A 115,343-nucleotide genomic window follows, 5' to 3' on the forward strand; every position below is an offset into this window, starting at 1 on the left:
GGTCCTTCTGGAGCATCGCGCTGATCGTGGCGTCGGGCAGCGTGCCCCACGAACGCCTCTCGATCTCCGACTGCCGGGGCGAGCCCGCCCAGCCCTTCAGCTTGGCCAGCAGGCGGTAGAAGTCCCGGATATCGGCCGCCGCCGACGGGTCGGGGAGTTCGCGCTCGGCCGCGAACCCCGGCAGGGTCCATGGTTCGAACGTCACGGGATGGCGCGAGGTCAGCCGCCGCCACGGCACCTTCGCCTGGTAGGTCTCGACTATCTTCGTGGGCTTGCCGTTCCTGTTCCGCTCGAACGCCGCGCACAGGTCGCCGCCCCGCTCGTCCCACAGCGCCTGCTCGGCCGCCACCCACCGCTCGCGCACCGCCGCCGACTCGCCGCCGCCGACACCCGCCGCGGCCAGGCACGCGCTGACGACCTCCCAGGACAGCAGTTCCCCGTCCCCGGCCAGTAACGCCCGGACGGTCACCTCCCGCAAGCCCGTGCGCTTCGCCAGCACGGCCGGCTCGTCCCCGCCCAGATGAACGGCCAGCTCACGGGTGAATTCCGCCATCCGGCCGAGATAGGAGTTCAACGCCCGCTCCGTCCGTCTCCCGTATCCCCCCGTCCGGGCGCCTACCCTGGGGGGACGATCCAGCATGGGGGCGGAACCGGTGCGACCTCCGCGAGTTGGTCGAAAGTTCGTGTTCTAGTGCCCATCTGTACGATCGGCCGTCCCGTCCAGGACGCTTCCAGGAACGCCCCGAACCTTCCTGGAAGGCACCAGGAAGCGCCGGAGGCGACCAGGACACCCGCCGACCGATCACGCGAGCCGGGATTCCACCACGCTGGGGACCATGAGCCGAGGACGCAGCCGCCGCTCCGTTTCTTACGCTGACCTTGCGATCGACCGATTCCGAAATTGGCCGCTGAAGGCATGCCGGGCAGCCTGCCCGCCCGGCCGTGCCCTGGCCCTACCCGGCCTACAGATCGTCCACTTCCATCAGGGCGACGTGGCCGAAGTATTCCTCACGCAGGACGTCATCTGCCGTCTCACCGCGACCCTCAGCACGTCCGGCCGTATCGAATTCTTCCCCGACATCGGCTGGGTCCAGGTCTACCTGGACACCGATGGCGACCTCTTCCTGCTGCAATCCTTGGTCAGCCTGGCCATTCAGGCGAACGACCCCGTCAACTGGCCGTCCCGCCGTCCGACGGCGGACTGCCCGCACGCGACCCCGAATCCCGGACGGGCCTCGGGAGCGCCCGGCCCGGACCATCCCGCACGTCCGCTGATCGCCACCATCGCACAGCAGACCGCCGCCAGAGCCGCCTTCCTCCTCGGTCGCTGACCCGCTCGTCGCCGTTCTCACGTCGCGGCGACGAAACCGCCACGGGACTACTGATCGGCAGTGATCGCTGCTAGTTGTTGAAGGGCGTGGTTTCCTGGCGAGGACGAGGACGAAGCGATGGCGGCAGGCGGTTCGGCAGGGGAGCGGGGACGGCAGGCCCGCGAGAAGGCGCTCGAACTGGCACGCCGCTCACGCGAGGCGTACCGGCTGGCCGGACGGTTCGAAGCGGGCTCGGAGGCGGAACGACTGGTCGCGGCCACGCTCATCGGCCTGACTGCGGTCGGCTGGCACCTACTCGTGGATCGCCGGTGGCCCGGCACGCGTGCGAACATCGACATGATCCTCATCGGGCCCGGCGGCGTCTTCGTCATCGACGTCAAACGCTGGCGTGACCCGCCGCTCGTCGAGGACGGCCACCTGACGGCCGCGGGAGAACGCCGCGACGGGGAGGTCGACAAGCTGCTGGCGATGACACGGTCGGCGGACGAGAAGGCCGCCGCGCTGGGCATGTCGCCGGTCGCGCTGCGCCCGCTCATGGTGTTCGCCGGGCACCGTCTCGACACATGCCTCGGCAGGATCCGCCTGCTCGGCCACCCCGATCTCGTCCAAGCGCTGGTCGCCGAACCGAAGCGGCTGACCCCGGCCCTGGTGCGGGCCGTCACCACACATCTGGCCGACGCGTTCCCGGCCTACGAGTCCACCGCGCTCGACGGCCGCGACACCGGTGCCCCGAGACCGGAAGAGGAGCCGGTGGGGGGAGAGGAGGACGCACTCTTCCCCACCGAGGACGTCGAGAAAGCGGCTCTGGATTCACTGATGCACGCGCCCATCGAACGGTGGATGACGTTCCTGCATCCCGACCAGGTCTCCATCGCACGCCGTGACTGGAACGGGCCGGCGCGCATCAGCGGTCCCGCCGGAACCGGGAAGACCGTCGTCGGACTGCACCGCGCGGCGCACCTGGCCGCGCGGGCCTCCGGCCGGATCCTCTATGTCACCTTCGTCAACAACCTGCCGCGCGTGCAGAAGCAGCTCTTCGGCACGATGGCCGCCACCTTCGCCGACCGCGTGGAATTCTCCAGCCTGCACGGCTGGGCGACGGCGTTCCTGGCCGACCGCGGCGTCGACGTCCAGTTGAGCGCGACACGCGCCGACGACGCCTTCTCCCGTGCGTGGATGACCGCCGGCCGCGACAGCGCGCTCGTCGAGATCGATCCCCGACCGGGCTACTGGCGCGAAGAGATCGACCACGTCATCAAGGGCCGCGGCCTCACCTCACTGGAGGAATACCGCACCGTTCCCCGCCATGGCCGCCGGACGGCGCTTCAGGCGGCACACCGCGAGGCCGCCTGGCTGCTCTACGAGGAATACGAACTGCTCCGCACCGAACGCGGCGTCGGAGACTTCAATGACGTCCTCCTGGCGGCACTGAAGGAACTGGGTGAGCGACCCGCCGACCCGCCCTATGCGGCCGTGATCGTGGACGAGGTCCAGGACCTCACGCTCACCGGCGTCAAACTGCTGCACGCCCTGGCGGGGGACGGCCCGAACGGGCTCCTGCTCATCGGCGACGGACAGCAGGCGGTGTATCCCGGCGGTTTCCGGCTCGCCGACGCCGGAATCGCCGTCAAGGGCCGGGGAGCCGTGCTGCGCACCAATTACCGGAATGCCGCGCGGATTCTGGAGACGGCGATGGAGCTCGTTTCCGGCGACCCTTTCGAGGATCTGGACGGGCCCAGCCCGAACGGCCGCCGTACCATCGACCTCACCTATCACGAGGGACGGATCCTCCGGGTCGACGCCGCGAACGACGAGGAGCACGACCGCCGGCTCGTCGAGGCGCTCAGAACACTGCCGGAGAACGGTTCCACCGCGTGGGCCGACTCGGTGGTCCTGTGCCGCTCACGCCGGGAGACCGAGCAGTATCACCGGCTCCTCACCCGCGCCGGCATCCCCGTCCTCCGGTTGGAGAACTACGACGGCCGGCCGGTCGACGCGGTCAAGCTCGGAACCTATCGCCGCGCCAAGGGGCTGGAGTTCAAGCACGTCTTCCTGCCCCACCACGACCTCGACCTCTCCGACAGCGCACTGTCGGACGCCGCCGATCGCGAACGCAAAGAACTGGCGCGCCGGCAATTGTTCGTCGCCATGACCCGCGCCCGGGACCTGCTCTGGCTCGGCTCCGCTCCTTTACGGCGCGAAGCTATAGTGCTCCGCTGAGGGGACGCGAGCCGGGGGCAGCGGTTCACGGGACCCGTGAGCGAAAGGCAGGACCGCAGATGTCGGACGCCCCGCAGGGAACACGCCCCGATCCGCAGAACCCGCTCGACCAGATCGACCTGCAGACCGACCGGCCGCACTCGGCGCGGGTGTACGACTACATCATGGGCGGCAAGGACAACTATCTCGCCGACCGGGAAACGGCGGCGACGGTACTGGCGGACTGGCCGGGACTGCGCACCTCGATGCTCGCGAACCGGGCGTGCATGCACCGGATGGCCCGTTACCTCACGAGCCTCGGGATACGGCAGTTCATCGATGTCGGAACCGGTATTCCGTCCTCACCGAACCTGCATGAGGTCGTCCAGCGGACGGCGCCCGACGCCCGGGTGATCTATGTCGACAACGACCCGATCGTCCTCGCGCACGCGCGTGCGCTGCTGACCAGCACCCCCGAGGGACGCACCGCCTACATCCAGGCCGACATGCGCTCCCCGGAGTCGCTTCTCGGCGACCCCGTGCTCGACGACGTCCTCGACCTTTCCCGGCCGGTGGCGGTGACCCTGATCGCGGTGCTCCAGTTCGTCGAGGACGCCCAGAGTCTCATGGAAGCGATCGTCGAACCCCTCGCGTCCGGCAGCTACCTCGCCATCACGATTCCCACCGGTGACCTCGCCCCCGAGTCGCGTCGCCTGGCCAATGAGTACACCCGCCGCGGCATTCCCATGTATCTTCGCGATCGCGCCGAGGTCGAGCGACTCCTCACCGGGCTGGAAGTCCTCGACCCGGGCGTCGTGCCGATGCCGCGCTGGCACCCCGCACCGGGCGACGAGCCCCTCGCCGACACCGCTACGAACATGTATGCCGCCGCCGCCCGCAAGCCGTAGCGTCATTTATATATTCTGAGTCATGTGACTGAAGAACGCCCGGCAGATGATAAGGGTGAGGCGGGCCCACCGATCTCTGCGGTCCAATTCTCGGTGACCGGCCCGACGATTATCACGGACGCCACCGTGATCATGGACGGGCCCTATGATCTGGAAGTCCTGACGGCCGCGGCGCAGTTCGTGTGCCGCGCGCATGAGGCGACGCGCACCACGGTGGATCTCGATGTGGACCGGCAGTCGATCCGGCCGTACTGCCCGTCTTCCGGGTGTCGGCCGTGGTGGAGTCGCCGCAGCGGCTGGCCGTCCATGTGGCGCTGCCCCATGCGGTCGCGGACTTCGCGTCCATCGGGATCGTCACCAGAGATCTGCTCACCGCCTATGCGGCGCTGGTCAAGGGCGAGCGGCCGGTCCTGCCGGAGGCTCGCCAGTTCGCCGACCACCTCAGGCAGCGCCGGTCCGTCTGCGACGACGAGCGTACGTGGCGGGAGGGCGGGCCCGGCGCGCGTGCGGCGGCCTTCTGGGCGCGGAAGCTGCACGGCGTCGAACCGTCGCCGTTCGAACGGCCGCCACGGGGCGGCACGTCCGGCGAGCGGATGGTCTTCGTGCGCGGGCAGGTCGACGGTGAGACCCGCCGTCTGCTTGAGGAGATCTGCGCGCAGCAGCGCTGTTCCCTCTTCCACGCGACGCTCGCCGCGTTCGAGGAAACGGTCGCCGGCCTGACCGGAGAACCCGACGTGACCACGATGTGCATCGTGCACGGGCGGGGTGGCGGCGAATTTCAGGACACGGTGGGTCTGCTGATCTCCGACATCGTTTTCCGCCGGCACGTCGGTGCGCCGAGCCGGCGGGCGGCGCTGTCCGCGGTCGCGACCGACGCGTGGGTCACGCACATGCATCAGGACATCAGGGTCTCGGAATTGTCGGCGCGCGAAGACGAGGTGAAGCGCATTTACCGGGAACGGCATTTCCGGGCCATGTACTTGCAGTTTCGGCCGCAGCAGATCGGGGCCGGGATGGAGAACACCGTCGACGGGGTGCGGCTCTCGTTCCCGAGTGTGGGGGCGGACGTCATCCGGCTGCCGGGCAGGGCCGGCTTCGCCCCGCACACCCACCCGGGCCACCACGTCCTCGCGGTCCTCGCGGGCATCGGGACGATCACCTACGGGGGACAGGTTCACCGGACCGAAGCGGGCCAGATCTACCTCGTCGAGGGTGAGGTCCCGCACGCGGTCGGGGCCATCAGCGATCACCTCATCCTCGCCGTCGGTGCACCGCACAAGCCGGTCGACTCGGCCGAGCGCATGGACCTCGTCCCCTATACGGAGGTGCTCGTCCCGGACGGCGATCTGGATTGCCTGATCTGCGAGGTGTCGGCCAGGCTTCCGGGCCGGCTGCACTCACGATGATCGCCCGGAACTCCAGATAGGCGGCGAGTGAATCGGCCCCCCGCAGGGCAGCACGTCCTGGAGGGCCTCACCGCGCCACAGGGCGGTGGCTCGCTCCAGATGCTGGACGACCCGCGGATCGTCCCCCTCCTGTGCGGCCCGGGAGCCGGCCTGGACCAGCGCTTCGAAGAGCAGAACGTCCACGAGTTCGACCGGCACGATCAGCCGATAGCCGCGCGGAACGGTCTCGATCATGGCTCCGGCCTCGCAGACCAGCGGACGGAGCACGGAAATGTAGGTCTTGACGTTCCCCTTAGCGGAGGACGGGGGATCGCCCGGCCACATGCCGTCCACAAGCTGGTCCGTCGAGACCGCGTGGTTCGCCCGGAGCAGCAACAGGGCGAGGAGCTGCCGGTGTTTCACGCGGTTCACCCTGATGCGACGACCGTCGATGTCTTGGACTTCCAATCCCCCTAGAAGGAAGAACCTCATCGTGAGCCCGTCCTTGATCAACTTTTTTCGAGGCCGCTGCCGAGCTGGTCACTCCGCATATGGCTGCGTTTCTTGGGTCGGCGGGCGCCCGCTTCGACGCCGACCGGGAGCTTGCCGCCGGCCTGTGCGGTACTCGCGCGATGGTCCGCGCCGGCGACACAATCATTATGCAGGCATTCACCAGCCCCCCGAGCTGAGCGGACAGTCGCTTGCGTCCTTGCCTTTCCTTCTGCTTTCGCGCGACGTCGGAACGATCATTCACCCCGATATTCATCCCACTCGTCTACGCGGTTTGATGGCGGTCATGGGCCGAACCCACATAGCCAAGTATGGTCATTGGCCCATGCCGGATCGCAAGTCGTCCAACAGCGCGCTTACGGTAGCGGCGTCGGGCACGCCGAGCTCGGTGTAGGCGGTCAGGGCGCGCTGCCACTGCTCGATCGCCTGCCGCTGATGGCCGAGGTCGCGATGGGCCTGGGCGAGTCCGTCGAGGGCACGGGCCTGCTCATACCGGTTGCCGATCTCACCGGCGAGAACCCATGCCTCGTGATGGTGGGCGAGGGCGCGGCTTGCGTCGCCGGTGCGGCGAGCGGTCTCGCCCAACCGGTTCAGGACTTCGTCCTCCAGTGGACGGTCGGCGGTCCGGCGCGCCAGTTCGAGTGCCTGGTGGAGGTAGCCGGTCGCCTCGTCGTAGCGTCCGACCTGCCCGTAGACGCTGCCGAGCTCGCACAGCGCGGATCCTTCGAGCAGACCGTTGGCGGTCGTGCGCGCCAGTTCGAGCGCTCGGCGGAGGTGGGCGGCCGCCTCGTCGTAGCGTCCGAGCCGCGCGTAGACGCCGCCGAGCTCGTACAGCGCGGAAGCCTCCAGGAGACGGCTGGCGGCCGCGCGGGCCAGTTCGAGTGCCTGGTGGAGGTGACCGAACGCCTCCTCGTCGCGTCCGATCCGGCCGTAGACACCGCCGAGCTCACGTAGCACGAAAGGCTCGCGCCTGCGGTCACCGGTGTCGCGCGCCAGGGTAAGGGCCTGCTCGTAGTGGGCAACGGCCTGCTCGTAGCGTCCCTGCCGTCCGCAGATGGAACCGAGGCCCTCCAGGGCCCCGCACTCGAGTGCGAGGTCACCGGTGTCACGTGCCGCCGTCAGCGCCTGCCCGTAGTGCGCGAGCGCCTCGTCACCGCGCCCCAGATGCCACAACGTGGGACCCAGGTCGCCGAGGATGCGTCCGCGCAGAGTGTGGTTGCCGGTTTCGCATGTCAGCGTGAGGGCCTGCTCGTAGTGGACGAGAGCCTGGTCGTTGCGTCCCCGCTGCCGATGGAACAGCCCCAGGTAGTGCAGCGCCTGGCCTTCGAGGTCACGGTCGCCGGTGTTGCGGGCGGTGGTCAGCGCGTAGGTGTACAGGCGCAGGGCTTCGTCATGGCCGCCTCGGTGTTCGAAGTAGCACCGCAGCGTGCTGGACAGGTCGGCGACGTGCGCGGGCCAGCCGTGTTCGGCGGCATGGGTGGCGACGGCGACCAGATTGGGCCGTTCGGTCTCCAGCCAGGCCACCCCCTGATCGGAGTCGGCGAAGGTCGGTGCCGGGGTCGAGGAGGCGGGGATGTGGGGCGTCGGCGGCCGGTCGTAGCAGTCGACGGAGTTCGTGGCGAGGGCGGCGGTGTGCCGGTAGTGATCGAACACCCGGCTCAGGGCCGCGCGCCGCTCGGCCTCGCTGTCCTCGCTGTCGCAGAGGTGGACGGCGTGCAGCCGGAGAAGGTCGTGCAGGCGGTACCGGTCGGCGATGGTCTGCTCCAGCAGGTGGACGTCGACAAGCTGTTCCACCAGCCGGTCCGCCTCGTCCAGCGTGACGTTCGCCAGGGCGGCCGCCGTATGCGCGTCGAAGTCGCGCCCCGGGTGGAGGCCGAACAGCCGGAACAGGCGTTGCTGGTCGCCGGTGAGTTGCTGGTACGACAGGGCGAAGGCGGCGGCGATGTCGCGGTCGCCGACGGCGAGCTCGGTCAGCCGCCGCTTCTGCCCTAGCCGCTCGATCAGGTGGGCGAGGCTCCAGACGGGGCGGGTGCGCAGCCGCGCGGCGGCGATGCGGATCGCCAGGGGCAGGTACCCGCACAACCGCATCACCTCCTGGACGGCCAGCGGGTCGGCGAGGGGGTGGGTATCGCCCGCGATGCGGGTGAAGAGCGCGGCGGCGTCCTCCGGGGACAGGACGTCGAGGGACAGCGTGTGGGTGGCCTCCAGATCGGCGAGCCGGCGACGACTGGTGATCAGCACCAGACAGTCGGGCGTGCCGGGCAGTAGCGGCCGCACCTGAGCGGCACTGGCGGCGTTGTCGAGCACCAGCAGGGCCCGTCGCCCGGCGAGTTGGGCGCGCCACAGCGCGGCCCGTTCCTCGACCCCTTCCGGGATCTTTTCCTGGGGGACCTCCACCGCCCGCAGCAACGTGTCCAGCGCGGCGGCGGTGCTGAGCGGCTCGTGCTCGGCGGTGTGGGCGTAGAGGTCGATGAAGATCTGGGCGTCCGGGTACCGCTCGGTCAGGTGGTGGGCGGCGTGGACGGCCAGGGCGGTCTTGCCGATCCCGGCCATCCCGTCGATCGCGCTGATCAGTACGGCCCTCGTGGCGTCACCGTCCGCCGGCAGCAGCGAATAGAGACGATCGAGCTCGGTCGTGCGACCGGTGAAGTCGGGGATGTCGCGGGGCAGGAAATGGTGGGAGCCGCCGCGCGGGTTCTGCAGCGCGGCGAGATCGGCTTCACCGGTGAGGATCTGCTGGTGGAAGCGCTGGAGTTCCGCTCCCGGTTCGATCCCGAGGTGGTCGACCAGCACCCGTCGAGCCTCCTGGAACGCCAGGAGCGCGTCGGCCTGGCGGCCGGCCCGCGACAACGCCAGCATGTAGAGGCCGGTGAGCCGTTCCCGGAGCGGGTACTCCCGCACCCATTGGGCGAGCTCGGTGGAGAGCCGATGATGCCGGCCGAGGGTGAGTTCGAGGTCGGCGAACTCCTCCAGGACGGTGAGGCGCTTCTCCTCGAGCATGGCCCGTTGCGGCTCCAGAGCCGGGCTCTCCAACCCGGCGAGCGCCGAGCCGCGCCACAGCGCGAGCGCGGCGCGAAATCCGGTGACCGCGTCCTTGGTCTGATGGTCGGCCGCGTGCCGGCGGGCGCGCGTGACCTGGTCGTCGAAAATGATCGCGTCGAGGGCACCGGTGTCGACCCGGAGCCGGTAGCCGCTCTGCCCCGCCGACAGCAGCCCCGCCTCACCGGTGCCGTTCAGTATTCGCCGCAGATCGGAAACGATGTTGCGGACCTGTTTCTTGGCGGTCGCGGGCGGGTTCTCATCCCACGCCACATCGATCAGCCGAGACAGCGGTACCACTCGGTTCGCGGACAGCAAGAAGGCGGTCAGCACTTTTTGGTGGCGTGCCGGTCCGGGGTTCAGCAGTCGTCCGCCATCGCGAATCTCCAGCGGGCCCAAAATTCTGAACTCCATCGTTTCTCCCCCTCGGGCCATGATCTTGGATTGCGATGTCCACCACCTCACACTGCCCGCGATTGCGCCAGCAAGCGGTTCGATGCTTGCGGCCGTTTGCAGCCATCAGTGATCCAGCGACGTCTGGCCGGCGAATACAGATGAAGGGTGCCCGTCCGGCGACCACACAGCACTCCGAGTAGTCATGTGGGTGCGGAGGGCGGCCATCGGATCGTCCTGCTGCCGTCCTCTGCTGCTCAGGATCCGTCGAGGACCGAACAAGGACCGGACCAGGACCGCAGCCTGGACGCTGTCCAAATGACATTCCGGCATACATCGCTGAAACATGCCCCGGCACCGGTCGGTGGTTTCGGGCACGCAGACGGGAGGGGGCTGTCTTGCCAGAACAGGACGATGGCCTGAACAAGCAGCAGGTTCTTATCATCGGTGCGGGTAATGCAGGTCTTTGTGCCGGCATAGCGGCATTGCAGGCGGGGGCGATCTCCGTTGCGATCCTCGACTCCGCTCCGCGGGACCTTCGTGGCGGAAACAGCGCGCTGACGAAGAGCATGCGCTTTTCCTGGGACGACAGAGCCTTCATCGCCACGTTGCTCCGAGATCCGGGCCAGTACGGACTGGACACGATTCTGGCCGGACGGCCGGTGTACACCGACGCGCAGTATTTCGACGATTGGCTGGGAGTCTCCGGCGATCAGGTGGACACCGCGCTCATCAAGTCGATCACGCGCCGCTCCCATGGCACGACCGCCTGGATGCGGGCGTTCGGCCAGCGCTGGGTGCCGAGGCCGGACCCGCTGCCCGGTGACGTGCCCGTGGTCTTCGAGGGCGGCGGGCAGGGCCTGCAAGCCCGGAACTTCGCCGAGTTCGAGCGGCTCGGCGGGACCGTCCACTACGACAGCACCGTCACCGATATCGAGCGGCTTTCCGGTGACCGATTCCTCGTTCGAGGTACGGGCGGAACGTTTCCCGTCGTCTGTGACGCGCTGGTGCTGGCCTCCGGTGGTTTCGAGGGAGATCCACGGGCGCGCGAACGCCATCTGGGCGGCCAGTGGCGCGACGTGAAACTGCGGGGGGTGCCGTTCAACAACGGGGCGCCGCTGGAGGCCGCGGTCGCGCTCGGCGCCGACACCGCGGGCAACTGGAGAAAGTGCCACGCCACTCCGCAGGGGATCGGACTGCCCGACTACGTGCTTCCCAGACAGATGCACGAATCGCACTTGCTGACGCGCTACGCCTTTCCCCTCGGCATCGTCGTCAATCGGGAGGGGCGCCGGTTCTTCGACGAGTCGGCCGGCTACAGCAACCTCACCTACGTCTCGCTGGGCCAGAAGATCATGGAACAGCCGGGCAGGATCGCCTTTCAGATCTTCGACGGGAAGGTGCTCGAAGCCGGTGCGTTGCCGCTCGGCTATCTCGGTGACCCGGCTGCGCTGACCGTACGGTCGCTCGAAGAGGGCGCCGAACGGCTCGGCATCGACGCGGTGCGGCTGCGCGATGAGGTCGATCGGCTGAACAAGGCCGGCGGCGATCCGGTGAGCCCCGTCGCTGACGTTTCCGTGCGAACGCCCAAACGGCTGGAGTCGCCCCCGTTCCTGTTCGTCCCCGTGGTCAGCGGCCTGACGTTCACCTACGGAGGGCTGTCGGTGACCACGGACGCCCAGGTGCGCGGTGGTGGAAAGCCGATCGAGGGCCTCTACGCGGCCGGCGTGATCGTCGGAGGGCTGTACGACGAGGGATACCCGGCGGGCACGGGCCTGATGGCGGGCGCCGTCCTTGGACGGGCGGCAGGAACGGCGGCGGCCGGTCACGCGGCCCGAACCGGAGGGAACTGAGCGTGCCGACCGTCGCGTCAGGCGGCCTGGTCGCCGCCTTCGGGGGAGACCCCGCTGAGACTCGGGGCACCGGATACCGGTGCCGGCATGCCGAGGCGACCGGTGAGCCGACATGAAGATCGTGATCGTCGGGACCGGGAGGATCGGATCACGCCACGCGGTCTGCTTCCGGGAAGCGTGCCACGAGGTCGTCACGGTCGACCCCCGGGGTGGTGCGGACTTCGGCGACGTGGCGCGGGTGCCGGCCTCCTGGAGCGTCGACGCCTGGGTCATCGCCACGCCGACGGCCGCCCATCTTCGCGTCCTCGGCGAGATCCTGCGGCGTTGTCCGGATGCCCGCGTGCTGCTTGAGAAACCGGCCTGCTACCCGCTGGAGATCGCCGATCTCCAGCGAATGGTCCGGCGGTACCCGCGATCCCGGATCGTGGTCAACGACGTCTATGGCCGCAGCGAGGTCGTGCGGCTGTTCGCCGATTCCGTGCGCCGGCTCAACGGTACCGACCAGATGAAAAAGGTGACCATAGAGTTCACCAAGAACCGGGAGTTCGACGTCGCCAACGGCAGGTTCGTCGACACGCAGTACGGCGAGGCCGGGTACGAATACTTCCACATGTTGAGCATTCTCCGGGCGGTTCTGCCCACCGAGGTCTACCAGAGGTACCTGCGAACACTGCCGGACGTGGTCACTCCGGAGATGCGGGTCCGGACGGCCGCGGAAAACCTGCCCGACATTGAACTGTACGCATCCTCGGCCGGCGTCATCGGCCATGCCGACCTGGCCGGTTTCGCCTTCCCCGCGAGTGCGGCAAAGCAGCATATCGCGTGTTCGTCGATCCCCTACGGGATGGATCTGAGATACCGGTTCGCGGATGTGGAATTCGACTCTGGAAGGCATGTGACGCTCGTCTTCGAGAGCCAGTACGGTGCGGATCCCGACTACAAGAACAAGCACACCGTACATATTCGGGAAGCCGGTTCATCGCAGCACGTCATGGTCTCGGGGAACCATTTCAACGAAGCACTCTTGCTGCAACTGGAGCAGCTTCGGAAAGCGGCGGAGGGCGCGAGCGTGCTGCGGCTGCCCGAGCACCGGTTCCTGGCCGGTCTCAGCTGGGCCACCTCCACCGTTCTCTGCCACGCCATCTGAGGCCGGGCGGTAGGTCGACGCCCATGAGCAGACAGCAAGCTACCCACCCGATAAGGAGCACGGAATGACACAGGACACGCAGAACTGGTCAACACTGCTGCGGCTCGCCCCCGGCATGCTGACCGAGATCACGGACGAGGAGTCGGCCCGGACCCAGATCGCCGGCCAGATCGGTTCCGACGAGAACGCTTACGAGGTGTTCGGTCAGGCGTGCCGGTTCGAGGCCCCCTTCGCCGCGAGCTGGATTCACGGGCCCGGAGACAAGAGTCCGTACCTGTCGCTGGAACTGGCCGCGGCGGCGCTGGACGAAGAGCGTTACCGTGCCACGCTGGCCGACATCCTGCTGTCCACGTCGACGGCCATCCCCTACGACTACCGCGCCCTGGCCGCGGAGGAACTCCTCCTTGTCGGTCCCGGCGAGTTCACCGGCTCGCTTGAGGAGGCGGTGGACTCCTTCAAACCGCTGGGGTACCGCACGCTGGAGACGAAGGTCGGCGTTCCCACCGACGGAATCGACCATCTGTTCGATATTCCGGACAGTGTGGCGGGCAGAATCGACGTCCTGACAGCCGCGAGCAGGGCGAAGACGCTGGAGAGCCGGTACCTGCTCGCGCGGCGCGTGCTCGGGCGGGCACCTCGGGCCGAGGTGCCCACCTCGGACGCGGAACGCCTGATCAGCGAGGACGTCGGGACCAAGATGATCTCGCCTTCGGACTATCTGGTCCCCTGGGACCAGGAGTTTCCCGGTGAGAACGGCGTCGCGCTCACCCTCGCGGAGTTGATGCGCATCGTGCTGCTGTGCCCGGAGTTCAAGCTGCCGGACGCGAAGGTGCGGCCGATCCTCGTGGACTTCTACCGGTCGGTCCTGCGGACCGGCGGACGCTCGATCATCGGCCTGTCCGCCGGTGTGTTCCATGTGGAGCACGGCACCCTCACCACGCCGTCCTACTACTACCAGGGACGCGACGCCATCCTCGGCAAGGGGCTGGTGATCGACTGCGTCGGCGGCGCGATCCTGCAGAGCGGGTCGTTCCTCGGCGGCGGGTTCATGCCCATCCTCATCCATACGCACAAGCACCTGCGCAAGAGCGGCGAGGCCGGGGCGTCGGAGCGCAAGCGGATCCTCCCCTGCATCTTCGCCGCCGAGGCCGGCGCCCGGTTCCCGATGGACGCGATCGGCCTTTTCGAAACGGTGGACTACCTGGAGAAGGACACCCCCTACCAGGGAATCAGGGCCATTCCGATCCATGACTAGGTCGGTCCCGATCAACGACTAGGTCGGCTTCTCGCGGGCACGGCCAGGGCCCTTGCCCCTGGCCGTGCCCGCTTTGACGTCCGTCAGGGCGTGCGGTGAGTGGTCGTGTCGGCGGCGGGGCCTCGTCATCTTCATCGCCCGCCAGGACAACCCCCAAAGGACCAACTCGGTGGCCGGAGTATGCCACTTTTCATGAGCCTTTCTGACAACTCTGGACCGGCATTAGTGATCTAAGCGGTCAGAAGTAGATGATCACCACGTCCAGGGGGGCCGAGACGATCATGAGTAGGAGACTGTCTTCGGGGGCACGCGCGTGGCGCCGCCCCGGCGCGCGAATCGCGGCGGGGCTGGCCGGCGCCGGGATGGCGGCGCTCGTGTTCTACCAGTTGTCCGATCCGTCCACACCGGTGAAGGCCGATCGTGAGACGCACATCCGAGCCGCGCGGGGCACCGGGCTCGATCCGCTCTCAGACCAGGAGATCCAGAGGTCGCGGAGCGCGGCGCTGCCCGACCAGCCGCGGGACAAGGCCGTCACCGGACGTCCACAGGTCGCGTTCGTGAGCGCCAACCGGCTGGACGGGCCGGACGGCGCCCCGCGGGTCGCGGACGTACGGCTCTACGACTACCGCACCGATGAGATGGTCGTCCGGCACGTCGACCTGGCCTCCGGCCGGGTGATCCTGACGCAACGTGCCGCCGGTACCCAGCCGATCGCGACCGTCGACGAACTGCGGCGCGCGGTCGAGCTGATCCTGGCCGACCGCCGTCTCGGCCCGGCGCTGCGCGCCTCGTACAAGAACGCCGCCGGCCGCGAACCGGCCTCGGCCGCCGACATCCACACCCGGGGGCACATCTTCCGGGGCCCGCAGGCGGCCGGCGCGAGCAACGCCACCGCGGTCGCCAAGTGCGGTGCCCAGCGCTGCTTCACGGTGAACCTCAAGCTCCCGGACGGGACCTGGATGGACACCGGCCGCACCGTCATCAACATGTCCATCCAGCGCGTCGTCATTCTGGACCGGTAGGGCGGGAGTGCAAGCCATGAACACCTTTGAACGTGTACAGGGCCGCCTCCGGGCCGGGATCGCCGTCGGCGCGGCGGTGTCATGCGCCGCCGTGCTGTCCGCGGCCGCACTGGCACCGGGTGCGTCCGCGGCCGCCCGGACATCCGCCAGCGCGCCGGCAGCCGCGCCCGCCGACTGCAGCGGCCAATACAAGATCGACAAGAGGTTCCCGAACGGGGCCCGATGGCAGATCTGCTGGGAGGCCCGCGACGGCGAGGGCCTGCGCATGCTCAACGTGCGCTACACCCCCAAGGGGAGCGGTGAGGTCAAGGTGCTGCGCGACCTGGCGTTGACGCAGGTCCACGTGCCGTACGACGACGACTCCCAGCGCCACCTGGACATGCCGCTCGACCTGAACTACGCGGCCGCTCTCCTGCCGCGGGACTGTCCGGGAGGCGAGATCCGCAAGCACAACCGTCGTCCTCTCGTCTGCGTCAACACCAACGGACGCGGCTACGGGTACAAGAAGACCGACATCGACGCCGAGAAGGAGAAGCAGCGGCAGTCCAGCGAGCTGGTCCTGTTCAGCGTCTTCGAGGTCGGCTGGTACGACTACGTCCTCGAATACCGGTTCACCGACGACGGGCAGATCACCCCGCGGCTGGGCGCGACCGGCTCGCTGGCCTCCGACCGGACCTCCGCCAAGCACGGCTGGCCGATCGGACGCGGGAACACCCACTACTCCCCGAACCACTTCCACAACGCGTTCTGGCGCGCCGACTTCGATCTGCGGGGGCCGGCCGGCGACAAGGTCGAGCAGTTCGACTTCACCGGCCAGGGCGCTCTCAAGCGCACGATCGTGCGAAAGACGCTCACCCGGGAGGCGGCGGTCAAACTCGCCCCCGACCGCTTCTGGCGCGTGGTGGACCCCACCGTCAAGAACGCCGACGGCCATCCCATCTCATGGCAGATCAGCGACATCACCAGCAGCCAGTTCCGCGGCCCCGCGGCGGCCGGCGAGCAGTTCACCCTGTCCGACCTCTACGTCACCCAACGCAAAGCCTGCGAGAAACTGGCCGCTCAGAACGAGGAGCCGCGCTGCGCCAAGCAGGTGGACAAGTTCGTCAACGGGCAGACGCTGACCGACCCGATCGTCTGGGTGAGCGTCGACTTCCACCACATCCCGCGCGATGAGGATCACGATCCGCTTCCCGCGCACTGGCAGGGCTTCACGATCAGCCCGCGCGACGTGACCGCCAAGAACCCCTACTGAGCCGTCCACTCCCCACACCGCCCGGCCGGGCGATGCCGACGCATCGCCCGGCCGGGCCGTCTTTGAACGCCCGACCACCTCAGGACGGCTCCCGAACTGAACATCGCGTCACTACGTAGGGTGATGAATCTCGGAACGAATGGTCAAGCCGGCTGCGTCGTCTTTCTGAAAGCGATTGGGGGAGCGGTCCAGAAGCGATCGCCGCGGTGGGACATGCGGCCGAAGATCGATCAAATATGGCGCTGAGCAGGCACGATACTCAAAGGTATAGCAGGCTGTACCGACAAACGGATAGCGTGCGGCACTGCCACCGCCGGCAATTTCCGACAAGCTGGACGGTATGACGAGACGTGTGATCTCGGTGGCCTGCGCGCTTGTCACCCTGACTCTCCGCCACCATGACGTCCGGGTGGGCGCCTCGGCTCAGCCCAGCGGCTGCACGGGACGGGGCGGCGCATGACGTACTACTCCCCGCCGGTCTGGCTGCTGAGGGTCGGTGCGGCGTCCGGTGCGCTGCTCGTGGCCGCCGCGCTCGTGAGCGCGCCGGCCGGTGTGCGGGCCGACGTGGCGTGCCGCGACAACAAGGGCTGGTGGTGCCTGTACGGGAAGCCCGACCTTCAGGACGGCGGCGGGCTCATCGGCACCAACAACGGCGACACCGACCTCAAGATGGACGGGGACTGGTCGTTCTTCAACGACGGGACACGGTCGGCGACCAACCGGAGCGACAGCTTCGTGGGCCTGTACAACGACATCGACTTCAAGGGATTGATCTCGTGCCTGCCGCCCAACACGCGGCTGAGGCGGATCGACGATGGTGTCAGCTCCCTGCGCATCCATCCCAGCCGCGGTGCGGCGTGCCTCGGGTCGGGCGGCGCCGTGGAGCCGGAGCTGATCGACACCGGACCCGGGCCGACCGCACCGAGAAAGCGGCCCGGGACGGCGAAGCCGGCGAGCCCGGTGCAGAAGCCCAAGCCACAGGAGTCCCCCCGCGCTACCCCCGATCCCTCGCCCGAGGACGCCCTGCCGTCGCTGGACGACAAGGCGCCGCGGCTGCCCAGCGCGCCACCCGTCAGGATCGCCGCGCCCAGGGCCGCCGCGAAGGGGGACGGCCCGCCCTGGGGGCTCGTGGCGGCCGTGGCGGGGGCCGTGACGGTGCTCCTGCTGCTCGTCGGCCTGGGGGTCGTCGGCGGGGTGTTCGTCCGCAGGCGCCGCCCGGTATCGGTGCCTCGTACCGCTACCGACCCTGGGGCGGCCCCGCGGGTCCATCGTGCGCTGCTGCTCCTGGCGGTCGACTGCGAGCAGGAGAAGCGGGAGGTGCCGAAGGTCCGCGCGGTGACGATCGACGCCACCGAGGTGACCCTGCACCTGTCCGCCGCGGACCAGCGGGCTCCGCAGCCCTGGCGGGTCGCTCCCGGGGGAAGGAGCTGGCGCCTGCTCGTCACCGACATCGACGAGCTCACCGACGATGCCGATCCGGCCGCGCCCTACCCGCTGCTCGCCATGGTGCGCCCGGGCATGTGGGCGAACCTGGCGGCGCTGCCGGGGCCGATCGCGCTGGCGGGCAGCCGGAAGGCCGCGCGCAGAGCCGCGGTCGAGCTGGCGCGGGGGCTGCGGGAGAACCCGTGGCGCGAGGGCGTCCGGGTCCGGATGGTGGGCTTCCCACCCGAAGCATCGATCGAGCCGGACGAGGGGACCGAACGGGGGCGAGTCGTGTTCATCAACGACGGCATGGAGGTGCCCGCCAAGACACCGCCCGGATCGGCGGTCGTCGCGGTCGGGCGGCCGGACCGCGTTGGGACGACATGGCGGGTGCGGTCCGACGGATCGATCGTGCCGCCGTTCGATCTGCTGGTGAAGGACGCCGCCCCGGCCTCCACCGATCCCGCAGCGGCTGAGACGACGTGATGGAGACGATCGCCGTGGCGGTGCACGCGTCGGACCCCATCTCCTACGAGGGGGTGGTCGGCGGGCTGCGGCACCGTCCCGAGCTGAACCTGGTGGACGAGGCCGACGCCGTGGTCACCGTGGTCGTCGCCGAGGTCGTGGACGAGCAGGTCAAAGGGGTGCTGCGGCGGTTCTCGCGGTCGATCGGCGCCCGCTCGGTCCTGATCGTCAGCGACCTGAAGGAGGCGCACCTGCTGGAGGCCGTGGAGTGCGGCGTGGTGGCGATGCTCTGGCGGCGCGAGGCCGGGCCCGACGGCATCACCCGCGCCATCGTCGCCGCTGCCGGAGGCAACGGCAGCCTGCCTCCGGATTTGCAGGGGCGCTTGCTGAAACACATCGGCCGCATCCAGCGCGGCGCGGGTCCCCAGGGCCTCTCCGCCGCTGGGCTGGCCGAACGGGAACGCGAGGTGCTCCGTCTCATCTCGGACGGACTGGACACCTCCGAGATCGCCAGGAAGCTCGCCTACTCGGAGCGGACCGTCAAGAACGTCCTGCACGGCCTGATGACCCGCCTGCAACTGCGCAACCGGGCCCACGCGGTCGCCTACGCCATCCGAGAGGGCTACATCTGATGCTCCATGAAGTCGACGACGCGTTGCGTGCGCTGGTGAGCACCCACGCGCTGGCCGGCGGTGACGTGCGCCTGGTCTTCGACGCGCCCACCCGCGAGTGGGCGGCACAACGCAACACCCCCACCGTCAACGCCTACCTGTACGACGTCCGCGAGGACATGGCGCGGAGGGAACGCGGGCCGACCCGCATGCACGGAAAGGACGGCCAGGTCACCGCCTACCGGCAGCCGCCCCGCTTCTACCGCCTCTCCTACCTGGTCACCGCCTGGACCAAGCAGCCCGAGGACGAGCATCGGCTGCTGTCGGCGGTGCTGGGAAGCCTCGTGCGGTACGAGACGCTGCCCGAGGAGACGCTGCCCGCCGGGGGCATGCTGGCCGCGGCGGGGATCACGATCCCGATCACCGTGGCCGTCCCGCCACCGGAGCCGCGGTCGATCGCCGACATCTGGTCGGCGCTCGGCGGCGAGCTCAAGCCGTCGCTGGACGTCGTGGTCGTCGCTCCGTTGCCGGTGTCGCCGGAGTTCCCGGCAGGCCCGCAGGTCACCGAGCTGGAGGTGCGGGTGCGCGACAACGTGTACGCGGTCACGGAGGTCCGCAGGAAGCCGCTGGCATGACCGACTCGACCGGCTACCTGCTGGCCAGGATCGAACTGCTGCGCGCCCGGGTGGCGCTGCTGGTCGGGGAACGGTCGGGGGCCGACCCGTCTGCCGGCGACCAGTTCCGCGGACTGTACATCCCGCCCGTGGCAGCGCAGCGGCTGGCGGACGGGCCGGGTCCCGGCCCCGCCCGCGATCTCGGGTACGAGCGTGCCGTCGAGGAGTTGGCGGAGACCGTGGGCACCGCGACCCGCGTGCATCGGTTCGCGGAGGCGTTCGGTCTCACCGACTTCGACCTGGAGATCCTGCTCGTCGCGCTCGCGCCCGACCTGGACCGCTCGTTCGAGGCGCTGTACGGCTACCTCAACGACGACGTGAGCCGCCGCCGCGCTACGTCCGGCCTTGCCCTGGACTTGTGCGGCACCCCCGTGACCTCGGCGCAGGCGCGCGCGCGGTTCGCGGCGGGAGCCCCACTGATCGCCGGAAGGCTCCTCGTGATGGAGGACGCGGACCGTCCGTTCCTGAGCCGCGTGCTGCGGGTCCCTGACCGGGTCGCCGCGTTCCTGCTCGGTGACGACACGCTGGACGACGAACTGGCCGGCGTGGTGCGGCTGGAGGACGGCGGCGCGCCTTCGGACGCGGGCGGCCTGGCGGGTCGGCTGCGGGCGGACGATCCGCCATTGGTCTACCTGCACGAGGACCGTCCCGGCGCGGGCGCCGCGGCGGCCCGCACCGCCGCGATGTCCGCGGGTCTGCCCATGCTGGTGGCCGATCCGGCCCGGCTGGAGCCGACGCTGGTTCCGTCCCTTCTGCGTGAGGCGAGGCTGCGCGGCGCGGCCGTGCTGGTCGGCCCGCTACCGGACGGCGCTCTGGTGCGGGCGTTCGCGGCGGCGGCCGTCAAGGTTCCGGTACTCCTGACCGGGACGCTGCCGTTCGACCCGGTCTGGAGCGAGGAGCAACCGCTGGTCCTGGACGCCCCGGCACAGGCGCCCGCCGCCGGAGCCTGGCATACGGAGCTGCCGGGCGAACTCGGCTTCGACCTGGCGGAGGCCACCGCCACCTACCGGTTCACGCCCGGCCAGATCCGCCGTGCGGTACGGGCCGCACGCGACCACGCGGCTCTCGACGGCGTGCCCCTGACCGCCGCGCACCTGCATCGCGGTGCGCGGCTACAGAACGCCGGTGGACTGCACAAGCACGCCAGACGGATCGTGCCCGCGGTGGGGTGGGGCGACCTGGTCCTGCCCGATGAGCCGGCCGGGCGGCTGCGCGAGCTCGTCCAGCGGGCCCGCCACCGCGACCGGGTGCTCGGCGAGTGGCGGCTGCGCAGCGGCGGCGGCCGGGGCCGGGGCGTCGTGGCGCTGTTCGCCGGGGAGTCCGGCACCGGCAAGACCATGTCCGCCGAGGTGCTCGCCGCCGAACTCGGCCTGGATCTGTACATCGTCGAGCTGTCGGCCGTGGTCGACAAGTACGTCGGCGAGACCGAGAAGAACCTCGAACGGATCTTCACCGAGGCGGACCGGATGGACGCGGTGCTGCTCTTCGACGAGGCCGACGCGGTGTTCGGCAAACGCTCGGACGTCAAGGACGCCCACGACCGGTACGCCAACCTGGAGAGCGCCTACCTGCTCCAGCGGCTGGAATCGTTCGGCGGGATCGCGGTGCTCACCACCAACCTGCGCGCCAACATCGACGACGCCTTCACCCGGCGCCTGGATCTGGTCATCGACTTCCCCTTCCCCGACCAGGCGCAGCGCCGGGCCCTGTGGGAGCACTGCCTGGCCCCGCCGGTCCCGGTCGGCGGGGACGTCGACCTCGACCGGTGCGCGCGGGAGTACGAACTGGCGGGCGGCGCGATCCGGAGCGCGGTCGTCACGGCCGGCTACCTGGCGGCCGCGGCCGGGAACCCGGTCACCATGGACGACCTGCTGGCCGGTGCCCGCCGCGAGTACCGCAAGCTGGGCCGCCTGCTCCCGGGCGACATCCCTTCGGCCGGCGGTTGAGTCCGATTCGCGGCGGACCCGGGCTCTACTCCGGGGTCGGTTCGTAGGGGATGCGCAGGGCGGAGATGTTCTCCTGCTCGCGTGGCACGTTGGCCCGCACCTCGATCGGGGAATTGCCCGACCGGATCCAGAACCCGATGCTCAGCTTGCCGCCCGTGAGGTCGCGATAGTCGTCGCCCTCGACGAAATCCGAACCGACCAGCTCGGTGTAGCGCTGCCATTCCTGGTTCGGTTCGAGGCGGAACGTCTTGAAGACCTCGCGGCGCTGGAGCACCTCTTTGTCCCCGTCGAAGTTCCAGTCGAAGATCACGGAGATGCTCGCTTCGGGATCGCCGTTGGAGCGGACCCAGAAGTCGAAGGTCGGCTCGGTTCCCGCCTGGTAGATGTCGTGCAGGCCGCAGATGGTGAACCTCACGGGGCTGTAGGTGCACTTCCATTCGTGGCCCGTCTGCGCGAAGCCGGGGCTCTCGACGGGAATCGTCCGGCTGGTGGCCTGTTCCTCCGCCGGGGCGGGCTCGGGCCACGGCCCCGCCTTGTTCAGGTAGAGGAGGTGGTGCCCGGGGCCACCGAGCGGACGTCCTTGGCCGTCGCCCTGCCCCTCGCCCTCGCCCCCGCCCTCGTTCTCCCCGCCGTCACCGGCAGGCGGGGCGGCGGGGGCCTGCTTCGGCTCCTGGTCCGGCGCCGGAGCCTTGGCGGACGGCTGGTTGTCCGGGAGGCTGAGCGGGTTCCCCACCGGGACCATCCCGCCCTCGCGTGCCTTCGAGCCGAACTTGGGATCGAAGGTGAACCACGCGATGGTGAACGCCAGCGCGGACGTCAGCAGCAGCCCCATCAGGCCCAGCAGCCAGCGCGGCATGATCGCCTGCTGGAGGAAGACCCCCTCGACCTCGACCGGTTCCACGCCGGAGCGCAGGACGTTCACCTTGTAGGGATGCGACTCGCGGCTGCCGAACCAGGTGATGGCGCCCGGTTTGATCCGTCCCCGGACCCACGCCGCCCGGCCGGGCTCGACCTGCACGTTGGCCGGGGACAGCTCGAAACCGAGCTGCCCGCCGTTGTCCTTGCCGGTCAGCGACGCGGTCAGCCGGGTGTTGCCGAGATTGTCGACGGCGAACCTGGGCTTGCCGCGGAACCGGCCCCGCACGGTGTGCGGCAGCAACTCCGCCCGCACCTCGGTGAACGGCGTCACCGTCAGGTGCCCCTCCACGACGGTCTTGTCCCCCGGCTGCTCGGTCGGGATCACGTCCACCGCGAACGGATGCCCGCCGGCCGTCGCGTCCGGAGTGCGCGGCGGCCGAAAGGTGATCTCGGTCGAGCCGGTCGTCCCCGGGTAGAGCCGCAGCGTCCGCGGCTCCACCTCCGCCCACACCGCGGGCTCGCCGGCGACCGCGATCCGGTACTCCTCCACCAGGTCGGTCGTGTTGCGCAGCCGCAGGGTGACCGTCACGGCGCCGCCGGGATCCACGGTGGCCGACGCCGGATCGAGCGAACTCCAAATACTCACCGATCGGACTCTAGGCAGGCGCGGAAACCGCTGGAATGACCGCTCGTGCACCCTCGGGTGCACGCTCGCCTGCCCTCGCCTCGCCTGCCCGGAGCGCTCCCGGCCCGTCCGCACGACCGGTTCCTGCGATGACACCGCTCGCGGGCGCCGGACCGGTCAGTGCCCCGCCACCCGGTCGTGGCCGCACGGGCACCGCACGGTGCCCTTCGAATGGGACGAACGGACGTTTCGGAGCGGCACGGCGGAGCGGCATGGTTTTCGGAGAACTCAGACCACTCAACGGGGGAGTAGCTGCCCATGCCTACGTATCTGTCGCCCGGCGTCTACGTCGAGGAGGTGGCCAGCGGATCCCGCCCGATCGAAGGGGTGGGGACGTCCGTGGCGGCCTTCGTCGGCTTCGCGCCGACCGGCCCCCTGAACGACCCCGTGCTGATCACCAACTGGTCGCAGTACATCGCCTCGTTCGGGGACTTCACCGACGGCTACTACCTGGCCCAGGCCGTGTACGGGTTCTTCAACAACGGCGGCACGACCTGCTACGTGGTCCGCGTCGGCGGGGCGGCGGAGAACGGCGAGAGCGACGCGTCCAAGCAGCTGACCGCCCCCGCGCCCACCCGGCTCGGCGGGTTCCACGTCGCGGCCGTCCCCTCCGCGGCCACCGGGACCATCTCGGTGGAGGTCGCCGACATCGAGGGCGGCGACAAGACCGCGGAGAAGGCCGATGACCGCTTCAAGCTCGTGGTCAAGATCGACGACAGCGTGGTCGAGAGCTTCAACGTGTCGATCAGGAAGAACACCCGCACCTACATCGTCACCCAGGTGAAGGAGCGCTCGAAGCTCATCACCGTGACCGAGGCCGCGCCGGCCGGGCAACTGGTCCGGCCGGACAACCAGAGCGTGACCCTGGCCGCCCCCGCGGCACCCGCCGCGCCCACCGCCGACGGCCAGGCGATCGGCCCCGAGCACTACCTCGGCGACCCCGCCGACCGCACCGGCTTCGGCGGCCTGGAGGCCCTCGACGCGATCACCATGGTCGCGGCGCCGGACCTGATGAGCGCCTACCAGCGCGGTGCCATCGACCTGGAGGGCGTCAAGGCCGTCCAGCTCGGCATGATCGCGCACTGCGAGCTGATGGGCGACCGGGTGGCCATCATCGACCCGCCGCCCGGCCTGAACGCCCGCCAGGTCTACGAGTGGCGGCAGGAGACCGCCGGGTACGACTCGCGCTACGCCGCCCTCTACTACCCGTGGATCAAGGTCTTCGACCCGTCCTCCGGGCAGACCGGGATGATCCCCCCGAGCGGCCACCTCGCCGGCATCTGGGCCCGCAGCGACGCCGAGCGCGGCGTGCACAAGGCCCCCGCCAACGAGGTCGTCCGCGGCGCCGTGGACCTGCACCTCCAGGTCACCAAGGGAGAGCAGGACCTGCTCAACCCGATCGGGGTGAACTGCATCCGCTCGTTCCCCGGCCGCGGCGTGCGGGTGTGGGGCGCGCGCACGCTGTCCTCCGACCCGGCCTGGCGCTACCTGAACGTCCGCCGCTACTTCAACTACCTGGAGGAGTCGATCCTGATCGGCACCCAGTGGGTGGTGTTCGAGCCGAACGACCACGCGCTGTGGGCCCGGATCCGCCGCAACATCTCCGCCTTCCTGGTCACCGAGTGGCGGGACGGCGCGCTGTTCGGCGCCAGCGCGGAGGACGCCTTCTACGTCAAGTGCGACGAGGAGACCAACCCGCCCGAATCGGTCGATCTGGGCCGGGTGGTCTGCGAGATCGGCGTCGCGCCGGTCAAGCCCGCCGAGTTCGTCGTGTTCCGGCTGGCGCAGATCTCCGGCGGCGGCGAGCTCGAAGAGTAGAGCACCTTCCCCATCAGCCACCCTTAGTCACAAGGAGAGACCATGGCACGGTTCGACAAGGCCGACTCCGCGGCGGCGCACAACTTCGGACTGCAGATTGACGGCGTGATGGTCGAGTATCTGCACAAGGTGTCCGGGCTCGGCCAGAAGCAGGACGTGATCGAGTTCAAGCAGAACTCGGCGCAGGGGCACCCGACCACCGGGAAACTCCCCGGCGTCTCCCAGGCGGGCGAGTGCCAGGTCGTCCGCGCCACGACGGGCAGCAAGGTGTTCTCGGACTGGATCAAGCAGTCCTTCAAGGGCAACATGGCCCAGGCCCGCAAGAACGCCACCATCATCCAGATGGACTACGAGAGCAACCCCGTCAGGCGCTTCAACCTGCGCAATGCCTGGTGCTGCGACCAGCAGTTCGACGACCTGGAAGCGGGCAGCACCACCCCGGTCACCGAGACGGTGACCATCACCTATGAAGAGATGACGATCGAAGAAAGCTGATGCGTCGCTCTTCTGCCACCACTGGCTCGGCCCCGATGCGGACGGAGTTCGCCTTCGAGCTCCCGCGCGGGTACATGGACGAGACCGGGACGCTCCATCGTGACGGCGCGATGCGCCTCGCCACGGCCAAGGACGAACTGGTCCCCCTCCAGGACGTGCGCGTGCGGGAGAACCCGCCCTACCTCTCGGTGGTGCTGCTCGGCCGGGTGATCACCCGGCTGGGCACTCTCCCGCAGGTCCATGACGGCATCGTGGAGGGCATGTTCGCCTCCGACCTGGCGTTCCTTCAGGACTTCTACCGTCAGATCAACGCCGAGGGGCACACCCTGGCCACCGTGGCCTGCCCGTCCTGCGCGGAGTCCTTCGAGGTGGACTTCGCCGGGAGCCGCCTGGGGGAATCGTGACGTACCCGCCGGAACGCCTGCATCACGAGATCGCCTACCTCGCCTACCACTTCCACTGGTCGCGCGAGGAGATCATGGACTTGGAGCACCCGGACCGGCGCCGGTACGTCACCCAGATCGCCTCCTTTGTGAGCGGCTGACCCTTGGGCATCCGCGACTTGTTCTCCCGGCGTCCCCGCCCGGCGGCGACCCCGGACACTCCCGACGGCCCCGACGCCGGCTGGCGCACCCTGCCGGCGTCGAGCCGCCCATCCCCGATGGGCACGATCTCCAACGCCTCTTTCGGCACGACCCTGTCCACCTGGCAATCCCCCTCCTTCTCGGGAGTGATCACCCCCCGGATCCGCCTGGACGCGCCGAGCAGCGTTACGCAGGACCCACCCCGCCCGATTCAGGCCGGCTCGTCCCCGCCGATGCCGCTGGCCCCTCCGCCGTCCGATCCGGAGCCGCCACCGGCGACCGGCCTTGGCTCGCGTCCCGCGACACCCCTGACCACGGCCCGGGACGTGAGCCGGCCGACCCGCCAGGTCCGCGCGCTCAAGCCCCGGCCACCGGCACCGTCCGCTGACACGCCGGTCCAACGCAGCCAGGAAGGCCCGCCCGCGGACGACCAGGGCGGCAGTGCCGGGCCTGAACCGACCAACGAACCAGCACCGCCGTCCGGACCAGGCGCGGGCGCGTCCGCGCCTCCAACCGCCAGGCGTCCGGTGCAGCGCATGCCAGCCCGCGAAGGACGACCTGCTCGGCGCGCGGGCCGGCACACCCCTCCGCCGGCATCACCGGAAGCCCCCACGGGCCCGCCAGCCCAGCGCTCCACAGCAAAACCGCCTTCGCCGGGTCAGCCGGTAGAAACGCAGGGAGGCCCGACCGGGCAGCCCATCCCGCCCGATGGCTCGGTTGTGCCGGGGGAGCGTGGTGTCGGTCGGCCCCCGCGGCCGGTACAGCGGCCGCTGCAGACGTCCGGTGTGGAGGAGCACGCGGATGTGTCTTCTCCGCCTGTTCGGTCGGATGGGAGTGGACGTGGTGCCGAGGTCACGTCGTCCTCTCCACCGGGGGCGGGGCGTCCGGTTCAGCGTTCGGTTGAGGCTTCCGCTACAAGCAAGCCCGCAGGCGGGTCTAGCCCCGCTTCGCCGGGGAGGCCGGCGGTAGCGAGGGAGGGAGGAGAGCGTGGGGTTGGTCGGCGCGCGCCGCAGTCCGGGCGGCCGGTTCAGCTTCCGAAACAGGCTTTGACCGAAGGGAAGCCTGCGGACGGGGCCGCCCCTGGCGCGCCGGTTGAGATGTCGGGGCATGGTCGGGAGAGCGCCTCGTCTGTGCTTCCCGAGTCCGAGCTTCCGGTTCAGCGTTCGCGGTCGGGTTCGGGTGGGGCTGTTCCGACGGAGCAGCCCGTCCCGCCTGCTGGCTCGGTTGTGCCGGGGAAGCGTGCGGACGCGTCTTCTCTGCCTGTTCGGTCGGATGGGAGTGGACGCGGTAACGAGGGCACTTCGTCTTCTCTGCCGGGGGCGGGGCGTCCGGTTCCGCGTTCGGCAGTTGCTCCGAGCAGGGACAGGCCGGCGGACGAGTCCAGTCTCGTTTCGCCGGGGAGGCCGGTGGCGGCGAGGGAGGCAGCAGAGCGTGGGGTTGGTCCACGCGCGCCTCAGTCCGAACTGCCAGTTCAGCCTCCGCAGCAGGCTCTGGCCGAGGGCAAGCCCGCGGACGACACCCGACCCGCTTCGCCGGTTAGGACGGTTGTGCCGGGTGAGTTGCCAGGGCGTGGTGGGGAGAGCGTCCCGTCTGTACGTCCCGAGTCCGAGCTTCCGGTTCAGCGTGCGCGGTCGGCGTCGGGTGGGGCTGTTTCGACGGGGCAGCCTGCCACGCCCAGTGGTTCGGTTGTGCCGGGGGAGCCGCGGGAGCGTGGTGTCGGTCGGCCCCCGCAGCCTGTTCAGCGTTCGGTGCGGCCCCCAGGAGTGGAGGAGAGCGCGGACGCGTCATCTGCGCCTGTTCGGTCGGATGGGAATGGACACAGTGGTGAGGGCGCTTCGTCTCCTCTGCCTGGGGCGGGGCGTCCGGTTCAGCGTTCGGCAAGTACTCCGAGTAGGGACAAACCGGAGGACGGGTCCAGTCCGGGTCCGGCGGGGAGGCCGGCGGTAGCGGGGAAGCCGGAAAGGCGTGGTGGCGGTCGTCCGGGTGCGCCGAGCGAGGTGTCGGGGCGTGGTGTGGAGGGCGCCCCAGCCTCCCTTCCGACGTCCCGGCCCGAGCGTTCGGGCTCGAAGGTCCCGCCGCCGGCACGGCGTGCCGGGCTGGGTGCGCCGTTGCCTGCGGTCCCGACTGCCGGGCCTCCGGTTCAGCGCGGGGTCGGGCAGCGTGATGCGGCGGAGCGCGGCTCTGCCCCATCAGGCATGCGCCCACCCGCTGGAGCCTTGCCGCCGGAGACAGACGGCCCGGCCGGGACGGAGATTCAACGGGCGGCCGTACGGCCGGGGCCCGTCCAGCCGGTTCAGCGTCCGGGCGCGGAAATCCTCACGGGTGACGGGACGGCGGAACCGGGTGCACCAGTCGCGCCGCCCACCGTCGTCCGAACAGGGCGGCACGGGAGCCTGACCTCGACCGTCTCGGGGGGACCGGCGGAGCCGGTGAATACAGGGTCAGCCGAGACTCCGGGGGCCGGCCCTGCCTCGCGACCGGCGCGGCGAGCGGGGCTGGGCGCGCCGGTCCAGCGCTCGATGGCAGGGCCGGGGACGTCCGCGTCCTCCCTGCCGGCCCGAGACCTTGGGCCTGCCGCGCCCTCGCCCGTCGCGACGCCGACGGAGGAGTCTTCCGATTCGGGTGTTCCGTCACCCGAACCCCCGATCGCCGAGCAACCGGCTCGGCGTCCGGTGGGCAGGGCTCCCGTCCGGGCGGTGGCTTCACCTTCCCTGGTCCGGGCCGGGCACGGGTCCGGTGCACCGCGGCCGGGACGGGCGGAAGCCGTCCGTCCGGTCCAGCGATCGACGGCGGGCGGTGTCGCCGGTCGGCCTGTTCGCAGAGTCGTCCGACCTGACCTGGGCGGCGAGGCCCCGTCACAGAGCGCGCCCGTCGCCGAGTCCGTGCCTGAAGACGGGGCCGATGCGGCCCCGTGGACGGCTCGGCCCCTGACCAGAACCGCCGGTGCGGCCGCGCCGGCCGTACTCAGGCGGCGTGTCGAGATCGCCGGTGCGGTTCGGCCGACCGCTTCGGCGGCACCGCCGGTCCAGCGCGTCGCGGCATCCCCGAGCACGGCCGCGCCGCCCGGTCCGGTACGCCAGGCACCCGGAATCCGACCCGTTCCGGAGATGCCCGGCGCCGGTCCGGTGGCCTCCCCTCGCCACCCCGTCGAGAGGGGGGCCACCGGGTCCGTCGCCGTTCCCGCACCCGCGCCACCGGTGCAGCGCCGGGAGGCGGCACTGCCACCGCCTCCGCCTTCGCCTCCGCCGAAAGCGCCGTCTCCTTCACCCGCGCCTTCACCCGCGCAATCGACCTCGCAGCAGCAGGGCCGGGCAGGGGGACGGCCGGACGACGCCGAGCTGGACGAGCTCGCCCGGCGCCTGATCGGGCCGCTCTCGCGGTTGCTGCGGGCGGAGTTGCGGACGGACCGGGAGCGGGTCGGGCGATTGCGCGACCTGCGGACCTACTGAACGGAATGCGATGACGATGAAGAAGAAGGATCCCGGCTCGACGCTGTACTTCAAGCTGACGATCGACGGGGAGAGCCTGGGGAACTTCAACGGATGCGAGGGGCTCGCCGCCCAGGTGGACATCGAACAGCGGGAGGAGGGCGGCAACAACGGGTACGTGTGGCAGCTGCCGTCCCGTGTCAGGCACTCCAACGTCCGGTTGACCAGGCCGATCAACCAGGAGACGACCCGGGTGATGGCCTGGATCTCCTCGGTGACGACCGGGATCCGCCGGCCGACGGCGCAGATCGAGGCGCTGCGGGCGGACGGGTCGCTGGTCGCCCGGTGGGGGCTGCTGGACGTGGTGCCGGTGAGCTGGACGGGACCGACGCTCGATCCCGCGAGCCCCGCGGTGGCGACCGAGGTGCTGGAGATCGCGCACCACGGGTTCACGGGCTGATGGCGGGCAAGGCGAGTCATGTCCGGGCGTCGCTCAGCATCCACAACCCGCCGGCGGGGGACGGGACGCGGCCGGGCGGGCTGATGAAGAAGATCAGGTTTCAGTTCAATCCGGCGCAGCTGGAGCTGTCCAAGTCGGCCAACTGGCGCTACAGCCCCGCGGTCGCGACCCGGGCCGGGGCCCAGGTGGAGTTCCTGGGGAGCGAGCAGCAGGGCCTCAATCTGGAGATCTTCCTCGACGCCTCGGACCGTCCGGGGCACATCAGGGTCCGCGACGAGGTGGAGGCGCTGTTCTCGTGTCTGCGGCCGGCGCCGTCCAGCCTGCCGGACCGGGGGTCGCCACCCTGGGTGATCTTCGAGTGGGGCGAGTTCACCACCGTGCGGTTCGTCGCGTACGTGCGGCAGGTGAGCGCGTCCTACACGCTGTTCAGCTCCACCGGGGCTCCGGTGCGCGCGGTCTGCCAGGTGTCGCTGGAGGAGATCCCGCAGGACACGCCCGGACAGAACCCGACCTCGGGGGCGCTCACCGCGCGCAGCGTCCACCGGCTGGTGGCGGGTGACACGTTGCAGTCCCTGGCCTGGCTGGAGTACGGCGACGCGACGGAGTGGCGGGTGATCGCCGAGGCCAACGGGATCGACGACCCGATGCGGCTCGCGCCGGGGCGGGAGCTGCTGCTGCCGGCCGCCGAGGACGTTCGGGGATAAGGGGAGCACATGTCGAAGGGGACCTACACCAACCAGCTCAAGGTGACGATCGACGGTCGTCCGCTGGCGAACGAGCTGAAGAAGAAGCTGATCGAGGCGTGGGTGGACACTAGCGTGAACGTGCCCTCCTCCTTCCAGCTGACCTTCCGGGATCCGGGCCGGCGGGCACTGGCGGCGATGCGGGTGAAGATCGGCTCAAAGGTCGAGCTGCGCGCGCAGGCCAGTGGCAGGGACGGGGGCAAGCCGCTGCTCACCGGGGAGGTCACCGCGCTGGAGGCCGACTTCGACGGGACCGGGAAGTTCAGTGTCGTGCGGGGCCACGATCCGGGGCACCGGCTGCTGCGCACCCGCCGGGTCAAGGGCTACCAGCAGATGACCGCCTCCGACATCGCCAGGATTCTGGCGCGGCAGAACGGGCTGAAGATCGGCCGGATCGACAAGACCCGGACGGTGTACGAGATGATCACCCAGCCGAACGTCACCGACGGGGAGTTCCTGACCAGGCTGGCCAGGGAGAACGGCGTCGAGGTCTACTTCTCCGACGACGGGGCGTTCCAGTTCGTCGACCCGAAGCCGGCGTCGGGCGCCCCGGGCAAGGGCGCCACGGCCGCGTCCAGCCCGTACGTCCTGCAGTTCGGGGTCAACCTGCTGCGCTGCCGGATGGGGGTGACCGCCTCCGACCAGGTGCGCGAGGTACAGGTGCGGGGCTGGGACGTTCAGCGCAAGAAGGCGATGGTCGCGCGGAGTCCGGCCGTCTCCAATCCCGAACTGGAGATCGGGTTGGCCAGCGGGGCGGCGACCAAACCGTTCGGGACGGCCAAGCTGGTCGGGACCGACGTCCCGTACGACACCAACGCTCAGGTCGAGGAGGCCGCGGCATCGCTCGCCGCCGATGTGAGCGGCGCGTTCGCCGAGCTGGAGGCCGAGGTGCGCGGCGACCCGAAGCTGCGGCCCGGGCTACCGGTCGCGGTGAACAAGGTCGGCCAGCCCTTCGAGGGCAAGTACACCGTCACCACCGCCCGGCACGTGTTCATGGCCGGTGACCGGTACGAGACGTGGCTGACGGTGTCCGGTCGCCAGCACCGCTCGCTGTTCGGGCTGGCCTCCGGAGGCGGGGCGCCCGCCGCACCCAAGATGCACGGGGTGGTGACCGCGGTCGTCACCGACATCCAGGACCCGCAGCGGCAGGGACGCGTCAAGCTGACCTTCCCCTGGCTGGACCAGAACTACGTCAGTGACTGGGCACGGGTCGTGCAGTACGGCGGGGTCCGCGGCGGCGGGCTTTTCATGCCCGACGTGCGGGACGAGGTGCTGGTGGCGTTCGACCGCGGCGCCCTCGACCACCCCTATGTCATCGGTGGCCTGTACAACGGCCGCGACAAGCTTCCCAGGTACCAGCGGATGCCGCTGGTCGGGCCGAGCGGGCGGGTCAACTGGCGCAGCGTGGCCTCGCGTACCGGCAACAGGATCGAACTGGTGGACGCGCCCGGCCGGCGGGGCGTCACGGTCTCCAGCGGCGACGACCGGATGTCCATCGAGCTACAGCAGACCGGCACCCGGCTCACCATCGACAGCAACGGCTCCGTGGAGATCTCCGGTACCCGCGCGGTGACGCTCCGGGGCGCCGTGGTGACGGTCAACGCCGGTACGCGGCTCGCCGTCCAGGCGCCGAGTATCGGGCTCGCGGGGGCGAACATCGCGCTGACGGCGGCGAACGTCACGGTCACCGGGATGTTGGAGGTCCTCGGCAAGGCCAACGTCACCGGGGTGCTCACGCAGAACCACATGCCGGTCATGATCGTGCCGGCGTGAGCGAGGAGAGGTCATGGGGGAACAGTTCGTCGGCGCGGGCTGGGGGTTCCCGATGCGGGTCACCGCGTCGGGCGGGATCGTGCTGGTCACCGGGGAACGGGAGATCGAGGAGGCGATACGGCTGGTGCTGGTCACGGCGCCGGGCGAGCGCCCGACCCGGCCCGAGTTCGGCTGCGCGATCCACGACCTGGTGTTCGCGCCCGTCAACGAGGAGACCGCCGGCCGCATCGCCTACGAGGTGCGCGCGAGCCTGGACCGCTGGGAGCCGCGCATCGAGGTCTCCGACGTGCGGGTGAGCGTGTCCCCCGACGACGGCACGGTGCTGTTCATCGACGTCCGCTACGAGATCCGCGGTACCAACAACCCGCGCAACCTCGTCTTCCCGTTCTATGTGATCCCGTCGCACGACGACCCGTCCCCCGAGAGCGAAGCCTGATGCCCCTGCCCGCGCCCAACCTCGACGACCGGCGGTTCCAGCAGTTCGTGGACGACGCCAAGCGCTACATCCAGCAGCGCTGCCCGGAGTGGACCGACCACAACGTCTCCGACCCCGGCGTGACGCTGATCGAGGCCGTCGCGCACATGGTCGACCAGCTCGTCTACCGGCTGAACCGGGTGCCGGAGAAGAACTACGTGACGTTCCTGGAACTGCTCGGCATCACGCTGCTGCCGCCCGCCGCCGCCCGCACGGACGTGACGTTCTGGCTGTCGGCGCCGCAGGAGGAGGACGTGTGGCTGCCCACCGGTGTGGAGATCGCCACCCAGCGCACCGAGCAGGAAGAGGCCGTCGTCTTCACCACCGCGCGGGACCTGCGGATCGTGCCGTGCGAGCTGACCGGGATCGCCGTGCAGGCCGAGGGCGGGCCGCCGGTCGACCACACCGCCGACCTGGGGGCCGAGAAGGACTTCGCCTGCTTCTCCGCCGCGCCCCGGCCGGGGGACGTGCTGGCGATCGGGCTGTCGGCGGCGGTTCCGTCGTGCGCGGTGCTGATCCAGGTGGACAGCCGGGTCGACGGTGTCGGCGTCGACCCCCGCCAGCCGCCGCTGCTCTGGGAGGCGTGGACCAGCGAGGGCTGGGGGGAGTGCGAGGTCGCCTCCGACGGCACCGGCGGCCTGAACCGGCCCGGGGAGGTGGTCCTGCACGTCCCGGGCGGGCACGTGATGTCCCGTATCGGCCTCCAGGAGGCCGGATGGCTGCGCTGCCGCGTGACCGAGGCCAGGCCAGGCCAACCCTTCTACTCTGTGTCGCCGACCGTCCGAGCGGCCGAGGCCGCCACCATCGGCGGCACGACCGGCGCGGTTCACGCCGAGATGATCCAGGACGACGTCCTCGGTGAGGCCGCGGGCGTCCCGGGGGAGCGGTTCCGGACCGAGTACGCCCCCGTGGTGGCCGGGAACCCGCCGCTCATGCTGGAGTCCTCCGACGGTGAGGGCTGGCAGCGGTGGGAGGTGGTCGACCACTTCGCCGCGTCCGGGCCCGCCGACCCTCATTTCCGGCTCGACGCGGCGACCGGCGAGATCTCGTTCGGGCCCGCGGTCCGCACCCCGGACGGACTGCTTCGGCAGCACGGCGCCGTGCCGGGCAAGGGGGCGGTGGTGCGGGCGAGCCGCTACCGGACGGGCGGCGGCCGCATCGGCAACGTGGCGCGCGGGGCGCTGAGCGTCCTGCGCACCTCGATCCCCTTCGTCGCGCGGGTGGAGAACCGGGAGGCCGCCCGCGGCGGGGTCGACGCCGAGACCCTGGAGGAGGCCAAGCGGCGGGCCCCGGTCGCGCTGCGCGCCCAGGACCGGGCGGTGACGGCGCGCGACTACGAGGAACTGGCCCGCCGTGCCGCACCGGACACCGCCCGGATCCGCTGCCTGCCCGTCGACGAGGCGGGCGCGGGGGCGGTGCGGGTCCTGGTGGTGCCGCAGGCGGTGGCCGACCCGGGCGGGCGGCTGCGGTTCGAGCAGCTCGTGCCCGGCGACGACCTGCTCCGCCGCGTCACCCGCTATCTGGACGAGCGGCGCCCGATCGGTATCCGGCTGGCGGTGGGCCCGCCGTTCTACCAGGGCGTCACGGTCGTCTCCACCCTGCACGCGTTCGTCGGCGCCGAGGCCGAGCGGGTCCGCCTCGCCGCGCTGGACGCCCTGCACGCCCATCTCGATCCGCTGACCGGCGGCGCGGACGGCCGGGGCTGGCCGTTCGGGCGGCCCCTCCAGGCGGGCGAGGTCTTCGCCGTGCTCCAGCGGGTGCCGGGGGTGGAGCTCGTCGACGAGGTGCGGCTGCACGCCGCCGACCCGCTGACCGGCAAACGCGGCGACGCGGTGGAGCGGATCGACCTGGACGCCTCCGCGCTGGTGTTCTCCTACGACCACAAGGTCCGGGTGCTGGGAGGCGCGTCATGAGAGGCGCCGTCGACGGGCTGCTCTCACCGCACCCGCTCGGCCCGCAACTGCCCTCGGTGTTCGCGGAGGACGACCTCGCCCAGCGGTACGTGGCCGGTCTCGACGACCTGTTCGCCCCGCTGCTGTCGGCGCTGGACTGTCTGGAGGCGTACTTCTCGCCGTGGCTGGCCCCGGCCGACTTCGTCGGCTGGCTGGCCGACTGGGTCGGCGCGGAGCTGCACGGTGACGAGCCCGAGGCGCAGGCCCGCGGCGCGGTCGCGTCCGCGACGGCCCTGCACCGGCTGCGGGGCACCCCCCGCGGTCTGGCCACGGCCGTCCATCTGGCTTTCGGTGTGACGCCCGAGATCGCCGAGAGCGGCGGCGCGGCCTGGTCGGAGCGGCCGCTGGGCACGTTCCCGGGCGAGCCGGAGCCCCGCCTGGAGGTGACCCTCAGAGTCCCCGACCCGTCGGCGGTGGACGTGCGGCGGCTGGACGCCCTGGTCGCCGCCGCCCGTCCCGCCCACGTCCCCTACATCGTGCACGTCGTCGAGAAAGGAGCGGGGCAGTGACCTCCGCTGGAACCTGCGCGGACTGCGGGGCCACCGATCAGAGCGGGTCGTTCTGCGACCGCTGCGGCGCGGTGCTGAGCTGGGTACAGCCCGAAGCCCCGGCCCAGCCCGCACCGCCCGCGCACACCGAGCGGCCCCCCGCGCACGCCGAGCCACCTGCGCACACCGAGCCGCCAGAGCCGCCGCCCGCACACACCGAGCGGCCGCCCGCGGCCTCCCCCCGCCCCCGGACGGCCGCGCGGGACGTCCCGTCCGCTGCCGCGCGGCCGCAACAGCCGCCCGCGCGGGATGAGCGGGCCCGGCGGCTGCTGGTCCCGGTGGCGCCGGAGAGCGACACCCGCGTCGCGCCCCAGGGCCCCACGCCGGTGTTGCCCGGCCGTCCCGAGGCCGCCCGCCCCCGCATGCGTGCGATCGAGCGCCCGGACTGGTCCGGCGGCGTCCCCTGCCCCTGGTGCGACACCCCGAACCCGCCCGACCGGCATTTCTGCCGCCAATGCGCGATGCGCCTGGCGGCCGCGGACAAGAACGGCTCCCGTACCCGGACCTGGTGGCAGCGGATCTTCGAGGGCGGCCGGGACCGGGAGGCGCCCTGGGCGGGCGACCGGCCGAGGCTGCGCCGCGCCCCCGGCCGCATGCTGAGTCTCGTGGTGCTGTCCCTGCTGGGCGTGTCATTGCTCTGGACGGTCATCGTGAAGGCGGACGACGTGGGCAACGGCATCGTCGACCACTTCGTCAGGCGGGTGCCCGTGACGTCCAACACGGCGAAGGCGTCGCATTCCGACCCCAAGCACGGAGCCGGGCTCGCCTTCGACGGGCTGAGCGACACCTTCTGGGGCACCGGCTACGGCGGCGGTGGCCAGGGCGTCTTCCTGGAGGCGTCCTTCATCCAGCCCCGCCGCCTCCTCAACGTGATCATCACCCCGGGGATCTCGAAGCAACCGGACCGGTACGCCACCCAGGCCCGCCCCCAGATCCTGGACGCCACCGTCTTCTCCTCTGACGACACGACCAGGACCACCGAACTGCAACTCGACGACGCCCCGGGCCCGCAGAAACTCAAACTCCGCGGAAACAACGTCGTCCGGGTCCGCCTCACCATCCGCTCCGCCTACGGCGCCGCCCCCAACCGCCAGGTCTGCATAGCCGAAGTCGAGTTCTTCACCCGAGCCAAGATCAAAACCCTCTGAGCTCCAGCCCCGGGTGTCGCTGCACCGCCTGCCGCGCACAACCCCGATTGCTCGGAGATGGGCAAGATGGTCGACTCCACGTGCCTGATCACGGTGAATGCCCTTCGCCGGATTCATCGCACGAGGTGGTGAATTACCAAGCTGACGTGATAAGCAACTCTCAGTGGAGTTGGCCATTGCGCGCTCCGCCGGATCTCGGGGGGTGGTTCTGCTGGCCTGCGATGAGGGGAGCGGCCCGAAAGGTGAACCGGGTCAGCCCGTGGGTGGGGGCCAAGACGTTCGACGAGCAGGATCGGGGCCGCTTCTTCGGCCGTCAGCATGAGATCCGCGAGCTGGTGGATCGGTGGCGGCGGAACCGGCTGACCATCCTGGCCGGTGAAGCGGGGGTGGGGAAGACCTCCCTGCTGCGGGCCGGGGTCGTCCGGCGCCTGAACGACGACGGGGTCAGGGTCCTGCCGATCGGGGACGTCGGGGACGGCACCGTGCCGAGACCCCCGGCCCCCGCGGTGGCGGACTGCAATCCCTACGTCATGGGTCTGCTGTTGTCCTGGCAACGGAATGAACCGCCTCACAGCGGAAGCCTGGGAATGGTCGAGTTCCTGCGCTGCCAGGAGCAGTACGGTCCCGCCGGCGCGGCCGTACCGACGCTGGTGGCTGTCGACCAGTTCCATCACGTCCTGTCCGGACCAGAGCGCCGGGAGTTCCTGGAGGAACTCGCGAAGGCCGCGGCGGCTGCGCCGAACGTCCACCTGCTGGTCTCGGTGCGGATCGCGGAACTGGCCGACCTCGGCCCGGTCCGCGACGTCCTCGGGCACACAGATCCCTACGTGCTCGGACCCCTTGATCGGGACGGCGCGCTCGACGCCGTCGTGCTGCCGACCGTCGGCTCCGCGGTGGGCTTCGCCTCTGGAGTGGCCGGCCGGTTGGTGGACGCACTCGCCGAACCGGCGGTCGAGCCACTGCTGCTGCAGATCACCCTCCAGGCGCTCTGGGGGGAACTGTCCCCGGAGGACGCGACGATCTCCGCTGGGCAACTGCCCGAGCCGGAACTGGCCTTGGCGGCGTACTGCGTTCCGGTGCTGGACGGCATCACCGGCGAGCACGGCATGCAGACGTGCGAGGTCGGCACGTGGATGCGCCGGACCTTCGTCGACGCCGGTGACGGGGCCCGCACCGTGTCGCAGGCGGCCGCACGCGCCGAGATGCCGGATTCGGTGCTCCGGGCCCTGGAGAACCGCTACCTGATCAAGGTCGGCGAGACCGGCTTCGACCTGCGCTTTCCGCTCATGGCCAGGGCTCTGCGCCGGATCCTGGACGTCCGGGAACCGGTCGTTCCACCGGATCCGCAGGACAGCCTGATGGCCGCGCGGCTGGCGATGTCCGCGGACGACCTGCCGATGGCGACCCGCCATGCCCAGGCGGCGCTGCGGAGCGGCGGCCCGGAACGCCGGATCTCGGCCGAGGCGCGGTCGCTGCTGGGTGACATCGCCTTTCACCGGCGGCAGTTGGAGGACGCCGAGGAGCACTACCGGGTGGCCGCCGAGGAGTATGCCTATGTCGGTGACCTCCCCCAGACCGGACGCCTGCTCGCCGCCATCGGGCGCCTGCTGCTTGAGCAGGGCGACCACCAAGGGGCGATGGAGAAGCTGAGCACCGCCGCCTACCGGGCGCCCGCGGATCCGCTCGTGCAGATCGGGCTGGCCAGGGCATTCTGGGCCACCGGCTCGACGCAGTCCGCGCTCACCGCCCTGGACGACGTGCTCAGGCAGAGCGGTCCGGGCAATGTCGAAGCCCGCCGGCTGCGCGGCGAGTTACGGGCGGACCTCGGGCAGGCCCAGCCCGCCCTGGACGATCTGGCGCACGTCGACGGGCGGGCGCCGGCCGCCCAGCGGGCCGCGCGGATGCTCGCCCTGGCCATGCACGCCGGCGGCGGACCGGGCGACCTGCTGGAAGAGCTGGACGAGATCGTCGCGTCCGCGCCCCGGAGCGGTCCGGTCCTGCTCCGCGCCGCCCGGGCGTGGGTGCTCTTCGGTGACGCCGCCCAAGCCGCCGAACTGGCCGTCCGGGCCCGGGCAGCGGCGGATCCGCCGCTGCCCGGGCACCAGCAGGCGCTGGTCGAGACCCTGATCACCGGTCAGTGATCTCGTGGTTGTCACGGGCATTGCGGATGTCGCGGTAAGTGGTGAGCGCCGCGATGTAGAGGGTGGCGACCGCCCCCGCCGCCGCGGCCACCGCGGGCCGCTGGCTGAGCAGGAACACCCCGGCCGGGGCCGCCCCGGACGCCGCGACGGCACCGAGCGTCCAGAGCCGTTTGGACCGGCGCCTCGCCGGGGTCACCGTCGGCTCCGGGCCCTGTGGCTCCCGCGCCTTCGGAGAGGACTGCGACGCGGGCTCGGCGGACGCCGTCTCGACGGTCCGGCTCGGCCCGTCGACCTCCGGCTGAGCGGCGCGGCCGGCGGCCGGCTCGGCGCGCCGCGGCGGGGCGGCCCTCTCGGGGATGTCGATGCCGCAGGGGAACAGGTCCCGCTCCGGGCGTGTCACAGAGCTGGATGGGGCGGGCCGCCGTGATTCGGGTGAAGGTCGCGTGGCCATCTGTGTCTCCTGACGTGGTGATCGGGCTCGACTTCACCCTTGATCTGGAGAAGGGGTGTCCGGCGTCACGTAGAGCGCCGGGCACAGGTCAGCGCGCCTGTGCATCAGGACAAATGGCGGACGTCCGGTGTCCGGGCCTGGACGGAGGCGTGATGGCGAGATGGGCCGAACTCCGCGGCGAGTACGTGGAGCCTCGGGAGCTCGCGCAGTGCCTGCGGAACATCGTCGATCAGTATCAGCTGTCGGTGCGGCAGCTCGAACAGCGCATGCCGTACTCGAAGTCGGTCATCTCCGAACGGATGTCCGGGGAGAGGCGGCCGGCCTGGAAGTTCGTCGAGGCCCTGACCAAGGCATGCGCCGGGGGCGACGCCGAGGCCAGGGCTCGGCTGAACGCCAGGGCCCGGGAGAAGTGGGAGGCGGCCGACCCGACCCGGCTGACGCCTGTGGCCGAGGACGTCCCCGTCGCGGCGGACATCGATCAGCTGGTGAAGCGGATCGTGGAGGGGCTCCGGGAGCCGTCGCCAGACCAGGCGCAACCCGCCGGGGGGCGGCCCTTCCTAGGAGCCATCGGTCCTTTCGAGGGCCCCGTCCCGGAGCGCAACCCGTACTTCACCGGCCGGACCGGGCTGCTGGACCGGCTGTCCGCGGGGTTCTCCACTGGCCGGGTGCAGGTGGTGTATGGCCTGCTAGGCGTGGGCAAGACTCAGCTCGCGGTGGAGTACGCGCGTGGTCCGGGCTCCGGCTACGACCTGGTGGCGTGGATTCCGGCCGGTGAGCCGTCGCTGGCGGGCTCATCGCTGGCCGCACTCGCGTCCCGGCTCGGCCTGGAGTTCTCCGGCTCCATGCACATCATGAAAGCGGCACGGGCGGTACTGGCGGCGTTGCGGGACGGCGCGTTCGACGGGCGCTGGCTTTTGGTGTTCGACAACGCCGGCCACGTCACCGACGAACTCCTGAAGCTCATCCCCCGTGGCCGCGGCCACGTCCTCATCACCTCGCGAGACCCCGCCTGGTCCGTCGCCGACGGGGTCGGCGGGGCCGTCGAGGTCGAGGGCTTCAGCCGGGCCGAGAGCACCGAGTTCTTCGAGCGGCGGCTGCGCCAGGGACTGGACGAGCGGCGCTACGACGCCGCCGACGCGGACCGGCTGGCCGAGGCGTTGGGGGACCTGCCGCTCGGCCTGGAACAGGCGGCGACGCTCCTCGATCGGTTCCCGCGGCTGCGCATCGCCGACTACCTGGTCCGGTTGTCGCGCGAGCCCGGTCGAGCGCTGAACGTAGCCGCTCCGGCCGGCTACCCGGTGACCCTCAAGATCGCCTGGGGCCTGGCGGCCAACAAGCTCGGCACCCGCTCGCCGGAGGCGATCAACCTGCTACGGCACTGCGCGCGCAGCCCGGTCGACCCGGTCCCGATCCCGGGCGCGGATTCGGCCGAGTCCGCGACGGAATCCGGCGCGGAGCTGACCGCCCTGCTGGCCGACCGGTTCGGGGCCGTCGAGGAGCTGGGACGGTCCGGGCTGGCCTACGTCGACGACGACGCCATCCGGGTGCACCCGCTGGTCCGCGCGCTGGTCCTGGAAGAACTGTCCGGTCCGGCGGCCGGCGTCGAGGCGGTCCGTGAGACATGACGCCAGACTTGCTCCAAGCATGCCCAAATTGCAATTGCCGACCGGTGGCCCGAGGGGGCGTGTCATCATCAACCCTGACCGGACCATGGGGGGACTCCCACCGCCCAGCGCTGCGTGCGGAACCCATCGTGGAGGTTGGTTTGGCCTTGGACCCTGGAGCCGAGGCTGCGCCGGAGGGGCCTGGGTGGCCCGCGTGGCTGGACGTCCGGGCGCTCCTTGAGGACGGCTGGCGACCGACGCCGTTCCGCGAGTTCGTGATCAAAATTCATAGCAGATGCAACCTGGCCTGCACGTACTGCTACATGTACGAGATGGCCGACCAGAGCTGGCGCAACCAGCCGCGCCGGATGTCGGCCGCGACGATCGACACGGTCGCCGCGCGCATCGCCGAGCACGTCGAGTCGAACGGGCTCTCCCGGATCGAAGCGATCCTTCACGGTGGCGAGCCGCTGCTCGCCGGGCGGGAAAGCCTGCGGCACGCCGTGACCGCGCTGCGGTCGGCGGTCGGCCCCGGCGTGACCGTGGGCGCCAGCCTCCAGACGAACGGGATCTTGCTGAATCCGGAGTTCCTGGACCTGTTCGCCGAGCTGGAGATGCGCGTGAGCGTCAGCCTGGACGGTGACGAGGAGGGCCACGATCGCCACCGGCTGACGGCGAACGGGACCGGCAGCTACCGCCGGGTGGTGGCCGGGCTGGAACAGCTGATGAAGCCGCGGTACCGGCATCTGTTCTCGGGACTCCTGAGCACCGTCGACTTACGCAATGATCCGGTTGCTACCTATGAGTCGATGCTGAAGTTCGGGCCACCGGCGGTGGACTTCCTGCTTCCACACGGCACGTGGGACAGCCCGCCCCCGGGGGCCGACGAAGCGGCCGCACCGTATGGCGACTGGCTCATCCAGATCTTCGACCGGTGGTACCGGGCGCCGTTCCGCGAGACGCGGATCCGGCTGTTCAACGAGATCATCCGGATGGCGTTCGGCCGTCCGTCACGGACGGAGGCGGTCGGCCTGTCGCCCGCCGCCACCGCGGTCGTCGAGACCAATGGCGCCATCGAGCAGGTGGATACACTCAAGGCCGCCTATGAGGGCGCGACCCGCACACCGCTGCACGTCTCGCGCGACAGCTTCGACGAGGCGCTGATGCTGCCGTCGTTCGCCGCCCGTCAGATCGGCCTGCGCGCCCTCTCCGAGCAATGCAAGAGTTGCGACCTGGTGCGGATCTGCGGCGGCGGGCTGTATCCGCACCGCTACCGTGCGAGCAGCGGCTTCGCCAACCCGAGCGTCTACTGCCGTGACCTGTTCCGGCTCATCTCGCACATCGTCACGACCGTGCGCCGGGACGTGGCCGCGCTGGGGAAGGAAGGGCGGCGTCGCACCGAGGACGATGGGCGGAAGGAAGGAACCGCGTGAGGGATCTGGCCCGGCACACCGTGCCCGATGAGGTTTTCCGTGAGATGGCGGCAGGCGGTGGCGGCGCTGAGGCCGTCGCGGTCCTCCAGGCGGCCCAGCAGAGCAAACGGCTCCTGCTCCTGCGCGGCGTGCGGGACCTCGCGATGCGGATCGACCCGGACACCGCCCGGCCGGTGAGGGAGTCGTACGATCTGCTCGCCTCGGTGCAGCGCGCCGACCCGGCGGCGGCGCGGGCGGTCCTCGGATACCCGACGATCGCCTCCTCGATGCTGCGGGCCGGGATGAACCTGTCCGGCGAGTCACCCGACCTGGATGACTGCGCCGATCGGCTGGGCGCGATCGCAGCCGCAGCCGCGGTCCGGGCCGGGTTTCCGGCCTCCGTCGAGCTTCCGGTGAACGAGGGCCGGATCGTCCTGCCGTCGCTGGGTGTGGCCACCGGTGCGGGGAGCGGTCGGGCCGTCGTCCGCTCGGGGCCGGCGGGCGCCTCGGTGGGCACAGTCCGCCTCCCGGCGACCCCGTACCAGGACGGGCCGGGCTGGACCGCCCTACCCTGCCTGGCCGCTGAACACGGGGGGGCGCGGGTCGCCTTCACGCTGGACGAGTGGGACCCCGATCGGATGCCCGGTGCCAACCTCGCCCATCGGCCGCTGACCAAGCAAGAGCTCGCGCACTGGCGGGCCACCTTGGTCTCGGCGTGGAAGCTGCTGGTCGACAGGCACCGCGCGGTGGCCGACGAGGTCCGGTCTCTGATCACCGCGCTGACCCCGCTCACCGCGCCGGTCGCGGGCGATGCCAGCGCGACGTCGAAGGAGGCCGTCGGGAACGTCGGGCTGTCCACTCCACGCGATGCCTCCGGGCTGGCCGTGACCCTGGCGCATGAGGTGCAGCACGTCAAGCTCACCGCGCTGATCGACATCGTCCCGCTCACGCTGCCGGACGATGGCCGCCGGTACTACGCCCCTTGGCGGGAAGATCCTCGTCCGCTCGCCGGGCTGATGCAGGGCGTCTACGCGCATCTGGGCATCGCTGGCTTCTGGAGAAGGGAGCGGTCCGCACAGGACGGCGATGCGGCCGGACGCGCGCAGGTCGAGTTCGCCCGCTGGCGGGCGGCCACCGCCCGTGCGATCACGACGCTGCGGGAAAGCGGGCGGCTCACCGAAGCCGGCGAGACGTTCGTCGCTGGGATGAACCGGACTCTCCAGGAATGGTGCGCCGAGCCCATCCCGGCAGAGGCCGAGGCGAAGGCCGCGGTCGCGGCTGACCGACACCTTGCGCGGTGGCGGGAGCGGACGCGCGGCGAGGCCGTCGCCGCGCCGTGATCAAGCGAATGCCCGCCTGCTCGAACCCGAACAGGCGGGCATCAGATCGGCGGCGGGTCGAAGTCGAGGTCGAGGTGGCGGCGCTCCTTGAAGGTGCGAAAATCGGCGTGGTCGTGCGGGAGGATGCGGGCGTACCGGCTCTCGATGTCGGCGGCCAGCCCCTCCGCCTCCTCGGTCCGGCCGAGGGCACGCAGGTCCGCTGAGAGGTTGCCGGCGCAGGCCAGCGTCATGGGGTGGTCCTCACGGACCAGATCACGCAGCCGCGGCAGCGTGTCCTCGCCGATCTCGACGGCTCGCCGGAAGTCGCGGAGTTCGGCGAGGTCACTCGCGAAATTCGTTGCGACGGTCAGGTAGTAGTGATGATCCTTGCCCACTGCTGTCTCGAGCGCCGCCAGTGTTCGCTCGTTGAGATCACGTGCCTCGAGCGGAGAGGCGATCAGCCGCAGTAGCAGCGCGTGGTTGCCGGTGCAGGCCAGTGTGTAGGGGTGGTCGGGACCGTAGACCCTGCGGTAGCGCTGCACAGTGTCGGCGGCGAGTTCCAGGCTCTCCTGCACCCTGTCGGCGTTGCGCCGGACATTCGCCAGGGACATCGCCGCCGCCAGCGTGTCCGGCTGGTCGAGGCCGAACAGGCGAAGGCATCGGCCGTGAACGTCGCCCGCCAAATCCTCGGCGCGGCTCACCTCGCCGAACCGACGCAGCGCGATGGACAGGTCCTTGGCGGTCCGAAGCGTCCAAGGGTGGTCCCGGCCCAGGTGCTCCAAGCCGTAGGCGTACGCCTCCTCGCCGACGTCGCATGCTTTGCTGTACTCGCCGTTGAGCCGGGTGGCCCGGGCAAGCCCGTTCCAGATGGCCAGGACGAAGGCGGCGCCGATGGTACGGCCGGCTTGGTCTGCCAGGGTGTACGCCTCCTCGTGGAGGAGGATCGACTCGGGGAACCGGCTGCTGAGGCTGTAGTCGACGGCCAGGTTGTTCGTCGCGCGCAGGGCCCGCGGATCGTCGCTGCCGAATGCCTCGACGTGCGCGCTCCTCGACTCCTCGTCGTGCGTGAGGGCTTCGCGGAACCGCCCGCGGGCCCGCAGATCGGCGCCGATGCTATTGATCAGCGGGAAGATGTCGTCCTCGGGGAGACCGGCGGCGCGCATCTTCTGCAAGGTGCTCTGGTTGAGCGCGTAGGCCTCCTCGTACCTGCCCAGATCGCGGAGGATGTTGCCCTTCTCGCGCAGGCACCGTAGCGCGTCGGCTCCGGGTGCCTCAGAGCTTTCCGACCAGTTCTCGATGAAGCGGTCGACGTATCGCTGGGCTGATGAGAAGTTTCCGGAGAGATACAGATAGCGAGTCATGTCCAGCGCCATGGACCGAACTTTGTCGTTGACGCTGGTCTCCACCTTGGTCGGCTCGAGGTGCGCGACAAGGTTGCGGAACTCCTCCCAATAGCGGGCCTCATCGGGATTCTTGGGCAACGCCCCGACGAGCAGTTGATGCACGTCGGCCCGGATCTCTTCCTGCTCGGGTTCGGGGAGCGACTCGCGGACGAGCGCCTGGATCAGCCGGTGGACCTGCACGGTCCGGCTGTCCAGGTCGATCCTCAGCAGGGCGTACCGGCCGAGCTCTCCGATCGCCTGGCTGAGGTGGATCGGCCTGGACAGCAGTTCGGCGAGTTGCGGCCGCTGGACACCGCGTGATCGGAAAACGTCGCGGGGGATCGGTTCCGGACCGAACAGCGCGCAGCAGCGCAGTAGCTCGACCGCTTCGGGCATCCGCTGGCCGAGGTTGGTGACCGATATGCGCCACGCGGCCGTCATCGACATCGGGTACTCGTTCGGCTTGCCGACCGAGAGTAACTGTCCCGTTTCCCGATGCAGGGCGTCCAGATAGTCGGCCGCTGTCATGCCGGTCTGGGCCAGCAGCGCCCCCGCCTGGTCCAGGGCGAGCGGGAGGTCGCCCAGTTCCTCGGCGAGCTTGTCAGCGTGCTCCGGTTTCATCGACGTGGAGACCCGCTTGCGCAGGAACTCGACGCTTTCCTCCCGGGTGAAGACATCGATGGAGATCGTCTCGACGACGCCTTCCCAGCGGTTGTTCCGCGACGTGATCAGCACATGCCCCGGCCCGCGGGGCATCATCTGGTTGATGTCCTCGGGCTGGTCGGCGTTGTCGAAGATCAGCAGCCAGTGCCCGTACGGCTCGCCGCGCCGCAGCGCCTCCAGAACGGCGGTAGCGGCGTCGTCCACGCCGGCCGCGGCCGCCTGGGGTAGATCGAGGTACGGGGCGAGCTGGGCGAGAGACGAGCGGACCAGCATGGGCTGGTCGGCCGGTATCCACCAGACCAGGTCGTACTGGTCCAGATAGCGCCAAGCGTATTCGATCGCCATCTGGGTCTTGCCCACGCCGCCCATACCATGAAGAGCATGCAGCGCGACCGTGGTCGAAGCTCCCGAGACATTCGAGCGTAACGCGTCCAGCTGTTCCTCGCGGCCCGTGAAATTCTTGTTGCGCAGCGGCAGCTTGCCCAACACCGCCGGGCTCCGTCGCTGGCCTTCCTCGGCCGTCTGCAAACGGTCCACGAGTCGCCTCCGCGTGGTCGGCTTGTTGCCTACAGGGTAGGGGAGAAACGACGGTCTCGATAGCAACCCTTTGCGACATTCAGTGTGAATCGGTTAAGTGTGGAGCATATAGAGTGGAGAAAATCTTTTCCGGGTGCCCCTAGGCCCACGTATGGGTCCGTATGTAAGCTCGTCACGTTGGTACCAGAGACTCCGGCCTGAGGAGAGGCTCATGCAGCCGCGACGGCTCGATGATGTGCAAGACGGCCTGATCGACGTGTCGAAGCTGTCGCTCGACGATCTTGATGAGCTTGATCAATCCGTGTTCGGGCTGGTCGTCCAGGAGCTCCTCGACCCCGACCGGCGCGACAGCACGCCCGTCGCAGGGTTCACGTCGTACACCGACAGTATCGACTGAGACACGCATTCGTACAGGTTCCGGATAGCTTCAGTGCACTCTGACGTTCAATTGTGCCCTCACACCGATCGCTTTGGCCGGCACTAATCTGACGTTCACTTTCCGGGAGCCCAAAGCGTGCGGGATTCGCACCACGGTCGGCCCTTCTTCATATTCATTCGAAGAAGGGCCGTATGGCTTGCGCAGCGACGCATCATGAACGATGGCGTTCCGCGCAAGGCTGCCGTAGTGCGGTCACCGCTTGTGAGCCGGCGGAGCTGGGCAGGTCAACTGGCGTACCAATGGCAGCGGTACCACCACCACGGGCAGCACCGGTAGTACGGATAACGGTAGTGCCACCACCAGCACCACAGAGGCCGGAACGGGAACCAGTCATGCCAGGGAAGTATCTGATTGACCGGAACGATCTCCGGCAACTGCAGATCCGTGAGGTGCCGCTCGTCCAGTTCAAGGCCGGACTCTCTCGCGGCCTCAAGGACGTGGATCTGCTGTTGACCTCTCTGAACTCTCGCCTCGACCACCTCCCGCAATCGCTCGAAGGTGTCGTTGGCTTCCGCGTTCGCCCGAACCAGCGTTTCATCTAAGGGTGACATTTCGATCTCCCCTTTCACCGCGACGCAGCAGCAGCCTCCTCGCCCGACGCGAGTGATCTCGACTGCAAGCCCAATTTCACATTCGCTCGCAGAACCGCGTTCGGCCACCCCTGATCAGGAGATGGCCGGTGACGGTCACGAAGTAATTGATCAAATGTGGATGACGCCTGGATGACAGCACCGCGGGCCTCTTTCGACAAGTCCCACTCTCCAGCAGCATGGCTGCCTAGGAGCATTTCAGGCATCAGAGCCAGATTGACTGCCGCAATTTGAAGGCGTTTCTGTCGACAGTTGCTGCCCGGCTGGGATCAGGTAAAATAGCCGAACCCATAGTGCGACGCCAGAAGCAGGATCCCGGTCGCGAGACGCGGAAGATTTCTGCTCAGCTACTCAGGTTCTCTCCGCATACGTTGACCGAGACCTCATTAGCTAGTACGGCATCGACAACCGGAGAGTGCTATTGCTGGTTTTGCTCGTTTGAGCACCCTCACGACGCCGTTGCATTGCGTTTTTGTGGCCTGCCCAACCTGTATCGTCTGGTGATCGCCGACCAGGTCGCCTTCGTCACGTTCTACTGGGCGGTCCGAGCTCGGGCGCGACTGTCCCGCCTCTGGCGCGCCGCCCTGGCCTGATGTACGACTACGCCCTGCTGCTCCTCCAGACGGCCCGACCCAGAGCCAGTCGGAGAACACCTGACGCGGGCAGAAGTCTGAGATCAGGTGAGGTGGCCCTCAAGGGGCGTGGGGAGGAAGGGGGTCGGTGCACGGCAGGCGGGCGGCCAGGACGTCGAAGTGGCGCTGGCGAGACCATTCCCGGTGGTTCCCGATGACGTAGAGGCGGCGCCTCGCGCGGCTGACGGCGACGTTGACGAGGTTGGGCTTCTGCGCGGCCCAGCTCTTGGCGCCGGGCCTGGCCGGATCGCCGCCGAGGACGAAGATGACAACGTCGGCCTCTTTGCCTTGGGCAGTGTGAATCGTGCCGCCGCGTAGCCCGCGAAAGGCCGGGTTCTGGCAGAGCCGGTCGATCTGGACGGCCACGTCGCGGAAGGGGGAGATCACGAAGATCTGGTCGAGAGCGATGCCACAGGCGTCCCGCAGGCCGGTCAGGACGCGGCGGAGTTCGACGCCCTCGGCGGGAATCCAGTGGCCCTGGGATTCGGTGGAGACAACGTTGATCCACTTGCTGTCCGGTGTGGACGTCCGCGGGGGCGGGGTGATGTCGGGGAACGGGCCCTCGCGGCCGGTGACGCTGTAGACCATGAGACCGTCGTAGGCGACCTGATTGGAGATGGTGAACATGGGTTCGTCGCAGCGGCGATGGGCGCGCAAGGGGGACCCGACCCAGACGAGATCGTCCTCTCCGGGCAGGTACGTGCCGTAGCGGCTGGTCTGATCGGCGAGCTGTTGTGCCGAGGTGCGTTGTGGCAGCCATGTCTCCTGGACGCGAAAGTGGCGGCGCAGGGCCTGCTGTGCGGTGAAAGGCAGGGTGACGACGGGTTCGAGCTGCCGGGGGTCGCCGACGACGACCGCTCGCCGCGCCCGCCACAGCGCTCCGACCGCCATTTGCGGAGCGGCCTGGCCGGCCTCGTCGATGAGCAGCCAGCCCAGGCTTTCCCGGCCGAGGTGGGAGAAGACCCGGTCGAAGGAGGCGAAGGTCGTTGACACCAGCGGTACGACGAAGAACAGGCTCTGCCAGGCCGCCTCGACCGCGGCGACTGGCGCGTCGCCGGGGACGGCCCCTTGCAGGACGTCCATGGCCGCGCGCAGGTTGTCGGTCATGGTGCCGGCCTGGTCGGCCAGGAACGCCTGATGCAGGCGCAGCGCCTCCAGGAAGAGGGCGCTGCGGGCCTCATTCCATGGTGCGTCGGTCCAGGGGGTCTGTTTCTCCCGAGATTCTTCGTTCGCCCAGAGTTCGCTGTCCGGGAACGAGTCGCCCCATATGGCGCGCGCCCGATCCATTCGTCCGCGCAAGGTCGTAATCTGGTCTTCGAGGGAACGGCAGCGTCGCCTCAGGTGGGCGACTCTCTCACTGGCGGAACGCACGGCCTCCTGCTGGACGGCCAGGGCGTGCTGAGCGGTGGCCAGTTGTTGGCCCGCGGTCATGAGCGCAGCGGTCAGCCGCTCGTTCTCGGCGTACCAGGTGCGGGTGGCCCGGCCCCAGGTGAAAAGCGCGTCAAGAATGCTGGGCTTGGCCGCGGAGTGCGCCGCCCGTTCCTCCTGGCGGTGCCGGTGCAGTTGCGTAGCCTGGTGGACGACCGCCTGGGCGTCCGCTAAGTGGCGTTGGAGCGCGGTGATCCGTTGTTGTTCTCCGTTCAATGCCCCGAGCGACGAGTCGAGTTCGCGTTCGGCGTCGGGGAGCGAGCGGGTCAGCTCGTGGGCATCGGCGCGTTCGGTGCGCAGACGCTCCACCTCATGCAGGGCTTGACGGAACGCTGCTACGGCCTCCCGCCAGCTGGGTGCCTTCCCGCCGCCCTGTTTGTATTGCTTGAGGATGTCCATAAGACCCGGTTCATCGGTATCCCGGTCGCTGAACCAGAACGAGCCGACGAACTCCTGCCGATTCCTCTTGTTGCCGAGCCGGGCGGCGACCGTTCCCCATGCCTCGATCGGCGTGCCTCCCTTGTGGAGCACCCGTGCGGCCAAGCCGGAGAAATAGTCGGCGGGCATGTGCACCGCGCCGCGCTGCGGCAACTCCAAGGAGACGTTCTCTACCGCGCCGTTGTTGGCCGAGGCGACCACCACCTCGAAGCCCGTCAGTCGCGGCTGCCAGAGGCGAACTCGCCGCGGGTAAGGCTGGTTCGCGGTCTTCCACATCCCACTGCCTGTGAACGCCGCCATAGGCGAGGTCAGGTCCGCCAGGCGGGTCGCGCGTTCGACCACGATGGCCGCCAGGAGATCACGCAACATCGTGGTCTTGCCCGTGCCCGGCGGCCCGTTGACCGCGATCAGCCCGGCGCCGTCCATCAGGTCGCCGATCGCCGTGTCGACGGCGAATTGCTGGCTGAGCGCCAGCGGCCACTCCGGCCTGGTCGGCCATCGGCCGGCCGGGACGTTGGCGGGGGCGACCCGGTCGTACACCACGCCAGGCCGCTCCCGGACGTCGATGCGCGTTGCCCGGTCGGGGGACTCGCCACCGCGCAGATAGGTGTCCAGTGCGCGCCCGTGGTCGCCGACCGCGACCCGGTCCCGTACCCGTTCCAGGTCCCGGACGAAGAAGCTGTTGAGGAAATCCGAAGAGTCCCCGGTGAACTCGGACTTCACCGATACCGGCACGCTGGCGATGCGGAGTTCGGACGCGTTGAGCACCTCGGTGACACCGAACGCCTCCTTCACCACCGCCGTGAACTTCGCCAGTTCGTCAAAGCCGATCCCCAGGCCCAGCCGGAACCCGCGTTCCAATACCGCACGCGGAGTGTCATCCTCGTCTTGGACTCCCACCAGCCGAGTAAGCTCGTTGGCGCAGCCGTCGCAATCTTCTTCGAATCCGTCCAACCAACCCGGGTCGTCCGGACCAGGGGACAGGGTTCGCCCCGTGGCCCACGCGCACCCCGACAGTTCCTGGGAACCCAGCAGCGGCTGGCCAAACCCGGTGATCGTTAATGCCAGCAGCGCGCTTTCCCCGAGCTTGCGCGCCTCAAGGTCCTCGGGGTCCTTGCCGAAGACGCCCGTGAGCACGTTGCGCACGTTCTCCAGCGAGAAGATCCCGCCGTAGAGGGTGTGCCGCCAGGTCATGCCCTTGCGCAGCCGGACCGACTGGAGTTCATGTCCGTTCTCCCAGGGAAGAGGCTCGCCGGCCCTTACCTCGAACACCCGGGCATGGCGGCTCACTCTAGGTACGGCCTGCGGACTAAAGAGCTCCACCGCACGCCAGAACTCCAGCACCCTGGCATGCTCCCGGCCCGTCTGTCGCACAGCCATCCCCATCAGCCGCTTATGGAGCATCGATGCCAGTCCGAGCCGGTACATACCGGATCGTCAGCTTGGACAATACTAACCACGTCACCGCCTCGCGCGGTCACTTTCTGCCCCACGGCAAGGGCAGGGCAGACCGGTTGCCGAGTAGACCGGCTACCGATCTGGAAGAGGGCTGGCGGGGTGTTTCAGTGGTGCTGCTCTGCACCCATGGCCGGGCGACCGTATGGGCCTCGCTACCGAGGTCTTGTTGCGACAACCAGTCGAAGACGCCGCCGATGTTCGTGTGCGATAGTTTCGTCCTGAATGAGGCTGAGGGGGTCGCTCTCGCTCTGTACAACGGCGGGGGAGGCGTCTTCGAACGAAGGTGCGAATTCCAGAAGCGTGAAGGAAGGAATCGCGGCGCTGTGGTCGGCGTCGAGCGACAGTATCCGTAGTTTCACGTGGAGCGCGCGAGCATCGCCAACCTGGCGCGAGAGCAGGACCCGTCGATTATCACTGCAAACGCAGCGATCGCGGCCTCAGTTCCTGCCGCCACATGCGTACCTGTATAGGTCACGCTCGATGGGTTTTTGTCCAAGTGAAAGCGGGTGCGCCGTCAGGGACTTGAACCCCGAACCCGCGGATTAAGAGTCCGCTGCTCTGCCAATTGAGCTAACGACGCCTGTCAGTAGGGGCTCCGGCCGTGGCCGGTGTCCCTGGCGACAGGAAGAACAGTAGCAGCAGCTGTGGACCTGCGCGAATCGGTTACTCCTTGGCCGGGAGGACGCTCATCATGCCACGCCAGAGGGCGATGGCGGTGGCGCGGGAGCCGACCCCGAGCTTGGCGTAGATGCGGTTGACGTGGTTCTTGACGGTCTTCTCGCTGAGGAAGAGCTGGCGCGCGATCTCCCCGTTGGAGCGGCCGGTGGCGATGAGGTCCATGACCTCGGACTCGCGGGCGGACAGGCCGAGGGAGAGCCGGGAGGCGTCGCGGATACCGCGAATCAGGTCGCAGACCGTGAAGGAGCCGGGGACGAGGTGGCCGGAGGCGCCACCGCGCAGAGCGGCCTCGACCCCGGCGTCGTCGGGGGAGGCGAGGACGAAGACGCGGGAGGCGCGGCTGAGGGGGGTGGCGTGGCCGGTGCGCGCGGCATCGGCGTCCAGCAGGACGATGTCGGGGCGCAGGCGCTCGGCCAGGTCAACGGCATCGCCGGCCTTGGCGGTCTCGGCGATCACCTGGAGTTCGTCGCTGGCCTGGAGTAGAGAGACCACGTCCGCTCGGACATGCGGGTCGCGGTCCACTACCAGTACGCGCAGTGGCGCCGTTGCATCGACACTCATCCGTTGCCCTTGGGTGTCGTTGGGGGGGTTATATGAACGGAGCATAACCGTCCGATCATTCTGAGTCGATGAACCACGCCGGGTGTGAGGAAGGCTCCGGCGGGTGATCGGGGCCTGGTGCTCGGGGTCGGGGAGGGGCGGCGGTCTCGATTTCGGGACTGAGGGGCCCGCGTGACCTGCGGGGAAGACTGTGTGCACCTGCTGCCACCCTGGGTGCCCGTCCGCAGCCGATCAGGTCACCGGCCAGACCGGCTTGACCAGTATCGGCTATCCGGGGCACGACCTTGCCTGGCTTCAGGGAGCGGCCGTTCGCCGAAGGTGTCTTCCCGGGGATCAGACGTATCAGCCGCGCGTGAATGGTCGACGATCGCGAACTGGACGAGCGCAGGGTCGCACTCTCGATGCGAGATCGCTCTTGAAAAGGGAGTCAGGGTGCGGCGCATGACACAGGAAAGCCCTGGGCATCTTGGTGATGGCCAGGGCTTTTCGCTGGGGTGAGTGAGGGGACTTGAACCCCCGACATCTTGGACCACAACCAAGTGCTCTGCCAGCTGAGCTACACCCACCGTGGCCGGGCGCGTAGCCCGGCTCCAAGTAGTGTAGCGGGTTCCGCGGGGTGGGTCAGCCGGTGACGCCTGCGGCCAGGGTGCGGGCGGTCTCGGAGTCGGGGCCGGGTTGGGGGACGAAGACAGCGGCGCGGTAGTAGCGGAGTTCCTGGATGCTCTCGGTGATGTCGGCGAGGGCGCGGTGGCCGCCCTTTTTCTCGGGGCTGGCGAAGTAGACGCGGGGGTACCAGCGGCGGGCCAGTTCCTTGATGGACGAGACGTCCACCATGCGGTAGTGGAGGTGGCTGTCCAGGGCGGGCATGTCCCGGGCGAGGAACGAGCGGTCGGTGGCGATGGAGTTGCCGCACAGGGGCGCTTTCTTGGCGTCTTTGACGTGGGTGCGGATGTAGCTGAGGACGATGTCCTCGGCCTCGGTGAGGGTGACACCGCCGGGGAGGGCTTCGAGCAGGCCGGACGTGGTGTGCATGTCCCGGACGACCTTGGTCATCTGGGTGACCGACTCGGGCGGAGGTTTGATGACAACGTCGACGCCCTCGTCGAGGATGTTGAGCTCACTGTCGGTCACCAGCGCGGCTATCTCGATGAGCGCGTCGTGACGCAAGTCGAGTCCGGTCATTTCGCAGTCGATCCAGCACAGCCGCTCGTTCATGGGTTTCACCCTACGACCATGAACGACTGCGCGGGGCATCGAGTTGGATCGATTTACGAGGTCGGAGCCGTTTCGGTACCGCGCAGGGCGATGTGCTCCGGGACGGGAATGCCGGGGCGGAGCAAAGGGTCGGGAGAAGGCGTGCCGAACGTCTGGTGGACGGGCAGTACCCCGGCCCAGATGTTGAGGGCGTAGTCCTCTTCCTCGTCGCCGGGCGGACCCTGGCGGATCTTGACGGACGCCTCGTCCAGGGGGAGGGCGAGGACGGTGACGGCGGCCAGTTCCTTGCGTGAGGGGGCGCGGGCGATGTCCCACTGGCCGGGGGCGAGTTGCTCGGTGACGATGCGGAGCCCGGTGAGCTTCTCGGCGGGCTCGGTGACGGTGCGGGGAGTTCCGTAGATCATGGCGCTGCGGTAGTTGATCGAGTGGTGGAAGAGCGAGCGGGCGAGGACGACGCCGTCCACGAGGGTGACGGTGACGCAGATCTCCTGGGACGGGCCCGCCATCATGCTGCTCGCGCCCGTGGAGCCGTGGAGGTAGAGAGTGTCGCCTGAACGGCCGTAACAGGTGGGGATTACACGCGGGGTGCCGTCTATGAGGACGCCGAGGTGGCAGATCATGCCGTCGTCGAGGATCTCGTGGAGGGCGGCGCGGTCGGTGGCGGCACGGTCGGGGAGGCGGCCGAGCCGGGTGCGGGCGGTGGCGGACAGTGAGGTCATGTTCATTTACGCTAGGACGGAAGTGGCCTGGTCGGTAGGGCCACTTGAGCCTGAATGCCGGAGACCTCTGTGTCGATCGACCTTCCGCTCGCCGTTGACCGGGAGGCCGGCGAGCCGATGAACGCCCAGCTTGTGGCGCAGTTGCGCGCCGCGATGCGGGAAGGGCGGCTGGCCTCGGGTGAGCGGCTGCCCGGCAGCCGGGTGCTGGCCGGGGTGCTCGGGGTGAGCCGGACGGTGGTGACGGAGGCGTACGAGCAGCTGTACGCGGAGGGTTGGCTGGAGGGGCGGCATGGTTCCGGGACTTATGTGACCGATGTCGTGGCCGATCCGGCGCCCCTTCCGCGGCCGGTGCCCGGGGCGGTGGACCGGGTGGACGCGTCGGGGATGCTGGACCTGCGTCCGGGTATCGCGTGGATCGGGGCCCTGGACACGCCGGGATGGCGGCGGGCCTGGCGGCTGGCGTCGGGGATGCCGCCGCAGCAGCGGCAGGATTCGCACGGGGTGCCCGAGTTGCGGGCGGCGCTGGCCGACTACATCCGGCGCAGCCGGGGTGTGACGTGCCCGGTGGAAGGGCTGCTGGTCACGCGGGGCGCGACGAACGGGCTGGATCTGCTGGCCGCGGCCGTCCTGCGGCCGGGCGATCTGGTCGGGGTGGAGGAGCCGGGGTACCCGCGGGCGCGGGCGGTGCTGGCGGGGCGGGGGGCCGTGCCGGTGCCGTGTCCGGTGGACGAGCACGGGCTGATCGTCGACGGGCTTCCGGACGGGCTGCGGCTGATCTATACGACGCCGTCGCACCAGTTTCCGCTGGGCGGGGTGCTGCCCGTCCCGCGCAGGCAGGCCCTGCTGGCGTGGGCGCGGCGGACCGGCGCGCTGGTGGCGGAGGACGATTATGACGGGGAGTTCCGCTTCGACGTGGGGCCGCTGCCGGCGCTGTACGGCCTGGACCCGGACGTGGTGGTCTACCTCGGCACCACCGCGAAGATCCTCACCGCGGACATGGGGGTCGGCTGGCTGGTGGGCCGGCCGGACCTGGTGGGGGCGGTCGCGTCTCGGCGGGAGGAGCTGAACGACCGGACGGCGGTGGTGCCGCAGCATGCGCTCAGGCTGCTGCTCGAACGCGGTGACCTGGACCGTTACGTCCGGCGGATGCGGGGAGAGTACGCGCGGCGGCGGGAGGTGGTCGCCCGGGCGCTGGGCGGGCTGCGCCTGCGGGGCGGGACCGCGGGCCTGCACCTGGTGGTGGAGGTGCCCGGGCCGGTCGCCGCCCGTGTCGTGCGGGGGGCGGCGGAGCGCGGTGTTCTGGTGGAGACGCTCGAACGCAACTACAGCGATCTTCGCCGGTCGGGTCTGGTGACGGGTCTGGTGATCGGGTACGGCTCGGCTCCGACCCTCGCGGATCTCGGGCGTGGCTGCGAGATCGTCCGCGACCTCATCGGTCAGCTGGACATGACCGACGGCCGGGACGTGATCGGTGCGGACGACGGGGGCGGGTGATCCGGAGTGGCCTTCGAGGGGGGCAGGGCGGACGGACGGCCCGTGGCCGGCTGGGGCGGGTGGGCGGCGTCGCCGCCGCGGGTTCCACGGGAGACCAGCCGGGTGCCGGCGGCGGGCTCCGGGACGGGGAGGCGCGGCTTGGGGATGGGCGCGACGGGGGTGTCGGGGCCGGTGATGCGCCGGATGTCGATGCCGCCCGGGTCGGGGCGGTCGACGATCGGGACCTGGGAGGCGCCGAAGTGGCCGCCGCGGGCCCAGTCCTTGCGCGTGCGCTGCGAGTGGTAGGACTGCGGGGAGGGCAGCGGTGGCCCGGCGGGCCAGCGGCGGTCGATGCCCCACGCGTCCAGCCAGCGGACGATGGTCTCCAGGCCGTTCAGGAGCGTCGCGGTGAAGGGGGAGCGGGCCTGGCCGACGACGACGATCTGCAGGCAGGTGCGCCCCTCGCGGCCGACGTGGTCGCCGAGCAGCCGGGCCGCGCGGGTGGCGGGCAGGAGTTGGACGATCTCGCCGGTGCCGGGGTGCCACACGAGGTGGGCCGGCCGTTCCTCTTTGATCAGGTCGGCGGCGACCGAGCGCGCGGACACGGTACGGGGGTCGGACTCGCTGGCCAACCAGACGACTCGGGGCGCGCCTCCTTGCAGTGCCCCTCCGTCCTGTCGTGCCGGCATGCGACCGGCTCCCGGCAGCCATGCGTCTGCCACGGTGCGTCCCCCCAATCGGGCGGCCTAGTCCCGAATGGTCTAGTCCTCTGTTGTCGCCCAGCGGGACGGGCACGTCCTGCTCGCCGTCATGGGCCGGATATGACGGCTATCGACCTCCGTGGCCGTGGGTGTCCACTCTGCCCGGCTGTCGTCGCTGAGGCGTACCCCGGCCGTCCTCCGAATCCACCTGGCGGCGGACGATTCCTGTGGATTCCTCTTCTCCTTCGTCCTGTGTTGAGTATGTTTGTGCAGGTCAGAGCCTAAACCGTGAACCGGGTGAATGCCCGCCGGGCGGCGGCCGGAAGTGGCCGGGCGATCACGACCGCGCCCGGCTTCTTCACCCGCCGCGAGTTCACCGACCGGTATGCGGAGCTGACCGGGTTCGACCTCGGCGACCTTGACTTCTACGTGGCGTTCGCGTGCTTCAGGCTCGCCGTGATCCTGGAGGGAATCCACGCCCGCTTCCTGCAGGACGTCGCGCGCATCGCGTCCTGGACGCCGGTTCTCGCTGGTAGAGGTGCACCCCTCAGCAGTAGTAGGACACTGACGCCGAGCCGCCGGGGGAGAACGACACCGACCCGCTTCTGCGGCCAAGGCAGAGGGTGACCGTGCGCTCCACACGCACGAAGGCCGTGCCGCCCGCGGACAGATGCCCGCCGCCGCTCGCGCTCACGTCGCCGCGCGTCCCGGTGACGCGCCAGTCCACCGGCCCGCCGATGGCGGTGACCTTGATGGAGCACGCCTCGTCGCCGCCCATGCCGCACCCCTGAACGGAGAGCTGGCCGGGTGCGGGGGGTGTGGGCGGCTTGCTGTCCGGGGACTGCGGTGTTCTGGAAGGCGTCTTGGACGGGGTCTTGGACGGTGAGGGAGACTTCGACGGTGACGGGGACGTCGAGGGCGACGCGGACGATTCGGTGGGGAACGGGTCGCTCGGCGCCGGCTCCGGGCCGGTCCCGGGCGGCTCCCCCCTTCCGCTGCCGCCCGGCGCGGGACGCTTCCCGGCGCTGCTGGTCCCCGACTCGCCGCCGAACGCCGACATCGCACCGATCAGGAGCACCACGGCGGCGACGGCCGCCGCCGCGGCGCCGATCAGCGGTCCGCGGCGGCGGGGGGAGCGCTCGCGGGCGCGCGAGGGGGCGGGCTCGTAGGGGAGCGGCCAGCCGTACTCGTCGAACGGCTCGGTCCAGGCGGCGATGGCGCGGCGGTTGTCGGCGCGGTCGGCGGCGGTGGCGGCGGTCAGCACGTCCAGCCGCAGGTCGGCGGGGATCGCGGCGATCGGCAGCACCGACAGCAGCCGGTCGGCCGGCAGTGGCGGGGTGTCGCGCGCACCGCACGTCGGGCAGCTCGCGACATGCCGGACGAGGGAGGACGACGTCTGCGGCGACAGCGGCCAGGACTCGGTCAGCGCGGAGACGCTGGGGCAGTCCTTCCAGTGGTTCTGCGCGATGAGGGACGCGTGCAGCGCGGCGGCGAGGTCCTCGCGGGCCTTCTCCACCAGCCGCAGGGTGTCCTCCAGCGGGATGCCGAAGATGCCCGACAGGTCGACCTCGTCCAGCTCGTGGCGGACCGACAGGTCGATCGCCTCGCGCTGCCGGCCGTTCAGCGCGGCGAGCGCGCTGTGCGCGAGCAGCCGGCGCTCCTCGCGGCGGGCGAGCTGCTCGGTGCTCAGCTCGTCCTCGGCCTCCGGTGCCTCCTGGCCGGTGTGCCGGTTGGGGCTGTCGCGCCGCCGCATGCACTCCTTGCGGGCGATGGAGTACAGCCAGCCGCGCAGGCGATCCGGCTCGCCGAGCCGTCCGACGTGCTCACGGGCCGCGATGACGCAGTTCCGCAGCGCCCCGGCCGCCTCCACGCGATCGCGCAGCAGGCCGTGACAGTAGTCGTAGAGGAACGGCGCGTAGGTGTCGTAGACCTCGGTCAGCGCGATGACGTCCCCGGCCCGCAGTGCCTCTGCCAGCCGCTGGTCGTCGAACCGCCCGGGCCCTGGCTCACCGGCCACGGGATCCCTCCAGGTGAAATCGGTGTCGTTGAACAAGCCCCCGGTGAGCCGCCGACGCCTCTCGGCCCGCTCTGGTTGCCTGATCTTGCCACCAAGTTCCTGGAATTTCTCCCCTATGTGCGGACTTAAGTGACCGATGCGGTACGCCCCGTGGCCGTCTCGCCTAGTAGAGCGTTGATTACACCACTGAATGTGATGTGGATCACTCTTGACTTACTGGTGCGTCAGGGCTTGGCCGCGTCGCACTCCAATGTGATCGACGCGACACCGTTGGGGGAGAAGCGCACCGCGCCCGCTCCGCCGCCCTCGGGGCACTGGCCGTCCCTGAGCGTGACGGTGACGGTCGACGAACCGCGCTCGCCGAGCCGTCCGCCGCCCCCGCCGACGATGAGATTGGGGGAGGAATCGATCACCGACCAGCGCACCGGGCCGCCGACGGCCGTCACGGTGACCGAGCAGCTGCCGGAGTTGCGGATCGTGCAGCCGCTGACCGACAGCGTCCCGGCCCTGGTACGGGTCGGGGTCGGGCTCGGTGGACGACTGGACGGCGGCCGGGTCCGCGTCCGCGTCGGGGTCGGCGTGGTGGGGGTCGGCGTGGGCGTCGGCGTGGTGCTGCTCTTGGTCGGGGTCGGCGACTCGGACGGAGAGGAGGAGTCCGCTGGCTCCGACGGGTCGGGCGTGGACGCCGCGATGCCCGCGGGTCCCTTCGCCCCGGCCTGCTCCTTGGATGAGCCGGGCATCAGGAAGAAGGCGCCCGTGACGATGAACATGACGGCGGCCGCGGCGGCGACGGCCGGCAGGAGCGCGCGTGGGGTGCGCCGTCGCGGGGCCTCCTGCGGTGCCGAGTGGTCGGCGTTGATCGGCCAGCCCCAGGAGTCGAACGGTTCCGCGCGGTGCGCGATGGAGGCGAGGTCGGGGGCCAGCGCCGGGTCGGTGGCGGTGGCCATGACGAGCCCCCGCAGGTCGGTCGGCATCATCGCGACGGGCAGCACCTGGAGCAGCCGCGCCGCGGAGAGGCGTTCGCGCCGCGCGTGGCAGACCGCGCAGCCGCCGATGTGCTGGACGACCCGCTGGGTGACCGGCGCCGGGAGCGGCAGCTCGCCGTCGCCGACGAGCGGGGCCAGCTCGGCGCACTCGCCCTGACCGGTGCTGACGAGGTACGCGGCGGCCAGCGCGTCGTCGAGCCGGGCGCCGGCCTCGTCGGCCAGGACGGTGGCCTCCTGCACGTCCATGCCGAGCACGCCCGCGATCTCCGCCGCGTCCAGGCCGTGCCGCAGCATCAGGTCGAGCGTCTCGCGCTCGCGGCCGCGCATGCCCGACAGTGCGCTGTGGACGAGCTGGCGGGCCTCCAGCCGGCGTGCCCGCTCCGCATCGTCCACGAAGCCGTCCTCGACCTCGGGGGCCTCGTGCCGCTCGGGTGGACGGTCGGGGTCGCGTAGCCGGCGCAGGCACTCGTTGCGGACGAGCGTGTACAGCCAGCCGCGGAACCGGTCTGGTTCGCGCAGCACCGAGACGTGCGCGTACGCGGCGATGAGCGCGTCGTGCAGGGCGCGAGCGGCGGACTCCTGGTCGCGCAGAAGCGCGTGGCAGTAGTCGTAGAGGCGCGCCGCGTAGCGGTCCATCACCTGGATGAGGGCGCCAGGGTCGCCGGCGGCGAGCGACCGCGCGAGCCGTTCGTCATCGGCGCGGTCGAGGCTTGGCCAACCGGACACGAGGTCCTCCCGCGAGCTTGTGATCGGCCGAGTTCACCCGACGGTCCGCCGGGTCCCGGCCTTTCGATGAGGGTCTCGCCCGGGGCCGGGGGTCGGCCTGCGCGCCCGGGGCGTTCTACAAAAAGGGAGCTCTTCCGGCCTATGGGCCGGTCGGCCGGCCCGGCGACTTGATGGGGGGCCGGTGGCCGCTCCCCGTCTCGGGCCGGGGAGGGAGCTTACTTAGGTCGGAGGCCCGACGGCCCCGCTCCCCGTCGGGCCTCCACCTAGATTGACGATCGGCTGAGGCGTGGGGTTGACACAGATCGCAGGAAAAATCGAGAAATTCGATACGTGTCCGGAAGATCACGAAGTGATACGTCGGGCCAGCATCTTGAGGAAGATCTTGGAAATCTCCTGAGGCGTCATAGCGATCTGGACATTGCCGTTGGTGGCCGCCGCGATCTGCTGGAGTTCGCCCCGGTCAACGCCCTTCCCAAAGCCGATCATGTTGACCTGGATGGGCTTGTTCGGATCCTGCATGCCCTTGAGCCGCTTCAGGGTCTCCGTCAGGGACGGGCCGTCGGGATCGTCGTTCTTACCGTCGGTCAGCAGCAGGATGGAGTTGCCGAACTCCGGCTTGTACGTCTTGTTCATCTGCTCGTACGCGGCGAGCATCGTCCGGTAGAGGCCGGTGTCGCCGTTCGGCTTCGGCTTCATCTGGTTCAGCATCGACAGGACGAGGTTGCGCCGCGTGTTGGACCCGACGCGCTCGCCGAGCGGCCCGACCGACACGGTCTCCCGGTAGGGCTGCTTGCCCTGCATGTCCGTCGAGAACAACCACTGGCCGAGCTCGGTGTCGTTGGACATCATGCTGAGCCCGCCCTGCGACACCTGCGCGATGGCCTGAAGCCGGTTCGTGCGCGGCCCGACCTCCTCGGCCATCGAGCCCGACACGTCGATCAGGGTGAGGATGCGCAGCCCCAGCGACAGCTTCGACCACGCCTGCATGACCTGCGAGACCTCGGTGCTCTTGGGCACCGGAAGCTGGCGCGGCCGCGCCGGGCTGACGCCGAGCTTCGGGCCGAACCCGGTCGGCGCCTTGCCGTCCGGGGAGCGGAACCCCAGGTCGCGGACGTCGGCGCGGGTGCGCTCGGTGCCCATCGCCTGCTCCAGCATCTGGGCGGCCTTCTGCTTGTCGCCGTCGTCGCCGGTCACGATGTACGGGTAGTCCATCGACAGGGTGCCCTCAAGCGGGTACAGCGCGACCGCGGGCTCGGCGGGCCGCCCGCGGTTGTAGTTCCACAGCGACTGCTCGGACGACAGGGAGATCGGCTGCTTGCCCGGCCTGTCCTTGCGGAAGTGCGTGAACTCGGCCGGGACGGTCGGGACGGTGCTCTCCCGGACGGTCCGGACGATTCCCGTGAAGATCGACTCCCGGTTCGGGTCGTTCGCCAGCAGCGCGTTGGTGATCATCAGTGAGCCCATCCCGGCCGCATTCCGCGTCGGGTCGGGCACGAGCAGCCGCACCGAGCCGGCCGGGATCATCTGGTTCTTGGTCACCGCGCCGCCCGCGACGCCGCCCGCGGCCTTCAGCAGGTTGTCCCAGGACGGGGTGGCGGTGACGCCCTGCTGTTTCAGCTGCCCGGCGAGCGTCTGGGGGAGCCCGACGACGATCGGGCTGGACGCCACGGACGTCTTCGTCGGCACCACCTTCCGGGCATCGTCGCCCGATCCCTGGGCGAAGGCCGTCCACAGGGAGGAGTCGGGGATCCACACGTCCGGGGTGCGGTTGGCGGGGTTCGCGACGCCCTGCCCGGACAGCAGGGTCGCCATCGCCGCAGGCTCGGCCTTCTGCACCTCCGCCCGGACGCACGTGCCGCCGACCTCGTGCTTGCCGTCGTTGAAGCGCCCCGCGGCCTTGACGATGACCGGCTCGATGTCGGGCGCCGCCGCGACCGTCAGGGTCAGGGCGCCGTCACCGCCGCAACTGCCGCCGCTCTCGGCGAAGGCGTACACCCCGACGCCGAGCAGCAGTGCCAGACCGACCGCGCCGGCCATCGGGCCGATCAGGGCGGCCGCGCTCCGTTTGCGCCTGCGCCGCCCGTGCTCGCCGGTGCCATGGCCACCGGGGCCGCCCGGTCCTCCGGGCCCACCCGGGCCGGATCCTCCGGAGCCGCCGCCGGGACCGCCGGGTCCGGCCGGGCCTCCGGCGCGTCCGCCGAAGAAGCCGGTCGGACCGCCGTCGGAGCTGCGGATGGAGTCGTACTCGCTGTACCCGGTTCCGGCCAGCGGTGAGCCGGGGCCCTGCGCCGGACCCTGCCGAGACGGCACGATCGGATATCCCGACGAGCCGGTCATGCCCGCCGTTCCGAAACCGCCGGTGCCGGAGGCGCCGCCCCACTCGCCCGAGGCCGAGCCGTAGACGGCCTCCTCGGACGACTGTCGCGGTGTGAACCAATGGGGCGTCTCACCAGAGCCCGACTGGGGACCGCTCTGGGGGAGGTGGGGGATCGGGGGCATGCTCGGCGGGAAGCTCGGGGGCGCGCCGGGCGGGGGCCCTTGCGGGGGGCCGGGAGGAGGATTCTGGGGTTCTTGCGGATAGGAGCGGCTCTGGCTGTCGCGTGTCCCGAACCAGTCGGATGACCCGTCGTTGGCGGGGCCGAAAACCGGCGTGCCGGGATCAGGTCCGTCGTCGCCCGTTCCCTCAGGGAAGTCATTGCGATGACGTCCGCTCATGGCTGCCCTCGATTCACCAGAAACGCGCCGATGTTCCCCGGCACTGTAGTAGTACGAACCAGAGGTTACAAAGAACTCAAAACTGATGATGACGCAGGTCATGTGCGCATGTCCCGACAACCCCGGCATCTCGGGTGGCCGTGACGCCCCGCGATCGGAGCGGTACTTTACGGTACCGTGATGCGCGTTCTTCCGATAATCAAGATCGAATTCTGAAGGTTCTCGACCGTTCGCGGCCGGCGATGCTCGGTTCCCAACAAAACGGCTCCGTACGGATCATGTAGCGTCCCCCGGCAGAATTGGGGGATGGCCCGCCTGGTACCCGTCTCCGACCCCGACGACCCGCGCCTCGCCGACTACGTCCGGCTCCGGGACGTGAACCTCCGTAAGAGCCTGGAGGCCGAGCACGGGCTGTTCGTCGCCGAGGGCGAGAAGGTGATCCGCCGCGCGGTCGCCGCCGGGCATCCCGTCCGCTCGCTCCTGATGGCCCGCCGCTGGGCCGACCCATTGGCCGACCTCCTGGACGTCCTGGACGCGCCCGTCTACATCGTCGACGACGCGACGATGGAGGGCCTGGTCGGCTTCCAGGTCCACCGCGGGGCCCTGGCATCCCTGGCGCGGCTACCGCTGCCGCCGGTCGAGACGCTCATCGACGGCGCGCGCCGCATCCTCGTCCTGGAGGACCTCGTCGACCACGGCAACGTCGGCGCCATCTTCCGGTGCGCCGCCGCTCTCGGCGTCGACGCGATCGTCCTGTCGCCGCGCTGCGCGGACCCTCTCTACCGCCGATCCGTGAAGGTCTCCATGGGTGCGGTCTTCGCCATCCCCTACGCCCGCATGAGCGACTGGCACGGCGGCCTGGCCGGCCTTCGCGCCGCGGGATTCACTCTCCTGGCCCTGACGCCCGACTCGTCGGCAGTCCCCCTGGACGAGGCTCTGGCGGGCGACCGGACCGCCCTCATGCTCGGCTCGGAGGGCGACGGCCTCTCCTCCCGCTGGCTCCACGAGGCGGACGAGGCCGTCCGCATCCCCATGAGCCCCCACGCCACGTCCGCGGGCGTGGACTCCCTCAACGTGGTCGCCGCCGCCGCGATCGCCTGCCACTCGCTCGTCCACGCGGTGCGTTCGTAGCGGCACGGCGGACCGCCCGCGGACCGCACGGCGCGGTCCCGGTCCGTCCGTTCCGCCGAACCGGGACAGGCCAGCGGGAGCCTACTTGGCGAAGGTGCCGCGCCTCGCACGGCGATGCGTGCCCTTCGCGCGCCGCGCCCGCGCCGCCGCGGCGGAGCCGGGCGCGTCCCGGCGTCCGAGCCGGAGCTGCGTCATCAGCAGGAAGAACGCCACCATCAGCGCCGCCAGCCATGCGATCTGCGTGCTGGCCATCCGGTCGAACGTCAGTTCCTGCGCGACGGGCGCCTTGTTGTTGCGCAGCCGGCTCGCCGGCGCCGCGGGCTGCGGGCTCGGTGCCACCGACGGGTTCGGCGCCGCGATCGGTGGCAGCGCCACCTGCGGGTTCTTCGGGTCGAACGAGGAATTCGGTGCGGGCGGGACGTATCCGCCGTTGTTCGTTCCGGAGCCGCCCGTGCCGCCCGTGCCCGAACCGCCGGTCCCGGAGCCGCCGTTGCCGCCGCCGGACCCGCCGCTGTTCGAGCCGTCCTTGTCCTTGCCCGCCTTGCCGTCCGACGGTCCCTTGCCCTTCCCGGGCGACAACGTCGGCTTCGGCTTCGGCTTGGGCGCCTTGTAGGTGACCTTCGCGGCTCCCGGCATGGACTTCATGCCGGTCGCGCCGACCGTGACGGTGATCGTCACGGTCGCGTTCTTCTTGATCGACTCAGGGACGAGCAGCGTCGAGACGACGGTGTCGCGCTCCCCGCTCTTCAGCGTTCCCACGGTGCAGGCGTTCATCGTGAACGGCTTCTTGCACTCGCCGCCGAGGACGGGCTTGACGCCTTTCGGGGCGGTGGCCTGGATGTCCAGGACCTTGACACCCGTCACTGTGCCGTCCTTGGCCGACAGGTGGATGTTCACCGTGACGCGCTCGCCGGCGTTGACGTTGGTGTCGACGGGATCGATGCTCACGATGAGTTTGCCGGGCGGATCCACCGGAGGCGTCGTCGACGACGCGGTCGGGGAGACGGACGGGGACGGGGTAGACGAGGGGGTCGACGACCCGTAGGCGATCGCGGAGCCGGAACCCGCGGCGAGGACCGCCGCCGTTCCGATTCCCAGCAAGATCGGTTTCGTCGCCGATCGATTGGCCACCGTCGCCGCACCTCCGCCGCATCGCCATTGAGCGTCTGAGCCCCGTCGACTTTACCCGGGGAGTCCATGCCGGAATCATGCCAACACGGATGAACGCGTCAAATCAAGCCCAGAAGAGCATCCCTGTCAGTCAGCTGTACTCCTCACGCAGATCCTCGATCTCCGAACTCGGCGCCCACGCCTGCCAGATCCCCTGGTCGATACGGTCCAGGCCGAGTCGCTCGGCCACCGGGGCACTGCCACCGGAATACTCCACCCGCAACCAGGATTCATGCTCGCCCACAATGACGAACCTCTCACCACGCCACGTGCACGTCGTCCGCACGTAGCGTAGCTCCTCGACTTCCGAAGCCGGAACGATCCGCCGGAAACGTCCCGGACGCAGCTCCTCGAACCCGTCGGTGGGCTCGGGCGCGTACAGCCGGATCTCGCCGTCCGCGCCCGGCGCGGCCTCGAAGTCGCGGCCGAGCCAGCGCGCGACGTAGCCGTCCCGGATCACTGCGCCGCCCCTGTCCGTCCGTCCCAGCCCTCGGGACCGGTCGCCGCGTCCGGCCGGAGCCAGGCGAGCCTGTCGGGGTCGTACATCGCGATGAACCGCTCGGATCCGTCCGAGCCGAGGTAGTACATCTCCGCGCCGTAGGGGAGCCGGACGCTGTCCACCTTGTACTCGCGGATGGAGCCGGCGCTGCCCGGCGCGAAGCCGGTACCGAGGAACGGCGGACGCTCGATCACCCATCCGGCGTCACCCCACGTCGCCATCTCCTCCGCGTCCCGCCCGCCGAACGGGACGCGGTACAGATCGGGGCAGTACGCGGGCCACCGGATCACGTAGACGCCTTCGTCGCCCGGCGAGAACGACGAGTCCTCGTAAAGCAGGCCCAGCGCCTCGTACAACTGGACCGGCGTCTGCAACTCGGTGACGTCGCCCGTCGGGTGGACGAATCCGCCGACCCGGTCATAGCCCTGCTCCAGGTACCACCCGACATGGCCGTGCGGGACGACCTTCTGCATGATGGCCGGCTGCGTCACCGGGTCGGTCTCGAACTCGGCGAACGACGCCGGCGTCATCGCGTCCTGGACCGCGCTCTGCGCCGACGGCGTGGGCGAGAGGTCGGGTGGTGGTTCGGACTGCGGCAGCGGAGCCTCGGGCCTGGTCTGGACGAGCCCGACCCGCACCGCCCACTCGCTCAGCTCCCGCACCTGGTCGCCGCGTAGAGACGCCCCTATGCGCGTACCCGGGTTGAGCAGCATCGCCCAGTCATTGCGAGGCCAGGCGCCGATCAGCTCCCGGAAGTCCGCGTACACGAACCTCGACTCCGGCAGCACCTCCCGCAGCCGCACGAGCGATGTGAAGACCTGCACCGACGATCCGGCTTGGAGCGCCGCCTCCCAGCGGAACTCCCGCTGCACCGGCGTGACCTCAAGCGGCGCGTCCTGCGGGATGGGCACCAGCACGTTCGCGTTGAGCAGCACCCGCAGGAACGCGTCGGAGTCCCCGCCCTGCGTCGCCTCGTACAGCTCCTGGTCGATGCGGTTGCCGGGTTCGAACTCGCGCTCCGCCGGGCGCAGCCGCGCCGCGGGCTCCGGCTCCGGCGCCGCGGGGACGGCCGGTCCCGCCGCCGGTGCGGGCGGCGCTTCGGCGATATGCGGCATTTCGGCCGCAGGCATTTCGGCCGGGACCGCGGGAGTCTCCGTGGCGGACGCGGACACCTCCGTCACCGCTGGAGGGGGAGTCTGTGTCACTGCCGGAGGAGGAACCTGCGTCACTGCCGGGGGAACCTGTGTCACGGCCGGAGGGGGAACCTCGTCCACGGCGGGAGGGGGTGCCTCCGCCACGGGGGGCGCCGCGGCGGCGGGCTCCGGCGTGTCCTCGGGCACGCTCCGGGACGGGCCGCTCAGCACCCGCACCTGCGCGCCGGGCATGGTCGCGTCGATCGGCGTGCCGGGGTTGAGGACCAGGGTCCAGTTCGTGTCCGGCCACGCCGACACCATCTCCAACAGGCTCGGCATGACGAACCGTGACGAACCGATCGCCTCGTTCATCCACTTCAGCGACGTGAACAGCTGGATGCACACCTCTCCGTGGACGGCCACCGGCCGCCACGGGAAGTCGGCGTCGTCCGGCGCGATGCCCCAGGGCGTCTCCGGCTCCGCCGGGACGAGCACCTGCGCGCCGAGCAGCACCTTGAAGAAGGTGTCGGTGTCACGCCGCTGCGCCGCGTCGAAGAGCCGCTGCTCCACGTCGTTCTGCGGTTCGAACCCCTCCGTCATCCGCTGCGCGGCGCGCTGGTCCGCCCACCGTGCGAGCCCGGGCAACTGCTGCGCCAGGATCGTCCCGCCCGCCGGGGAACCGGAGTTGATCGCCAGCACCCACTCGGGGTCGGGCCAGTACCGCAGCGCCACCGTGAACGGCAGCTTGATGTACTCCATCCCCGGTCCCGCGGCCTCGATCAGCCGCTCGGGCGAGGTGAACACGGGCACGACCGTCGCGCCGTCCACCTCCCGCGTCTGCCACGGGAAGCCGCTGCGGCCGGGCCGCAGCGTGTAGTCCATGTCCTCGGGCGTGGGCAGCAGCACCTCGGCCCCGGCCATGGTCTGGAGGAACAGGTCATGGTCGTTGCTCGCGGCGGCCCGCAGCAGCTCCCGCTCGACCTCGTTGGCCGGCTGGAACGCCGGGCGGGGCTCCTCTCGTACGAGCTCCCGGTGCTGTGCCTGCAACTCCTCCCAGCCGGCGTCGTCCTCGGCGGGCGTGGCGGGCGTGGCGGGCGTGGCGGGCGTGGCGGGCTCGGCTGGTGCGGGCGGCGTGGCCGGTGCGGCGTGTTCACCATGCGGCGACGACAGGTCGGCCTGCGTCGCCAGCGGGTCCTGCGGCGCCGGGCCGCCTTGCGCGGACGGCCCGTCCGCGGGCGCACCAGTGGGGCCCGCGGCCTCGCCCTGTGCAGCCGGTGCAGTCGGCGGGGCGGGCGCCACCGGCGCCACCGGCGGGCCTGCCGGAGGCGTCTCGGCCAGCGGAGGGTGGGCACCGCCGGTTGAGGCGACACCCGGTGAGGAATGCGGGTCGTGACCGCGTGGTCCAGGCACGTTCTGCGGGGTGGGCCCGTCCATGTCATCCATGGCGGACGGCCCGGCGACGTCCAGTGCCGCGGGCTCCTCCTGCGTCGGGGTTCCGAGGTGGGGGAACGCGCCACTGGCGGACGAGGGGCCGCTCGGTTCGGCGGCCCCGCCTCGCGCGGACGGGTCCACGTGCGCTGGAAGGTCGATCAGTGTCCTCGACGGATCCTGCGCGGGGGGCACGTCTTGGGTGGGTGTGTCGTTGCGCAGGTCGTGATCCGCGTGCTGCGGGGCGTCCTGGGGCACCTGACCGGTTGCCTCGACCTGAACGGTCGGTGCTGTGGATGCTGCGGGCGCGGGCGGTGCCATGAGGTCGGGTCGGCCGGCCTGGGGCGGCCGGCCGTCGCCCTCGGCGACCTGGCGGACGAACCAGGCGGGCATGCGGGCCTCGATGGGGAGGGCGATGCCGGTGACGTCGCGGCCGGGGGCGTCGATGGCGAGCCACCAGCGGGCGTCGGGCCAGGTCTCGGCCAGCGCGGTGAAGCGGAGCGTGAGGTAGTGCCGGTAGGACGGGCCCAGGCAGGCGTGCATCGCCGAGGCCGAGGTGTAGGCCAGCACGTGGACGCGGCCGTCCTCCTCCTGGGTGGGCCAGGAGGGCTGGGCCTCGTTCGCGAGCACGTCGTCGATGACGTCCGGTGGGACGGGGACCACGAGCTCGCTGTCGGCGAGGAGGCGGAAGTAGCCCTCCTGATCCCCGGCCCGGACGGTGTCCTGAAGCCGGCGCTCCAAGTCCGACGTGGGTCGCCAGGCGTCGGCCACGGTCGGCACCCCCTGATTCCTGTCGTGCTGTCCCCGGCCCGCCGGAGCGGAACTGCCTACGCTACATGGGCGAAGGGGACCAATCGTCCGAGTCCGCGAGTTCGCCGGTCAGACGGGTGAGCGCGGCGAGCAGACGGTCGATGTGCTCCTCGGTGGTGCCGACGCCGAAGCTGGCGCGGACGGCGGTGCCGTCACCCGACAGCAGGTGCCGGACGAAGGGGTGCGCGCAGAACTTGCCGTCGCGGACGCCGATGCCGTGCCGTCCCGACAGGGCGAGGGCGACCTCGCGCGCGGGGAGGCCGTCCACGGTGAAGGAGACGATGCCGACGCGGGCACCGCGGCCCCACAGGGTGAGCTCACGGACGCGGGGAATGGCCGCGAGACCGGAGCGCAGCCGGTTCAGGAGGCGTTCCTCGTGCGCGGCGAGCGCGTCCCAGTGCGGGACAAGGGCATCACACGCGGCGGCGAGCGCGATGGCGCCGAGGACGTTGGGGGTACCGGCCTCGTGGCGCTGCTCGGCGGCGGACGCCCAGCGGGTGCGGGAGGCGGTGACGGACGCGCTGGCGCCGCCGCCCTTGAGGTAGGGGTCGGCGGCGCGCAGCCAGTCGGACCGTCCGGCGAGGGCGCCCGCACCGAACGGCGCGTAGAGCTTGTGGCCGGAGAACGCGACATAGTCCAGGCCGAGCTCGCTCATGTCGAGCGGGCGGTGCGGGACGAGTTGCGCCGCGTCCACCGCGATGCGGGCGCCGTGCCGGTGCGCGACCTTGGCGAGCTCGCGGATCGGCCACAGCTCGCCGGTGACGTTGGACGCGGCGGTGACGACGAGCAGGCGCGGGCCGCAGGGGGCATCGGCGAGCGCCTGGTCGGCCAGGGTGATCGCCTCGGCGGGAGTCGCGGGGGCCGGGAGGCGGACGGCGCGCCGCCATGGCAGCAGGGACGCGTGGTGCTCGGTCTCGAACACCACGACCGTCGTGCCCCTGGGGGCGGCGTGCGCGAGGAGGTTCATCGCGTCGGTGGTGTTGCGGGTGAAGACCACCGCGGCGCGTCGCCAGGCGCCGAGGAACTCGCGGACGGTGTCGCGCGCCTCCTCGTAGGCGTCGGTCGTCACCTGGGACGGGTAGCCCGCGCCGCGGTGGACGCTGCTGTAGTAGGGCAGCGCGCGGGTGACGGCCTCGTGCACCGCCTCCAGACACGGGGCGCTCGCGGCGTAGTCGAGGTTGGCGTACGGGACGCGGCGTCCGTCGTCGAGGGGGACGAGGGCGTCGGCTCCGATGACCTTCGGCCGAACCCGGACCCCGGGACCGTGCGTCACAGTGTGCGAGGAACGGACGGGGGCGAGGGTGGACATACGGGACCTTTCGGGTCAGGGACCCGGGGAGCGGGCCCGCGCTTGCCGGGGCGCGGTATTGCGCCCGGCCAGGTCCTCACCCGGGGCACCCCATCGCGGACGAAGGGTTGCCGGCCAGCAAGCCGGGGCTTGACGCTGGCACTCATGACCTAGTGCGGAAGTATATGCGGAGCCTGTCGGGGATCAGAAGGGCCCGTCGGAGATCGAGAGGGAGGGTGCGATGCGGTACGGGGTGGTTCGGGCGCTAGCCGGGGGCGCGGTGGCGCTCGGCGCGTCCGGCCTGCTGGGCGGGTGCGGGGCGCTGGGCGGCGGAGACACCGGCCAGGTGTGCACCGACACGAGGAAAGCGTTCCAGCAGTACGTCACCCAGGTGCGGAGCGTGTCGGCGGCCGAACCCGGCCAATGGCGGCAGGCCACCGAGCAACTCGCGGGACGGCTGGACGGGCTCGCCGGCAAGACCGGCGACAGCGATCTGAAGAAGGCGCTCAAGACGGAGGCGGACCGGCTGCGCGCCGCCGCCACGGCCGTCGGCACCGGGGACGCGTCCCAGCTCAACACCGTGATCAGCGACACGCCCGCGCAGATCGGCAAAGCCTGCGACTGACTGCGCTCCGCCTCGCGCCGTCAGCCGTCGGTGCGGGGACGGCTCGGACCGCCGCCTCCGCCCGGATCAGTGCCGGAGCCGCCGTCGTCCCCGCCGTCGCCCGGCTCGTCCCCGCCTCCGCCGGGCTCGCTCGGGGAGTGCGTCGGAAGGCCGGTGGGAGGCGTCGGGATGTCGGGGCCGTCGGGCCCGTTGGACGGCGGGTCCTGTGACGGGAGGGACGTGCGCGGCGGCTCCGTCCCGCCCGGCCTGCCGCCGAACGTCGGCCCGTCGTAGCCGCCGCCGGTCTGCACCGAGGGCGAGCCGAAGGACTTATGCTCGTAGCCCTTGATGTTCACCGCGTCGCTCATGTACGAGTTCCAGATCTGCGCGGGGAGCTGGCCGCCATACGCGCCGTATCCGGGGATGTTCAGCGGCTTGTTGTCGGTGCGGAACATCGCGACGGTCGTCGCCATCTGCGGGATGAAGCCGTTGAACCAGATCGCGCGGCCCCCGTTGGTGGTGCCGGTCTTGCCGGCGACGTCGCGGCCGTCCGGGAGCTGCGCGGCGGTTCCGGTGCCGCCCTGGACGACCCGCTGCATCGCATACGTCGCGTCGCGGGCGACCTGGGTGCTGAACGCCCGGTTGCTCTTCTCGGCGAACGTGCGCGCCTCGCCCTTGTTGTCGGTCACCGACTTGACCACGAACGGGGTCTTGTGGACGCCCTCGGCCGCGAACGTCCCGTACACCCCCGCCTGCTGGACGGGGTGCAGCGACACGACGCCGAGCGGGAATGTGGGTGCGGCCCGCTGCGCCGGGGTCATCTGGTCGGCGGGTATGCCCATCTTCTCTGCCATATCCGCGATCCGCCGGGTGCCGATGTCCTGGCCGAGGTTGACGTAGGCGGTGTTGATCGAGTGTTCGGTGGCGGTGACGAGGTTCACCTGCCCGAAGCTCTCACCGCTGTCGTTCTTGATCGGAGTGTTGTTGAAGTACTGCGGTGAGCTGCCGTTGTAGCTGCTCATCAGGCTCTTGCCGTCGTCCAGGGCGGCGGCCAGCGCGATCGGTTTGAAGCCGGAGCCGACCTGCGCGGTGTCGTAGAAGGCGCTGCTGGCCATCTCGTCCAGGTAGTCGCGGCCACCGTAGAAGGCGAGGACCTGCCCGGTGGACGGGTCGACCGACACCACCGCGGTGCGGATGCGCTTGCTCATTCCCTCCGGGGTGTTGGCGTCGACGGCCTGCTTCACCGCGTCCATCAGCCGCTTGTCGAACGTCGTGGTGATCTTCAGTCCGCTGCGGTTGATCTCGTCCTCGCTGTAGCCGCGGCGCTCGATGAGCTCCTTCTTGGCCACATTGACCATGTAGCCCTTCTGGCCCTTGAGAATGTCGGTGATCTTCTGCTTGACCGGGAGCGGGAACTGCATCGCGGACGCCTCGGCCTGGGTGAGCGCGCCGTCCCGCACCATGTTGGCGACGACCGCGCGCCAGCGCTGCTCGGCGTAGGGACGGTGCGCGCCGGTGGGGTCGGAGAAGTTGCTCGGCTGCTGGATCGCGGCGGCGAGGTAGGCGCCCTCCGCCGGGGTCAGCTCGGAGACGTCCTTGCCGTAGTACGCCTTGGCGGCGGCCTGCACCCCGTAGGCGTCGCGCCCGAAGTAGATGGTGTTGAGGTACTGCTCCAGGATCCAGTCCTTGGACTTCTCCCGGCCGACCTTCAGGGAGACCATGATCTCTTTGAGCTTGCGGGTGACGGACCGCTCCTTGCCGATGCCGCCGTAGTAGTTCCGGACCATCTGCTGCGTGATGGTGGATCCACCCTGGAGCTGCTCACCCGTCACCGTCGACCAGAACGCGCGTGTGGTGCCCTGCACGGATACGCCCGGGTCCTGGTAGAAGCTGCGGTTCTCCGCCGCGATCACCCCGTTCCGGACGCCCATGGGGATCTTGTCGAGGGTGACCGCGTCCCGGTTGACGCCCGTCTTGGCGATGAGCGTCTTGCCGTCGGAGTAGTAGAACGCCGGCCCCTGCGCGACCGCCTGCTCCTGCGGGGACGGGACCGGCGTGAACAGGTACGCGATGCCGAAAGCGGCGATGAAGAAGCCGATGAAGCCGAGGAGCAGGAACAGGAACCGTCGCGCGTACCGTGCCTTGCGGCTGCGCGGCTTCTTACCGCCCTTGCCGCCGGGCCCGCCCGGCGGCCGCCCGCCGCGGCCGCCCGCCGTCGAGGTCTCATGACGCCCGGTGGCCTCCGTGGGGTCCGCGGTGGGGTCCGTGGTGGTCGTGGGCTTCTCCGCTTCGGCGGCGTCTGTGGCGTCGGTGGGGGAGCTCAGGTTGTTCAGACCCTTTTCGGCTTCGGGGGTGTCGGCTTGGTCCTCGTGCGGGACGGCCTCGGTGAGGTTCTTGTGGCCGTTCTGAGATATGTCGCCTTCGTCGGAGAATTCTGATTCTCCGGAAGAATCCTGATCGCCGGGTTCCCGGTCGTCCATGGTCAGCGTGGCGCCGGCCCGTTTCGCCGGCGCCAGGGCGGCTTCGCCGGCCTGCGCCAGGTCCGTGACCTGCTCGCCTGCGGCCTGCTCGCCCGTGGTCTCCGCGGCGGCTTCGCTGCCGCCCAGCGGCGTCCTCGCCGCGGTGTCGTCCCGATTCACTTCGCCCTGCCCGCCGGGCGCGTCGCCCTCCGGGCCCTTTCTGCCGATGCTCACAAGCCCCCCGTGATTATTGCGTTACTGACGATACCTGAGGGCGTCCATGCGTCGGGCAGCTCTGATTGAAGGCGGGCACAGCACGCTCTTGGCCTCATCAAGAAGAAGACGACCGATGCCGTCGCCCGGTTGTCGTGACGCACGTCGCACAACCGGCGAATCGCCGTCCCGGGCGCCGGGGCCGCACGGGCCCGAACGTCGAGCGGCGGGGCGCCCCTACCGGACGCCCCGCCGCTCCCTCCACCCCGGTGCCGCCGCCGAGGATTGACGGCGGCGGGGGATCATTTGGCCATCTTGGCCAGGATGTCCACGATGAACACGAGTGTGTCATCACCCTTGATACCAGCCTGGGGGTTGCCGTTCTTGCCGTACCCCTCGGCGGGCGGCAGCACGAGCATGACGCGGCTGCCGACCTTCGCACCCGTAAGGCCCTTGTCGAAACCGGGCACGGTGCCGCCGGTGCCGATCGGGAACTTCGCCGGCTGGCCCGACGTCCAGCTGGAGTCGAAGACCTTGCCGTCCTTCCAGAGCTGCCCCTGGTAGTTGACGACCGCCTCGTCGCCCTTGGCCAGCGCCGGGCCGGTCCCCTCGACGAGGGTCTTGACCTGAAGCTTGGACGGCGCGTCCTCCTTGGGCATCGTGACCTTGGGAGCCTTGCCCGCACCCTTGTCCTCGACCTTGGGCAGCTTCTTGTCGTCGAGCTTCTTCTCGGTGCCCTGCGGCGCCGCGCTCTTGCGGATGGTCGCCTGCACGTCCACGACGAACAGCACGGAGTCCTTGTTGGTGAGCCCGAGCTGCGAGCCCTGCTCACCGAAGCCCATCGACGGCGGGATCTCCAGGATCACGCGGCTGCCCGCGGTCTGCCCGATGAGGCCCTTGTCCAGGCCCTTGACGCCGCTCTTGCCGACGACGAGGGGCCGGTCGGGCTGCCCCTGCTGCTGCTGGTAGGACGAGCCGAGCTGCTTGCTGGTGCTCTTGTCCTTGGATTCGTCGGAGGTGGTCTTGGACCACTGGTAGAAGACGTACTTGACGAACATGGTGTCGCCGTCGGCGATGGCGGGACCGTTGCCCTTGATGGCGGTGGTCACCTTGAGCTTGTCCGCCGGTTCGAGGCTCTTGGGGATCTTGACCTTGGGCTCGGCGGCAAACTTCCCGCTGACCGAGATGTCTGGTCCGGGGCGGGTGACCCAGTACGCGGTGCCGCCGATGATGGCGGCGAGCGCGACGACGACCCCGGCGGTCGAGGCGATCCGCCGCTTGCGGGCCTGGGCCGCGGTCAGCCCGGAGGGCCGCGACGGTCCGCTGCCGCGTCCGGCGCTGATGCCGTGCGGGGTGAACTCCGGGCTCCGGATGTTCTTGGCGTTCGGGATCTTCGCCTTCGCCTTGACCGCCGGCTCGCCCCGGGGCTTGTCATCCTCGGACATGTTTCCTCACTCGCTCCGGCTTCGACGACATCACGAACTGTGGCCACCCTGCCACCACCGGTCTAAGCGCAGCGTGAAAACCGTGCAAAGTAGCCGACCCGCAATCTACCGGTCAAAACCGTGGCCGGTGCCGGTCCGGGAGGGCACATGGCAGGGAACGGAAGCCGCCAGGATACTGCCGCGCGGCGGCGGTCTCACGTCACCCGGGGCCCACCGGGGTGGCAGGCTAGAAGAATGCGCCTCGCGACCTGGAACGTCAATTCGGTCAAGGCACGGCTTCCGCGCCTGCTGACCTGGCTGGAGGAGACGAAACCGGACGTCCTGTGCCTCCAGGAGACCAAGTGCCACGCGGACACGTTCCCTTCGGCAGAAATGGCGGAACTGGGCTATGCCGCGGCGGCCCATGGCGACGGCCGCTGGAACGGCGTCGCGGTGCTCTCCAGAGTGGGCCTCGAAGATGTCTCAAGAGGTTTCCCAGGCGAGCCCGGCTATGGCGGCGAAGACGCGGACCTTCAAGCCGAGAAGACCGGGCAGGCCCAGCTTCCCGATCTCGCGGAGCCGGCCTTGCCCGGCCCGGAGGCGCGCGCGATCGGTGCCACATGTGGCGGGGTACGCGTCTGGTCTCTTTACGCTCCGAACGGACGCACTCCGGAGTCGGCCCACTACTCCTACAAGCTCGATTGGTTCAAGGCCCTGCGAGCGGCGCTGACCGAGGAGCTACGGCATGACCGTCCACTCGTGGCGTGCGGCGACTACAACGTGGCGCCCACGGACGCGGACGTGTGGGACCCGGCCGCCTTCCAGGGATCGACCCACGTCACCGCTCCGGAACGTCAGGCCCTGAGCGATCTGGAGGCTCTCGGCCTGCACGACGTCGTCCCCACCCCCATGAAGGGCCCTCACCCCTTTACTTACTGGGACCACAAGGTACCTTGATGTTACTTTTCTGTCGAGACACCAGACACAGAGAACCCCCCGGCCGCGTAAGTCGTGCTCGGGGGGATCGCCGTCTGAGTCAGTCGCGTTGTGCTCCCTCAGGCCAGATGACCCGCACAGGGACGCGGTGCTCGCGCGCGTAGGCGACCACGTCGGCCGTGCCGCCGTAGCCACGTGCGGGCTGGCCGTCCCACACTGCCCACAGCTCATCGGCGTGATCGGTCATGTAGGCGCTAGCGGTCATGTGAGCCTCGGCGTCGGAGTCAACGAACTCCAGCCGATGGATGCTGCGGGCGGCAGAAAGAAGCCGGTCGTACTCCGGCTGCGCCTCGTCGGGGAGCCCGTCGCGGTACCGCTGGGCGGGCACGATGGCCTCGATGAAGCCGCCGTGCTCCACGATTGCGCGGGCGAAGATCTGGTCTGCTCCATCCGCGAGGCAGGACAGACCAGTGATGTCGCTTGCCATGGTGGCGAGCAGCTTTCGGATGGCTTGGTCAATCAGTCGATCCGTCTCAGGCGGCATACCCCGGTGACCGGACACGGCGATTCGTGGCAAGACTGCTCCTCTAAAGCAAAGTGGCGCGTAGGTGACGGTCGAACTCACGGACCTTGGGCGTAGTTGGGCCTGAGTACTCGCGTCGGAAGCGTCGGGCGCGCTGAATCACCCGCTCGGAGGCATAGGTGGTACCGATCTTGAGTGCGTCGATGCCGAGTTGAAAAGCCTCGTCCGCTTGGCTGGTGTCCCGGTCCTGCTCTCCTCCCTGCCTTACAGCGGTGGCCACTTCGAGCATGACGGCGGCTCGTTGCTTCGGCGCGGGCTGTGTGCTGGTCAGAGATTCGGCGAACGCCGTCAGGGCTTGGCTCGGCAGGTTGAGTCGCACGGACACCAGAGCCCGGTAACCGGCAAGCTTGGCATTGTCGAAGGGGAAGACCCACGGCCAAGGGGTGGCGGCCGAACGGTCCTCTTCTATGGCGTGTTCCGCCTTGAGAAGGGCCTCGGTGCTGCGGGCGTCACGTCCCTCCCTCTGCGTGGCGGCATGGGCAAGGGCTTCAAGTGACGCAAGCCACGCGCTGGGGGTGGCGTGCGGGCGGGGGCCGATCTGCTTGCGCGCTTCCGCTATCAGCGCGATGCCAAGATCGGGATCTTCTGCTTCGACCTCGAACGTGGCGAGGCTGCCGAGCATGTAGGCGGTGAGCAGGTCATGCCCGGCTTGGCGTGCCCGGTTGATCGCCATGCGGTAGTAGGTGCGCGCTGTTCCGATGTCGTGCATGTCCGTGTGCAGCCACGCGGCGAATCCTGCGGCCTCGCTGACGGCGGCTGCGATATCGGAGGCGAAGGGCGAGCGTCCCCCCTGGTTGTAGCGGCGATCGGCCAACTCGACGTGTGCGACTACGCCGCGAGCGAGTTCACGGGCTGGCGTCGTGGGGTCCAAGCGCCGTTGGCTGCCGGTGATGGCCGTCAGGGTGGGCGCGGTGGTCTCGTCGAACTCGGCGTGTGTGGGAAGAGGCAGCAAAGCCAGTGCTAGGGCCTTGCTGAAGTCTCGGCGTTTCGTGGGATCGTCACCTCCAACGTCGCCAAATCGGAGTAGTTGAAGCGGTATTCCGAGTTGGCGTGATATGTCCCGAACCTGGTCGATCGTGAGTGGCTGCGCGTGCCTAAGCACTTTGGAAATCCAGCTCTGGGAGTAGCCCAACGCTATGGCCAAGTCCGTTTGCGTCCATCGGCGCACGCGGCGAACCTCGTCCATCAGCGTGGGAAAGTCGCAGGTAGCCAGGGCTGCGGCGACCGTAGGCGTGGACCAGAACGCCAGTGGGGTGCTCTGTCCTTTCAGATCCATGAACTTAGGCTACGTGGGTGTTCACGGCCTGCCCGTAGTCGTGACGGAACTTGCCCAAGTCGTCTCGGTGGTAATGGGTCCCTCGTCACAGCCCGTCCCGGCAGCATCGCTTTACAGCAACCCTCGACAGAAACACCTGCCCCACGAGGTGGTACCGGGACATGGGCATTCACGCGAAACGGACACAAACGACTCCGCCGACGACTCAACCACCGGACGGAACCAACGCACGCCCGGCCCCTGCGGCCTTGGACGCGAACAAGGATCGTCCTCCGTGCGGTCTGTTGCCGGTGATCACTTCCGTTCATTCGGAACGCTTAGAGGCTCTCCGGGCGGTTCAAGGGTGTTTCTCAGACCTCCGTGTGCGGGACATGGCGTGCGTACTCGTCGAGGCGGACGGGTACCCGGCGCTCGCGGTTTCCCGCCTGGACGGCATCGGGGGCACGCTCACGCTGGGGTGTGGCTACGTCCCGGTACAAGGGCGGTGGTGGATCGTGACGCGTCGCGCGGACGGTCGGACCGTGGGGCTTGCTCCGGTCCGGGAACCGCTCAAGGTGGCCCAAGTCGTGATTGCCGAGATGCGGCGGAGGACTGCTGCATGACGGCGGTACAGAACGCGGCGACGATGATGCCGCTGCGCGAGCTCGCGGGACTGTTCGCCTTGACCCTGGTCTATGGCGCTGCGTGTGCGGGGTTCGGGTGGGTTGTCGGCTTCGTCGGGAGGGGCTGACGTGAGTCCTGCGACGATGCGGCCCGCGCAACTCGCCCAGACCGCTGCCGCCGCTTTCGAGGAGGTCATGGCGGCTCAAGAGCGGCCCCGGTCGACGATCCGGCACGTGACCGACACCGCCCGCGAGCGGGCGGAGGCAGCGCTCAAACAGGAACCAGAGGCGCCCGCGCTGGAAGCGTTCGGTGTGGCCTTCAACGAGGTCTCTGGGCACGTGCGGACCCTGCTGGACGAGGCCGGATACCTCCCGGGAACGGTCACCACGATCCGGGACCAGGCTCACAACCTCGCCTACCAGGTGCACGCGACCGGGGACGCGTGGCATTCGGAGTTCCTGCGGGCGGCCCGCGCGCTCGTCCACGGCGGCCCGGACGGGTAGCCCCCCAAGTCGTCCGCGTGGACGGAGCCGCCTAGCTCGGCGTCCTCACCACGCGGACAGAGCCCGCGCAAAGTCGGTCCTGTTCCCGGGCCGTTCGGTGCGGGCGGCGGACCCCGGAAGCGGCCTGGGGTGGTTCCCTTTCCGGGGTCCGCACTGAACGGCTCACGCGGAACGAGTCGAGACGTTCCCGCGTGAGCGGCGGGTCCCGGGGTGTTGCCCCTCCCCCGGGACCCGTGCCAAAGCGCCCGTGCCGAAGTGGTGGGTCCCTTCCGTACGGGTAGGCGGGCCCCGGGTGGGATGCGTCGCGGTGACCGCACCCTCCCGGGGCCCGTACCAAAGCTCACACGCTCGGGGCTGCAACCGGGACGAGCGTGTGAGTCCCGTCCAAGGGTCGTCCCCCCGGCGCCCCTTCGGGCGGGGAGGCTGTCCGACGCGAGACCCCCGTCCTTGTAGCGACTGGCGGGCGCGGTCCGTTAGACAGCACAGCGGCCCCCGGAACCCGACCCGGCATCGGGGTTTCGGGGGCCGTTCACCGAACACCCCGTGACCGCGAACCTTCTGCGCTCATCGCCTGGCAGCTCCCGGCGTGCTGTTCTCGTCCTAAGGAGCATCACGGGAAGTCCGGTGGCAACCCTGACCCGTACCGCAGGGCCGTTCACGGCCCGAGGAACGGAAGCAGGGGCGGCAGCGCGAGCCCCCAACCCCTCGCCTGGTCGCATCCGCGCGGCGAGTGACTTGAATCCCGGCCGGTCGAACCCGACAACCGCAGGGCCGCGGCTTCCCTTGCGTGCCGACATGGCGGGGCCGTCCGATGGCCGTAGGCCACCCCGAAGGGGCGACCGCAGGGAGTCAGCCGGCGCCGCGTGCACCCTTCCAGCCCAACCGGCGACGAGCTAGAAGCCGCTGCCCGGCCCGGTCGGCGAGGGGGATGCATCACCAGGGTTTGGCCCGGCCCTGCGCGGTGCGGTGCGGGCGGGCCGTCCACAGCGTTACCGGGGGCTGTGGGCGGGCGCCGCGCGCGAACGGCGCCCCAGCGCCGCACGCGCAAGCGCGTGCGGCCGTCCACCGGCCCCCGGTCGGCTGTGGGCGGGCCCCACCACGCGCGAGACCCCCGCGCGCAGCGCGGGGGTCCTTGACTCTGTAGTGAAACTCCTCGACGGATGGTGGTCCGGGCTAGCTGGCCTTCTCCTGGTTCTCACTCTCGGTGATCTGGTTGCGGATGGCTCGGGCCTGCTGAACACGGTCGCGGGCCTGTTCCGCCCAGAAGTGTTCGCCATGCATGAGGCCGCTACCGAGGTAGGTCCATCGACCGGTGGTGATGGTGGCGCGGCTCTCGTCGGGTTCGGGGAGTCCCTCGGCCTGGCGGGCCGCGTGGGCTGCGTGGTCGGCTCGGGCCTGGCGCAACCGGGTCAACGTGACCGAGTAGCGGCGGGACTTGGACGAGAAATGCCCCCCGTACCCCAGCATGTGAGCCCACCCCCGTAGCCGTAGGTCGTGGTACGCGGGGAGGTCTGCCAAGGCGAAGCACGTCCAGATCATCCGGCGGGCGTGCTCGGACACCTTCAACGCGCGGATCTGGGTGGCGTACCGGATCGGCCGGTCGACCGTGCCGGAGTCCTCGGCACCCTTGGTGGCGTACTTGGCGATGTAGCGGGCCACGTGCTTGTCGGCGATGCCCTCCAGCTCGGCTGCCACCTGGATCGGCTGGATGTCGAGTTGGCGGCCCCACCCCAGCGTCAACGTGCGGCCCTCCCCTCCGGGGTGCGGAACGTCCACGGCCACCTGTGCTGCGGCGGTGCGCAGCGTCCGGGCGAGTAGTTCGGCGCTGGCCCATGCGGGCGGGGGCTGGTCGGGTCCATCGGGGCCATCCAGACGGATCACGGCGTGGAAGTGGATCAACCCCCGCCGCTGGTACTCGATCACCCGGGCATACGACAGACGGGCCTGCTCTCGCAGAGCCTTGTGTGTGATCCCCAACTCGGCCGTGATCAGCCTCGGCACGGCGAGGGTGAGACGGCGCCACAGCTCGGGAGCGTGGGCGTTCCACAGCACGGCGGCCGGATAGTCGTAGCAGTCGGCGCAGATCGGCTGTCCGGCCTGCGGGTCGTCGGCCTGGTGGCGGCGGCCGCATCCCTCCTGGCGTCCGTGCTGGCAGGTCGGTCGGTCCTTGCGTGGACGGCACGCCAGCACCTTGCCCGCCTTCTCCCTGCGGGCGTGGACGGCGCCGAACGAGGGCGCGGTGAGGGTGAGGAACACGCGCGGGTGCCCGCTCACCTCGTCGGGGACTCCCTTCCCTCCGGTCAGCCCGGAGATGATCAGGTGATAGGTGTCGTCCCGGTACACCTCGGCGCACGCGGCACAACGGGACGCGCGACGGTTCCCGCACCCGGTGATCAGGAACCCGGTCGGCTCGTCGGCGGTGGAGTACGACTCGATCAACTCGCCCGTCTCACCGTCCACGGTCAGACGCTCACCGCGTAGCCGTACCGGCTGCTCACACCCACCGGCAGACTTGATCATCTCGTGCCAGCGATCAAAGTCCGGCATCGCCGCACGCTCAACGGCGGCGGCCACCTCGGCCGGTAGCTCCGGCATCTGCGGGGCGCTCATGCGGCGCCCTGCATCGGGTTGGCCTGCTCGTCGGCGGCGGCCTGGAGCTGGTCGGGTTCGGCGTTCGTGGCGGTGTCGGTCAGAACTACGTTGAAGATGGTCGCGATGCGCGTCCACTTGGCTTCGGTCCAGCGGGGTGACTTGGCGGCCTGGCGCTTGCCCCATTCACGGGCCTGCGGGCTGGGCTCCAACCTGGGCAACTCCTTCTCCCTCTCGTGAGGGAGCACGCGCGACTACCAGAACAGAGAAGTGATCTACGAGAGTAATTAGATTTCACGTCTAATAAGCTGGAGTTTTTTTTGGCTGCTATGTGCGGGGCCGTCCCTACTGGCCCCGGGTGCCGGTGCCTACCCGGCTTCACTCGGTGTCCTGGTGTCCCTTTGAGCGCGGGCTCCCGATCACCAGGAATACCCGATGCCGTCCAAGATCGAACCTGCGAAGATCCCCGTCGCGTAGGAGTTTCTACCGTTTGTGGTTGTCCGTTGATGACCGCTGGTATCCATTGGCGTCCACTGGTGACTGGTGGCGTCTGGCTGCACGTCGTGAAAGAGTGACGTAGGTCATAAAGGACGCCCCAGGATCCGCGCTCCTGGGGCGTCTGGGCAAGGTTGGTGATCACTCACGCCAGACGAGTTCCAACAGATCGGGATTGAACGGTCGGCGGCCCTTGCCCGCCGGATGAACGATCACCGCATGTAGTGCTTCCCGGATGTAGCCGCGCTTCTGTGAGAGGTCCAGACGATCCTCGTCGGTCTCGGAGTACCAACGGCGGCGGATCGCAGTCAGGTCTTGGGCTGCCCGTTGGGCGGTCAGGTTGAAGCGCTCTTGGTCGGCCCTCAGCTGCTGGATCTCGGGTTCGAGTCGCTCGACCTCTGTGAAGAACAACGTGTTGGAGATCGTGTGCTTCGCGAAGCGCAAGCGAAGCTCGCGCATCTGTTCCTGCTTCATCTCCAACTCGCGCTCTCCGAGCCAGGGGCCGACATCTGTTGGGCCCGTCGTCCGCTCCTCAAGCTTCGCCAAGACGGCCTCGGTGACGAATTCGTCTACTACGTCACCCCGGCGGGTGAGCCGACCGCAACCACCAATCGCAGGTGCCTTGCACAGGTACCGGTGGTAGTCGGCATTGGTGACCTGCCCTGCGCGAAGTGGTCGGTGGCATAGCGTGCCGTCGTCCAGGACGACACCGCATCGTGCGATGGCGCTCAGCAGGTAGGAGTGTTCACGAAAGTCTCGCGGAAGTTGGCCCTGGTCCCCTCCGAAGCGGTCGATGACCTTGCCCTTTCGCTCGGCGAAGATCGCGTGTAGAGCCTGCCACTGGCCGGGAGTGATGATCGGTTCCCACTGCCCCGACACCGGTTCGCCTCGGTCGTCCATGATCAGTTCACCGCGAATCATGCGCCATCCGCATAGGCGCGGGTTCTTCAGGACACGGGACAGACTCACGTGGACCCAATCGTTCCCGCGTGGTGTCTTGACGCCCTTGCGCTGCCACTCGTTGCACAGGGCCGTTACAGATCCGCCTGCCAGTACTCGGAGGGCTGCCTGGCGGAGGAGGGGAGCCTCGACGGGATGCAGCGTCTTCCGGTCTTCCAGCCATCCGAAGGGACGGTTACCAGGCAGGATGTTGCCCTCCCGTGCGCGGGCGCGGTGCCACTCACGTGCTCGTCGGCGCATCTTCTTGATCTCCATACGAGAGATCACGGCGCCCATGAGACCCATGCTCTCGACGTCTTCGCTGTAGAGGTCCTTGAAGCCTCGGGCGTCGGCGTAGACCCTGCCCTCCTCAAAGGTCAGCGCGTCCACGAAGCGTTCGTAGTCTCCGGTACGGCGGACGAGTCGATCGTCGGCCACCACGATGCACCCCATGACGCGGGTGCCGTCTGCGAGTTGGCCTGTGCGGAGTACTCCAAGCATCTCCTCGAACTCGTCGCGGATCACTCCGTCCTTCATCGCTGACTTGTCGTTGTCGGCGAACCTGGCCACGATCTTGCAGCCAAGTCGCTTGGCGGTGAGTTCGTTGACGCGTCGTTGGTCCTTGACGGTGTGCTCGTCCTTGCTCTTGTCGGCGCTCGCTCGGGCGTAGTCCACGACGGAAATCAGGTCACTCTCGGTCATCTCTACGGAGCCTCCCTAGAGGTACATCAGAACACCTTCTAGGATTACCGGGCCGGCATGTTCCACAAGAACATGGGCATGCGCATCGACCTCTTCTATGCGAACGAGTCGCTTGCCGGCAAGGTCGGTTCCGCCTACGTGGACCGTGAGGCGCGCAAGGGCAAGGGGCCCTCTGATCATGCTCCGGTGGTCGTCGACGTCGACCTCGGCTGATCGGAGAGGCGGGCCAGCAGCCGACGTTTGCCGTTCTCGGGAAGATCGGTCTGCCCCAGGACGGTGAATCCGTCCGGAAGCAGGGAGGCGGGTTCGCCGTCGGCCAGGCACCACTTGTCGGGAAGCGACGGGCGGGTGCGCTTCGCGTCCAGGGTGAACGCCTCCCAGCCGAGCAGTCCGCCCGGTACTACGGCGCGGGCGGCGGGCTCGAAAAGCGCACGGTCCCAGTAGCCGGTGCACAGGACGAGCGCGTAGGCGCCCGCCTGGGGACGCCAGGCGTCGAGATCGGCCTCCTCGATCGAGATGAGCTCAGCGAGGCCGCGACGGCGCGCCTCGGCGGCGAGGCGCCGCAGGGCGACGTCGGAGACGTCCACGGCGAGGACGCTTCGCCCGCTCTGGGCGACCAACAGCGCGCTCCCGGACGGTCCCGATGCCAGATCAAGCATGGGGCCGTCCGGGAGCGCAAGCGACAGCGCACGCGCCGCCAGCGGATGCGCCGTGAACGGCGTCTCCGCACTGCCCTCGTATTTGGTGTTCCACCGCTTCCGGTCCGTGTCGGCCACGCGCCGAACTTTACGCCCGCCCCCGCCGGCGTCGGCCGGTGCCGGTCAGCGGCGCTCGGCTATGAGCAGCATGAACATGGCGGTCGGGAATCCCTGGCGCCACCACGGGTCATCGGTCAGCTGCTCTTGCGTCGGGTGAGGCTCACGCAGGTCCGCGATGACGAACCCGGCGTCTCGGAGCGTTCCAGAGTAGAACTCCAGCGGCCTCAGCCACGATGTGATCATCGCCGGTGATTCCAGGCCGTCCACCAGGAAGTGCTGGTCGATGCCCCGTGAGGCGAAGTAGCGCGTCGCCGGGACGGCATGCATGGCGCCCCGCTCGGAGTGCTCGACATAGAAACAGGGGTGCAGGGTGAGGATGATCAGTCGCCCGCCGGGCTTCAGCACCCGCCCGAACTCGATGATCGCGTCCGTCGGGTCCTGTAGATGACTGAACAGGTGGTTGCAGACGACGAGGTCGAAGCCCTTGTCCTCCACGGGCATCGCGTCGACGCTCGCGCAGGTGAACGTCAGGGTGCCGCCGGGTGAGTCCTGGTGCACGGCCCCCGCCGCGTCGACCAGGCTCTGACAGACGTCGACACCGACGACGTCCGCGCCCCGGGATGCCAGCGTGCGGGCGAAGTAGCCCTCACCGCACCCGGCGTCCAGGATCCGCAGGCCCTCGCACGGCCCGACCGCGTCCAGGACGGCCGCGTCCGTCAGTTCGTTGCGGTACCGGTCCCGGCGTTCACGGATGATCTTCACCCAGTACTCGGCATTGGACTCCCATCTCTTCTGTGTCAGATTCGCGATCGCTCGCGCCGTGTCTTCCACCAGCTCCCCTCCCTCGGCATGGGGGTTCAAACCATGCCCTTGAGCCGCCTCACCAGTGCGTGGCAGGTGTCGCGGATTTTTCTGTCCTGGCAATCGGCCCCGCGCAGTTCCAGCGTCAGGATCAGCTCGTTGAGCTTTCCGCCGAACGTGGGGTCGCGTTTCAGGGCCAGCGGGATGTACGTCGACGCCAGGTAGTACACGTAGGCGTCGTTGTAGACGACGATCTCCCGCAAGACCTCTCGTGCCGTGTTGACGAGCACCAGGGAGCTGGGCAGTGTGAAGTCGGAGCTTATTCGGCCATCGCGCGAGTAGGTGGGGAAGGCCCATTCCTCAAGGGCCGCGTACACGGGGGTCGTGTCGAGTTCCTTGCGGTACCGCTCGGCGAGCTCGAGGTCGCCGGAGCTGATGAGGTAGCCCATGACGACCCCGCGCATCATGAATGCGGTCTGCCGTCCGGGCACCTCGAAGCCGAGATCGGCCTCCAGCGCCCCCGTCACCTTGCTGACCTGGTGCGTGAGGACGTTCAGCGCCAGGATCGAGTGGAACGAGTACGTCTTGCGGTTCAGCCGGGGAGCCAGGTCGATCGACGACTCGTACAGTTTCTGGGGGTCGTCGAGCAGCCCCTCGCCCGGCTGGGTGGAGTAGAGGGCCGAGAGCGCGCGGTCCTGTTCACGTCCCCAGAAACGGGCGATGAAGGAGGAGGTCTTCTGGGTCGCCTGGCCGCGCATGATGTGCAGCCCGGCTTCCAACGCGTTCAGCAGATGCTGCTGGGAGACGGTGGAGTTCTCGAACGCCTTCAGATCGACCGTGAGCCCCTCGGAGTGCAGGTCGGCCACAAGGCTGTCCCGGCGCTTACGGACGGAGTGCGCCATCGAGTACTCGGCGATTCCCGGTACCGACGACATGAGGCTCTGCAGGGATCTCCCGCTGACCCTGTCGAGCCATTCTGTGTTGTCCCAAAGTCGGAATATGGTGCTCTCGTCCAGCCCGGAGAAGGCCGCGACGTCGGACATGTTGAGACCCATGTCCTTGGTGATTTCGGAGAGAGACCTCGGCTCGCCGTCCGTTGTCATGACTCGCCCTTGGACCTGGACTTGGTGGAAGTCCGATCCTAGCGAAGCCTCAGACGGGCGGAACAGGTCGTGGGTCCGGGAAGGCTTCCGGTCACTGAGCGTTAATATCATGGCGGAGTGTCACTCTGGCTTGCGTCCGATGAAGCCGGCAAGAGGTAGCGGTTCCCCACCGGAGATGATCGGCGGGTGCGTGCGAGAGTCGTCGAGTATTTCCAGGCCGGCGCGTATTTCCAGGCCGGCGCAGATGTCGGCGATCTCGTCCGGGCCGCGGGGTGTGAACGGCACGCCCGCCTCCCGGAAGAGCACGGCGACGGTGTCCAGGGCGGGCGTTCGCTCGACATGGGTGAGCGCGACGTGACTGCCCGGCGCGAGACCCGCCACCAGCTCGCCGAGGACGCCGCGCGGGTCGTCCTCGTCGGTCAGGAAGTGCAGGACGCCGAACAACAGCACCCCGGCCGGCCGCCCGAAATCGATCACCCGCCGCAGCTCGGGATGCGCCAGCAGGGCGGCGGGCTCGCGGACGTCGGCGGCGACCGCGCACGTCCCCGCGTTCACGGCGAGAAGTGCCCGTGCGTGCGCGATCACCATCGGGTCGTTGTCGACGTAGCCGACCCGGCAGGCCGGATCGGTGCCCCGCAGCGCCCCCGCGACGCCATCCGTGCCGGGAAGCCCGCATCCCACGTCGATGAACTGCCGCAGCCCGATCTCCCGCGCGAGGTGACCGACGGCGTGCTCGGTGAACGCCCGGTTCGCCTGGACGAGCCGGGAGATGATCGGAGCCTTCAACAGCGCCCACTCCACCATCTCCCGGTCCACCGCGTAGTTGTCCTTGCCGCCGAGGAGGTAGTCGTTCATCCTGGCGGCGCTGGGGGCCGGTGCGCTGAGCCCTGGCCGGACCTCTGGCCGGTCGAGACCGGCCGGAGTCTCCGGGTGCCGATGGGCGTCCTCCATGAGGGAGGCGACGGCCCATCGGCTCAGGTTGAGCACCGACCCGGTGTTCACGGCAATCGCCATCCTTCTCTGATGGCCACTCCGAACCAGAAGGTGGACGTCCCGTTCCGGTTGCGATGGGTGCCGTGGTCAGCGGCGAGCGCCCGCATCAGAACCAGCCCCCGTGCGTGGTTCTGCGAGGGCTCTTCCGGCAGCCGGGCCTGCCCCCGCAGACCACCGCCGTCGGTGACCTCGACCCGGACGAAGCGGTCGATGTGCAGTGCGGACAACATGACGGTCCCGTCCCGGCGCGGCCGGGCGTAGAGAACCGAACTGGTGATGGCCTCGCTGGTCAACAGCTCCAGGTCGGCGAGTTCGGACCGGGCGGCGCCGAAGTACTGGCCGACCAGTTCGCGGACATAGGAGCGGCCGAGCCGAACGGCGGCCGGTGTCGCGGCGAGATCGATCTCGCCGAGGAGGCGCCCGGTTGACTTGCCGTTGTTCCAGGCGGACGAGGTTGCGAGTTCCAGCGAAGGAGCGGGGGCCGGGGCCGGTACCAGGACCGGGGTTCCCGACCATGCGTCTGGTGCGTTCATGGCAGCGACGGCTTCACGTCTCCGTGTCGGGCTGTAAGCGAACATTGCTTCCAATGGCCTGCTGGGAGTCGGACATCGGCCCTTGCATGCGGGCCGGAAGAGACGCGCCCACACGACAGTCACTTTTACGCACGGCACCCGGGTCAGTCACCGACGCTTGCGCGCATGCAAGGGCCCTATGTCACCCTGCGAAGGGTTACTCTGTGTAATTAATCCGTGACTCGCGTCTCCTGCGGGCACCCCCTGCCGCCAGGCACGCGACGAGTCGCCCGAAGGATGTCCGGAGTCGCCTGAGCTGCGGTTTCGGGCAACTTTCGGCCCCCGTAAACCCTCAATTCGGGTCAGTACAGAGCCAGTCCGGGAGGAGGGGAGCGGCCGGCGAGGTTCAGCGTGCCGGGGGACGCCGGAAGCGCACGGGACGTGCGGGACGCAGCGTGCCAGAACGGCGATCGATCTGTCGCCGAAATTGCGAGTTCTGCTCACGATTCTGCTCTGTCCGCCGAACGTGACCGTCTCCCGGAAACACACCCGACTGACAGTTCGTGGGAGACGCGTCGCCGAAATCGGTCTTGACAACCCTGCGCGTTTGCGTGATACCACCTCGCCGGGCGATCGGTGAGGAACGTCTAACGTTCCGGTCAGGCGGCTACGCCCTCCGTGTTCGGGACGAGGAAACGGAACCGCTCGCTCAGACGTGGTCAAGGGCGAGCCGCCAGGTGAGCCCTTGGGCCGGGTTTGCAGTAAACACAGCCGGGGTTGCCGGTCAAGGCGCGAGCCGCTAGACCAGCACCCGGGCCGGGCTTGCGGTCAATACCTCTGCGATCCCGGCAGGAGCCTGGGGGTGGGCGGCCAGCAGCGCCTTCACCGCTGGATTTCCGGACGGGGCCGCGGGCACCTCCCATCCCCCATGCCCCAGCAGCGTGGCGACGGCATCGCAGGTCGACGGGTGGGTGGCCAGCAACCCGGTCACCGGCCCCGGCGCGGCGACGGACACGGGCGGCACCGTCCCTGCCGACGTGCCCGCGGCCGTCCCTGCCGCCGTCCAGGGCGGCTCCCACGCGTCCACGGCGGGCAGCGCGGCGGGGAACGTCCGGGCGGCCTCCCGGACGAGCACCGGTACCAGCTCGCGTGCGTGTTCCCGCAGCGTCGTGATCAGGCTGGGCAGCCACGGCAGCAGGACGGTGTCCGGCAGCCGGGCGAACGCCTTCGACATGACCTCGACGATGAGCGGCGCCAGCACCGGGAACGGTTCGAGCGCCTGCACGAACCCGCTCATGTAGAGCGGGAACGCCGGGATGACCAGGGGGTTTGCGAGCAGTTCGTCGCAGCGCCGCCGCAGCTCGGCGAGCGGCGCCAGGCCGAGCTGCGACTGCGCGGCCCACAGCAGCGCGACCTTGGCGGGCGCCTCGGGATGCGACTGCCGGACGGCGAGTTCGAGCTGGGCGTGGTCGCAGCCGAGCGACAGCGCGAGGCTCTCCATCCCGAACAGGAACCCGAGCATGGCGGCGACCTGCCGCACGCCGGTGTCCTCGTCCACGAACGCGGTCGGCAGCAGCGTGCAGTAGTGCGCGTAGCCCTCGGTCACGAACGCCTTGCACCACGCCGGAAGCTCCGGTTCCGTGGCGCGGTAGTGGGCGAGCAGCCGCCGGACGCGGCGCAGCACCTCCGGTGCGTCGTCCACCGTGCGTTCGGCGGCCAGCAACTCCACCGCACGCGCGCCGAGCTCATCGGGGAGCCGCCGCCCGCCGAGGTAGAGGACGGCGTTCTCGACGGCTTCCAGCGCGCCGGCGGCGGTCGCCTTCGGCCCCCACACCGCCCGCCGGAGCCGCTGTTCCAGTACCTGCTCGACGGTGACGCCCTCGTAGCCCAGTTCGACGATCGAGCGCTGGTTGCGGCCGATCGCGAGGTCCCAGCTCTCCTGGATGGAGCGCTCGCCGAGCTTCCTCGACCCCATGATGGGGCGGACGGCGCCGTCGGGCAGCAGCCTCCGCAGGATCCAGAGCAGCCGCGAGCAGGGCGCGAGGGCCGGGTCCGCGTCGAGGTTCAGCAGCGCCCGCTGGATGGTGCGCTTCTGGAGGTCCAGGCCGAGCGGCTCCAGCCGGTCCAGGACGTCCCGAGCCAGCGGTGGCAGCGATTCGTAGCCGACCGAGCCGATCCGGTCGCCGCCGAGGAGGATCTCGCACAGCCGCCGTACGTCCCGGCGGCCGGGCACCGAGTCCTTCTCGATACAGGTGATCGCTGCGTCCTGGAAGTCGTACGGCGTCGGGCGTGCCCGGCCCCGCATCCCCGCCAGCAGGATCGAGGTCTCGAACACCGCGATGGCGTCGGCCGTGCTGGACAGGTAGCCGTTGCGACGCGCCAGCCGGACGATGTCGACGCACCAGCCGAGCAGCTCCGCCTCGTCCAGGCCGTCCAGGACGGGTGGGCTCGACAGGTATCCCGACAGCCGGTCGGCGACCGGCCCGTCCACGACCGGCGCCACGGCCGGCGCGGACGCCCGCTTCGACTTCCTCGCCGGTGCCGTGCCGCCCTTCTGCCCGTCCAGCCGGAACGGTGTCACGCCGCCGCGCTTCAACGCCTTCGCGAACGTCGCCGCCGCGATCGACACCGAACCCGACGCGAGCCCGAACTGCGCCTCGATCGCCGAGTGGCTGGACGGGATCAGCCCGTACCGCCAGCGCGTCGCCGTCCGCGGGCTGATCTCGTACGGTTCCGCGTCCGCCGACAGCCCGAACTGCTCGACCCGGCTGGCGGCGTGGAACGCGCCGCACACGTACAGGCAGTCCGACGGGGCGGTGCCGGTGGCCGCGAGGTGCTCGCGCATCCGCGTCCACATGTACCGTTCGCGGTCCTCGTCGCGGCGGTCACGGTCGCCGCGGGTGGGGCGCAGCCGCCGGAAGAGGCTGCCGATCAGCACCATGACCTGCCGGTAGGTGTCGTAGTCGGCGCCGTACAGCGGCTGCTCGACGTACTGGTCCCACCATTCCGACCAGTGCCGCACCCTTCCGTGGTGCAGCAGGTGCGCCTCCAGCTCGGCGAAGCCGGGGCGCAGGTCGCCGATCTCGACCCCGACCGCGTCGCCGTGCAGCGCCGCGTCGCCGTCCTCGGTGCCGGGTTCGTCCTCGGTACCGGTTTCGGCCTCGGACGCCGGTGTGTCCGCCGGCTCCCACTGGTACACGTGGTCGGTGGACCGGTCGACCAGGACGATCTCGACGCCCGGGGTGTCCAGCGCGTACGCGATGGCCTGGTACTCCGCCGACGCCTCGGTGATCGGCGCGATGACGCTGAGCGGTGCCCAGGCCATCGGGAAGCCGTCCGGCTCGCTCGCGAACGCCTGCAACGCCACCGGCAGCCGGCAGTTGCGCAGTTCGTCCAGCAGCGGCGCCATGTCCTCGCACAGCTCCAGGTAGATGACCGACGGCCGCTTGTCGCGCAGCCGCCGCGCCATCGCCAGCGCCGACGCGGGCGAGTGGTGGCACACCGGGAAGATCTCCAGCCGCTCGCCGAGCGCGCGGCCGACGTCCTCGACCATCCCCGTGAGGATCCCCGACACCGCGTCCTGCCCGCCGAAGACCCGCGCGGCGTCCTGGAGCTGGTCCCGCAGCGCGCCGAACGCGCTCCCGGCGGTGGCGCCGGTGGCGGCGCCGGCGGTGGTGGCGCCGTCCGCGCCGATGTCGACGCTCACGACAGGGTCGAGATCGCCTGGCGGCCGCCCTCAAGGAAGCCCGTCCACGGGCCGCCGCCCTCCTTCTTGCTGCGCGGCTCGACGACGCCATGCCAGAACTTGTTCAGGATCGCGAGATCCTCCGGGCTGCGGCGCGCGAGCGATCCGACCAGGGACCCGCCGAGCGTCTCCGCGCGCAGGGTCGCGTCGCCGAAGAACTGGCTGTGCAGGATGGCGTCCTCCAGCACGCCGATCTGCTCGGCGGTGGACAGCGCCGACTCCAGCTTCTCGTCGTCGCTGGTGGCGGACGCCGCCGCGGCACGCAGGTCGGCGAAGCTCTGCAACAGCACGTCCAGCAGCGTCGGCGGCAGCTCCAGCTCGATGCTGTGCCGGCGCAGCAGCTCGCTCGTCCGGAACCGGACGATCTCCGCCTCGCTGCGTTTGTTGGTCACCACCGGGATGCGGACGAAGTTGAACCGCCGTTTCAGGGCCGACGACAGGTCGTTGACGCCCCGGTCGCGGCTGTTGGCCGTCGCGATGATCGAGAACCCGGGCTTGGCGAACACGATGTTGTCGTCGTCCAGCTCCGGGATGGACACGTACTTCTCCGACAGGATCGAGATCAGCGCGTCCTGGACGTCGCTGGTGGAGCGGGTGAGCTCCTCGAACCGGCCGATCACCCCCGCCTCCATCGCCGTCATGATCGGCGAGGGGATCATCGACTGCCGGGACTGCCCCTTGGCGATCACCATGGAGACGTTCCAGGAGTACTTGATGTGGTCCTCGGTCGTCCCCGCCGTGCCCTGCACGACCAGCGTCGAGTTCCGGCTGATCGCGGCCGACAGCAGCTCGGCGAGCCAGCTCTTGCCCGTCCCGGGGTCGCCGATGAGCAGCAGTCCCCGGTCGGACGCCAGCGTCACGATCGCGCGCTCGACGAAGCTCCGGTCACCGAACCATTTCTGCGGGATCTCGCGGTCCAGGCCGTCCGCGCGCTCGGAGCCGAGCACGAACAGCCGCACCATCTTCGGGCTGAGCCGCCACGAGAACGGCTTGGGGGAGTCGTCGATCGACTCCAGCCAGTCGAGTTCCTCGGCGTACTTCACCTCGGCGGGCGCGCGCAGCATGTCGTCGGTCATGATGTCTCCGTGAGTTGTCAGGTGGCCGGGCGTCAGTCGAGGAAGGTCTTCAGCTCTGCGACGAGCTTGCGGATGTGCCCGGAGATCACGGGCGTGCCGAGGTTCTTGAAGCGCTCGCGGAACCACGGATTCACGATCTGCGTTCCCGAGCTGTTCACCGAGCCCACCGGGATGAACTTCACGCCGGAGCGGTGCACGGCCTCGATCCCGTCGAACAGCGGCTGGGACCGGTCGAACTCGTAGAAGTCGGAGATCCACACCAGCACGGTGTTCCGCGGGTCGGTGATCTTCGGTCGCGCCATCTCCATGGCGACGGGGCCATCGTTGCCGCCCCCGAGGTTCGTGCGCAGCAGCACCTCGAACGGGTCGGCCACCCACGGCGTGAGGTCGAGCGCCCGCGTGTCATAAGCGATCAGGTGCACGTCGACCTTCGGCAGCCCCGCGAAGATGGACGCGAGGATCGTGCAGTTCACCATCGAGTCGACCATCGACCCTGACTGGTCGACCACCACGATCATCTTCGCGGGCGTCGTCCGTTTCGCGGTGTGCCGGTAGAACAGCCGGTCGACGTAGAGCCGCTCGTCCTCCGGGCTCCAGTTCGTGAGGTTCTTCCAGATCGTCCGTTCGAGGTCGAGGTTGCGGAACACCCGCTTGGGCGGGACGGACCGGTCGATGGTCCCGGCGCTCGTCTGCTGCACCTGCGTTCGCAGCACCTCGGCGACCTCGTCCACGAACCGGCGGATCAGCGCCTTGGCGTTGGCCAGCGCGACCCCCGACAGGTTCGCCTTGTCGCGCAGCAACTGCTCGATCAGCGACATGCTCGGCGTCAGCCGGCTCGCGAGCCGCGGGTCGGCCAGCACCTCCCGCAGCTGCATCCGCCTGACCAGGTCGCCTTCGAGCTCGGACAGCACGCCGCCCGCCTGCGCGGCGCCCTCCTCGCCGAGTGCCTGCCTGAGCCACCCCGCGTCCTTCTGCCAATCGGCGAGCTGGTTCGCGCTGACGTTGCCGGCCCCCGTGCAGAACACGTTGAGTAGCAGCTTGGAGACCAGCGCCGCACGCCGCACCCGCTCGGCGGGCTCACCCGCCTCGTCCGCCCCCTCGCGCGGAGCCATCAGGTCGTTCATCTCGGTGGCGAGGTCGGGGAAGCGCTGCACGATGGTGTCGACCGAGACGCCGGGATCGAGCAGCGCGGGCGGGAGACCGAGATCGTCGACGATCGCGACGCTCGCCGACTCCAGTGACGGCTGCTCCTCGGGGTCGAAGACGCGGGCCAGCAGCCGCCAGTAGAGCACCTGCCGCCGGTTGTCATCAGCATCGCTCATTTGCGCAGCAACCGTCCCGCCCGCTCGCGCAGCACGGCCACGACGTCCCCGGAGCGCGCCACCGCCTTCACGACCTTGGGGTCGGTCGCGCCGAGCGCCCAGTCACCGCCATGCGCCTCGACCGGCTTCTTCTTCACCGTCGCCTGGACGGCGAGGGGCTGGAGCCGCCACGCACCGCCGTCCCAGCGGACGAGCCCCACGCAGGCCGACGACGCGGCCACCAGCGCGGGGGTGAGAGGCCCGCAGGACGGGAGCCGATCCACCTCGACCTCGATCCGGTGGCCGTCCAGCACCCAGGTGGTGCCGTCCACCGTGTATCCCTCCAGCAGCACGGGCTCGGAGATCCGGGCCGGGTGCCGGTCCAGCGGCGGGACGGCCGGGGCGACGGCCTCACCGAGCATCAGCCGCGCGGTCGCGAACGGGTCGGCCGCCGCGTCGGGACGCGCCCTGGAGTCGTCCCACAGGAGGTGGCCGTCGCGCAGGGTGAGGTCTTCGACGGCGACGCCGCGGCGCTCGGCGAGCGCCTTCATCAGCACCGGGTGCCCGCCGAACAGCTGCCAGACCGCCGGGCCGACGATCGTGTCGACCTTCGCGGCGGCGACACCCGTCCGCACCAGCCGCGGCCGCGCGCCGGGCGACTCCAGGACGCCGTGCACCTCCACCTGGACGGCCGTGCCGTGCTCGTGGACGTCCACGCCGAGGGGGAGCAGGCGCCCGGTCACGGTCTCCGCGGGCCCGCGGGGGAAGGCCGAGTGCGACAGCAGCACGCCGCGCGCCCACAGGTCGGCCCACCGTCGCACGGGCAGCCGCTCCAGCGTCGCGACCGGGCACGACGCCCGCAGCTCCGCGGCCAGGCCGTCCAGCAGGACGCCCAGCCGCCGCAGCCGGGGCTCGGCGAGCACCGCTTCGAGCGTCTGGTCGGAGGCCGACACCAGGTCGTGGTCGACGCCGCGCCATCCCGCGATGGCCAGCTCGTTCAGCCAGGACCGGCAGCCGCTGAGCAGGTTCTCCGGGACGCCCTCGGTCTCCCCGGGGCCGTCCCAGCCGTCCCGCTCCCGCCCGAGCGCATCGTCCAGACGCGACAGGAGCGCGTCGTGGACGGCCCCGAACAGGGCGCCGCGCGCCCCGGCGAGCGCGGCGAGCTGCTCGTCCCCGACCGACCCGGCGGTGAGCTTCCCGAGCGCCTCACCCGCCGGCCGCCCGAGCGGCGAGCCGTCCAGTGCCCCGGCGAGCGCGCCGAGCGCCGCCGCGCGCCGCTCGTCGAGGCGCCCGAGCCCGTGCACGAGCGCGTCGTCGAACCCGTCGGCGAGACCGAGCGCCTCGTCCACTCCCGCCGGTGGTTCGGCCAGTTCCGCGAGCTGTACCGCGAGCATCAGCCCACCGCCCCGGTGGCGGGGAACCAGTGCATCTCCACCAGCGGCTCGGCGGTGCCGGGCAGCTCCAGATACGCCAGGTGCCGGAGGAACCGGCTGAAGACGACGGCCGCGGGCGCCGGCTCCTTCGTCCCGTTCAGCCCGCTCATGAGGCTCTCGCCCGCACCGACCTCGACCTTCAGGTAGCGCGCCACCCGGTCGAGGCCGTACTGCCGCACCGCCTCGTCCGCCAGCGCGTGCAGGTGCTTGCACGGGTACGTCCCGCTCAGCCCGCCGCACGGCCGGTTGTTGTTGGTACTGCAACTGAACCCGTGCGTCTTCGCCGCGATGGACGAGACGTACACGCGGGCGATGTCCGACCCGCTCGACACCACGCCTTGCAGCCGCCCGTCCGCCAGTTCGACGAACGGCACCTTGGCGAGCTTGCGCGGTTCGGCGGGTGGCACCACCCGCACCGCGCTGCGCCGTTCCCACGCGGTACTGTCCGCGCTCATCTGCTCCCGACCCCCAGCCAGAACGACGATCATGAACCGGAAAAGCTACCGGGACCCGAACCGCGCAGGGGTTCGAATCCCTCAGCCGCCAGAACACTCCCAGCCGGGTCCGACAGTCCAATCCGCCGCCCGGCTCAGCGGGAGAGGGCGACCAGGCTCAGGAAGAGGTGCATGGACTCCACGTGCCAGAACGCGGAGTGCGCGCCGGTGAACGACAGCCCTCCGGCGCGCCGGTAGCGCCAGCTCGCGTCCACGTTCACGATCCGCGACCCGAGGTCGGCCCGGCGGTAGTCCTCGTTCGCGGGACGCAGCCGGATCGAGGTGATCTCGCCCGCGGGGGCCTCGGCGCCGACACTGCCGATGCCCGGCGTGCCCTCCGCTTTCCGGTGCCAGAGCCCGGCCGCATGGTCGGAGTCGGACCGCGTCAGCACGATCGGGCAGTTGATCGGCGCGTCTCCGAGCAGCCTCGGGAACGCCGTGGCGAAGGCGTCCGGCGGCGCGGCCATCTGGAAGACGAGCAGACTGTCGACCGTGTAGGGGTAGGCGGCGTCGCGCCAGGGCCAGTCCAGCGTGGGCGGGCGGCGCGGGTCGGCGGCCTCCTGGATCGCCTGGCAGAGGAAGCGTCCGCCGAACGAATGACCGGCGCAGTGGAGGTACTGGCCGGTGGCGCTGCGCAGGCGGGCGGGGCCGCGCGCCGGGGGCCGCCGGTTCCGGTTCAGATAGCCGAGGAGCTGCGCGATGACGGTGGCGGCCTCTCCTTGCGTGGTCATCGCGTGCGCACGATCCCGGATCCGCTCGTACCCCAGGCGGTTCCACGCGCTCATGGACGGCCAGCGGACGATCACGTTGTACGGACGGTAGGCGGCCAGCGCCGGATACCGGTCGGGGGCCGTCTCCCAGCGCGACCGGACACCGTCGAAGAACCGCCGCGCCTTCCGCTGCGACGTACGCCATCCGTGCACGAAGACGACGACGTCGGTGGCCTCGCGCGGAACGCGCACATGCCGGTGGAGCGTGTCGGGGACCGCGCGGGCGCCGACCGGGCGTCCGGTCTCCGGATCCAGGAGCGAGCCCCGCGCATCGAGGTCGAGCAGGACGGTCACACGACCTCCAAGGTCTCGGCGGGCGCCAGGTGCGTGTCGAGCCCTCGATAGAGCGAGATCGCCAACCCGAGCGGATTGGCGTAGTCCAGCAGAAGGCGCCGTGCAAGCAGGTGCACGACGTCTCCGATGCGGGTCCCGCGCTCGAAGAACAGCCGGAAGAACTCCATGGCGTAGTCGCGGGCGAACCGCGGCGTCACGTCGACCTGGGGGCCGACCAGGCAGTTCGCGCCGGCGCCCAGCAGCAGTTTGCCGAACGACGGGTGGTACATCGAGCCGAGCCGTCCGCCCTTGCAGGCGTTGAAGAAGATCACGGGTCCGGAGCCGAGCCGCTGCCCGCCCAGCCAGCCGGCCAGGTCGCTTTCCGAGACGGCCTCCCCGTCGCCCAGCTCGAACTTCGTCGGCCCGGAGCCGCCCTGACCATCCGATGAGGCGTGCAACCCGAAGTAGCTGATCTCGTCCTCCAACTGCCCGTTCCGGTAGGCGCGGGCCAGGGAGTGCCAGTCGCTGCGGACGTCCGTCCGCCGGGCGTGCTCCCGGAAGAAATCGATCATCGGTGCGACGCAGCGGGCTCTCGGGAAGTCCTCGTCCAGCCGGGGATCGACGTTCATGCCCACCAGCGGCCGGTCTCCCGCCCGGCACAACCGGGAGTCGAACTGCGCGTCCCGTTCCGTCACGTGTTCGAGCAGGTGCCGGCATCCCCAGAAGCCCAGCGGGTCGCAGTCGGCGTCGGGGTCGTAGAAGTCGGCTTCCGAGTCCGTCGGGGTGTAGAGCATCGCCCAGGGGATCGACAGCATGTCCGCCCGGACCCTGATGCGCTGCTGCCCGGTGTTGAGCGCGTGGACGAGGACCTCGGAGATCTCCGCCATCTTCTCGCCGTCCTGGAAGAGGTGCCGGAACAGCAGGGTGCCCTTCCAGGCCAGCCTGCGCCTCATGTTCTGCTGGTCGGCGACGGGGATCACCCTGGAGACGTCGAAGTGGTTCTCGAACGGATACTCGCCCCGCTCGCCCTGGTAATAGGAGATGACCTGTTCGTCCCAGGTCTCGATCACCTCCCGGACGGTCTTCTCGATCACCTCCCTGGGCTGGCGCAGCATGCCCTCAAGCTCGCCGCCGCCGTCCTCGCCGAACCCCGTCCATCTCATGAGCAGCCGGAGTCGGTCGCCGAACTGGTCGAAACGCAGCTCTATCGTGCGGCTGCGGCACAGCTCGTTGGTCGGGATGCGGCGCTTGCTGTTGTCGTAGGTGGAACGGAAAGGGGGGTCTTCGGTCATCGATGCGTACTCGCTCCGGCTTCCGCTGTCACGTCGAAGTCCCCCGTGATCTCGTGCAGCAGGAACCCGGTCCTCGCCTCGTACACCCTGACGCGCACGGCCAGCGCGCCGGGATGCCCGGGGGTGAAGGCGAAGGTGAGCGGCCGGTCGATCCCGTCCGGCGTCAGGACGCCGGTCCGCGACGCGGGACGCACGGGCAGGTCCCCGGCCAGGACGATCACCCGCATTTCCAGCCGCGAGGGGATCGGTGTCGCCTCGCCCCCCTCCTGCCAGCTGATATCGACGCCGAGCGTCTCGGGGCCGTCGGCGTGCATCGGCTCGTCGCGCTCGCGCCGGGCGGTGACGAAGAGCCCCGGCAACTCGTCGTCCCCGGCATCGGCGGCGACGGGCGGTCCGTCGTCCGCGCGGGGCCCGGCGATATGCCCGGGCACCGGACCGAGCGCCCGCCGGACGAGCCGGGCGCGGAGCCGGCGGCGCATGGCCCTCGCCGCGACCTCGTCGCCGTGCCGTGCGAAGAGCCGCTCCGCGCGGCGATAGTCCTCCAGCGCCCCGGTGAGGTCGCCCGCCTGCCGGCGCGCGTCGGCGAGCAGCGACAGCGTCACCGCGAACGAGTAGGTCTCGTGCTCGGTGAACCACCGCCCGGCCCTCTCCAGGGACGAGATGGCGGCACGCTGGTCGCCGAGCCGCAGCAGCACCTCGCCCCGGATCTGCGCGAGGCCCGCGGCCTGCCGCCGCGCGCCGACGTCGGGCACCTCGCACAGGATCCGCTGCGCGTCGTCCAGCTGCCGCACGCACTCCTCGGTCTGCCCCGCGTACAGGAGCGCCCGCGCGTAGGCGAGCCGGGCGCGCACCCGCCCGATCGGACGTCCGATCCGGTCGAAGGACCGGACCGCCCGCCCGGCGAGGGTCGTCACCTCCTCGGCGTCCGGCGTCCGTCCGTGTCCGCGGGGCCTGGACGCGCGGCAGTGCAGGTACAGCTCGACGCGTTCCCCGTCGAGCGCGGCCCCGTCGGCGAGTTCCTCGCGGCACAGCACGCGCGCAGCGTCCAGCGCCCGCTCCGCGACGGTCACGTCCCGCCGCCGTCTGGCGCGGCGCGCCTCCAGCACCCCCGCGAGGATGCGCGATGCGGGTGGCTCGTCGGAGCCGAGTTCGGGGACGGACGCGCCGGACACCCAGCGGCCGGCGCCGTGGCCAGTGCCGCGTCCCGCGCGCGCCTCGTGCTGCACGGCGCACAGGAGCAGCCCTTCGGCGCCGACCTCGGCGTGGGCGTCGGTGGGGGAGACGGCGCGGATGGCCTCGTCGGCCTCCCGGTGCAGGCCGATCTCGTGCAGCGCGTGGCCGAGCCGGCGCCCCACCTCGACGCGGCGGGTCCCCGACAGCGGCATCTCCTCCAGCGAGCGCAGCTCACTGATGGCCAGGGGGTAGTCGGTGACCGTGCTTAGGTAGCCCGCCCGGGCGATCCGGACGTCGATCTCCCCCTCGACGGAACCCTCCGTCCGCGCGGACTCCACGGCGAGGGCGAACGCCTCGCGGACGGTCTGGTGCCGGACCGGGGAGGCATAGCAGTCGCCGATCCGCGCCGCGATGTGCCGGCAGGCCGCGTGCGCCTCCCGCCGGTGCGCCTCGTGGACGGTACGGACGAGGTTCCCGAACTCGGCGCGCACCCACGCGGGCAGATGATCGGCGATCATCGACTCCCAGCCGGGGATCTCGGGGAACCAGGTGTCGGGCGCGTCGTCGGTCCAGGGCGGCTGGATCTCGGGAATGTCGAGCCTGGCGAGCACCCGCAGTGATCCTGTGAGGTAGGCGTGCCGGAACCGCGACCGGGCCTGGACGAGCCTGGCGCGCGTGATGTCGCCGCAGGCGATCTGCCGCCTGGCGAAGAGCCGCATCAGCGGGCTGAGGCGGTAGCGCGCGAAACCGGCGACGTCCTGGCCCTGGATGTCCAGGAGCCCGACCCTGCTGAGGGACGTCATCAGGTTCCCCGCCTGGTCGGAGCCGATGCCGAGCAGGGGTTGGAGCACCCAGGGGACGAACGTCCGCGACTCCGGGATCGTCAACAGCAGCAGAGCCTCGCGCTCCTCCTGCTCCAGGTCGGCGTACTCGCTCTCGAACCGCTCCGCCACGTCCCGGCCGCCGTAGCGCAGGAACTCCAGCCGCCTCCCCTCGTCGCGCAGATGCGCGAGGGTCGGCTCCAGCCCGTGCCGCCGCGACCGGTCGGCGGCCACCCGCAGCGCGTTCGTCTGGCGACCGCACAGCTCGACGGCCTCGGCGACGAGATGGGGCGGCGGCGGGCCGTCCGTGCCGGCCGACCAGCGGAAGATCCGGGTCGCCTCGTCCTCGCTCGGGACGCCGAGGGCCACGGTGTGCTGCGCGCGGCCCGCCATGAGGCCGGCCCTGCTGGTGATGATGACCGTGCAGCCGCTCTCGGCGGGCAGGACGGCCAGGACCTGCTCCAGGCTGCGCGCCGCGTCGAGCACGATCAGCATGTCCCGATGGACGGTCACGGCGCGGAACATCCCCGCGAGCGACTGCGCGTCCAGCCCCTCCAGTTCCCCTTTCGTGCGGCCGAGTTGCCGCAGCAGGTCGTACAAGATGTCCCGGGGCGGGCGGGGCCCACCGGCCGTTCCCATGTTGGTGAAGAGCTGCCACTTCCCGTAGCTCGGGCCGATGCGCAGCGCGAGCTGCTGGGCCAGCGCCGTCTTCCCGACCCCCGGGGGCCCATGGATCGCCAGGACCAGGGGCGTGCCCGGCGGATGGTCCCGCCTCCAGGTGTCATGGTGGTCCGTCAACTCCCGGAGCTGCTCCTCCCGGCCGTGGAAGGAGGGCAGCTCGATCCGCTGGGGCCGCGCCACCGGCACGAGCGGGGTCTGCCGGCTCCGGAACGGGACGAGCCCGAGCAGGAACGCGCCGAGCACCAGTGCCGCGAACTGTAACTGCGGGTCGGGCAGCAGCAGCTGGAGGGCGAGTGCCGCGACCGCGACCGATCCGGTGACGACGTCCCACAGCCGCGGCGGGGAGGCGAGGCCCGGCCGGCGCGGGAGACGCCACCGGCGGGGGAGGCGGCCGGTGCTGTGCCTGCGTCGCCGCCGGCTCTCTCCCCAGAGCCGGAGCTTGGCCGGCCGGACGAACCATAACCGCGTCCGGTGCCGCGCCTGGGTGGCCAGCGACCATCCCCGGATGTACTCCAGCTGAAAGTAGGACGCGCGTACCTCGCGCAGCAGCCTGCGGCTGTCTCCGTAGCGGGCCCGGACCTCGTAGGCCAGCGCCAGTTCCATTCTGGCGTGTGTCCAGATCAGCAGATCCCCGCAGTTGCTGAACGTCTCCACGGACTGCCGCAGGACGCGCACCGCCTCCCTGGCACGCTCGCTCCGCAGGTAGAGGCGGCCGAGTTCGTACTGGCAATGGGCCACCCCGAAGCGATGCCTGAGCTGCGTGAACGCGTCCAGGGACTGGAGTGCGTACCGCTCCGCCGCCTCGCGTTCGAGCCGCTCGATCGCGATGCCCGCGCGCAGGTGGTCGATCCACGGGGTGTACAGGGACTGCCGGCCGCTCTTGGCGATGTGCTCCTCGGCCTCGTCCAGGATCTCGAAGGCGGCGGGGTGGTCCCTGCCGATCGAGAGCACCCGCGCGTGCGTCCACAGCACGGCGGGCAGCAGGTGGCCGCACTCCGCCGGGTAGGTCTCGCAGTGATGCCTGGCTTCGAGGCAGTCCTGGAGCGCTTTGATCGCGTCGTCCGGTGCGCCGCGCGTGCAGAGCGCCATGGCGTTCGCGAGCAGGGCGTGGACCTGCTCGGGACGGTTCTCCAGGACCTGCGCCATCTTCACCGCCTCCGCGGCGTGCTCGACGGACGCCTCCAGCCGGTTGCGGTGCCGTTCGATGCGGCTGAGACAGCGCCGCGCCTGGGCGATGCTCGCCGCGTCGTTCAGGGCGCGGTAGGCCAGGTCTTCGGCGACGAGGAGTTCGCCCAGCTCCGCGTACAGCTCGGCGAGTGCCGCGCAGGCGAGGGCCTCGTCCGTGCGCTTCCCCTCCGCCCGGGAGGCTCCCATGGCCTCGCGCATGGCGTAGATGGCCAGGGTGAAACCGCCGTGCTCCTGGAGCAGTTCGTCGAGGCTCTGGGTCCGGTCGTGCGGTGGCTGCGGAGGGCCCCCGCCCTCCGGCCCGGCGGGCGAGGAGCCGCTGCGGCGAGGGCGCTGCGGCGTGCCGCGCAGCAGGGCGGCGTACTTGAGGACGGTCTCCTCAACCCGGTACGACGTTGCGGCGGAGTTCGGGTTGTAGCGTTCGATCAGCCCGGCGTCGGCGAGCCGCGCGGCGAGGCGCCCGGCGTGCCGCTCGTCCGTCCCCAGCACCCGGCTGAGCATCCGCGGCGTGAAATGCGGGCGCTCCAGCCTGTACAGGGCGCTCAGTGCGTCCTGCTCGTTGCTGGTGAGAAGCGCGTAGACGGCGTCGAACCAGCGAGGCTGCTGGTCGTCGCCGTGCCGCAGCAGGGAGACGGGGACTCCGGCGGGGGGCCGCGCCTGGGACAGGACGAGTTGCAGGGCCCAGTTCGGCCGGCTGGCCAGGGCCGTGCCCGCCATGCGTAACGCCAGCGGTTGCCCCTGGCACTGGCGGGCCAGCGCCTTCGACTGGTCCAGCTCGTTGTCCACCCGTTGCGCGCCGATCGTGTTCCGCAGCAGGTCGAGGGCCTCGTCGTGGCGGAGAGCCATGAGCGAGATGTCGGTGGCCGGGGAGCCCGCCAGCCGGGGCCTGCGTGGACAGGTCGCGATCAGCAGGCTTCTGGGGCCGCTCGGCAGGAGCGGTGTGAGATCGAAGTCCGGGCCGACGTCGTCGAGCACGATCAGCACTCGGCCCGAGGTCAGCTCGGCATAGCGTTTCCTGAGCGCGGCCTCGCCGGACGGCAGTTCCTCGTCGGGCTTCTTCAGCGCCCGGACGAACTTCTCCAGGATCTGTTCGGTGAGGTCGGACGGATTGTCCTCGTGCCATACCCGCATGTAGAGCTGACCGTCGTGGAACTTGCCGGCGACCTGGTGCGCGAATGTGATCGCCAACGCCGACTTCCCGATTCCGCCGGGGCCGTGGATGATCGCGATCGATGTGCGGGACCGGCGCGCGGGCGGGAGTTCGTCTTTCAGCCTGCGGATCTCGTCGACCCGCCCGACGAAGACGGGTGGGGCGGGCGGGAGTTCCCGGGGGACGAGGTATTCGTGTTCGGACGCCTGGGGTTCGGTGGCGCCGAAGGGGACGACCGTGTTCAGCGATTGCATCCGCGAGCGGATGGTCATGCTGCTGAAGACGAACATGACGAGGACCAGAATGGCGGTGATGTAGAGACTTTTTTCACGGGGGAGCGAGGTGGCCGCGAGCAGAACTAAGAGGATCAGCGGCAGCGCGACTATGAATCGGATATTTCGCCCAGAAGGGTCGCCACCAAACTCTGTCTTCATCAAGACCCCCGTTGACCGATCGTGCCCCAATGGTGAGGCATCGAAGGCCGGATGTCATCGTCACAGGAAGGGCGTACAAGAAGCTGTGCGATTTCGGTTCAGGTGAATCGAGCGGGGATCGTGGCCGAAACCGGGACGTGCTCGGGAAGATCACTAATAGCCGCGCTAGACCGGCCCGCGCGCCGCCTGCTGAGAGCTGAGAAGTGCGCTGAAGAACGTTTCAGCCTCCCCCCGCCGCAGGTCCAGGAGCAGTGTCATCAACTCCTGGGCGGCCTGGTCGCGCAGGGCCGCCATGTCCGGCGCCGCCGATCTCGCGATGTCGGCGTCCTTGCGTTTCCACGTGACGTAGGCGTCGTGCACGACGATCTCGGTGTTGCGGAGCATCACCCAGAGTTGGTCCCAGTGGTAGAAGGAGCGCAGCGCGGTCAGCACCGAGATCGTGACTCCGGCCAGGGCGAGGACCACCGACTTGCCGTCGTACTTCAGCCCCGCGGCCAGGGGCAAACCCGCGCCGATCAGGATGACCAGGATGCTGGTCACCCGGAAGAAGCGCCGGTGCCACCGCGCCCGAAGATCGTAGAAATCGCGGACCTTGAGCGCGTACGCCTCGACCGACGCGGGGAAACCCGCGTCCGGGGGCACCAGGGGCGGCTGGAATTTCGGTGGTCCGGAGGAACGCGCGAGTCGCATCCAGATGTTCCGTTCTCCGCGGGCTATCGGTGGTTCTCTCCACTCTCATACACTCTTGGAACGTACCCATCGAAGAAGAACTCGTCAGCGAGTCTCACGGCGCTTTCCTCCTGCGCCGCCGAGCACACCGCGAACGCGATCACCATCGCCGCGCTTTCACCGGGTCGAACGGGGCAGGCGCGAGAGCCAGCCGTCCAGGACGCCGTAGGCCGTCCGCCGCGCCTCGTCCCCGGACAGGAGCACGTCGTGCACGGCGTCCCGCACGACCTGGACGGTGACGTCCGCGCCGAGGCGCGGCGCCAGCCTCCTGATCGCCGCGACGTCGAGCACGCAGTCCGAACGGCGCAGCAGGGCGGGCGACGCCCGGCGGCCGCTGCTGCGAGAACTGCACAGCACCAGCACGGGCACCGTGATACCGAGACCGGCGTGCACGGTCCGCTGCCCTGCGTGGACCGCCGCGAGCCACCCCAGCCGCAGCCGGGTGCCGCTCGTCGACTTCCAGTCCTCGTCGAAGTCCCATATCCCGTCATGGGCCCGGTGCAGGCTCCGCGGATAACGGGGGGACATCTGTCCGGGAAAGGCCGCCAGCGGCCGGCGGCTCGCGGCCCGACTCAACAGCGGATCCAGCACCGCGCGCATCGCCAGCGGCACTCCGCTGCTGAGGAACGGGCTATTGAGACACAGCGCGGAGACAGGCCCTCCCGGCTCCTGCACAGCCAGCCATAATGCGCTGACGAGCCCGCCCATGGAGTGGCCTAAAAGGAGAACGTCGTCATGCCCGTCCCCCTCTGATACGACCCGTATGGCGGCGTCGAGGTCGTCCAGGTAGTCGCTGAGGGAACGGCAGTGAAGCCGCGTTTGATGAGGGCGCCAGGAACGGCCGCACTTACGCAGATCCAAGGCGTAGAAGTCGCGTCCCCGCGCGACGAGGAAATCCGCGAGTTCGGTATTGAAGAAGTAGTCGTTGTATCCGTGCAGGCACAGGACCGCGCCGGCCCCTCCACCCGGTGCCGCCCGCCGGACGAGGGTCGCGCACACGGGCCCCTCGCCGTCCTCGCCCATGGGCAGCTCGATCGCCTCATAGCCGGGCCCGAGTACGTCGGGCCGCGCGTCGGACCATGGGCTCACGACCGCAGCCTAGGCGAGAAAGGGAGTTCGCGCCCAGGAGGTCCTTCCCCTCTAGGGCGCCGGATGCAGGACGGTCGTGAACCACCGGCTCCAGTCGAGTTGGGGCTTCTGGAGCTGGGCGAGGTGGAGTGCGGTTTCGAGGGCCCCTTGCAGTTCGCTCTCCCCGGCATGACCCCCCGCCAATGCCGCCAGTTCCCCCAGGACATGCGGGTAGAGGACGGCGGCATGGCCGGGCGGGACGGCATCAGAACTGCCGAGGAAGGCCACCGGACGGTCGAGGCTGCGTCTCAGCGCCCTCGTATGGGCCGCCGAGGCGCCGTCCTCGCAGCCGAGGACGATGACGCGGGTGCGCAGACCGGTGCCGTCGGCGCCGCGCAGGTCGGTGAGGTCCAGCCCACCGACCAGCAGGCGCGTGGACGCGGAGTGGCAGTGGTCGTCCAGGAGGACGACCGGTGCCGTCCGGATGGCCTCCCGGCGGCGGTCCGGGTTGTCGGTGACGCACAGGTGGACGTCCAGCGCGGCGAGCCCGGAACACTGCTCGTCCACCGTGCGGAGGCGCCGGGCGATCCCGGTGGTCCGGCTGCGGGTGACGAGTGCGACGGGCAGGGGGCGCGGCAGCGCCCCGTTCGGAGCGGGCGCGACGCGCGGAAGGAACGCGGGCAGGTGCGGCAGCAGGTGTTCGGCCTCCCTGTCGTGAACCTTCACGTTGAGGGACCCGGAGCCGTCGGCCCTGACCTCGCACTCGATGGTCAGGACGACGTCCGCCAGCGGATCCTGCGGCTCGCCGTCCGGCTCCCGGCCGCTGTCGATGACCCCGGTGACCGTTCCGGTGAGGGCGGTGATCGTGCCGACCGTGATCCAGGCCAGCACATTCCCCTGTAGGTCGGTCGCGATGTTGACCGCGACGCCCAGCGCGGACGCCGACACGGCGGTGGCGAGGCCGACGAGCAACGGCCGGACCCTGCGGCTCATGGCCGCGCCCTGGCGAGCCCCTCGCGGGCCCGCGCCATGATCTGTTCCAGCCCGCCCGCGGATCCCTCGGCGTCGAGGACGGCGGCGAAGATCGTCTCCGCCTGATGCAGGTCGCCGTCCCGCAGGTAGAGGAAGCCGAGGTTGGTCCCCGCCCGGAGTGTCGCCGGATGGCCGGGCCCGAGCGTGCGGATGCGGACGTCGCGGACCTCCCGGAGCCGGGCGAGGGCCTCGTCCAGCCGTCCGCGATCGGCGAGCAGCGCGGCAAGGCCCGCCTGCGCGACGAGCGTCTGCGGGTGGTCGCCGCCGAGGATGGCGCGGGAGCGTTCAAAGGACTCCCGTAACAGCGCCTCAGCCCTCTCGGGCTCCCCGAGATCGCGCTGCACCGCCCCGAGGTTGGCTTGGAGGGCCAGAGTCCTCGCGTCGTCGGGCCCGAAGGACCCCACGGCGGTCTCCAGCGCCTTCGCCGCATCCCGGGCGGCCTTCTCCAGCCGTCCAGCGCCGTGCAGCGCCACGGCCAGGTTCCCGCGGATGACCGCGTCCGCCGGACGCCCGCTCGCCGCGGCCGAGAGCGACGCCCGGAGCTGGTCGGGGCCGGCGAGCCCGCGTTCGAACCGGAGAGCGGCGAGGTTGGCCCGCACGCGGCGCCCCACATCCGCGGAGGAGTTCTCCAGGGCCGCGGACAAGGCGGTGTCGGCGGCTTCGGGTCTGCCGAGCCCGCGCAGCGCCACGCCCAGATTGTTCCGGGCGATCACCGCCTGCGGATCGTCCGCCGCGAGCGAGCCCACGAGGTCGCGGAGGGCCGTCTCCGCCGCGCCGTACTCCGCTCTGCCGATCAACCGCAGCGCCTCGGCGTTGCGCCGCCCGACCCGGCGGTGGTCGGCCGTGATCCGCCACCGCCGGAGGCGGACGGCGAGGACGTAGACCATAGCGATCACGGCGGCGATGGCGATCGGCGCCAGCGCGACCCACGACCGGCCTGTCCGCGTGCTCCAGACGACCCCTGCGGTGCAGGCGAGGATGAGCACCAGTGCCATGAGTGCCGAGCGCCAGGGGGACTGCCCTGTCCCCCTCCCACTGAAAGGAGGAATGATCCCCGAGGCAGGCCGGGGTCGTGGGGCCGTGTAAGGCTGCTGCGGGATCGGCGCGGGCCGCGAGGCCATCCCGGCCCCCTCGGGCGGCCCCGTGTCGCCGCCCGGCCGCACCGCCGGTGGCGCCCGGTGCGTGCGGGTGGAGGTCGTGTCCCACTCGTCGTCGAGGTCGAGGTCGAGGTCGTCGTCGGCGTCACCGGTCATCCGGACCAGCGCGTCGGCGGTGGGACGGTCGGCCGGAGCCTTGGCCATCGCCGAGCGGAGCATCGGGAGCATCGCGTCCGGCACGCCGTCCAGGTCGGGCGTGCCACGCATGATGTTGAGGAGGATCGACTCGAACGGGCCGGAGCCGAACGGCGGCCGCCCGGTCGCGGCATAGGCGAGGGTGCCCGCCCATGCGTGCACGTCCGAGGGCGGCCCCGATGCGCCGCCCTCGATGATCTCCGGCGCGAGGTAGCCGCCGGTACTCCCGATCATGATGCCGGTGGCGGTCAGCCGGGTCGAGTCGGCGAACTGGCCGAGGCCGAGGCCAACGCCGACGATCATCGGTCCGCCGCTGGTCATCAGCACGTTGCCGGGTGTCATGTCGTGGTGGACGATCCCGGCGCGGTGGAGCGCCGCCATCGCCGACGCGAGGCCGGCGGCCAGCATCCACAGGTCCCGCCCGCCGAGCGGGCCCAGCGTCTCGACGGTCTCCTCAAGCGTCCGTCCCCGCACGTAACGGGTCACGATGTAGGGCAGGTCGGCGTCGAGGTCGGCGTCGAGAACCTCCGCGATGTGCGGTTCGCGTACCTGTCGGAGCGCCGCTGCCACGCGTCCCAGCCGGTGGCGCACCGTCTCGTCGATCCCGGGTGCGAGTACCCGCACCACCACCGCGCGATCGTCCGGGGCCGTCGCGAGGTACATGACGCCCATGGCGTCTTCGCCGAGCGTCCGGAGCACCAGGTAGCCGCCGATACGCATGCCCGGCCCCTTAAAGGAATGGTGATGGAGGGGTCTAGTTCAAGTTATCGCTTCTCATAGCCTTCGGGGGAGAGAACAATGGGTCATGCGGCCACCACGGCAGGCCGATGCAATCGCACAACCCCAACCCCTCGCTCCCGCACCGATAAGGCCGTGCCCGTTCCGGGGCGCGGATACGAGAGGGGAGGGGCATGACTTCCACGCATATCGACGCAGCGGCGGTGACGGAACTGCACACCGGGTTCGCGGGCGACGTCATTCAGCCAGGCGATCCCGGATACGACGAGGCCAGGACGCTGTTCAACGCGATGATCGACCGGCGCCCGGCCCTCATCGCCCAGTGCGCGAACGACGACGACGTCGTACGCGCGGTGCGGACCGGGCGCGACCTCGGCCTGGAGATCGCCGTGCGCGGTGGCGGGCACGGGGTCGCCGGCACCGCGCTCAGCGAGGGCGGCCTGGTCGTCGACCTGCGCCGGATGGACGCGATTACCATCGACCCCGAGGCCGGGACGGCCCGGGTCGGCGGCGGCGCGACGATGGGACTCATGGACCGCGCGACCGAGCCGTACGGCATGATCGTGATGGGCGGACGGGTCTCCACGACGGGTGTCGGCGGCTTCACGCTCGGTGGCGGCTCGGGCTGGCTCGAACGCAAGTACGGTCTGGCCTGCGACCACCTCCTGGAGGTGGAGGTCGTCACGGCGGCGGGCGAGAAGATCAGGGCGAGCGCGGACGAGAACCCGGACCTGTTCTGGGCGCTGCACGGCGGCGGCGGCAACTTCGGCGTGGCCACCTCGTTCACGTTCCGGCTGCACGAGTTGGCGACGGTGACGCTGGCGTTCCTGCTGTGGCCACCGGAAGCGGGCGCCGAGATCGCGCTGGCCTACCGCGACTGCATGGCGAACGCGCCCGATGATCTCGGCGGTGCGGCCCTGTACCTGACACCGCCCCCCGAGGAGTTCGTCCCCGAGGAGATGGTGGGCAAGCTGGCCTTCGCGACCCTGCTGATCTACGCCGGGACGGGGGAGGACGCGGATGCCGCACTGGCGCCGATGATGGAGCTCGGGCACACCGGGGGCGTCGTCCTGGAGATGCCGTACGCGGACATGCAGTGCATGTTCGACGACCCGCCCGGACTCCGGAACTACTGGTCGGCGGAGTACCTGCACGGGGTGCCGGACGAGGCGATCGCGGCGTTCGCGGCACGCGCGTCCGAGATGGTCGTGCCGTCACCGTCGCTGCACACCCTGCTCCCGGGCGGCGGCGCGATGGCGGACGCCGGCGCCGACTACCCGATCCCGTGGCGGAAGGCGCCGTGGGTCGCTCACCCGCTCGCCCTCTGGGAGGACGAGGCGGACGACGAGCGCGCCATCGCCTGGGTGCACAACGTGCGGGCGGCCGTGAAGCCCTGGTCGACGGGGGCGGTCTACCTGAATTTCATCGGGGACGAGGGCCGGACCCGGGTGAAGGCGGGGCTCGGCGCCGACAACTACCGGCGCCTCGCGGACGTGAAATCCCGCTACGACCCCGGCAACCTGTTCCACTTGAACCAGAACATCAGGCCGAACTGAAAAGCGGGCAAAGGCGTTTCAGGTCGCCGTATCGTTCGGTAACCTCGGGGACAGGCCGAGAGGCGCTGCAACGGGCTCCACGCCCGCCACGCTCGGCCCGACGGGCGGCTCGCGTCGTCCTCCCTGGACACAAGGGCGCCTCCCAGAAACGGGAGGTGGCCAGTGCACAAAAACGATGACGCGCTCCGGAGGCTTCTGGACCGGCGGATCGCGGTGCTCGACGGCGCCTGGGGCACGATGCTCCAGGGGGCGGGGCTCACCGAGGACGACTACCGGGTCGAGTGGCTCAAAGATCATCCGCGCGATGTCGCCGGCGATCCCGACCTGCTGAACCTGACCCGCCCGGACGTGATCCTGGACGTCCACCGGCAGTACCTCGCGGCGGGCGCCGACATCACCACGACCAACACCTTCACCGCGACGAGCATCGCGCAGGCCGACTACGGGCTCGAAGCGCGCGTCCGCGAGATGAACCTGCGCGCCGCCGAGCTGGCCCGCCAGGCCGCGGACGAGGCGGACGGCGAGCGCTTCGTCGCGGGTTCGGTCGGCCCGCTGAACGTGACCCTGTCGCTGTCGCCGAGGGTGGACGACCCGGCCTACAGGTCGGTGACGTTCGACCAGGTCAAGGACTGCTACGCCGAGCAGATGGCCGCGCTCGCCGAGGGCGGCGTCGACATCCTGCTGATCGAGACGATCTTCGACACGCTGAACGCGAAGGCCGCCATCGCCGCCGCCCGCGAGGTCGCCCCGCAGCTCCCGCTGTGGATCTCGGTGACGATCACCGATCTGAGCGGCCGGACGCTGTCCGGCCAGACCGTGGAGGCGTTCTGGCGCTCGGTCGAGCACGCCGAGCCGCTGCTGGTCGGCCTGAACTGCTCGCTCGGTGCCGAGGAGCTCCGCCCGCACGTGGTCGAGCTGGACCGGCTCGCCGGCACCTACACCGCCTGCTATCCGAACGCCGGGCTGCCCAACGCCTTCGGCGGCTACGACCAGACGCCGGACGAGACGGGCCACCTGCTCGGCGGGTTCGCCGAGGCCGGGATGGTCAACGCCGTCGGCGGCTGCTGCGGGACGGGCCCCGAGCACATCGCGAAGATCGTCGAGACGGTGGCGAGCATGGCGCCGCGCGAGGTCCCGTCCGTACCGGCGGCCACCCGGTTCAGCGGCCTGGAGCCGTTCGCGATCGGCGCGGACACCGGCTTCGTCATGATCGGCGAGCGCACCAACGTGACCGGGTCCGCGCGCTTCCGCAAGCTGATCGAGGCGGGAGACCACCAGGCCGCGGTGGATGTGGCGCTGGAGCAGGTCCGCGGCGGCGCGAACATCCTGGACGTCAACATGGACGCCGACCTGCTCGACAGCGAGCGGGAGATGACGACGTTCCTGAACCTCGTCGCGACCGAGCCGGAGGCCGCCCGCATCCCGATCATGGTCGACAGCTCGCGGTGGAGCGTGCTGGAGGCGGGACTGAAGACCGTCCAGGGCAAGGGCGTCGTCAACTCGATCAGCCTCAAGGAGGGCGAGGAGCTGTTCCTGGAGCAGGCCCGCCGCATCCGCGACTACGGTGCCGGCGTGGTCGTCATGGCCTTCGACGAGCGCGGCCAGGCCGACACCACCGAGCGCAAGGTCGAGATCTGCGGGCGGGCCTACGACCTGCTCACCCAGAAGGCGGGCTTCCCGGCGGAGGACATCGTCTTCGACCCGAACGTGCTGGCCGTCGCGACCGGCATCGCCGAGCACAACGGCTACGCCAAGGCGTTCATCGACGCCCTCCCGCTGATCAAGGAGCGCTGCCCCGGCGTGCGCACCAGCGGCGGCATCTCCAACCTGTCGTTCTCGTTCCGCGGCAACAACGTGGTCCGCGAGGCGATGCACTCGGCGTTCCTGCTGCACGCCGTCCGCGCCGGGCTGGACATGGGGATCGTCAACGCCGGGCAGCTTGCCGTCTACGAGGACATCCCCGCCGACCTGCTGGAACTCGTCGAGGACGTGCTGTTCGACCGCCGTCCCGACGCCACCGACCGGCTCGTGTCGTTCGCCGAGACCGTCACCGGCAAGGGCACCGAGCGCACCGTGGACCTGTCCTGGCGGGAAGCGCCGGTGGAGAAGCGGCTCGCGCACGCCCTCATCCACGGGATCATCGACTTCATCGAGGACGACACCGAGGAGGCCAGGCAGAAGCTTCCCCGGCCCCTCGACGTCATCGAGGGCCCGCTCATGGACGGCATGAAGGTCGTGGGCGACCTGTTCGGCGCGGGGAAGATGTTCCTCCCGCAGGTCGTCAAGAGCGCCCGCGTGATGAAGCGCTCGGTCGCCTACCTCGAACCGTTCATGGACGCCGAGAAGGAGGGGAAGCCGAACACCCGCGGCCAGGGCAAGATCGTTCTGGCGACGGTGAAGGGCGACGTCCACGACATCGGCAAGAACATCGTCGGCGTCGTCCTCGGCTGCAACAACTACGACGTCGTCGACCTCGGTGTGATGGTCCCCGCCGCCCGCATCCTGGACACCGCCGTGTCCGAGGGCGCCGACGCCATCGGCCTGTCCGGCCTGATCACCCCGTCGCTGGACGAGATGGTCTCGGTCGCCGCCGAGATGGAGCGCCGCGGGCTGCGGCTGCCGCTGCTGATCGGCGGCGCGACCACGTCTCGCCAGCACACCGCCGTGCGCATCGCGCCCGCCTACGAGTCGACGACCGTCCACGTCCTGGACGCCTCCCGCGTCGTGGGCGTCGTGTCGAACCTCCTCGACCCCGACCGGGCGAAGGAGCTGGACACGAACAACCGGGTGGAGCAGGAGCGGCTCCGCAAGGAGCACGAGACCAAGCAGCGCCGCCCGATGCTGTCGGTCGAGCAGGCCCGGCGCAACCGCGAGCAGGTGGACTTCGGTGATCTGCCGGTGCCCCGCTTCACCGGTGTCCGCGTCGTCCAGCCGGACCTGACCGCGCTCCGCGAGATGATCGACTGGCAGTTCTTCTTCCTGGCCTGGGAGCTGAAGGGCAAGTACCCGGCGATCCTCGACCAGCCGGTGGCCCGCGAGCTGTTCGACGAGGGCAACGAGCTGCTCGACCAGATCATCAAGGCGGGGACGCTCCAGGCCCACGGGGCCTACGGGTTCTGGCCCGCGCACTCCGACGGCGACGACATCGTCCTGGACAACGGCGAGCGATTCCCGATGCTGCGGCAGCAGACGTCCAAGCCCACCGGCCGTCCGAACCGCTGCCTCGCCGACTATGTCGCCCCGTCCGGCGACCACCTCGGCGGCTTCGCCGTGACGATCCAGGGCGCCGACGACCTCGCCGCCGGTTTCGAGGAGGCGGGCGACGACTACCGCTCGATCATGGTGAAGGCCCTCGCCGACCGCCTCGCCGAGGCGTTCGCCGAGTACATCCACCTGGAGGCTCGCCGCGCCTGGTTCGAGCCGGACGCCGACCCGGCCCTGGAGGACCTGCACGCCGAGCGCTTCCGCGGCATCCGCCCCGCGCTCGGCTACCCGGCGAGCCCCGACCACAGCGAGAAGGAGCTGCTGTTCGACCTGCTGGACGCGGGCCGGCTGGGCATGAAGCTGACCGAGTCGTTCGCGATGACGCCCGCCTCCAGTGTCAGCGGCCTGATCTTCGCTCATCCGGCCGCGCGGTACTTCACGGTCGGACGGATCGGGCGCGACCAGACCGAGGACTACGCGCGCCGCCGCGGCGTCCCGCTGCCCGACGTGGAGCGCTGGCTGCGCCCCAACCTCGCCTACGACCCGGAGTGAATACGGAGCGGGCGTGCCCAGCGGGCGCGCCCGTCCCGTACGGGTGGGAGCCTTCCTCATCTCTCGACGGTGGGGAGATAGCGGAAGCTCTTTTCTGGCAATCCACGCAAATGGAATGCGCAGTTTTGCGTGCCCTTTTCCGGCGTTGTAGCGTCCCATTGCGACGTGTCACCGCCTCCGCTGTCATTCGCTGATCGCTTCCCAGACGGGCGGTGACACGTCGTCTTCACCAGGCCAGATCGTGAAGCAGGGCCTTCACCACGTTCCGTCTCGCAGGGGCCTCAGCCGTCACGCGGTGACGCGCTCGCCCGAGCACGGTCAGGGGCGAGCCGCCAGGCGAGCCCCTGGGCCGGGGTTGTCCTAACACAAGTCCTAGGCCGATGGGACGTGCTGGATCGGGTCTCGCGGCCGACGCGGACGCGGTGGCCGGCGGAGCAGCATGGTCGTCATGACCACGACCCATCAGTCCCCGGTCGCCCGGGAGACGGCGGCGCGCACGGCGGGATCCACTCCCGGCTGGGCCGCGCTGCTCGCCGCGTCCATCGGGCAGTTCCTCGTCGTCCTCGACATCTCCGTCGTCAACGTGGCACTGCCCGACATGCGCTCGGGCCTCGGGCTCGGCGCCACCGGTCTCCAGTGGGTCGTCAACGCCTACTCGCTGACCTTCGCCGGGTTCCTCCTGCTCGGCGGGCGGGCCGCCGACCTCCTCGGGCGCAAGCGCGTCTTCGTCGCCGGCCTCGGCCTGTTCACCGCCGCCAGCCTCGCCGGCGGTCTCGCGCAGGACGCGGGGATGCTGGTCGGCGCCCGCGCCGTGCAGGGGCTCGGCGCCGCGATCATCGCCCCGGTGACGCTCTCCCTCATCACCGCCACCTTCCCCGCGGGGCCGGCCCGCACGAAGGCCATCGCCATGTGGACGGCCGTCGGCACCGCCGGCGGCGCCACCGGCGGGCTCGTCGGCGGGCTGCTGACCGACTACCTCGACTGGCGCTGGGTCCTGCTGATCAACGTGCCGATCGGCGCCGTCGTGGCCGTGATCGCCGCCCTGTGGCTCCGCGACGAGCGCGCCCCCGGGCCCCGTCCGCGCCTCGACCTGCCCGGCGCCGTCCTCGTCACCGCCGGGGTCGGCCTGCTCGCCTTCGGCATCGGCGAGACACAGACCCATGGCCGGACGGCCGCGCTCTCCCTCGCGGCGGGGGCGCTGCTGCTGGCCCTGTTCGTCGCCGTCGAGGCACGCGTCGCCCAGCCGCTCGTCCAGCTCCGGCTGTTCCGCCTGCGGAGCGTCGCGGTCGGCAACCTCGCCACCCTGGTCAGCACGATGGCCGGCTTCGCGCTCTGGTACTTCCTCTCGCTCTACATGCAGAACGTCCTGCACTACAGCGCGGTGCGCACCGGGCTGTCGTTCCTGCCGCACACCGCGGGCATCATCATCGGCTCCAAGCTCGCCCCCACCCTCATGGCCCGCATGGACGCGCGGCTGCTCGCGGGGATCGGCGGCCTCCTGACCGCGGCCGGTTTCGGCTGGCAGAGCGCCGTCCTGGACGTCCACGGCACGTTCCTCGGCTCCATCCTCGGCCCCGGCTTCGTCATGGCACTCGGCTTCGGGCTCCTGATGACCCCGCTGGTGGAGGCGTCCACCGCCGGGACGAGCCGCTCCGAGGCCGGTGCCGTCGCCGGCATCGTCAACACCTCCCGCACCATCGGCGGCGCCATCGGCCTCACCGTCCTCGC

83 protein-coding genes, 2 tRNA genes and 1 riboswitch (2 of these 86 cut by a window edge) are annotated in these 115,343 nt (G+C 70.2%); of the genes, 40 read left to right on the forward strand and 45 right to left on the reverse strand.

Features of this window, described 5'->3' with window-relative positions; all coding sequences use genetic code 11:
- Window positions 1-574, reverse strand: partial view of a substrate-binding domain-containing protein gene (locus tag AMA02S_RS28080; RefSeq protein ID WP_067463682.1) — the 5' portion only. It extends 1,280 nt beyond the left edge of the window; the window shows 574 of its 1,854 coding nt (coding positions 1-574); its start codon is at window positions 572-574; its stop codon lies beyond the left edge, outside the window.
- Between the two features lie 262 nt (window positions 575-836).
- Between AMA02S_RS28080 and AMA02S_RS28085 the strand changes: the two genes are divergently transcribed.
- The 4 genes from AMA02S_RS28085 (at window position 837) to AMA02S_RS28100 (ending at window position 5,844) form a co-directional block, all read left to right on the forward strand.
- Window positions 837-1,331 carry a luciferase domain-containing protein gene (locus AMA02S_RS28085; protein ID WP_169806903.1) on the forward strand — a complete coding sequence of 165 codons (495 nt, stop codon included), beginning with the start codon at window positions 837-839 and terminating at the stop codon, window positions 1,329-1,331.
- A gap of 117 nt (window positions 1,332-1,448) precedes the next feature.
- Window positions 1,449-3,551 carry a nuclease-related domain-containing DEAD/DEAH box helicase gene (locus tag AMA02S_RS28090; protein ID WP_067463688.1) on the forward strand — a complete coding sequence of 701 codons (2,103 nt, stop codon included), beginning with the start codon at window positions 1,449-1,451 and terminating at the stop codon, window positions 3,549-3,551.
- Between the two features lie 59 nt (window positions 3,552-3,610).
- Window positions 3,611-4,438 carry an SAM-dependent methyltransferase gene (locus AMA02S_RS28095; protein WP_067463691.1) on the forward strand — a complete coding sequence of 276 codons (828 nt, stop codon included), beginning with the start codon at window positions 3,611-3,613 and terminating at the stop codon, window positions 4,436-4,438.
- Window positions 4,439-4,704: 266 nt separating this feature from the next.
- Complete coding sequence (locus AMA02S_RS28100; RefSeq protein ID WP_067463694.1) at window positions 4,705-5,844, forward strand: condensation domain-containing protein; 1,140 nt, start codon at window positions 4,705-4,707, stop codon at window positions 5,842-5,844.
- Here AMA02S_RS28100 and AMA02S_RS28105 read toward each other — a convergent pair.
- The gene (locus AMA02S_RS28105) at window positions 5,836-6,246 is read right to left on the reverse strand and encodes an AfsR/SARP family transcriptional regulator (RefSeq protein WP_169806904.1); all 411 of its coding nucleotides are present in this window, start codon (window positions 6,244-6,246) and stop codon (window positions 5,836-5,838) included. The genes AMA02S_RS28100 and AMA02S_RS28105 overlap by 9 nt on opposite strands.
- A 402-nt stretch (window positions 6,247-6,648) precedes the next feature.
- The gene (locus AMA02S_RS28110) at window positions 6,649-9,786 is read right to left on the reverse strand and encodes an AfsR/SARP family transcriptional regulator (RefSeq protein WP_169806905.1); all 3,138 of its coding nucleotides are present in this window, start codon (window positions 9,784-9,786) and stop codon (window positions 6,649-6,651) included.
- Window positions 9,787-10,334: 548 nt separating this feature from the next.
- Here AMA02S_RS28110 and AMA02S_RS28115 point away from each other — a divergent pair.
- The 9 genes from AMA02S_RS28115 to AMA02S_RS28155 all read left to right on the forward strand — a co-directional run bounded on the left by AMA02S_RS28115 (window position 10,335) and on the right by AMA02S_RS28155 (window position 21,412).
- Complete coding sequence (locus AMA02S_RS28115; RefSeq protein WP_369688412.1) at window positions 10,335-11,618, forward strand: FAD-binding protein; 1,284 nt, start codon at window positions 10,335-10,337, stop codon at window positions 11,616-11,618.
- A 112-nt stretch (window positions 11,619-11,730) separates the two neighbouring features.
- Window positions 11,731-12,765, forward strand: a complete 1,035-nt coding sequence (locus tag AMA02S_RS28120; protein WP_067463703.1) for a Gfo/Idh/MocA family oxidoreductase — start codon at window positions 11,731-11,733, stop codon at window positions 12,763-12,765.
- Between the two features lie 64 nt (window positions 12,766-12,829).
- Window positions 12,830-14,020: a hypothetical protein gene (locus tag AMA02S_RS28125; RefSeq protein WP_067463706.1), complete on the forward strand. Its 1,191-nt coding sequence runs from the start codon at window positions 12,830-12,832 to the stop codon at window positions 14,018-14,020.
- A gap of 281 nt (window positions 14,021-14,301) precedes the next feature.
- Entirely contained in the window at window positions 14,302-15,042 is a 741-nt protein-coding gene (locus AMA02S_RS28130) for a hypothetical protein (RefSeq protein ID WP_157430868.1), read from the forward strand.
- Window positions 15,043-15,058: 16 nt separating this feature from the next.
- Entirely contained in the window at window positions 15,059-16,294 is a 1,236-nt protein-coding gene (locus AMA02S_RS28135; RefSeq protein WP_067463712.1) for a copper amine oxidase, read from the forward strand.
- Between the two features lie 456 nt (window positions 16,295-16,750).
- The gene (locus AMA02S_RS28140; protein WP_067463715.1) at window positions 16,751-18,202 is read left to right on the forward strand and encodes a peptidase inhibitor family I36 protein; all 1,452 of its coding nucleotides are present in this window, start codon (window positions 16,751-16,753) and stop codon (window positions 18,200-18,202) included.
- Window positions 18,202-18,813, forward strand: coding sequence for a helix-turn-helix transcriptional regulator (locus AMA02S_RS28145; RefSeq protein WP_067463719.1), 612 nt, complete (start codon window positions 18,202-18,204; stop codon window positions 18,811-18,813). The genes AMA02S_RS28140 and AMA02S_RS28145 overlap by 1 nt, the downstream gene beginning before the upstream one ends.
- Window positions 18,813-19,427, forward strand: coding sequence for a Pvc16 family protein (locus AMA02S_RS28150; RefSeq protein WP_067463721.1), 615 nt, complete (start codon window positions 18,813-18,815; stop codon window positions 19,425-19,427). Before AMA02S_RS28145 ends, AMA02S_RS28150 begins: the two co-directional genes overlap by 1 nt.
- The gene (locus AMA02S_RS28155; RefSeq protein WP_067463737.1) at window positions 19,424-21,412 is read left to right on the forward strand and encodes an ATP-binding protein; all 1,989 of its coding nucleotides are present in this window, start codon (window positions 19,424-19,426) and stop codon (window positions 21,410-21,412) included. Before AMA02S_RS28150 ends, AMA02S_RS28155 begins: the two co-directional genes overlap by 4 nt.
- 25 nt (window positions 21,413-21,437) lie before the next feature.
- Here the strand turns inward: AMA02S_RS28155 and AMA02S_RS28160 are convergent, their stop codons facing one another.
- Window positions 21,438-22,916 (reverse strand): COG1470 family protein, encoded by a 1,479-nt coding sequence (locus AMA02S_RS28160; RefSeq protein ID WP_157430869.1) that lies wholly within the window; start codon window positions 22,914-22,916, stop codon window positions 21,438-21,440.
- 297 nt (window positions 22,917-23,213) lie between these two features.
- Between AMA02S_RS28160 and AMA02S_RS28165 the strand changes: the two genes are divergently transcribed.
- The 12 genes from AMA02S_RS28165 to AMA02S_RS28215 all read left to right on the forward strand — a co-directional run bounded on the left by AMA02S_RS28165 (window position 23,214) and on the right by AMA02S_RS28215 (window position 38,520).
- Complete coding sequence (locus AMA02S_RS28165; protein ID WP_067463743.1) at window positions 23,214-24,773, forward strand: phage tail sheath family protein; 1,560 nt, start codon at window positions 23,214-23,216, stop codon at window positions 24,771-24,773.
- Between the two features lie 42 nt (window positions 24,774-24,815).
- Entirely contained in the window at window positions 24,816-25,268 is a 453-nt protein-coding gene (locus AMA02S_RS28170; RefSeq protein ID WP_067463746.1) for a phage tail protein, read from the forward strand.
- Window positions 25,268-25,672, forward strand: a complete 405-nt coding sequence (locus AMA02S_RS28175; protein ID WP_067463749.1) for a hypothetical protein — start codon at window positions 25,268-25,270, stop codon at window positions 25,670-25,672. The genes AMA02S_RS28170 and AMA02S_RS28175 overlap by 1 nt, the downstream gene beginning before the upstream one ends.
- A complete protein-coding gene (locus tag AMA02S_RS43030; protein ID WP_169806906.1) occupies window positions 25,669-25,812 on the forward strand; it encodes a DUF6760 family protein in 144 nt (47 codons plus the stop codon). The genes AMA02S_RS28175 and AMA02S_RS43030 overlap by 4 nt, the downstream gene beginning before the upstream one ends.
- A 3,499-nt stretch (window positions 25,813-29,311) precedes the next feature.
- Entirely contained in the window at window positions 29,312-29,740 is a 429-nt protein-coding gene (locus AMA02S_RS28180; protein WP_218005142.1) for a phage tail protein, read from the forward strand.
- On the forward strand, window positions 29,740-30,444 hold the full coding sequence (locus AMA02S_RS28185; RefSeq protein ID WP_067463753.1) for a CIS tube protein: 705 nt from the start codon (window positions 29,740-29,742) through the stop codon (window positions 30,442-30,444). The genes AMA02S_RS28180 and AMA02S_RS28185 overlap by 1 nt, the downstream gene beginning before the upstream one ends.
- A gap of 9 nt (window positions 30,445-30,453) precedes the next feature.
- Window positions 30,454-32,256 (forward strand): VgrG-related protein, encoded by a 1,803-nt coding sequence (locus tag AMA02S_RS28190; protein ID WP_067463756.1) that lies wholly within the window; start codon window positions 30,454-30,456, stop codon window positions 32,254-32,256.
- A gap of 13 nt (window positions 32,257-32,269) precedes the next feature.
- Window positions 32,270-32,692, forward strand: coding sequence for a GPW/gp25 family protein (locus AMA02S_RS28195; protein ID WP_067463759.1), 423 nt, complete (start codon window positions 32,270-32,272; stop codon window positions 32,690-32,692).
- Entirely contained in the window at window positions 32,692-34,644 is a 1,953-nt protein-coding gene (locus AMA02S_RS28200; protein WP_067463762.1) for a putative baseplate assembly protein, read from the forward strand. The genes AMA02S_RS28195 and AMA02S_RS28200 overlap by 1 nt, the downstream gene beginning before the upstream one ends.
- Window positions 34,641-35,192 carry a phage tail protein gene (locus AMA02S_RS28205; RefSeq protein WP_067463765.1) on the forward strand — a complete coding sequence of 184 codons (552 nt, stop codon included), beginning with the start codon at window positions 34,641-34,643 and terminating at the stop codon, window positions 35,190-35,192. Before AMA02S_RS28200 ends, AMA02S_RS28205 begins: the two co-directional genes overlap by 4 nt.
- Window positions 35,189-36,379, forward strand: a complete 1,191-nt coding sequence (locus AMA02S_RS28210; RefSeq protein ID WP_067463768.1) for an NADase-type glycan-binding domain-containing protein — start codon at window positions 35,189-35,191, stop codon at window positions 36,377-36,379. Before AMA02S_RS28205 ends, AMA02S_RS28210 begins: the two co-directional genes overlap by 4 nt.
- Before the next feature lie 242 nt (window positions 36,380-36,621).
- Complete coding sequence (locus AMA02S_RS28215; RefSeq protein WP_067463771.1) at window positions 36,622-38,520, forward strand: ATP-binding protein; 1,899 nt, start codon at window positions 36,622-36,624, stop codon at window positions 38,518-38,520.
- Here the strand turns inward: AMA02S_RS28215 and AMA02S_RS28220 are convergent.
- Window positions 38,507-38,920, reverse strand: a complete 414-nt coding sequence (locus tag AMA02S_RS28220; RefSeq protein WP_067463774.1) for a hypothetical protein — start codon at window positions 38,918-38,920, stop codon at window positions 38,507-38,509. The two genes, AMA02S_RS28215 and AMA02S_RS28220, sit on opposite strands and share 14 nt — an antisense overlap.
- 203 nt (window positions 38,921-39,123) lie before the next feature.
- Here AMA02S_RS28220 and AMA02S_RS28225 point away from each other — a divergent pair, with 203 nt between their 5' ends.
- The 3 genes from AMA02S_RS28225 to AMA02S_RS28235 all read left to right on the forward strand — a co-directional run bounded on the left by AMA02S_RS28225 (window position 39,124) and on the right by AMA02S_RS28235 (window position 43,327).
- The gene (locus AMA02S_RS28225; protein ID WP_157430871.1) at window positions 39,124-40,596 is read left to right on the forward strand and encodes a helix-turn-helix domain-containing protein; all 1,473 of its coding nucleotides are present in this window, start codon (window positions 39,124-39,126) and stop codon (window positions 40,594-40,596) included.
- A gap of 140 nt (window positions 40,597-40,736) precedes the next feature.
- Entirely contained in the window at window positions 40,737-42,008 is a 1,272-nt protein-coding gene (locus AMA02S_RS28230; RefSeq protein WP_245667876.1) for an FxsB family cyclophane-forming radical SAM/SPASM peptide maturase, read from the forward strand.
- Window positions 42,005-43,327 carry an HEXXH motif domain-containing protein gene (locus tag AMA02S_RS28235; RefSeq protein WP_245667877.1) on the forward strand — a complete coding sequence of 441 codons (1,323 nt, stop codon included), beginning with the start codon at window positions 42,005-42,007 and terminating at the stop codon, window positions 43,325-43,327. Before AMA02S_RS28230 ends, AMA02S_RS28235 begins: the two co-directional genes overlap by 4 nt.
- A gap of 41 nt (window positions 43,328-43,368) precedes the next feature.
- Here the strand turns inward: AMA02S_RS28235 and fxsT are convergent, their stop codons facing one another.
- Window positions 43,369-45,888 carry an FxSxx-COOH system tetratricopeptide repeat protein gene (gene fxsT, locus AMA02S_RS28240; protein ID WP_245667878.1) on the reverse strand — a complete coding sequence of 840 codons (2,520 nt, stop codon included), beginning with the start codon at window positions 45,886-45,888 and terminating at the stop codon, window positions 43,369-43,371.
- A 211-nt stretch (window positions 45,889-46,099) separates the two neighbouring features.
- On the opposite strand from fxsT, the gene fxsA reads away from it, so the two are divergent.
- Window positions 46,100-46,285, forward strand: coding sequence for an FxSxx-COOH cyclophane-containing RiPP peptide (gene fxsA / locus AMA02S_RS28245; protein ID WP_067463779.1), 186 nt, complete (start codon window positions 46,100-46,102; stop codon window positions 46,283-46,285).
- A gap of 266 nt (window positions 46,286-46,551) precedes the next feature.
- Here the strand turns inward: fxsA and AMA02S_RS42200 are convergent, their stop codons facing one another.
- The 7 genes from AMA02S_RS42200 to AMA02S_RS28280 all read right to left on the reverse strand — a co-directional run bounded on the left by AMA02S_RS42200 (window position 46,552) and on the right by AMA02S_RS28280 (window position 54,046).
- Window positions 46,552-46,986, reverse strand: coding sequence for a hypothetical protein (locus AMA02S_RS42200; protein WP_157430872.1), 435 nt, complete (start codon window positions 46,984-46,986; stop codon window positions 46,552-46,554).
- A 623-nt stretch (window positions 46,987-47,609) separates the two neighbouring features.
- Window positions 47,610-50,795: a DEAD/DEAH box helicase gene (locus tag AMA02S_RS28255; protein ID WP_157430873.1), complete on the reverse strand. Its 3,186-nt coding sequence runs from the start codon at window positions 50,793-50,795 to the stop codon at window positions 47,610-47,612.
- 585 nt (window positions 50,796-51,380) lie between these two features.
- Window positions 51,381-51,453: transfer RNA gene (locus tag AMA02S_RS28260), tRNA-Lys, on the reverse strand.
- Window positions 51,454-51,536: 83 nt separating this feature from the next.
- Complete coding sequence (locus AMA02S_RS28265; RefSeq protein ID WP_067463784.1) at window positions 51,537-52,112, reverse strand: response regulator transcription factor; 576 nt, start codon at window positions 52,110-52,112, stop codon at window positions 51,537-51,539.
- A 490-nt stretch (window positions 52,113-52,602) separates the two neighbouring features.
- Window positions 52,603-52,678: transfer RNA gene (locus AMA02S_RS28270), tRNA-His, on the reverse strand.
- A gap of 55 nt (window positions 52,679-52,733) precedes the next feature.
- The gene (orn, locus tag AMA02S_RS28275) at window positions 52,734-53,327 is read right to left on the reverse strand and encodes an oligoribonuclease (RefSeq protein WP_067463787.1); all 594 of its coding nucleotides are present in this window, start codon (window positions 53,325-53,327) and stop codon (window positions 52,734-52,736) included.
- A gap of 53 nt (window positions 53,328-53,380) precedes the next feature.
- A complete protein-coding gene (locus tag AMA02S_RS28280) occupies window positions 53,381-54,046 on the reverse strand; it encodes a pyridoxamine 5'-phosphate oxidase family protein (protein WP_067463791.1) in 666 nt (221 codons plus the stop codon).
- A 54-nt stretch (window positions 54,047-54,100) separates the two neighbouring features.
- Between AMA02S_RS28280 and pdxR the strand changes: the two genes are divergently transcribed.
- Window positions 54,101-55,540, forward strand: coding sequence for a MocR-like pyridoxine biosynthesis transcription factor PdxR (pdxR, locus tag AMA02S_RS28285; protein WP_067463794.1), 1,440 nt, complete (start codon window positions 54,101-54,103; stop codon window positions 55,538-55,540).
- Here pdxR and AMA02S_RS28290 read toward each other — a convergent pair.
- Complete coding sequence (locus AMA02S_RS28290) at window positions 55,483-56,208, reverse strand: hypothetical protein (protein WP_245667879.1); 726 nt, start codon at window positions 56,206-56,208, stop codon at window positions 55,483-55,485. The two genes, pdxR and AMA02S_RS28290, sit on opposite strands and share 58 nt — an antisense overlap.
- Before the next feature lie 300 nt (window positions 56,209-56,508).
- On the opposite strand from AMA02S_RS28290, the gene AMA02S_RS45305 reads away from it, so the two are divergent.
- Window positions 56,509-56,847, forward strand: a complete 339-nt coding sequence (locus AMA02S_RS45305) for a hypothetical protein (protein ID WP_439951614.1) — start codon at window positions 56,509-56,511, stop codon at window positions 56,845-56,847.
- On the opposite strand, the gene AMA02S_RS28295 is transcribed toward AMA02S_RS45305, so the two are convergent.
- The 3 genes from AMA02S_RS28295 to AMA02S_RS28305 all read right to left on the reverse strand — a co-directional run bounded on the left by AMA02S_RS28295 (window position 56,768) and on the right by AMA02S_RS28305 (window position 62,448).
- A complete protein-coding gene (locus AMA02S_RS28295) occupies window positions 56,768-58,237 on the reverse strand; it encodes an RNA polymerase sigma factor (RefSeq protein WP_157430874.1) in 1,470 nt (489 codons plus the stop codon). The genes AMA02S_RS45305 and AMA02S_RS28295 overlap by 80 nt on opposite strands.
- 224 nt (window positions 58,238-58,461) lie before the next feature.
- Complete coding sequence (locus tag AMA02S_RS28300) at window positions 58,462-59,949, reverse strand: RNA polymerase sigma factor (protein ID WP_067463800.1); 1,488 nt, start codon at window positions 59,947-59,949, stop codon at window positions 58,462-58,464.
- Between the two features lie 342 nt (window positions 59,950-60,291).
- A complete protein-coding gene (locus tag AMA02S_RS28305) occupies window positions 60,292-62,448 on the reverse strand; it encodes a substrate-binding domain-containing protein (protein WP_281181927.1) in 2,157 nt (718 codons plus the stop codon).
- A gap of 522 nt (window positions 62,449-62,970) precedes the next feature.
- Here AMA02S_RS28305 and AMA02S_RS28310 point away from each other — a divergent pair.
- On the forward strand, window positions 62,971-63,795 hold the full coding sequence (locus AMA02S_RS28310) for a TrmH family RNA methyltransferase (RefSeq protein WP_067463806.1): 825 nt from the start codon (window positions 62,971-62,973) through the stop codon (window positions 63,793-63,795).
- 81 nt (window positions 63,796-63,876) lie between these two features.
- Here AMA02S_RS28310 and AMA02S_RS28315 read toward each other — a convergent pair whose 3' ends face one another.
- The 4 genes from AMA02S_RS28315 to AMA02S_RS28330 all read right to left on the reverse strand — a co-directional run bounded on the left by AMA02S_RS28315 (window position 63,877) and on the right by AMA02S_RS28330 (window position 70,144).
- Entirely contained in the window at window positions 63,877-64,926 is a 1,050-nt protein-coding gene (locus AMA02S_RS28315) for a hypothetical protein (RefSeq protein WP_157430875.1), read from the reverse strand.
- 130 nt (window positions 64,927-65,056) lie between these two features.
- Window positions 65,057-65,425 carry a UCP033725 family protein gene (locus AMA02S_RS28320; protein ID WP_067463812.1) on the reverse strand — a complete coding sequence of 123 codons (369 nt, stop codon included), beginning with the start codon at window positions 65,423-65,425 and terminating at the stop codon, window positions 65,057-65,059.
- The gene (locus AMA02S_RS28325; protein ID WP_067463816.1) at window positions 65,422-68,805 is read right to left on the reverse strand and encodes an SseB family protein; all 3,384 of its coding nucleotides are present in this window, start codon (window positions 68,803-68,805) and stop codon (window positions 65,422-65,424) included. The genes AMA02S_RS28320 and AMA02S_RS28325 overlap by 4 nt, the downstream gene beginning before the upstream one ends.
- Before the next feature lie 52 nt (window positions 68,806-68,857).
- A complete protein-coding gene (locus AMA02S_RS28330; protein WP_084265680.1) occupies window positions 68,858-70,144 on the reverse strand; it encodes an aminotransferase class V-fold PLP-dependent enzyme in 1,287 nt (428 codons plus the stop codon).
- A 33-nt stretch (window positions 70,145-70,177) separates the two neighbouring features.
- Window positions 70,178-70,294, reverse strand: a riboswitch (SAM riboswitch).
- 70 nt (window positions 70,295-70,364) lie between these two features.
- Between AMA02S_RS28330 and AMA02S_RS28335 the strand changes: the two genes are divergently transcribed.
- Entirely contained in the window at window positions 70,365-70,748 is a 384-nt protein-coding gene (locus AMA02S_RS28335) for a DUF8711 family protein (RefSeq protein WP_067463819.1), read from the forward strand.
- A gap of 20 nt (window positions 70,749-70,768) precedes the next feature.
- Here the strand turns inward: AMA02S_RS28335 and AMA02S_RS28340 are convergent, their stop codons facing one another.
- Both AMA02S_RS28340 and AMA02S_RS28345 read right to left on the reverse strand, forming a co-directional pair.
- Window positions 70,769-73,420 carry a transglycosylase domain-containing protein gene (locus AMA02S_RS28340; RefSeq protein ID WP_067463822.1) on the reverse strand — a complete coding sequence of 884 codons (2,652 nt, stop codon included), beginning with the start codon at window positions 73,418-73,420 and terminating at the stop codon, window positions 70,769-70,771.
- A gap of 281 nt (window positions 73,421-73,701) precedes the next feature.
- Entirely contained in the window at window positions 73,702-74,844 is a 1,143-nt protein-coding gene (locus tag AMA02S_RS28345) for an FKBP-type peptidyl-prolyl cis-trans isomerase (RefSeq protein ID WP_067463826.1), read from the reverse strand.
- Window positions 74,845-75,078: 234 nt separating this feature from the next.
- Here AMA02S_RS28345 and AMA02S_RS28350 point away from each other — a divergent pair, with 234 nt between their 5' ends.
- Window positions 75,079-75,780, forward strand: coding sequence for an exodeoxyribonuclease III (locus AMA02S_RS28350; protein WP_067463829.1), 702 nt, complete (start codon window positions 75,079-75,081; stop codon window positions 75,778-75,780).
- Between the two features lie 79 nt (window positions 75,781-75,859).
- Here AMA02S_RS28350 and AMA02S_RS28355 read toward each other — a convergent pair whose 3' ends face one another.
- Window positions 75,860-76,336: a hypothetical protein gene (locus AMA02S_RS28355; protein WP_067463832.1), complete on the reverse strand. Its 477-nt coding sequence runs from the start codon at window positions 76,334-76,336 to the stop codon at window positions 75,860-75,862.
- A 10-nt stretch (window positions 76,337-76,346) separates the two neighbouring features.
- Window positions 76,347-77,618: a helix-turn-helix domain-containing protein gene (locus tag AMA02S_RS28360; RefSeq protein WP_067463835.1), complete on the reverse strand. Its 1,272-nt coding sequence runs from the start codon at window positions 77,616-77,618 to the stop codon at window positions 76,347-76,349.
- 598 nt (window positions 77,619-78,216) lie between these two features.
- On the opposite strand from AMA02S_RS28360, the gene AMA02S_RS44760 reads away from it, so the two are divergent.
- Together AMA02S_RS44760 and AMA02S_RS28370 are read left to right on the forward strand one after the other, a co-directional pair.
- Window positions 78,217-78,348, forward strand: a complete 132-nt coding sequence (locus tag AMA02S_RS44760) for a hypothetical protein (RefSeq protein ID WP_281181928.1) — start codon at window positions 78,217-78,219, stop codon at window positions 78,346-78,348.
- A 1-nt stretch (window position 78,349) separates the two neighbouring features.
- On the forward strand, window positions 78,350-78,724 hold the full coding sequence (locus AMA02S_RS28370; protein WP_157430876.1) for a hypothetical protein: 375 nt from the start codon (window positions 78,350-78,352) through the stop codon (window positions 78,722-78,724).
- A gap of 1,173 nt (window positions 78,725-79,897) precedes the next feature.
- Here the strand turns inward: AMA02S_RS28370 and AMA02S_RS28375 are convergent.
- From AMA02S_RS28375 to AMA02S_RS28385, 3 genes are all read right to left on the reverse strand, one after another.
- Window positions 79,898-81,334, reverse strand: coding sequence for a replication initiator (locus AMA02S_RS28375; protein ID WP_067463844.1), 1,437 nt, complete (start codon window positions 81,332-81,334; stop codon window positions 79,898-79,900).
- Window positions 81,331-81,534, reverse strand: a complete 204-nt coding sequence (locus AMA02S_RS28380) for a hypothetical protein (protein ID WP_157430877.1) — start codon at window positions 81,532-81,534, stop codon at window positions 81,331-81,333. The genes AMA02S_RS28375 and AMA02S_RS28380 overlap by 4 nt, the downstream gene beginning before the upstream one ends.
- Window positions 81,535-81,949: 415 nt before the next feature.
- Window positions 81,950-83,449 carry a recombinase family protein gene (locus AMA02S_RS28385; RefSeq protein ID WP_084265681.1) on the reverse strand — a complete coding sequence of 500 codons (1,500 nt, stop codon included), beginning with the start codon at window positions 83,447-83,449 and terminating at the stop codon, window positions 81,950-81,952.
- Between the two features lie 57 nt (window positions 83,450-83,506).
- Between AMA02S_RS28385 and AMA02S_RS42210 the strand changes: the two genes are divergently transcribed.
- Window positions 83,507-83,662 (forward strand): hypothetical protein, encoded by a 156-nt coding sequence (locus AMA02S_RS42210; RefSeq protein WP_218005143.1) that lies wholly within the window; start codon window positions 83,507-83,509, stop codon window positions 83,660-83,662.
- Here AMA02S_RS42210 and AMA02S_RS28390 read toward each other — a convergent pair.
- From AMA02S_RS28390 to AMA02S_RS28470, 17 genes are all read right to left on the reverse strand, one after another.
- Window positions 83,626-84,225 (reverse strand): methyltransferase domain-containing protein, encoded by a 600-nt coding sequence (locus AMA02S_RS28390; protein ID WP_067463850.1) that lies wholly within the window; start codon window positions 84,223-84,225, stop codon window positions 83,626-83,628. The genes AMA02S_RS42210 and AMA02S_RS28390 overlap by 37 nt on opposite strands.
- A 45-nt stretch (window positions 84,226-84,270) precedes the next feature.
- Window positions 84,271-85,038: a class I SAM-dependent methyltransferase gene (locus tag AMA02S_RS28395; RefSeq protein ID WP_169806908.1), complete on the reverse strand. Its 768-nt coding sequence runs from the start codon at window positions 85,036-85,038 to the stop codon at window positions 84,271-84,273.
- A 26-nt stretch (window positions 85,039-85,064) separates the two neighbouring features.
- Entirely contained in the window at window positions 85,065-86,051 is a 987-nt protein-coding gene (locus AMA02S_RS43035; protein ID WP_169806909.1) for a hypothetical protein, read from the reverse strand.
- Between the two features lie 180 nt (window positions 86,052-86,231).
- Complete coding sequence (locus AMA02S_RS28405) at window positions 86,232-87,125, reverse strand: SAM-dependent methyltransferase (protein WP_084265683.1); 894 nt, start codon at window positions 87,123-87,125, stop codon at window positions 86,232-86,234.
- Window positions 87,110-87,637, reverse strand: coding sequence for an ATP-binding protein (locus AMA02S_RS28410; protein WP_067463859.1), 528 nt, complete (start codon window positions 87,635-87,637; stop codon window positions 87,110-87,112). The genes AMA02S_RS28405 and AMA02S_RS28410 overlap by 16 nt, the downstream gene beginning before the upstream one ends.
- A 778-nt stretch (window positions 87,638-88,415) precedes the next feature.
- Entirely contained in the window at window positions 88,416-91,322 is a 2,907-nt protein-coding gene (locus AMA02S_RS28415) for a DUF5682 family protein (RefSeq protein ID WP_439951615.1), read from the reverse strand.
- Complete coding sequence (locus AMA02S_RS28420) at window positions 91,319-92,437, reverse strand: ATP-binding protein (protein WP_067463862.1); 1,119 nt, start codon at window positions 92,435-92,437, stop codon at window positions 91,319-91,321. Before AMA02S_RS28420 ends, AMA02S_RS28415 begins: the two co-directional genes overlap by 4 nt.
- A gap of 32 nt (window positions 92,438-92,469) precedes the next feature.
- Window positions 92,470-93,759 (reverse strand): VWA domain-containing protein, encoded by a 1,290-nt coding sequence (locus AMA02S_RS28425; RefSeq protein ID WP_067463865.1) that lies wholly within the window; start codon window positions 93,757-93,759, stop codon window positions 92,470-92,472.
- On the reverse strand, window positions 93,756-95,132 hold the full coding sequence (locus AMA02S_RS28430) for a hypothetical protein (protein WP_067463867.1): 1,377 nt from the start codon (window positions 95,130-95,132) through the stop codon (window positions 93,756-93,758). Before AMA02S_RS28430 ends, AMA02S_RS28425 begins: the two co-directional genes overlap by 4 nt.
- A complete protein-coding gene (locus AMA02S_RS28435; protein WP_084265685.1) occupies window positions 95,132-95,626 on the reverse strand; it encodes a hypothetical protein in 495 nt (164 codons plus the stop codon). The genes AMA02S_RS28430 and AMA02S_RS28435 overlap by 1 nt, the downstream gene beginning before the upstream one ends.
- Before the next feature lie 134 nt (window positions 95,627-95,760).
- Window positions 95,761-96,729: a hypothetical protein gene (locus tag AMA02S_RS28440; RefSeq protein ID WP_067463873.1), complete on the reverse strand. Its 969-nt coding sequence runs from the start codon at window positions 96,727-96,729 to the stop codon at window positions 95,761-95,763.
- A complete protein-coding gene (locus AMA02S_RS28445) occupies window positions 96,726-98,000 on the reverse strand; it encodes a hypothetical protein (protein WP_067463876.1) in 1,275 nt (424 codons plus the stop codon). Before AMA02S_RS28445 ends, AMA02S_RS28440 begins: the two co-directional genes overlap by 4 nt.
- Entirely contained in the window at window positions 97,997-103,300 is a 5,304-nt protein-coding gene (locus AMA02S_RS28450) for an NB-ARC domain-containing protein (protein WP_067463879.1), read from the reverse strand. The genes AMA02S_RS28445 and AMA02S_RS28450 overlap by 4 nt, the downstream gene beginning before the upstream one ends.
- 309 nt (window positions 103,301-103,609) lie before the next feature.
- Window positions 103,610-104,134 (reverse strand): DUF4231 domain-containing protein, encoded by a 525-nt coding sequence (locus AMA02S_RS28455; RefSeq protein WP_067463882.1) that lies wholly within the window; start codon window positions 104,132-104,134, stop codon window positions 103,610-103,612.
- A 156-nt stretch (window positions 104,135-104,290) separates the two neighbouring features.
- Window positions 104,291-105,262: an alpha/beta hydrolase gene (locus AMA02S_RS28460; RefSeq protein ID WP_157430878.1), complete on the reverse strand. Its 972-nt coding sequence runs from the start codon at window positions 105,260-105,262 to the stop codon at window positions 104,291-104,293.
- A 51-nt stretch (window positions 105,263-105,313) separates the two neighbouring features.
- The gene (locus tag AMA02S_RS28465; protein WP_157430879.1) at window positions 105,314-106,234 is read right to left on the reverse strand and encodes a hypothetical protein; all 921 of its coding nucleotides are present in this window, start codon (window positions 106,232-106,234) and stop codon (window positions 105,314-105,316) included.
- Window positions 106,231-108,285, reverse strand: coding sequence for a serine/threonine-protein kinase (locus AMA02S_RS28470; protein ID WP_067463888.1), 2,055 nt, complete (start codon window positions 108,283-108,285; stop codon window positions 106,231-106,233). Before AMA02S_RS28470 ends, AMA02S_RS28465 begins: the two co-directional genes overlap by 4 nt.
- A gap of 191 nt (window positions 108,286-108,476) precedes the next feature.
- On the opposite strand from AMA02S_RS28470, the gene AMA02S_RS28475 reads away from it, so the two are divergent.
- The 3 genes from AMA02S_RS28475 to AMA02S_RS28485 all read left to right on the forward strand — a co-directional run.
- Window positions 108,477-109,859: an FAD-binding oxidoreductase gene (locus AMA02S_RS28475; RefSeq protein ID WP_067463891.1), complete on the forward strand. Its 1,383-nt coding sequence runs from the start codon at window positions 108,477-108,479 to the stop codon at window positions 109,857-109,859.
- 162 nt (window positions 109,860-110,021) lie between these two features.
- A complete protein-coding gene (gene metH, locus AMA02S_RS28480; protein WP_245667881.1) occupies window positions 110,022-113,615 on the forward strand; it encodes a methionine synthase in 3,594 nt (1,197 codons plus the stop codon).
- 448 nt (window positions 113,616-114,063) lie between these two features.
- Window positions 114,064-115,343: the 5' portion of an MFS transporter gene (locus tag AMA02S_RS28485; protein WP_067464536.1), read on the forward strand. The gene runs 124 nt beyond the window's last position; 1,280 of the gene's 1,404 nt are visible here — the first part of the coding sequence; its start codon is at window positions 114,064-114,066; its stop codon lies beyond the right edge, outside the window.

The organism is Actinomadura macra NBRC 14102, assembly GCF_001552215.1.
Classification (GTDB): Bacteria; Actinomycetota; Actinomycetes; order Streptosporangiales; family Streptosporangiaceae; genus Spirillospora; species Spirillospora macra.

Bases quoted from the DNA above. Each gene is read 5' to 3' on its own strand.
- AMA02S_RS28470 (WP_067463888.1), bottom strand. From the start codon at position 108,285: ATGCGTATCGGCGGCTACCTGGTGCTCCGGACGCTCGGCGAAGACGCC.
- AMA02S_RS28450 (WP_067463879.1), bottom strand. From the start codon at position 103,300: ATGTTCGTCTTCAGCAGCATGACCATCCGCTCGCGGATGCAATCGCTG.
- AMA02S_RS28120 (WP_067463703.1), top strand. From the start codon at position 11,731: ATGAAGATCGTGATCGTCGGGACCGGGAGGATCGGATCACGCCACGCG.
- AMA02S_RS28185 (WP_067463753.1), top strand. From the start codon at position 29,740: ATGGCGGGCAAGGCGAGTCATGTCCGGGCGTCGCTCAGCATCCACAAC.
- orn (WP_067463787.1), bottom strand. From the start codon at position 53,327: ATGAACGAGCGGCTGTGCTGGATCGACTGCGAAATGACCGGACTCGAC.
- AMA02S_RS28255 (WP_157430873.1), bottom strand. From the start codon at position 50,795: ATGGCTGTGCGACAGACGGGCCGGGAGCATGCCAGGGTGCTGGAGTTC.
- AMA02S_RS28360 (WP_067463835.1), bottom strand. From the start codon at position 77,618: ATGGATCTGAAAGGACAGAGCACCCCACTGGCGTTCTGGTCCACGCCT.
- AMA02S_RS28305 (WP_281181927.1), bottom strand. From the start codon at position 62,448: ATGCCCCCGATCCCCCACCTCCCCCAGAGCGGTCCCCAGTCGGGCTCT.
- AMA02S_RS28330 (WP_084265680.1), bottom strand. From the start codon at position 70,144: ATGTCCACCCTCGCCCCCGTCCGTTCCTCGCACACTGTGACGCACGGT.
- AMA02S_RS28265 (WP_067463784.1), bottom strand. From the start codon at position 52,112: ATGAGTGTCGATGCAACGGCGCCACTGCGCGTACTGGTAGTGGACCGC.
- AMA02S_RS28130 (WP_157430868.1), top strand. From the start codon at position 14,302: ATGAGTAGGAGACTGTCTTCGGGGGCACGCGCGTGGCGCCGCCCCGGC.
- AMA02S_RS28465 (WP_157430879.1), bottom strand. From the start codon at position 106,234: ATGAGCCGCAGGGTCCGGCCGTTGCTCGTCGGCCTCGCCACCGCCGTG.
- AMA02S_RS28175 (WP_067463749.1), top strand. From the start codon at position 25,268: ATGCGTCGCTCTTCTGCCACCACTGGCTCGGCCCCGATGCGGACGGAG.
- AMA02S_RS28335 (WP_067463819.1), top strand. From the start codon at position 70,365: ATGCGGTACGGGGTGGTTCGGGCGCTAGCCGGGGGCGCGGTGGCGCTC.
- AMA02S_RS42210 (WP_218005143.1), top strand. From the start codon at position 83,507: ATGTTCCACAAGAACATGGGCATGCGCATCGACCTCTTCTATGCGAAC.
- AMA02S_RS28445 (WP_067463876.1), bottom strand. From the start codon at position 98,000: ATGACCGAAGACCCCCCTTTCCGTTCCACCTACGACAACAGCAAGCGC.
- AMA02S_RS28170 (WP_067463746.1), top strand. From the start codon at position 24,816: ATGGCACGGTTCGACAAGGCCGACTCCGCGGCGGCGCACAACTTCGGA.
- AMA02S_RS28145 (WP_067463719.1), top strand. From the start codon at position 18,202: ATGGAGACGATCGCCGTGGCGGTGCACGCGTCGGACCCCATCTCCTAC.
- AMA02S_RS28405 (WP_084265683.1), bottom strand. From the start codon at position 87,125: ATGGCGATTGCCGTGAACACCGGGTCGGTGCTCAACCTGAGCCGATGG.
- AMA02S_RS28150 (WP_067463721.1), top strand. From the start codon at position 18,813: ATGCTCCATGAAGTCGACGACGCGTTGCGTGCGCTGGTGAGCACCCAC.
- AMA02S_RS28155 (WP_067463737.1), top strand. From the start codon at position 19,424: ATGACCGACTCGACCGGCTACCTGCTGGCCAGGATCGAACTGCTGCGC.
- pdxR (WP_067463794.1), top strand. From the start codon at position 54,101: ATGCCGGAGACCTCTGTGTCGATCGACCTTCCGCTCGCCGTTGACCGG.
- AMA02S_RS28090 (WP_067463688.1), top strand. From the start codon at position 1,449: ATGGCGGCAGGCGGTTCGGCAGGGGAGCGGGGACGGCAGGCCCGCGAG.
- AMA02S_RS28345 (WP_067463826.1), bottom strand. From the start codon at position 74,844: ATGTCCGAGGATGACAAGCCCCGGGGCGAGCCGGCGGTCAAGGCGAAG.
- AMA02S_RS28205 (WP_067463765.1), top strand. From the start codon at position 34,641: ATGAGAGGCGCCGTCGACGGGCTGCTCTCACCGCACCCGCTCGGCCCG.
- AMA02S_RS44760 (WP_281181928.1), top strand. From the start codon at position 78,217: ATGACGGCGGTACAGAACGCGGCGACGATGATGCCGCTGCGCGAGCTC.
- fxsA (WP_067463779.1), top strand. From the start codon at position 46,100: ATGCAGCCGCGACGGCTCGATGATGTGCAAGACGGCCTGATCGACGTG.
- AMA02S_RS28425 (WP_067463865.1), bottom strand. From the start codon at position 93,759: ATGAGCGATGCTGATGACAACCGGCGGCAGGTGCTCTACTGGCGGCTG.
- AMA02S_RS28375 (WP_067463844.1), bottom strand. From the start codon at position 81,334: ATGAGCGCCCCGCAGATGCCGGAGCTACCGGCCGAGGTGGCCGCCGCC.
- AMA02S_RS28455 (WP_067463882.1), bottom strand. From the start codon at position 104,134: ATGCGACTCGCGCGTTCCTCCGGACCACCGAAATTCCAGCCGCCCCTG.
- AMA02S_RS28225 (WP_157430871.1), top strand. From the start codon at position 39,124: ATGGCGAGATGGGCCGAACTCCGCGGCGAGTACGTGGAGCCTCGGGAG.
- AMA02S_RS28420 (WP_067463862.1), bottom strand. From the start codon at position 92,437: ATGACCGACGACATGCTGCGCGCGCCCGCCGAGGTGAAGTACGCCGAG.
- AMA02S_RS28110 (WP_169806905.1), bottom strand. From the start codon at position 9,786: ATGGAGTTCAGAATTTTGGGCCCGCTGGAGATTCGCGATGGCGGACGA.
- AMA02S_RS28195 (WP_067463759.1), top strand. From the start codon at position 32,270: ATGGGGGAACAGTTCGTCGGCGCGGGCTGGGGGTTCCCGATGCGGGTC.
- AMA02S_RS28435 (WP_084265685.1), bottom strand. From the start codon at position 95,626: ATGAGCGCGGACAGTACCGCGTGGGAACGGCGCAGCGCGGTGCGGGTG.
- AMA02S_RS28350 (WP_067463829.1), top strand. From the start codon at position 75,079: ATGCGCCTCGCGACCTGGAACGTCAATTCGGTCAAGGCACGGCTTCCG.
- AMA02S_RS28200 (WP_067463762.1), top strand. From the start codon at position 32,692: ATGCCCCTGCCCGCGCCCAACCTCGACGACCGGCGGTTCCAGCAGTTC.
- AMA02S_RS28385 (WP_084265681.1), bottom strand. From the start codon at position 83,449: ATGACCGAGAGTGACCTGATTTCCGTCGTGGACTACGCCCGAGCGAGC.
- AMA02S_RS28290 (WP_245667879.1), bottom strand. From the start codon at position 56,208: ATGCCGGCACGACAGGACGGAGGGGCACTGCAAGGAGGCGCGCCCCGA.
- AMA02S_RS28135 (WP_067463712.1), top strand. From the start codon at position 15,059: ATGAACACCTTTGAACGTGTACAGGGCCGCCTCCGGGCCGGGATCGCC.
- AMA02S_RS28430 (WP_067463867.1), bottom strand. From the start codon at position 95,132: ATGCTCGCGGTACAGCTCGCGGAACTGGCCGAACCACCGGCGGGAGTG.
- AMA02S_RS28475 (WP_067463891.1), top strand. From the start codon at position 108,477: ATGACTTCCACGCATATCGACGCAGCGGCGGTGACGGAACTGCACACC.
- AMA02S_RS43035 (WP_169806909.1), bottom strand. From the start codon at position 86,051: ATGTCCGACGTCGCGGCCTTCTCCGGGCTGGACGAGAGCACCATATTC.
- AMA02S_RS28165 (WP_067463743.1), top strand. From the start codon at position 23,214: ATGCCTACGTATCTGTCGCCCGGCGTCTACGTCGAGGAGGTGGCCAGC.
- AMA02S_RS28140 (WP_067463715.1), top strand. From the start codon at position 16,751: ATGACGTACTACTCCCCGCCGGTCTGGCTGCTGAGGGTCGGTGCGGCG.
- AMA02S_RS28190 (WP_067463756.1), top strand. From the start codon at position 30,454: ATGTCGAAGGGGACCTACACCAACCAGCTCAAGGTGACGATCGACGGT.
- AMA02S_RS28095 (WP_067463691.1), top strand. From the start codon at position 3,611: ATGTCGGACGCCCCGCAGGGAACACGCCCCGATCCGCAGAACCCGCTC.
- AMA02S_RS28310 (WP_067463806.1), top strand. From the start codon at position 62,971: ATGGCCCGCCTGGTACCCGTCTCCGACCCCGACGACCCGCGCCTCGCC.
- AMA02S_RS28180 (WP_218005142.1), top strand. From the start codon at position 29,312: ATGACGATGAAGAAGAAGGATCCCGGCTCGACGCTGTACTTCAAGCTG.
- AMA02S_RS28410 (WP_067463859.1), bottom strand. From the start codon at position 87,637: ATGAACGCACCAGACGCATGGTCGGGAACCCCGGTCCTGGTACCGGCC.
- AMA02S_RS28125 (WP_067463706.1), top strand. From the start codon at position 12,830: ATGACACAGGACACGCAGAACTGGTCAACACTGCTGCGGCTCGCCCCC.
- AMA02S_RS28115 (WP_369688412.1), top strand. From the start codon at position 10,335: ATGCGCTTTTCCTGGGACGACAGAGCCTTCATCGCCACGTTGCTCCGA.
- AMA02S_RS28085 (WP_169806903.1), top strand. From the start codon at position 837: ATGAGCCGAGGACGCAGCCGCCGCTCCGTTTCTTACGCTGACCTTGCG.
- AMA02S_RS28280 (WP_067463791.1), bottom strand. From the start codon at position 54,046: ATGACCTCACTGTCCGCCACCGCCCGCACCCGGCTCGGCCGCCTCCCC.